The sequence below is a fragment of the Haloarcula sp. S1AR25-4 genome (assembly GCF_031624555.1).
In the GTDB taxonomy this organism is placed as follows: Archaea; Halobacteriota; Halobacteria; order Halobacteriales; family Haloarculaceae; genus Haloarcula; species Haloarcula pellucida.
Genome location: NZ_JAMQOR010000001.1, coordinates 52,986 through 160,866, shown reverse-complemented (window position 1 = coordinate 160,866; position 107,881 = coordinate 52,986). Strand labels below are relative to the sequence as shown.

Here is a 107,881-nt window from a genome sequence, read left to right as displayed (position 1 = left end):
CGGTATCTCTCGACCCCGACGGAGACGGTCCGAGCTGCCGCCCCCGAGTGGCACCTCTCGACGCACGCACGGCCCTCACACGACAGGGCGCGCTGTCTCCCCTTCCTGCTCGACAAACTGAGCCTCGTCTACCTCTCGGAGGGGTCGGAACTGGACCGGAACGATCTCCTCGACCGAACGCTCGCGGACGCGTATCCGACCCGCGGGAGCGCTCGACAATCGTCTGTCCTCGACCCGCGCGGGGGAAACAGTCGGGTGCAGGCGTGGCTCGCGCCGGGAACGCCCATCGACGCGTTCAAGACGACGACGACGGCCTACGAGAACCGGTATCGATTCCGGGACCGCGACAACGACCGTATGCAGGTCTCGGTCGTACTGAACGACACTCAGATGAGCGACGAGCAGGGGACGGTCACGGAGATCTATCGCGCAGCGGATCTCCCGATGGACGTCACGGTCAGTGAGTCGTTGACGACGGTCGAACTCGCCGACGTCTTCGAGGCGGAGAACGACTTCGTTCACTTCATCGGTCACTGCGACGACGACGGACTGCGGTGTCCCGACGGCAACCTCTCGGCAGCAGAGCTATCGCACGCACGGACTCCGACGTTCTTCCTCAACGCCTGTGGCTCCTACGAGGAGGGGCTGGACCTCGTCGAGCGCGGGGCGGTAGCTGGTGCGGTGACGTTCAACGACGTCCTCGACCGACACGCGGCGATGGTCGGCACCGCGTTCGCTCGCCTGTTGAGCAACGGGTTCAGCATACAGCGGGCCCTCCAGTTGGCTCGGCGGCGTATCATGATGGGTCACGACTACGCCGTCGTCGGTGACGGCACGTACGCACTCTTGCCGAGCCCGACCGACCCGGTCGTCGTCTGGGTGCAGGAGACGGCAGACGGGTACGACCTCGTCTGTGAGGTGGTGACCCCGCGCGCCGGCGACGGGTACGCGCTCCCGTTCGACGGCGAAGTCGCGCTGAACGGACGACGAACCGAGAAGACGGTCACCGAGGAGACGCTCGTCGACACGCTCGAATCGGTCTCGGTTCCCGTCATCTTCGACGGGGGGTTCCACTGGTCCCGTACCCTCGCGACTCGGCTGCGCGCGTCGGCATAATATCCCAGCGATTATCACAGAGGGTCACTAGTCCGCCGATAGCGACCACAGAACACACCCAGTAGCGCCATCGAGTTTCGTTTGTGATAGCTGGGCCGGAACATATATTTAAGTCGTCGTAAAGGTGCCTGTGGCTGGTGTGTTCAAGAATTCAACTCGAATCGGCCGATGAAATTAAATGTTACAAGCCACAATACATACATTGGGACAATGAGTGCAACCCTATTGAACGACGACGTCGGTGCGATGCTGTCGTCGGTGTTCGACGACGCCGACGACCCGATATACGTCGTGAACCCGGACCGAGACACCATCTCGGCACTCGTGACGACGTTAGACGAACAGACAGAGCCTCCGGAAGTGCGGCTGCTTGCGGACGAACGAGCCCTGAAAGACGTCATGGACGACTTTCTGGTGGCGAGTACGGCCGCCGACCTCGTCGAGAGCGGCGACCTGACGATGCGACTGTTGGCGCACGTGCCGACCCACTCGGTCGCAGTCACGGCCGACAGCGTCTTCGCGCTCGTGACCATCGGCGACGCTGTCGGCGGTCTGGGGACCGACGACAGCGAGTTCGTAGACGGGGCATACGAGTACTACGAGACCACGTGGGAGGGGGCTGAAGCGTACTCCCTCCGAACACCACCAATCACTACCGTCCGTAGCACGCTAGAGAGCGAGATCGGCGAAGCGACCGCGGCGGACTTCGACAGCGTCCTCGGGTCGCTCACGACCGCGCGCGGCGACGGCGACGGCCTCGACGAAGTGACGATCAGTCTGCTGGTGGCCGCCCGGAACGGCGAACTGCTGTACGACATCAGCAAGTGGGGCGAGGACGTCGGGCTGGCGAGCAAAGCGACGTTCTCCCGGACGAAGACCAAACTCGAAGACATGGGGCTCATCGACACAGAGAAAGTCCCCATCGACGTCGGGCGTCCGCGCCTCCGCCTGATGCTCGGAGACGAGCGCCTCGAAAGCGCCGACGCCGACGAACTGGCGACGGTCGCACAGAGCCTGCTGGCCGCATAGGTTTTTCCGCCCCCTCTGTGTTTTCCCGGACATGAGTACTGTCGAAGTCGTCGGGAGCGGTCCCGCCGTCGAGTCGTTGGTCGCGGCGCTGGCGGAGACGCCGTCTGAGGTAGTTCGGCGGGAGGACCCGCTCACCGACGACGCCGACCTGAGTGTCGTCGTCGGGCAGGTCACGGCCGACCTGTTCGGCACTGCGAACGAGCGTGCGAGAGCGACCGGGACGCCGTGGGTAGCCGTCGAACTCGGCGGCATCGGTGGCGTCCCCGTCACCGACGCCGCAATCGCCGGATTCGGCCCACAAACCGGCTGTTACGACTGTCTGACCGAACGCGTGCGTTCGAACGCCGACCAGCAATCCGACCCCGCAGGGGCCCCCGCCGCCAGTACGCAACGGTTCGCCGGTGCCGTCGCGGGACGGCGAATCGAACAGGCGCTCGCCGGGGAGGGCGTCGTCGTCGGGACGGTGCTCGAACTGCCCCACACCGAGCGACAGTTCCTCCCAGTCCCGGGGTGTGCGTGTCGAGACGCGGAACGATGGACGCTCACTCACGCTGGGGACCGTGACCACGACCGAGAGGCGTTGTCCCGCGCGGAGGCCGGCCTCGACGAGCGAGTCGGTATCGTCCGGAACGTGGGCGAGGCCGAGTCGTTCCCGGCGCCGTACTACCTCGCGGAGCTCACGGACACCGCCCGGTTCAGCGACGTGACGGCCCCACAGCAGGCCGCCGGCGTCGCGACGGACTGGGATTCGGCGTTCATGAAGGCGCTCGGCGAGAGCTACGAACGGTACGCCGCCGGCGTCTACCGAACGGGGGAGATGGTCTCGGGGACCGGCGAGGCGGTGGCAGAGCGCCTCGACCCAGCAGAGTTCGTCGCCCCCGACGGCGGCGCGTGGGGCGGGGGTGAGGCCGTACCGTGGGTCCCTGCAGAGAACCTCGGCACGGGTACACAGCGCCTCGCTCCGGCAGAAGTAGTCGTCTACCCGCCGCCGTCCCACGCCGTCCGCCCGGCGACGACGACGGGACTCGGACTGGGAAGTTCGGAGACCGACGCGCTCCTCTCGGGCCTCTACGAGGTGGTCGAACGCGACGCGGCGATGCTCTCGTGGTACGCCACCTACGACCCGCTGGAAGTCGTCGTCGAGGGCAACGAGACGTTCGACGCGCTCCGGCGACGTGCCCGCTCGGAGGACCTCGACGTGACGGCGCTGTTGCTCACGCAGGACGTCGACGTGCCCGTCGTCGCCGTCGCCCTCGAACGCGAGACGTGGCCGAAGTTCGCGCTGGGGTCGTCGGCCCGCCTCGACCCGGCCGAGGCGGCCGTCGGGGCGCTCGAAGAAGCGCTCCAGAACTGGATGGAACTCCGCGGGATGGGGCGGGAGGACGCCGCGGACGCCGACGGGGCAATCGGATGGTACGCGGACCGACCGGAAGCGGCCGCGTCGCTGACCGAGACGGCGACGGCCGTGCCCATATCGAGCGTCGGTCCCGACTCCGTGCCGACCGGCGGGGCCGAACTCGACGAACTCGTCGACCGGGTGGTGGATGCCGGTCTGTCCCCGTTCGCAAGCCGACTCACGACGCCGGACCTCGAACTGATGGGGTTCGAGGCGGTCCGGGCGTTCTGTCCGACCGCCCAACCGCTGTTCTTCGACGAGAGCTACTTCGGCGACCGCGCGGAGACGGTGCCGACGGCCCTCGGCTTCGAACCACGACTGGGCCGAGACCACCATCCGTTCCCCTGACTCGACTATCGGATAGTTTAATACGAACCACGTCGTCAGTTACCGTCGTGTGATAGGCGGTATCACAGCGCATGGACACACATGGTGACAGAGTTCGACCTCCCGTGTAGCGATTGCGGACACGACCTCGTGCGCGTAGAGACCACGGCGACCGACGGGTCGCCGGTGGCGGTCGCGGAATGTCCGAACTGCGGGGTGCGACACTACCCCGAGTCGGCGCTGCGAGAGTTCTGAATCAGATGGCGAACGTGGCCCGCAGCATGTCCCGCGTCCCCGGTCCGAGACCGACCGCGGTGACGGCGACGAGCAACAGCAACGCGTAGCGCGGGCTCTCGTCTATGAACTCGTCGTTGAACAGCCAGACGACGAGCGACGCGACCACGAGTTTCACGACGAGGAACGGCCACGAGGTACCGATGGCGGCGGTCAGGCCGGCGGGCTGGAGCGCCTCGGTCGTCGCGATGATGAACGCGTTGGCCGGGTGTTTCGGGTAGTAGGTCAGCGGGACGTTCAGCACGTCCAGCCAGTCGGCCAACACGACGTTCGCGACGCCGTCGATGGCGTGGCCCCAGATGACGACCAATCCGATGTAGCCGGTGCCGTCGTTGACCTCGGGGGCGAACGACTCGAAGGCGCGATACAGGCCGTAGGACAGCACTGTCGCCAACCCGACGGTCGTGAGCAGGACCGACGGGTACAGCGTCGAGTACTCCGTGGTCGTCGCCACGCCAGTCAGATAGAGAACCGTCACGGCGACGAGGACGCCGCCGACCGCCGCAGTCGACCGGTAGTAACTATCGACGTACCCCTCCCGGTCGAGTCTGAGACAGAGAATCAGCGTCGCCAGCGTCACGACGAACAACGTGCCGTAGATGACCGGACTGATGATGAGCGAACTGAGCGGATAGTCGACGATGGGTGCGAACCCGGCTTCGATCGCTCGGTCGGTCGCGTCTTCGACCGTTCGGAGCGCCCCGCCCAGCAGCATGAACGGTACGAACGCGAAGTACAGTTTCGGGTCCTCGGCGATCTCCAGTCGATCCAACAGGAGATAGACGCCGACGAGCATGTACACCAGAATCAGCATGTACCCGATTTCGGAGACGACGGTGTAGCCGGGTTCGGCCACGATACGGCCCTGCTGGACCGCGGCGGTACAGCCCTCGTACAGCGGTTCCGGGCCGCTGTCGGTCATCACGGCACAGCTCGCGGCTTCGGCGTCGGCGTACACTGGTCCCCAGAAGTAGTGCCAGAGGAACCGGTCCCAGACGGCACGCGGGAACGCGAGGACCGCACCCAAACCGGCTACGAGGATGGCGACGAACGAGGCGACCCAGAGGCGCCCGGCCCCGTACTCGTCGACGACCTGCTCGAACGTGTTCATGGCCGAGTCACCGGCGTGCGTCGGTTTCAGGTTTCCGGTCGCGTGCGTGGGTGCTGCGACACCGACACGGCGGACCGACGGGAACGACTCAGGCCAGCGCGTCCGTCGCCGCCGCGACCAGTTCCGCGTGTGCTTCGCCGTTCGAGGCGACGAGGCTGTCGCTGTCGTGGCGCCAGCGCTCGCCGTCGGCATCGGTCACCGTCCCGCCGGCCTGTCGGACCATGTGGACACCGGCCAGCGTGTCCCACGGGTGGTTCGGGTTCGTGCAGACGGCCCCGTCCAGCGCCCCGTCGGCGACGTACGCGAGCGTGGCCTGAAAGCTCCCGATGCGCCGCATGTCGCCGAACCGGCCGACGACGGCGCCACACAGGTCGGCGAACTCGGTTCGGTCGTCACGGTCCCACCAGCCGACCGGCGCGACGGCGAACGTCTCGGGGTCGCTGCGCTCGCTCACGGAGAGGGTCGCGCCGTCCCGCGTCGCGCTCTCCGGTCCAGCGGCAAAGAGGTCGCCCTCGGACGGGAGGTAGGTGGCCGACCCGACCGGTTCGCCGTCCTCGACTGCGGTGACGCTCGTCGCCCACGTCCGGTTCCCGCGGACGAAGTTCGCGGTCCCGTCTATCGGGTCGACGACCCACACCGGTCCGGTCGCCGGGACCTCGTCGAGGACGGACGGGTCGGTCTCGCCGGTCTCGGGCCCGCTCAACGTGACCACGTCCTCTTCCAGAACGAACGCGTCGTTGGGGAACTCCTCACGGACCGTCGCGACGACCTGTCCCTGCGCGTCCCGGTCGGCCTCTGTCACGAGGTCGTTCTTGTTGGCCTTCGTCTCGACGGCGAGGTCGCCACGGAACGCCTGCCGCGCGACGACGCCCCCGGCCCGGGCAGCACGTTCGGCGAGCGCCGCTCGGTGATGTGCATCTGGCATGCCCGGGGCTGGCAGGGCTGGGGACTTACCACCTCGGTTTCAGGAAAAGGGAGACTACTCGTGGCTGGCCTCGTCGACGGCGTCCAAGATGGACTGTGCGATGTCCCGGGCCTCCTCGGGCGTGTACAGTACCTGGTTCCCGAGCGACTGCTCGATGCGGACGTAGTCGTCGTCCGCTTCGATGGAGAAAAACGCCGTGTTCTCCAGCGGTGGCACTCGGATACCCGAACCGTCGGAGTGGTCGGTTGCCATGCGAGTTATTAACTCACGTCCCCGTATAAAACTACTCATATGTGAGAGATCGGCTGACACATCCATATTAGTGAGAGACGAACACACGGAGTATCTTCCGTAGAGACGACCGAATGCCACGTCGTCGGCACCGACCACGGAGCAATCTATACGTCGGGACCAGGCCGGTGGAGCCGTCGCGGCGCGGCCGGTGTCCAGCGCCGCCGCTGGTGGGTGTGGTTCAGAGAGTTTGCGAGGGAAGACCGCTCCGTGCGAGTCTTCCGGCACTGTGTGCGAGGGACCGTATCGGTCCAACAGTGCGAGGGAAGGGATTTGAACCCTTGGACCCCTACGGGAGCGGATCTTGAGTCCGCCGCCGTTTCCTGGCTTGGCTACCCTCGCACGCGTTGCTCGCATCACGTTCTGACGACGGTGTGGTATAAATGTCGTACGGAACTGTGGCGGCGGGCAAACGACTAACAGCGTGGAGCGCGAGTGGCGACGTATGCCGTCCCTCGCGACCCCGTTTCAGATGGGTGGGGCGCTACCGGTCGTCGGTGTCCTTCTAGCGTTGCTCCTCGCCGCCATCGTCGTCTACGCGCTCCGGAACACCGGCGAGTACCACGACCCGGGGGCGGGAGACGCCGTCGTCTGCCCCCGCTGTCACCACTCGACGGCGGCCTCGGATAGCGTCTGTCCCGAGTGTGGGAAGGACCTCTGAGGACCGGTGGATTGACCCATGCAGGTCACGAACGAGGAGTATGGACGAACACACGCGAGACCCGACTGTCGCCCCGCCGGACGGCGACCCGGCCGGGTGGCGGGCGGACGGGCAGTGGGAGCACGCGACGCTCCGGCGGGCCGTCGTTCACGGCGTCCGTCTGTACAACGCCGGGGAGTTTCACGACTCACACGACTGTTTCGAAGACGAGTGGTACAACTACGGCCGGGGGTCCACCGAGAGTAAGTTCCTCCACGGGATGGTACAGGTGGCCGCTGGCGCCTACAAGCACTTCGACTTCGAGGACGACGACGGGATGCGCTCGCTGTTTCGCACCTCGCTGCAGTACTTTCGCGGGGTTCCCAACGACTACTACGGCGTCGACTTACTGGACGTTCGGACGACAGTGACGAACGCGCTGCAGGACCCGAGCGTGCTCGACGGCTGGCAGATACGACTCGACGGCGGCTACCCGGTCGCCGACGAGACCGACGTCGCGTTCGCCGAGGACCTCGACTGACACTCGGTCGCCGCACGGAATCCACACGACTCTAATGGCCGGGAGCACAACTACGACCGAATGCGAGTGGAACAACTGGGTGAGGGAGAACCGGACGTCGCCGTCGTTGGGAGCATCCACGGCGACGAGCCGTGCGGTCGGGACGGTATCGAGGCGGTCCTCGCGGACCCGCCGACCGTCTCCCGGCCGGTGAAGTTCGTCGTCGGCAACGAGGCGGCGCTGGCCGCCGGCGAGCGATACCTCGATACCGACCTCAATCGAGCGTTCCCCGGCGACCCCGAAAGCGAGGCCCGCGAAGACCGACTGGCCGCCGAACTCGCCGCCGAACTGCGCGGCTGTACCGTGCTGTCGCTGCACTCCACCCAGTCCTACGACGGCATGTTCGCGCTCGTCGACGACGTGACGACGCTGGTCCGTGACATCTGTCCGAAACTCTCCGTCGACGCCGTGGTCAAGACCAAAGGGGTCAACGAGGGCCGACTCTTCTCGGTCGTCCCCGCCGCCATCGAGGTGGAGTGTGGGTATCAGGGGTCGCCAGAGGCGGCCGCCAACGCCGAACAGGTCATCCGCGAGTTCCTCGCCGCGACGGGCGTCACCGACGACCCGGCGCCGACCCGGACCGAGTCGCTCCCGGTGTTCCAGCTCGGCGACCCGATTCCGAAGGCCGCCGCCGAGGAGTACGAGGTGTACGCCCGGAACTTCGAGGAACTGGCGGCCGGTGAACCCATCGCCGCCGCCGACGGCGATCAGGTCCTCGCCGACGAACCGTTCCATCCCATCCTCCTCTCTGCGGAAGGGTACGAGGACGTCTTCGGCTACACGGCTGATCACGTCGGCGTCCTCGACTGAGGTCGACGCCGTCACTCACGTCTCACCGGCAGGTACTCGGGGTAGCGGTTGTCGTAGCCGACGGCGCGACCGAGGACTGCAGTCGTGCGAATCCCGAGCAACTGGAGCCACATGGGGAGATGCGCGAGCAATAGCATGTCGTCGAACTCGTCGAGCAGCACCGCCAACCTGAGGGCGTTCAGCGGCATCCCCGACGGCGTGACCGGGGCGCCGTCGCGGGCGAGGCCGTAGGTCACCCGCATGAACTGTTCGGTGCGGAGGCCGGGCGTCACCGACCCCCTGACGTGGAGTACGTCGTCCCCGGCGTTCCAGAACCGATGGACGTCGCCGGCAGGGACGACGGCCGTCGCACCGGCGGTCAACTGCCGTCGGTCGCCCTCGTGGGTGATACCCATCGTTCCGGACTGTACGGACAGCCGTTCCACTTGCTCGGGGTGGACGTGACGCATCGGGCCGTGTGATCCCTCGGCGGCCAGCCACATGTCGAACCGGAGCGGGTCGGTTTCGGGGTCGTCGGGTCGTTCGCGGAATCGGACGACTTTCCCGGCCGGCGGACTCGCCAGACAGTCGTCGTCGACGAAGTGCGTGTGGCCGAACGGCGAGTCGTCGGCGTCCGTATCAGCACTCGGGGTGTCGCTCACGCGTCGTCGGGGGCGTCCAACTCGACCAGCGTGAGGTCCCGGTCGAGCATGCAGTAGTCGTGTGGCGGGTCGCCGACGACCTCCTCGATGCGGTACTCCTCGTCGAACTCGGCGCCCATCGGCTCACAGTACTGGTGGCTCGGACATTCGGTGTGGGGACAGGGGCCTGCCAGCGACGCGTTGCTGCCGGCGTAGGCACCTTTGGTCGGGACGTTGGCACGGATGGGGGCAGGTTCGACCTCGACGGCGCGGACGCCGGTGTCGTGGATCGCGCAGTCGAGTGTCTGGCCGCTCTCGCGGACCTCGGTGATGCGATAGCGGCGGCCGGGCGTGAGATTGAGACACTGGGTCCGGTACGGACACCCGGCACAACCGTCGGCCTCGCCGTGGTAGACGAACTCCTCGCCCACCTCCGCGAGGCGCGTCCCGACGAGCGTTACAGTGGTCATAGTGAGGGATAGATCCGGGCGGAATTTAAGGGTCAGGACCGGCCGGTCAGGTCGTCGAGTTCGTCGAGGTAGTCATCGCGCGGTACCTGATACAGCGAGCGGTAGTCGACCTCGCCCGAGGCAAAGCGGTTCGCGAGGTCGACGGCGGCGTCGACTGCGGACGCCCGGTCCTCGAAGGACTCGGCGTCGCGGTCCACTTCGGGTTCCAGATACAGGGTGACGTACCAGTCATCGCCCGACCGGTCGAGGCCGGGTCGGCGGGTTCGTTTCCCCCGTGTGAGGTATATCGTCGGGAGACAGGGCGCAGGGAAGTTCTGGCTGTCGAAGACGTCCGGACGGTACGCGAGGATGAGTTTCGCCTCGGTCTCGTTCCAGACCGTCCAGTCGTCGGCCAGTCCGTCGAGGTCCATACCGACGGCTTCGTCTCGGCAGGCAATACTCTATCGACTACTGACTCGTCGCCCGCTTTCGGGAGGGGTACTTATAAAGCGTCTCGGCGCTCACCCTCGTGTGAATCCGTACCTCAGCGATGCCGTCTCCGTATTAGGTCCTCATTCGAGGCGTCGAAAACCCGGCGTTATATGGGTAACGGGAAAAGGTTCTTTATGATGAAGCACTCATGTGTTAAATAGTATCGGAAACAGTAACCCACTGTCACCCGTTACCACTGGGGTGGGTCCGTCCCCGCGACCACCCGGCCAGCACACATGGCATGGTACGACTACCGGCCCGCAATAACGGGTCCTACCGCGGCCGCCCGCCTGCACGCACGGAGCGGCAGTTGGTGGCATCGGTGTACTGAGTCCGACACGCTGGCCCTGCGTGCCCGCGTGCCATCGCGTGCCGAACTCACCGAGATAGCATGAGCAAGAACAAAGAGACACTGGAAGCGCTGAGCAAGGAGTACCAAGACACGATACCGGCCGATCTCCGGACGACGCGGAGTTTCGACTGGTATCTCGACCAACTGTACGACGAACCGCGAATCGCCCGCAACGCCCACCAGCGCGTCGCGGACATGTTCGACTACTACGGGACGTCCTACGACGAGGACGCCGGCGTCGTAGAGTACGAGATAGCCAGCGAAGACCCGCTTCACGACGGCGAGAACACCTTCTACGGCCGCGAGGTCCACGAGGCGATACACGAGTTCGTGAACAAGGTCAAGTCCGGAGCGCGGGGTCTCGGTCCAGAGAAACGAATCAAGTTACTGCTCGGTCCCGTCGGGTCCGGGAAGTCCGATTTCGACCGACAGGTCCGTCGGTACTTCGAGGACTACACCCGCCGCGACGAGGGGCGGATGTACACGTTCCGCTGGACGAACCTCTGTGACGTCATCGGCGATCAGGACCCGGCCGACGACGTGGTCCGGTCGCCGATGAATCAGGACCCGATGGTGCTGCTGCCACAGGACCAGCGAGACAGGGTCATCGAGGACATCAACGAGGAACTCGACGCCCCCTACACCATCCGGAACGAGCAGGCGCTCGACCCCGCCTCGGAGTTCTACATGGACCACCTGCTGGCCAACTACGACGACGACCTGCAGGCCGTCTTAGAGAACCACGTCGAAATCGTCCGGTTCGTCGCCGACGAGAACCAGCGACAGGGTATCGAGACGTTCGAACCCAAAGACAAGAAGAACCAGGACGAGACGGAACTGACCGGCGACGTCAACTACTCGAAGATAGCTATCTACGGCGAGAGCGACCCGCGAGCGTTCGACTACTCCGGGGCGTTCTGTAACGCCAACCGCGGCATCTTCTCCGGCGAGGAACTGCTGAAACTCCAGCGCGAGTTCCTCTATGACTTCCTGCACGCCAGTCAGGAACAGACGATCAAACCGAAGAACAACCCGCGTATCGACATCGACCAGGTCATCGTCGGCCGGACGAACATGCCCGAGTACCGGGACAAGAAGGGCGACGAGAAGATGGAGGCGTTCAACGACCGGACGAAACGCATCGACTTCCCGTACGTCCTCCAGTACGAGGAAGAGGCCAAGATATACAACAAGATGCTCCGGAACGCGGACTTACCGGACATCCACGTCGAACCGCACACGCTGGAGATGGCCGGCCTGTTCGGCGTCCTCACCCGCATCGAGGAACCCGACACGGAGTCGGTCGACCTCGTCCAGAAGGCCAAAGCCTACAACGGCGAGATAGACGAGGCCGACGACATCGACGTGAAGAAGCTCCGCGACGAGGCCGCCACCACCGCCGACATCGGCGAAGGGATGGACGGCGTCTCCCCGCGGTTCATCGGCGACGAGATCGCCGAGGCCATCATGGACTCGATGCACCGCGACAGGCAGTTCCTCTCGCCGCTGACGACGTTCAACCACCTCGAAGGCAACTTAGAGAACCACGGTTCCATCGACGAGGAGTCCTTCGACCAGTACTACCGCTTCCTCGAACTCGTCCGCGAAGAGTACAAGGAACGGGCCATCGAGGACGTGCGCCACGCGCTGGCCTACGACATGGACGAGATCCAGCGACAGGGCGAGAAGTACATGGACCACGTCATGGCCTACATCGACGACGACACCGTCGAGGACGAACTGACGGGCCGCGAGCAGGAACCGGACGAGCAGTTCCTGCGCTCCGTCGAGGAGAAACTGAACCTGCCGGAGGACCGAAAAGACGACTTCCGGCAGGAAGTGTCGAACTGGGTCTCACGGAGAGCACGCGAGGGCGATACGTTCAACCCGCAGGACAACGACCGCCTGCGCCGCGCCTTAGAGCGCAAACTCTGGGAAGACAAGAAACACAACATCAACTTCTCGGCGCTGGTGTCCTCCGGCGAGATGGACGACGACGAGCGCAATCAGTGGATAGACGCCCTGATCGAGCAGGACTACTCCGAAGAAGGTGCCCGTGAAGTGCTCGAGTTCGCCGGCGCGGAGGTCGCTAAAAGCGAGATGGAGGACTAGATGAGCGGCGAGGAGTACATCGGCCGGGCGGACGACTCGCTTGACGCCACCTACGAGGCGCCGATGAGCCTCGCCGAGTACGTCGACACCGTCCTCGAGACGCCCGGGATAGCCGCACACGCCTCGAAGTACATGCTCGCAGCCATCGAGGCGGCGGGCACGCGCACCGTCATCGAGGAAGGCGAGGAGAAAGAGCGCTACCGCTTCTTCGACGACCCGTACAACGACGGGGAACACGCCATCCTCGGTAATACGGAGGTGCTGAACGCCTTCGTCGACGACCTGCGCTCTATCGCCGCGGGGCGCGGGAAAGACGAGAAGATAGTCTGGCTCGAAGGCCCGACGGCGACGGGCAAGTCCGAACTGAAGCGGTGTCTCATCAACGGCCTCCGGGAGTACTCGAAGACGCCCGAAGGCCGGCGATACACCGTCGAGTGGAACGTCGCCGGCGCGGGCGGGAGCGACAGCGCCCTGACCTACGGCGACGCACCGGTCGAAGACGAGGACGACTGGTACGAGAGTCCGGTGCAGGTACACCCGCTTACGGTGTTCCCGGCGGACGTCCGCACCGACCTGCTGGCCGAAATCAACGAGCGACTGGACGATCACATCGATATTCACGTCGACGGCGAACTGGACCCGTTCTCCAGAGAGGCCTACGACTACCTCGAAGAGCAGTACCGACGGCAGGGCGCCGAGGACCTGTTCTCGGCGGTCACGGATCCCTCTCACTTGCGGGTGAAAAACTTCGTCGTCGACGTGGGACACGGCATCGGCGTCCTCCACTCCGAGGACGAGGGGACGCCCAAAGAGCGACTGGTCGGGTCGTGGATGCACGGCATGCTCCGCGAACTGGACTCTCGGGGTCGGAAGAACCCGCAGGCGTTCTCCTACGACGGCGTCCTCTCGCAGGGCAACGGCCTACTGACGGTGGTCGAAGACGCCGCACAGCACGCCGACCTGCTCCAGAAACTGCTGAACGTCCCCGACGAGAGTCGCGTCAAACTGGACAAGGGCATCGGGATGGACGTCGATACGCAACTGGTCATCATCTCGAACCCCGATTTGGAGGCACAGTTGAACCAGCACGCCGACCGAGAGGGACAGGACCCGCTGAAGGCGCTGAAACGTCGGCTGGACAAACACGAATTCACGTACCTGACGAACCTCTCGCTTGAGGCCCAACTGCTCCGGCGGGAACTGACCAACGAGACGACTGTCTGGGACCCCGATTCGTGGGAGGAACTGGAGACGTGGATCCAGGAGCCAGTGACCGTCTCGGTCCGTGACGACGTGGCGTCGGCGACGGACAAGGAACTTGCGCCACACACCATCGAAGCCGCCGCGCTGTACGCCGTCGCCTCGCGACTCGACGCCTCGAACGTCCCGAACGGACTGGACCTCGTCGACAAAGCGCTCCTGTTCGACCGGGGCTACCTGATGGAGGGCGACGAGCGAATCGACATCGACGACTACGACTTAGAGACGACGGACCACGACGGGGACCACGGCATCCCCGTGACCTACGTCCGTGACGTGGTCGCGGACCTCCTCCACGAGACCCAGGACCGCCACCACCCGGACCTGCCCGTCGAACACGTCATCATGCCCCGAGACGTGCTGAACGCCGTCGCCGAGGGGATGGGCGACGCCCCGGTGTTCTCGGCGGCGGAAGCCACCGAGTACGAGGAGCGCGTCGTCCCGGTGAAGAATCATATCTTCGGCGAACAGGAGCGAGACGTGTTAGACGCGATGATGCGGGACAAGCGCGTCGACGAGGCCACCGTCGAAGAGTACATCGAACACGTCTACGCGTGGGCCTCCGACGACCAGATAGAGAACGAACGCGGCGAGTACGTCGACCCGGACCCGCTGAAGATGAAGGTGTTCGAGATAGAGCACCTCGGCCGGTTCGACGAGGACAACTACGACGACAACGACCCCGACGAGGCCGTCGAGGCGTTCCGCACCGACAAGATAATCACGGCGCTGAACCGCCACGCGTGGCAGCGCCGCGACGAGGAGTTCCGCGTCGGCGACGTCTCCCCGAAGGAGATTCCGGTCATCAAGACCGTTCTCGGGAGCCACGACTGGGACGACGTCAAGCGGACGTTCGAGGACTTCGATCCCCGACAGTGGGACGAACCGCCGTCGGGGACCGAGACGGCTCGACTCAAGCAGATGACTATCGAGAACATGGTCGACATGCACGGCTACAGCGAGGCCGCCGCCGAACTGACCAGCCGGCACGTCATGAATCAGGTGAGTTACCGATGGGACTGAAAGACGACCTCGAACGGTACCGTGAGGTGGGCGAGGACCGCCGGCAGGACCTCGCCGAGTTCATCCAGTACGGCGATTTGGGGCAGTCCCGCGGCGACGAAGTGCGCATCCCCATCAAAATCGTCGACCTCCCGGAGTTCGCCTACGACCAGCGCGACAAGGGCGGCGTCGGGCAGGGTGACGGTGCCGAACCGGGCGACCCGGTCGGCCAACCACAGCCCCAGCCGGGCGACGACGGCGACGAGGACGGCGACCCCGGCGAGGAGGGCGGCGAACACGAGTACTACGAGATGGACCCCGAGGAGTTCGCGAAGGAACTCGACGAGCAACTCGGACTGGACCTCGAACCGAAGGGCAAGAAGGTCATCGAGGAGAAGGAAGGCGACTTCACCGACATCACACGAACCGGCCCCTCCTCGACGCTGGACTTCGAGCGCCTGTTCAAGAAGGGGCTGAAGCGAAAGCTCGCGATGGACTTCGACGAGGACTACGTCCGCGAGGCGCTGAAAGTCGACGGCTGGGGGCCGGCGACGGTGTTCGAGTGGGCCCGCGGAAAGAACATCCCCGTCTCGAAGGCGTGGATAGAGGACGCCTACGAGGACGTCCCGTCGAGCGAACGGGGGGCGTGGGACACCATCGAGGAGATGGAGGCCAACGTCGAGGAAGAGGACGCTCCCACGCGCATCCGACGCGAGGGCGTCGACGAGATTCCGTTCCGCCGGGAGGACGAGCGCTATCGCTACCCCGAAATCGTCGAGGAGCGCGAGAAGAACGTCGTCGTGGTCAACATCCGCGACGTCTCCGGGTCGATGCGCCAGAAGAAGCGCGAACTCGTCGAACGGACGTTCACGCCGCTGGACTGGTACCTCCAAGGGAAGTACGACAACGCCGAGTTCGTCTACATCGCCCACGACGCCGACGCGTGGGAGGTCGAACGCGAGGAGTTCTTCGGCATCCGCTCGGGCGGCGGGACGCGCATCTCCAGTGCGTACGAACTCGCCGCACAGCGACTCGAAGCGGAGTACCCGTGGAGCGAGTGGAACCGCTACGTGTTCGCGGCGGGCGACAGCGAGAACTCCTCGAACGACACCGAGGAGAAGGTCATCCCGCTGATGGAGCAGATTCCCGCGAACCTCCACGCCTACGTGGAGACCCAACCGAGCGGGAACGCGATCAACGCCACCCACGCCGAGGAAGTCGAGCGGACGTTCCGCGACAGCGACAACGTCGCCGTCGCCTACGTCTCCTCGCCGGGGGACGTGGTCGAGGCCATCTACGAGATACTGAGTACGGAGGACAACGGATGAGCACCGACGACAGATTCGCCAAACAACGCATCGCCGACGACCTCGAAGAACCGGTTCAGGAGGCGGGCAAACTCGCTCGTCGACTGGGCCTCACACCGTACCCGGTGAACTACTGGGTCGTCGACTACGACGAGATGAACGAACTCATCGCCTACGGCGGGTTCCAGCAGCGGTACCCGCACTGGCGCTGGGGGATGCAGTACGACCGCCAGCAGAAGCAGGGCCAGTTCCTCGGCGGGAAGGCCTTCGAAATCGTCAACAACGACGACCCGTCCCACGCCTTCCTACAGGAGTCGAACACGCTGGCCGACCAGAAGGCGGTCATCACGCACGTCGAGGCCCACGCCGACTTCTTCGCGAACAACAAGTGGTTCAAGATGTTCAGCGACGGCGCGCCCCGGTCGGCGAGCGAGGCGGGCCGGGACAGAGGCCCCGACGCCGCCGGGATGCTCGCTCGCCACGCCGACGCCATCCGGGAGTACATGCAGGACCCCGAGATAGAGCGCGGCGCCGTCGAGCGGTTCGTCGACCACGTTCTCTGTCTCGAGGACAACATCGACCAGCACCAACCGTACAGCCCCGTCGAGACGGCCGAGGAGCACTTCGAGGACATCGAAGGCGTCGACGTGACCGAGCAACTGGACGAACTGGACCTCTCCGACGAGGTCAAGCGACAGGTGTTCGACGACGAGTGGCTAGACGCACAGGTCGAGGAGGGAGAGGGCGTCTCGTTCCCGGCCCAACCGGAGAAAGACGTCCTCGGCTTCCTCCGGAAACACGGCATGGCCTACGACGAGGACGCCGAGAAGGCCGTCGAGATGACCGACTGGCAGAAAGACGTCCTGGAGATGCTGCGCCGCGAGGCGTACTACTTCGCCCCCCAGAAGATGACGAAGGTCATGAACGAGGGGTGGGCCGCCTACTGGGAGTCGCTGATGATGACCGGCGAGCGCTTCGCCGGCGACGACGAGTTCGTCCTCTACGCCGACCACATGGCACAGGTGCTTGGCTCGCCGGGGCTGAACCCGTACAAACTCGGCATGGAGATCTGGGAGTACGTCGAGAACACCGAGAACCGTCGGGAAGTCGTCGAGCGGTTGCTCCGCGTCGACGGCGTCACGTGGCGGACGTTCGGCGACGTCGTGGACTTCACAGAGGTACAAGAGCACCTCGAACCGCCCGCGTGGCTCCGCGACGTGGCCGGCCACCTCGACGAACTCGACCCCGAGGACCCGCGCGTGGACGCCGAGGGCCTCGAAGCGGCCCGCGACGGCGAGTTCGACGTCGAACGCTATCCGTGGAAGGTCCTGACCTACGAGGGGCTGGCCCAGCGACACTACTCGCTCCTGAAGCCCCAGTATCGCGGGTTCGTCTCGCGGGTCGGACAGGAGGAACTGGAGCGCGTCTCCCGCTACATGTTCGACGACGCGCGCTACGACAGCGTCGAGGAAGCGCTGGCCGACGTCGAGTACACCCGCGGCTGGGAGCGGATGCGCGAGATTCGCGAGAGCCACAACGACGTGACGTTCTTAGACGAGTTCCTCACGCAGGAGTTCGTCGACGACAACGACTACTTCACCTACGAGTACACCCACGCCTCCGGCGACTACCGGGTCACCTCGACGGACCACGCCGACGTCAAGAAGAAGTTGATGCTGAACTTCACGAACTTCGGCAAACCGACCGTCGTCGTCGAGGACGGCAACTACCAGAACCGCAACGAACTGCTCTTGACCCACCAGTACAACGGCGTGATGCTCGACCGGAGTCAAGCGACGGCGGTCCTAAAGCGCGTCTTCGAACTCTGGGGGCGGCCGGTGAACCTGCTGACCATCACCAAGGAGTTCGACGACCACGACATCGAGGTCGCGAAGCGCCGCGACCGCGAACCCGAACCGGAGGAGGTCGGCAAGCGACTACGCTACGACGGCGACGAAGTCACCATCGAGGACGTCCCGTGGAGCGACGTCGAACACCTCGCGGCGACGGACATCGACTACAACACCAAGCCCGACGAGTGGCTTGCCTGAGCGCTTTTTGCCCGCTCTCACCGGTCGCTCAAACCACCGTCGAACCGTCCAGAAGATATGTGCCCGTCTCGGCAGGATCGGGGTATATGCCCTCTCGACGCGCGTTTCTCGCACTCACGGCGGCCACCGGCGTAGCCGGATGCCTGACCGACGGCGACCGAAATCCTGCGGGTGACGGAACCGGGTCGTCGAACGCCACCGACGACTCGGGGGCGTCGACCGACGGGACAGAGGCGTACGCGGACGCCGACCACGTCGCGTGGACCCGGTCGCTCCCCGCACGGTGGTGAACCCACCGACGCCGACCGGCGACAGCCTGTACGTCGGGACCGACGCCGGGACGCTTTCCGCGCTGTCCTCCTCGGACGGGAACCGACAGTGGACCTACGACGCCGGACGGGAGATTCAGGACTCGGCGGTCGGCGGCGGAATAGTGCTGGCCGTCGCGGGTGGCGACGGCCTCAACTCGGCACAGCGGCTCCACGCCGTCGACGCCGGGACAGGAAAGAAACGATGGGACTTCTCGCCGACCGACTGGTGGCTCGACGTCCTCGCCGTCACAGACGACACCGCGTACGTGGCGACCACCGACGACCACGTCCAGTCCTCGGGCGAGACGCTGTACGCGCTCTCGCTCGCCGACGGGACCGAACGGTGGGCCGTCGAAATCGGCGACCCGAGCGGCGGCCTCGTCACCGACGAGCGAGTGTACGTCCCGGCCTACGGCGTCCTCGACGTGTTCGGCACCGACGGGACTCGGGCGTGGGCGTACTCCGTCCCGGAATATCAGTACCGGACGCTCTCTGTGGTGGGCGACACCGTCGCCCTCGTAAGCGCCGCGGACCCGCGCGAACCGACGGTCCACGGTATCGACGCCGCGACGGGCGCGCAGGCGTGGACCTTCGACGAGTGGAACGCCTACACGACACAGGCCGTGGGCGACCAGTTGCTCGTCGGCGGCGACGCCGTCGCGAGTCTCGACCCGGCGACCGGCGAGGTCGAGTGGCGCGCCGACGTGAGCGCGACCGTCTACGACGCCCCGGTTGCCGACGGCACGCTGTACGTCGTCAACGAGGAGGCGGCCGCTATCTCGCTGTCCGACGGAGAGATTGCGTGGCGGACACCGGTGGACGCGTACCTGGCCCGGCCGTCCGGTCTGCTCGACGGTCAGTTGGTGATACAGCGTTCGGAGAGCGAGGACGACCGGGACCGGCACGTCCTCGCACTCGACGCCGACACGGGCGAGACGGCGTGGTCGTTCGCCGCCGAATCGCGACTCACACGGCTCGTCGTCGGTGACTCGCTCGCGTTCGCCGGCGAGGACGGGACGGTCATCGGTGTCACGCCCTGACCACCGGCGAAGGGAAACCCGTTTTTCCGCCCGTCACGTTGACCGGGTATGAACGTACGCAGTGTCGCCGACCTCGGCCCCGACGAGCGCTCGGCCCTGTTCGAGAGGGACGCCGGCGTCGACGCGGTCAGGGACGACGTCCGGGACATCGTCTCGCAGGTCCGCGAAGAGGGCGACGTCGCCCTCCGCCGCTTCGCCAGCGAGTTCGACGACGTGGAAGTCGGCAACGTCGACATCACCGACGCCGCCGAACGCGCCTACGAGGCGATAGACGACGACGTGCGCGCGGCCATCGAGGACGCCGCCGAGAACATCCGGGCGTTCCACGAGCGACAGGTGCCCGAAGACTGGCGCGAGGACTTCGACGGGCGGGAACTCGGTCGGCGGTTCCGACCGCTCGACAGCGCCGGCGTCTACGCCCCCGGCGGCACCGCGGCCTACCCCTCCAGCGCGCTTATGGGCGTCATCCCCGCGAAGGTCGCGGGCGTCGAACACGTCGCCGTCGCGACGCCACCCGCCGAGGAGGTGAACCCCGTCACGCTGGCGGCCATCCACGTCGCCGGCGCGGACGCCGTCTATCAGGTCGGCGGCGCACAGGCTATCGCCGCCCTCGCCTACGGCACCGAGACGGTGACCGCGACGGACATCGTCGTCGGCCCGGGCAACCGCTGGGTCACGGCCGCGAAGGCCGAGGTGCGCGGCGACGTGGCCATCGACTTCCTCGCCGGGCCCTCGGAAATCATGGTCGTCGCCGACGGCGAGGCCGACCCGGAACTGGTCGCCTCTGACCTCGTCGCACAGGCCGAACACGACGAGAACGCCTCCGTCGTCGCCGTCACCGACGACGCCGACCTCGCAGACGCGGTAGCCGAGTCTGTCGAGGAACAGGCGAGCGAACGGGACCGCGAGTCCGTGATTCGGGGCGCTCTGGACAACGACGCCTCCGGCGTCTTCCTCGCCCGGTCGATGAGCGAGGGGGTGCTGTTCGCCGAGGAGTACGCCGCCGAACACCTCTCGATACAGGCCGACGACGACGAGGCGCTGCTGGACCGGATTCCGTCCGCCGGGTCGGTCTTCCTCGGCCCGTACAGCCCCGTGGCGGCCGGTGACTACGCCGCCGGGACGAACCACGTCCTCCCGACCGGCGGGGCCGCACGCGTCACTGGCGGCCTCTCCGTGGACACGTTCGTCCGGTCGACGACCGTCCAGCGCCTCTCCGAGGACTCGTTGGGAGACCTCAGCCAGACGATCACGACGCTCGCGGAGGCCGAAGGGCTGGAAGCCCACGCCGAGAGCGTGCGGAAGCGGTTCGAATAGCGAGGGGCGCGCAGACGCGGCCCTCGGTGGAACGGCGACCGAAGAGAGCCGTGGCGCGTAGCGAACCCCGACGTGGGGTGCGAAGCGGCGTCAGTGTTAACACGTTCGGGGGCACATCTATCAGTATGAGCAGCACCGTCGACGGTGAGCCACAACTCGGTGGCGAGGACGTGGGTGTCACCGAGGAAGCCGCCGAGGAAGCGATAGCGCTCCTAGAGAGTGAGGACATGGACACCGACGTCGCCGGTCTGCGGTTGTTCGTCCAGCAGGGTGGCTGTGCCGGCCTCTCTTACGGGATGCGCTTCGACCACGAACCGGAGGAGAACGACACCGTCTACGAGCGCCACGGCCTGCGGGTGTTCGTCGACGGCGCCAGCATCGACTACATCGAGGGGTCGGTACTCGACTACGAAGGCGGACTGCAGGGCGCCGGGTTCCACGTCGAGAACCCGAACGTCGTCAGCGAGTGTGGCTGTGGCGAGTCGTTCCGGACCTAGTCTTCGAGTTCGAAGGCGACCGTCACCTCTGCCTGGTACTCACGACCCTCGACGCTCGCTATCTCGACGCCGAGTTCGTCCACTTCTACCCACTTCAGGTTGTCCAGTGTCGCCTCCGCCCGCTCGATTGCGTCGTCGGCGGCGGCGTCGAAGCTCTCCGAGCTCGTTCCGATCAGTGTGATCTTCTTGAAAACCATCTGTTGTCACCGTGTGCTGTCGTGAGACGACCGTCCGATGCGGGCACGCCTCGGTCGGACTTCACGCGGTACCGACAAATATCTTTGTGAAGGAGTATCATGGGCCGGCGGCGTTGGACGACGCCGTCGGGACGACTCACTCCCCGTTCGAGCAGTCGACGTTGGGGTTGAAGTTCGCGAAGGTGCCGTTCGGGTTCGCCTTCCAGAGCCACGCGTGGAGTGAGTACCACGGTCCCGGCCCCTCGTGAGACTCGTGTCCGAACATGGTGAACGGTTCCGTCGAAATCCACTCGACGGCAACGAGGTTCATGTTCCCGTTGTTCGGTTCGTAGACGAGCACTTCCGGATTCATCGGGTCGAGCGAGTTATCGAGGTGCGTGGGATTCCCGTTCGCGTCGAGGAAGTTGACGTAGTGGACGCCCATGGCCCCCTTCCCTTGGGGGTGGGCCACGCAGTGCCCGTCGGTGACGTATCCGTCCGCCTCGGCTTTCGCGACGTCCTGATACTTCCTCGTTGCCCGCCGCACCGCCGCGAGCTTTTTGTGGTGGTCTGCAGTGCCTCTACCGCCCGCGATAGCGTTGCCAGTGACCCCAACGAATGCACCGGCCGCACCGAGCGACCGGAGTACGGAACGTCTGGTTTGTGGTGACATACTGCACGTTCAGATACTTACGGTTTCGACATTGTTAGACCCGATCTAACCACGGCGAAACGGTCCGCTTCTCACCCGGTCCGCGTCTCTAGCCACTCCTCGACGTACCCGACGACGTCGGTGAGGTGAGCGGTGCCCCAGATAGCGACGACGACGGCGCCGATAGTGTCGAAAACGAGGTCCAGCATCGTGTCTTCGAGGCCGTATTGAGTGAGGATAGTGGCGTTGCCGGTGGCCTCGGCGACCAACGTGATGGTGAACTCGATGACCTCCCAGACGACGCCAAACGCCAGCACGAACAGCAGGATGAACACGAACACGAACCGCGGCGGGAGGTGTATCTCATCGGAGTGGCGATCCAGTGCCCGGACCGTCGTGTAGCCGACGGCGGCGACGAGCGACGACGACAGCGCGTGGGTGACGTGGTCCCACCACCAGATGCCGGCGTAGAAGTTCGTCTCCGACCACGGCAGACCGAGGACGCCGACGGCGTGGAGGAACACCGCCGTCGTTATCCACAGGGTGAGTGCGGGGTCCAGCGCGATGCCGAAGTCCCGCTCTAACAGCGGCGGGAGCTGAGTCACCAGCAGACCGACCCCAGTGTTGACGATGACGCCCGTGCTCCCGCGTTCGATACCGATAGCCAGGATGCCGACCATCGCGAGCGTCATCACTCGGGAGGCTTGGCGCTGTCGGCGCGGGGTGATACCGAGGTAGTCCCGAATCCTCATAGGTCGGGTTGCACCTCCTCGGGAACCCGGGTCGTCCCTATCTGTTGGCGGACGTAGTACGCGAAGACGACACCAGCGCCGACCCCGGCGATGGTCGAGGCGACGAACTCCCACATGAGCGCGCGTTCGATGGCGTGTTCGGTCAGCACGGGGTCCAGGATGAACGTCGTCCCGAGTAGCTGGTCGGCGGTCCAGCGGACGACGGCCCAGACGCCGGCGGCGGCCATCGTCGTCACGCCGACGAACACGACGGCGAACCGCGGCGTCATCTTCACCGGCGTGAACACGTGGAGTTCGACGGCGAGGATGAGCGCGATGGCCGCGATGGAGAGGTACGTCGCGAGGTTGCCGGTCACGGACACCGTCGCGAACAGACGGCCGACGACCGGGAGGGCGGCGAGAAAGAGAATCTCCCACGGGAGCATCGCGTCACGGTTCCACAGTAACACCGGCGGCAGGAGCGCGAGTGCGGCGACGGTGGCGGCGAAGGCGGCCCAGAGAAGTTGCGTCTTCAGTACGCTACCCGCAACGACGGTGACCAGTATCGCGATCACGACCCAACTCACCAATGCGTTGGTCCGCCGGTCGCGTAACAACTCGGTCACGTCGGGGCTCATGTCCGTCAGATACGGCGCTGCGTGGAAAACACTATCGGAGGTCAGAGAACGCCGTAGGCGAGCGCGTAGGCGACCACCGCGACGCTGACGGCCGCTAACCCGGTGACGACGGCCTCCAGAGAATCGACGCCGCGCGAGAACGGACGGACCGGTGCGCCGACGACGCCGATAGCGAGGACGCTGAACACGAAGTGTGCGGACTGCTCCAGCGTGGGTGCCGGAAGCATGATGGCGGCGGCGGCGTAGCCGACGCCCAGCGACGCCCGCGGGTTGACGAGGGCGGGCAGGCGGTACCCCGTGAGACGGGCGTACGTCCAGACGGCCAACCAGACCGCCCCCAGTTCGACCGCGAAGGCCGCGAGCAAGTGCCCCGTCGCGTGGGGGTGGAGCGCGATGCGTTCTGGGACCAGCACCACGTCGAAGGGGTACAGCAGTGCCGGCGGCGACCCGGTGAACAGGTCCCCGAAGGGGTGTGAGAGGAGGCCGACGGACGCGACGGCGAACAGCGTCCGCGGACGCACGTCGAGGCGCCGACTGAACACGGCGACGCCGAGGCCGGCCAGCGCGAACGCGAGGACGACGACGGCACCGACAGCGCCACTAACGAGTCCGGCAGCGCCGACGAGGAGCGACAGCAGCGACAGCGAAGCGGCTCTGGTGGGACGGGTACCGTGTGCCCACAGGCCGACGGCGACGGCGAGTACGGCGCCCATCACCAACGAGTGCGTCGGGCCACGGTGGATGACGTTGGCCGTCGCCCAGAACACGTCTGGCCCGACCGTCTCGACGGAGCGCATCAGGAGTCCGACCGGTGCGTACACCACGTCTACGTCGGGCACGGCGGCGAACAGACCGCCCACGAACCCGTACTGGAGCGCACGCTTCGGACGCACGTCCAGTCGTCTGGCCCCGAGCGCCACGATAGCGAACGCCAGCAGGGCATGCCCCACGAACATACCACACCGTTCGGTGTCGACACGCATAAGTATCGCGTGTCAACGGGTGTATCACCACACGCAGCGGCAGGTTCCGACGAGCGGATTCAGGCGTCGTCGGTCACTTTCGTCCAGCGTTTTTCGATGTCCGCGTTGGCCCGAACCACCGTGTCGCCGCCCACGTCGAAGCGCGTCTTCCGGAGTTCGATAGCCGTCACCTCGCCCGTCGTGTCGCCCGCCGTGACGGTGTCGCCGGGGTTGAAGTCCGGGTCCCGGAGGAGGTAGACACCGGCGACGGCGTCGGCAATCATGCCCGACAGCGCATAGGAGACGCCCAGCGCGAGGAATCCGGTCGCCGTCCCCAGCGACGCAGCGACCAGCGTGAGGCCCACGATAGAGAGAAAGGAGAGGACGACGCCGAACCAGAGGAAGACGAGGACGATCGTCGCGACGAACTGTCGGTACACCGGTGCCTCACCGGGGAGTGCCCGCTTCAGTATCGTCCGGACGACGAACATGAGAGCCTTGATAGCGATGCCTGCGATGACGAGAAAGACCAATCCAGTAAGCAAGTCGGGGAGAACGCTCTGGACGTCGGTAAGGAACTGTTCGAGCGCGGTAGCGATGACGTTCATCTGCACGCCCCAAGGTCGGTGGGGGCGTCCCTAAGTCTTGGTCCCGGGGTGGACGATGTCGTAGTCGCCGTCCTCTCGGACGCCGATGATCGCCCACTCGTACTCGACGTCCATCCGTGTGAGACGTCGTGCGAGTGTCGTCGCCTCCGACGACCACGTGACGAAACAACGCAAGTCGCCCGTCTCCGGGAGTGTCTCGTCGCCGTCGAGGACGGTGACACGGACGACGCGCCACTTGTGTTCTGCTCGCAATCCGCTGTCGGTGCGCGACACGGTGTACCCGATATCGTCGAATATCGACTGGGCCTGCTCGCCGAGTGATGTGGTAACGGCCCCCATCTGCCAACGCCTACCAGTGGGTAGAGTATAAACGTTCCCACTCGACAATCGGACGACAGGAAACGGACGGCGTTACTCGTGGGCGGCGTCCCACTCCTCCGCCTTCCGGAGGTTGCTACACTCGTTACAACGGATTCGGCCCATCGAGTCCATGGCGTTGTTGAACGTCTCACAGTTACCACAGAAGTACCCCCACCGGCGCTCTCTGCCCTCGCCGCGGTAGACGACGTAGAAGGGACCCTTCGTGCCGATGTCGCCGTCCTCGCGGTCCACGTACAGCGTCGTCCCGTCCGGACCGTCACGTTCGTCCATACCGAGTGAAACAGATCCAGCGGCTAAATCACTGCGGTCCCAGACGCCGACGGGCGTTCGATCCCGACGCTGGCGTCAACCCCGTCTCGCCGCAGGACCCGCGCTACGCGACCGGTTTCGAGGGGCGACGGCCCTCACCGGTCTCTCGAATCGCGTGACGCTCCCGTCCGGTCGTCCCGTCGGCGGCGCAACCGCTTTGCCGCTCCGTCCCGCTACTGAGAGTGATGGGTCCCCGCCTCGTCCACTATTCGGACGTCGAGAACGCCTACGACGACCCCGACCGGATCGGTCGGCTTGCCGGCACGCTCCAATCGCTCGACGGTCCGGACGCGCTGCTCGTCGGGACCGGCGACAACACCGCGCCGGGCGTCCTCTCGCTGGTGACGAACGGGCGACAAGCGCTCGACCTCTTCTCGGCCGTCGACCCCGCGTTCGAGACGTTCGGAAACCACGACTTCGACCACGGTCTGGATGCCACTCGGGACGTCGTCGAGGCGTCGCCACAGACGTGGCTCACCGCCAACGTCCGGAACGGCGACGGACGGTTCCTCGCCGACGAGACGGCACAGTGGGCCGTCCGCGAGGTGGCCGGCACCCGAATCGGGTTCGTCGGCGTCACGGCACCAGAGACGGGGGCTGCCAGCCCCGCCGCCGAACCGCTGACGTTCACCGATCCGTTCGACGCGGTAGTCGACGCAGAAGCGGCACTGCGGAACGCGGGCGCCGAGTACGTGGTCGTCCTCTCACACCTCGGGCGGGCCGACGACGACCTCGCTCGCCGAAGCGACGTCGACGTTATTCTGGGCGGCCACGTCCACCAGCGGCGCATCGAACGCGTCGACGGGACCCTGCTGGCCCGACCCGGATCGAACGGCCATACGGTCGTCACGGTGGCGCTCGACGGCGCCGAACCGACCGCGGAGTTCAAGACCGTCGACGATGCCGCGCCCGACGAGCGCGTCGCTGGAGCCATCGAGGACCGACTAGCAGAGACCGGACTGGACGAGGTCGTCGCCACCGTCGAGGAACCGATCTCCCGCGAGCGGATGGACACCTACGGCGGCGAGAGCCGCATCGGTAACGTCGTCGCCGATGCCTACCGGTGGGCGATGGACACCGACGTCGGCCTCCAGAACGGCGGCGGGGTGCGCGAGGACGAGACGCCGCTGTCGGGGGACGTGACCGTCGCCGACCTCGTCTCCATCGTCCCGTTCGAGGAACCCGTCGTCGTCGCCGAGGTTAGCGGCGCGGAACTCCGGACGCTCTGCCGACAGGCCAGCGGGCAGGTCGTCCCCTACGGCGAGCCGGACTGGTGGAACGCTCACCTCAGCGGCCTCGAAGTCGTCTGGGACCGCGAGAGTCGGACCGTCGAACGGCTTCACGTCGGCGGTGAACCGGTCGACCCGGAAGCGACCTACACCGTCGCGACGACGGACTATCTGCTCCACACCCCGGTCGAGTTCCCCGTCCTCACGGGCACCCACCGCGTCGACGTGGGGGCGCTTCAGTACGAGGTCCTCGCGGAGTACGCGCGAGCCGAGGGCATCGATCCGTCGGTCACCGGTCGAGTGGTGCGTCGCTAGGGATTTAACCCCGGCCACCGAACCTTCCGGTGATGCCACAGGTCGTCGTCCCGGTTCGTTATCCCCTCTCCGAGAACTCGCGTGCCACCCTCGCCGAGGCTATCCGAGTCGCCGAGGAAGCGGACGCGGACCTCACCGTTCTCCACGTCAACCTCTATCAGAACGGGCACAAGATATCGCGGTCGCAACTGAAGAGCGCCGTCGAACGTGAGTTCGGACACCTCCGACGGACACGCTACGTCGTCCGGTCGGGGATGCTCGTCGAGGAGACGATTCTCGACGAGGTGGCCGCACAGGACGCCGACGTCGTCGTCATCGGCGACAAACAGGTGAGTCGCTGGCGGTCGATGGTTCGCCGCCTCGTCGACGACCCGGACATAGAGCACTTCCTCCGTGAGGAACTGGACTGTGACGTCGTCACGGTCAGCCCCGACAGCAAGCGGTCGGGTTACTCGGCGTCGCGTTCGTCGGGGAACTGAGCGCCGGGCGAGGGTCCCGGTCCAGCGTCGCTCTCGGACAGCGACACCTGCATCTCCCCGCTCGTCTCGTCGAAGAACAGGTGCGAGTGGGGATAGGCGATTTCAACGTCGGCGTCGTCGAGTGCGTCCCAGACGTTGGTCTGGACCTTCGACCGAGAGGCCAGTAGTTTGTACGGTTCCGTCACCCAGTAGCGAAGCGTCAACAGGACGCCGTGGTCGCCGAACTCGTTGATGTACGCCGTCGGTGCGGCGGGGTAGCGGGCCGCCCCCACGCGGATGTTGGGGCCGCCCTCGATGACGTTGTCCACGTCGCGGGCCGCACGTTCGACGAGTTTCCGGGCCTCGGCGATGTCGCTCTCGTAGGTTACCAGCACGTCCAGCGAGAGGCGGGTTCGCGGGTCCTCTGCGGAGTAGTTGACGACGTCCCGGTCGCGCATCGACCCGTTCGGAATGACCAGAAAGGTGTTGTCGAGCGTGAACACCTTGGTGTGTCTGAGCGTGATGTCCTCGACGAACCCTCGCTGGCCTCGGTCGGCCAGTTCGATCATGTCGCCGATCTCGTAGGGCTGGTCGGCCAGCAGGAAGACGCCGGAGATGAAACTCCCGACGATGGGTGCGACCACGACACCCACCACGGCGGAGAAGACGGCCACCGAGAGGCCGATGTCGCCGATACCGAGGCCGTAGATGCCCATGATCGTCAGCAGGGCTAAGACGTAGACGCCAACCCGGATACCTCGGAGGGCCGTCCGCGTCAGACTGGGGCGGCGGAACCGCTGTGCGACGCGACGGCCGAGCAAGCGAACGAGAAGGCGCGACGCCAGTAGCGCCAGTACGATGACGAGCAGCGACGTCAGCAACTGGGACGCCCAGAGGGGTATCTCGAAAGGGAGCCACGAGAACAGCGTCTGGGTCGCCTCCGCGGCCGTCTGGGTCGACGTCGCGTTCGTCGGCGTCGCCGTTGGCGTCGGCGTCGGTGTCGCCGTTGGCGTCGGTGTCGGCGACGCCGTCTGAAACAACACGACGTAGCCGGGATGCATGGCACAGACTGAACGGTCCCACGAGAAAAACGTTCCCCTCCCAAACCGATTAGACGACGGCAGACGAGACAGTCACCATGGTATCAGCTGGCACTGCTGGACCCACCTTCGATTTGACCGCCGAACCGCCTGACGTCGACACGCTCGCCGTCGGGTTCACCGAGTACGGTCTCGCCGGACTCACCGCCGTCGACTACCTCGTCGACCAGATGGAGATGGAACAGGTGGGGTACCTCGACAGCGCCGGGCCGCCGACCATCACGCCGTTCGAAGACGGAACCCCGCGGCATCACACGCGCCTGTACGCCGACGAGGACACCGCACTGGGCGTCGTCATCAGCGAGCGGTTCGTCCCGCCACAGATGGCCGAGTCCTTCGCCGACGCCGTCGACGACGTCTACGCGCAGTTGACGCCGACGAACCTCACTGTCCTCTCGGGCGTTCCCGTCGCACACGGCCCCGAGGACCACGTCCCGTTCTACATCGCCACCGAGGACTACCGGGAGCGCTATCTCTCGGATACCGACATCAGGGCGATGGGGACGGGGTTCTTAGACGGGGCCACGGCGGAACTGGTCGCCCGGGGAATCCCCGACGACGAACGCCCCGTCGGCGTGTTCACGACGCCGGCCCACCCACAGGCGCCAGACGCCGCCGCCGCGGTCCGTCTCGTCGAGGCGCTCTCGGCGACCCACGACATCGACGTCGACACCGAGCCGCTCGCCGAGTTCGCCGCCACCGTCGAGGCCCAGTACCGGGCGCTGGCCGAGCGAATCGAAGCGAGCCAAGAGGAAATGATGCCAGACGACCGGATGTACATGTGAGCCCGAGGGAGGCGAACGTGTCACACAGTAGGTACCGGTCGGAACTCGTAGACAGGGCGTTTCTCCGTGAATAATTAAACAATTTGTCAACACATACTTCACGCTCCGGCCCCTCTCTAGAAGTGATGACTTCTATCGAAACCCACCCGGTGGACGCCGCTGACCCACAGCGGTCGATCCATCAGCGCTCGAAGGGCGTGCTGTTCTGCCCGGCCTGCGGCCACGAGAGTCCAGTGGGTGGTGACTGGCACGTCGAACTGACCGGTGACACGCGGACCCGCCGCTGTCCCGACTGCCGGACGGTCGTGAGCGACCGCTAGTACTCGCGTATCTCTTCGTCTGTGACGACCGAATCGAGTAGCGACGTCGGCGTCGCGTCGTAGGCCGGATTGGCCACGTCGAACCCCTCTGCCGGTTCGCGCAGTACCTCTGCCGGCGACCGGAACTCGTTCTCGAAGGCGAACGCGCCGTCGACGAACTTCGCGTCTGCCCCCACCACAGTCATCGGGACGCCGGTGTCCTCGGCGGCCGTGGCGATGGGGTAGGTGCCGACCCGGTTGTACAGCGTGTCCGCTACGATGCAGTCCATCCCGACCAGCACCCGGTCACACTCGGACAGGTAGTGGCCCGCCGCGCTGTCGACGATGAGCGTCACGTCCACCCCGTCTCGCTCCGCGAGTTTCCGTGCCATCTTCCGGCCGAGGAACCGCGGTCGGGACTCGGTAGTGTACACCTCGAAGGAGCGTCCCGATTCAAGCGCGTCGTCGATAGCCGTCAACACCGTCGAGGAGAAGTCGTGTGTCAACAGCGTGTCGTCGTCCGCGATGAGGTCTGCGGCGCGCGCCGCCGCGCGGTCCTTCGCGTACTCCACTTCGTCGACGACCGCGTCGATGGCCTCCCCAGTGAGTCGCTTCGCGGCGGCCACGTCGTCCGGGTCGGCGTCCGTGACGGCCTCGACGATCTCCAACTGCGTGGTGTGAAGCGATGCGTGCGACGGATTCGCCCGCCGGAGGGCGTTGCTGTTGCGCTCCAGCGTCCGGAGGTACTCCTCGACCGTCGGGAACTCCCGGTCTGTGAGGGCGCGCAACGCCTTTGCCGCCTTCATCGCCACCGTCGAGGAACTGTGGGTCTGCATCTCCTCGATTTCCTCGACTGTCTCGTCTATCATGTGGGGGGTTGTGACCCGAATCGATATGTGCTTTCCCCTCTCGGGGAGCCGAACAGCATTTAACGCCGTCTACCCATGTAACTGGCAGGCGATGGGTGGGCGCAGTCTCAGCGACGACACGGTGGGGATGTCGGAGTCGATAGGCGTCGGTGTCCTCGTCTTCCTGACCATCTTCGTGACGGCCATCGTCGGCCTGAACGTCCTCGTCGTCGAAGACGACAGCGGCAGCGGCCTGCAAGCGAACTTCACCTACGACTACGTCAGCGACAACGAACTCCTCTTGGTGACCTACAGCCGCGGCGACCAGCTCGAAGCGGGCAAAATCGAGTTCGAGGGGCCAAGCAAGCGGGTGACGTGGGCACGACTCGCGAACCGGAACAACACGTCGATGGTCGAACCCGGTGACATCGCGCAGTTGAGCAGCGGCAACGCCTACGGGCGACGCGTGAGCGCGAGAGACACCGTCGAGATATACTACAACCGGAGCGGCAACCGGACGAAGTTGGACGAGTGGAGCGGCGGGTGATACTGGTGGCTGTAACAAACTGAAGTAATTCGCCACCCCGGGGTGGCGAATATCTGTACGAACTTACAGCCACCAGTATGAGTCGTACGGATCGTCGGAGCTGTGTACCGATGCCGACGATACCGGTACGAGACTACGACGATCCGTCTCAGCCCTTGACGTTGCAGACGGGGAAGGTTCGGGCGACGCGGTCACCGATTCCCAGCGCGTCCGACACCCGGACGACTTCGTCGACGTCTTTGTAGACGCCGGGTGCCTCCTCGGCCACCGTCGCCCCCGACTGCGCTTTGACGTAGACGTGCTGGTGGTCGCGCAGGTCGTCGCGCACGTCCTCGCCCCAGTACTCCTGTTTGGCCTGCGTCCTGCTCATCAACCGTCCGGCGCCGTGGGCCGTCGACCCGAACGTCTCCGCCAGCGAGTTCTCGCCGCCGCGGAGGACGTACGACCCGGCACCCATGCTCCCGGGGATGATGACGGGTTGGCCCACGTCGGCGTAGGCCGGCGGGAGTTCCGGCCGACCGGCGGGGAACGCCCGGGTCGCCCCCTTCCGGTGGACGTACAGTTCGCGGTCCTCGCCGTCCACGTCGTGAACCTCCTTCTTCGCGATGTTGTGGGCCACGTCGTACAGCAGTTCGAGGTCCTCCCGTTCGACGCCGAACACGTCCGTGAGCACGTCCCGCGTCCGGTGCATGACGAGTTGGCGGTTCACCCACGCGAAGTTGATGGCCGCACACATCGCCCGGTAGTACTCGTCGGCCAGTTGCGACCCCGCGGGTGCCGCCGCGAGTTCCTTGTCGGGCAACTGGGCGAGCAAGTCGCCGTGGCGCTTCTCGATTTGTCGGAGGTAGTCCGTACACACCTGATGGCCGAGGCCACGGGAGCCACAGTGGATGAGAACGACGATCTGGTCCGGCGAGAGACCGAACTCCGTCGCCACGTCCTCGCGGTAGACGTCCGTGACGCGCTGGACTTCGAGGAAGTGGTTGCCAGAGCCCAGCGACCCGACCTGTTCTTTCCCCCGGTTCTTCGCTTTCTCCGAGACGACGCTGGCGTCGCCCTCTGGGCGGTACCCCTCGTCTTCGCAGTGTTCGAGGTCGGCCTCGGTGGCGTAGCCCTGTTCCAGCGCCCAGTCCATCCCGCGTTCGAGGATGGCGTCGACGTCCTCGACGGACCCCTCGTAGACGCCACCGCCGCCCAGTCCGGAGGGGACGGCCGCGAACAGGCGGTCGACGAGTTCTTCCTCGTGGCCCTGTACGTCGGCGTATTCGAGTGGTGTCGTCAGCATCCTGACGCCGCAGTTGATGTCGTAGCCCACCGCACCGGGCGAGATACAGCCGTCCTCGGTGTCGATGCCCGCGACGCCGCCGACGGGGAAGCCGTACCCCTGATGGCCGTCGGGCATACACAGCGTGTACTTCTGCACGCCGGGGAGGTGTGCGGAGTTCTGCAACTGTTCGAGCGTCTTGTCGTCGCTAATCTCGTCCAGCAACTGCTCGCTCGCGAGAACGCGCGCCGGCACGCGCATCCCGTCCGTCGGCGGAATCTCCCAGACGTACTCCCGGACCCGTTCGAGCGTGACCGAACCAGTGTCGTATGTCACCATGTGTGAACGTCCGCCACGGACGCCCAAATGTGTATGGTCGCTCGGCTGTCAGTCGGCGGGGACGACTGGTTCCTCGTCGGAGACGGCTGGTCGGCCGAACCAATGGTCGAAGGAAATCGGCCCGGCCCCCATCGTGAAGACGGCCGAGGCCATCCCGAAGAGGGTGATGTGAGCCAGCACCGGGTCGTCCGGCAGTCCGAACAGCGTCGTCGTAAAGAGGACGAACGACGCGGCGGCCGCCCCGCGCGTGAAGAAGCCGGCGATCAGCGCGAGACCGACCAGCATCTCGGTCACGCCGGCACCGACGACCCACATCCCGGGGTCGACTGGCACGACGGCCGTGAGGTCGTACTTCTCGACGACCAACAGGCCGCTCCCCGGGTCGGCGAGTTTCTGGAACAGGCCCAGATAGACGAACGCGACGCCCATCCCGACCCGCAATACGGTCGGGACGTACGGGCGGAAGGGGTCGGTCACGTCGTCGAAGAACGCCTTCAGGTGATGGACCGGGTCGACGCGGCCGTAGTAGGTCCCTTCGGTGCTGGCGACCTCCTGTAACATGTCGTCGGCGCTCGGTCGGCCGCCGCCGACGACGAGCAAGGCGAGAAATGCCGGGACGTACTCCATCGCGAGCACGACACCGGGGTCGACGGTCAGCGCCCACAGATAGGTGAGCAGGCCGACTGCGGTGACGATGCGCGTCGCCAGTCCGAACAGGATGCAGAAGCCGAGGCCGATGAACAGCACCCTGACGAGCGGATTTGCGCTCGGGTCGAAGGTGACCGTCGGCGCGAACAGGTAGCCTTGGAACCCCGCACCGACGAGCGGGAGTCCGACGGCGAGTCGGAGCATCCACGGCACGAGGTCGGCGTAGCCGGCGAGTTTCTCCCGCAGGATGACGATGTCGGCGATGGTCGGACGGACCCAGAGATACGCGGCGATGCCAACGACGCCCGCGAGTCCGGACACGCCGAAGATGGCGGCGTTTATCGGATTCGAGAGGACCTCGATGAGGAAGGCGAGCGCGTCGAGTGCCGCACCGGGGCCGTCTGTGACGTAGTCGACGTGTGCAACAGCAGGCCGACTCGTCGCGACGACAGCGACCCCCAACAGAACCCCCGTGAGTATCGAACGGCGTTTCATACACCCGCTAGGGCCACGAGACACCTAATCCTGTTCCTCTTCGTCGCGTTCGATACCCTGTTGGGCCTCTGCATCCGGTTCGGCGTCGGGGGGCTGGATGTCTCGTGGCAGGTCGCTTTCGTCACCGAGCGTTCCGTTCCCCTGTTGGAGTTCTTCGGGGTGGTCCGCGTCGGTCCCGACCGTCTCCTCGGTATCCTGCCGGCGCGCCATAGCCTCTGGCGTCTCCGCGTGTTCTGGGTCCATGGTCTCGCTGTACGCGGCTTCACGGTCCTGTACGTCCGTCTGAGGCATCGGTTCGCGCATCGCACCGTCCGGTTGGTACTGCGCCTGTGCCGGGTGGCCGGCGCTGGCCGTCGTGTCCCCCGCTCCGATGGGTGTAGAGACAGTTCCCTCGCCGATAGCGACCCCGCTCGTGACGATAGAGCGGATGCCCTCCTCGACGGTCATGTCCACGTCGTACACCCGGTCCACCTCGACGTGGATGACGTATCCGCCCATCACCGGGTTCGGCGCCATCGGCATGAACAGCGTCACCATCTCCCCGTTGTCCGTCGCGTCCTCGATACTCTGGGGCGTACTCGCGGTGACGAAGGCGATGGTGAACGACCCCGCTGTCGGGTACTCGACGAGGACGACCTCCTTGAAACTCTGCGTGTCGCTGTCCAGTAACATGTCGCTCATCTCGTCGAAACTCGTATACAGTGAGCCGACGCCGGGGATGCGCTTCATCGTCGCGTCGAACGCTGACTCGATACGGCCGTTACCCGAACGCCGCTCGGCGACGAACCCGATACAGAAGACGCCGACGACCAGCACGACGAGCGCGAACACCTTCAGGAGCAACGGCGACGTCTCCGAGGGGCGAATCTGTGACCCGGTCATCTCGAAGGTGAACGCCACGATAGGGTCGAGCACGTTCGAGAGCGCGTTGACGATGACCCCCATGACCAACAGCGTCACCAGCAGCGGAATCGTCAAGGCGAATCCCGTGACGACGGCCCGCCGTGCCGTCGTCCTGACCGTCGTCGGCGAGACGCGACTCGGCGCTCTCCTGTCACTCATGCCGGCGACGACGGCGGGTAGTCGGAAAAAACTGCGCGTCAGCGTGTCGGCGGTGGAATTATATTCGTGCCGCTACTACGTGAGTGTCAGTGAGCGTCAACATCGAAACACGGGTCGTCGACCGGGGGAACGACGAGTACGTCGATGACGCGTGGCGACTCAAAGAGAACATCCGGGAAGCGGACGGTGTACTCCGGCAGCGCCGGGGATTTTTCAGAAGCGCGTACCGCCGTTCGACGGTCTATCTCTACCTCGATCGCTCTTCGGACCGACTCGTGGGCTTCGCCGCGGTCCGTCGAGATGGCTACATCCTCTTTCTCGCCGTCGACGACGACTACCGTGGCCACGGGTTCGGGAAGCGCCTCGTCGCGCGCGTCGCCGAAGACTACGGGAGCGTGACCTGTCACGCCCGGTCGACGAACGAGGGCGCACTGGGTTTTTATAAGCACATCGGCTTCGAGATTCGACGCCGCATCGACAACTACTACGAGGACGGCGGCGACGCCTACTACCTCAAACTCGGCGACGACTCGATAACCGACAAATTATCGAAGTTCCTGCGCGGGTAGGAGAACCCTTTTGAACGGGTCCCCCCAACCGAGTCACCGATGGAAGCGCGGACCCTCGAGTATCTCCGTGGCCGCTTCGGCGACCACTACCGTCGCACGTCGATAGCGCCGCCGCCGGCCGCGAACGAACGAGAGTGGGGGTTCATCCCGTGGACGGACGGCCCCGGCGAGACGATGGTGCGCCACCGCTCGCTACTGGACCTCGGCGACATCGAGGAGTTCCTCGGTCGGAAGAAGCCACGCCACGTCTACTTCTCGGCGGGCCGCTACGACGACCCCAGCGCCTCGTCGATGAGCGATAAGGGATGGCGCTCCTCGGACCTCGTCTTCGACTTAGACGCCGACCACCTCCCCTCGGTCGTCCTCGGCGAGGACTCCTACGCCGAGATGCTCGCGAAGTGTAAGGACGCGTTAGTTCGCCTGCTCGACTTTCTGGAGGACGACTTCGCGTTCGACGACCTGACCGTCGTCTTCTCGGGCGGCCGCGGCTACCACGTCCACGTCCGCGACGAGTCGATACACGGCCTCGAACGGGACGCCAGACGGGAAATCGTCGACTACGTTCGCGGCATCGGACTGGAGTTCGAGGAACTGGTCGAGATAGAGACGGTGGCCGGCACCGCCGGCCGGTCTAGCCCCGCCGAGAAGCGCACGCTCACCACCGAGGGCGGGTGGAGCGCGCGCGCCCACCGCCACATCATGTCGGAGGTCGACGCGTTGCTGGAGATGGACGAAACCGACGCTCTCGAACGGTTACAGCGGTACGAGGGCATCGGTGAAGGGAAGGCGACCGCGGCGCTCAACGCCGCTCGGACCAACTACGACGAGTTAGCCGCCGGCAACATCGACGTCCACTCGGCGTTCTACCAGATTTCACAGGTGCTGGTCCACGAGGTTGTCGCCGACGAGAACGCTCCGATCGACGAACCGGTGACGACTGACACGAACCGACTAATCCGTCTGCCCGGGTCGCTCCACGGCGGCAGCGGCCTCGAAGTCCAGCGCATCGACCGCGACGCAGTCGACGAGTTCGACCCGCTCGTCGACGCGGTGCCAGAGACCTTCCGCGGCCACGAGATAACCGTCGAGGTGACCGACGGCGGCCTCGTCGAACTCGACGGGGATAGCTTTACAGTGGAGGCGGGTAATCACACAGTACCAGAGCACGTGGGCGTGTTCCTGATGGCCCGCGGTCGCGCCGAGAAGGGTGCAGAATGAATCTCGACGAACTTCAATCGGTCCAGTCACGCGAGCGCCAGACCGACCAGCTACAGCAGTTGCGCGCGACGTTCTACGAGGAGGCCGGCCAGTTCGTCAACCAACTCCGCGAGGAACGTGACCGTGCGGCCGACCGGGCCGACGACCCGTTCGACTCGCCGGAGGTCAACCGTCTCACCGACGACATCAAGACCGCCGAACAGACCGTCGAGGCCATCTACGAGCGCCGCGTCGGGAAAATCGTCAAGATGGCGTCGCTCGCGGCCGCCGACATGCCCACCGAAGACGACGGGCTGACACAGGAAGAACGGCACCTCTTCGAGACGATGGTCGGGGCCATCAAGGAGAACCGCCAGCACGTCTTGGACGTCATCGCGGGCGAGGCACCGACCGGCGCCGTCGGCGACGGCGAGAGTTCGACGACGCAACCGCCGACCGACGACGCCGGCACGCCGACGCAGGATTCGGCGCCAGCCCCGCCGTCCGACGTAGCGCCCGACGCGCCCCAGCGGACCGCCGACGAACCGGCGTCGAGCGTCGATGCGGCGGACCTCATGGGCGGTGGAGCCGACGCCTCGTCCGGTACCGACGCACAATCGGCCAAGGACGGCGACACGACCGACGCCCCGACGCCACCACCCGAAGAACCGGACCCCCAGCGGCCGCCGGACGAAGCCGCGACGGCCGGCGGCGGTGACGAACCACCGGCGACCGGCGACCGAGACGGTGGGACGGACGACGTGGCCAGAAAGACCGTCCGTATCACGGACGACGTGGGCGAAATCTTCGGCGTCGACCAGCGCGAGTACGACCTCTCGACGGACGACGTGGTGACGCTGCCAGCCGACAATGCCGACCCGCTGGTCGAACGCGACGCCGCCGAACCGCTCGAGTAAGCGGGACAGCGCCTCTCGGCAGTCGCTCGAACGGCCCCCAGCCACGGGCGTAGTTATACGTCGTAGCCGGTCGAACCGAGTTACATGCTGACAACCCAGACGGCGAGACTTAGCCGAGGGGACCTCCCCGGAGTACTCGCGGCGATTCTACTCGTCAACGTCGTCGGCGCGGCGCCGGCCGCCCTCGGCGGTCCCGACTCCGCGTGGTTCCAGCGCCTCGTCAAACCCGGTCTCTACCCACCGCCGTGGGTGTTCGGCGTCGTCTGGACGACCCTGTTTACGCTCATGGGCGTCGCACTCTACCTCGTCTGGCGGGCCGACGCGGGCCGGCAACGGCGTCTCGCACTGGGCCTGTTCGCCGCACAGATGGCGTTCAACGTCGCGTGGACGCCGACGTTCTTTCAGGCACAGAACCTCACGCTGGCGCTCGGGGTCATCCTCGGCCTGTTGGCCCTGCTACTGCCGACGACAGTCGCGTTCTACCGGGTCCGTCGGCGGGCCGGTCTGTTGCTCGTTCCGTACCTGCTGTGGGTGGCCTTCGCCGCCGTCCTGAACTACCGCTTCGTCGCAGTGAACTGACGCCCGACGGGTCAGGGCCGCGGCCGCCGACCCAGTTCCAGTTCGACCGTCCGCGTCTGGCCGTCACGCAGAATCGTCACGTCGACGGTGTCGCCGGGGCTGGTCTCCAGTGCGAGGAACGTCGCGAGCGCCTGCCGGGTCGGCGTCGGCGTGTCGTCCAATCGTCGAACGACGTCGCCGCCGACCGGAATCTCCGTGTTGTTGATGGTCTCGGAGCCGTCGCTCCCTTGCAGAACGCCGTCGGAGGGGCCCCCGTCGACGATCGTGTCGATGTAGACGCCCGAGGCCCGCCGGAGGTCGTTGGCTTCGGCGATGAGCGGTTCGACGCTCTGGAGGGTCACGCCCATGTAAGAGTGGCGGTAGGTACCGTCTTCGACGAGCGCCGGGACGACCCGCTGTGCCAGTTGGGCCGAGATTGCGAAGGCGACGTTGTCGCCGCCACCGGCGTTGATGACGCCGACGACGCCGCCGTCTAAATCGACGAGCGGTCCGCCGCTGTTGCCGGGGTTGACCGCCGCGTCGGTCTGGATAGCGTCCGCGATAGAGAAGTTGTTCGCACCGCGGAGCGTCCGGTCGACGCCGCTGACGATGCCTTCAGAGACGGACCCCGAGAGACCGAAGGGGTTCCCGATGGCGACGACCCGCATGCCGACTGCCGGGTCGTTGTCACGGAAAGTGAGCGGCGAGACGTCGTCGGGACTGTTCCGGACACGTAACACCGCGAGGTCGCTGTAGACGTCGGTTCCGACGACCGATACCTGTCGCCACCCCGTGTCGGCAAAGCGGACGTAGTACTCGTCACCGCCGGCGACGACGTGTTCGTTCGTGACGACGTGCTCGTCGTCGACGAGAAAGCCGCTGCCCTGTGACCCCCGCCCGATGCGAGAGTAGACCCGTATAGAGACGACCGAGTCCGCAACCTCGCGATAGACGTTCGTGTAGACGCTACCGCCGGACTGCGTCGACTGCTGGGACTGCCGAGACTGGGGCGTCGTGTCTGTCCCGGCCGTCGCGGGACCGTCTACTTGCCCCGGCGCTTGGCACCCTGCTGTCCCGGCGAGGGCGACGCCGAGTGCGCCGAGAAAGCCCCGGCGCGAGAGCCTGTCGTTACCCATACCGACGTGTTAGGAGAGCGACCGAATAAAGCCACGGTCGCGGGGCACAAACTACTATATCGAGGCTAGCAAATGGGACGTATGGCTGATGCGTCACAGGACTCGACTCCGTCTCCGGGGTTCGTCCTTCCGGGGCTACGGTGTGCCATGGAGATGGCACTCGTCGGCACCATCGTTGCACTCCTCGGCCTCCCGGCGGACGAACCGATGGTGCTTGGCGTCGTGCTGTTGTCGGCGCTCGTCGGGATGGTAGTGGTCCTCTTCTGGGCGCTCAATCGGCACATGCGGCGTTGGATACGCTACGCGCAGGGGAAACCGACGACGCTCGGTCTCTTCGACTGACGGCCCCAGTCGCGGTGTAGTCTTAAGTGCGAGCCACGAGTATTCACAGCCGACTCATGGAACTCACATGGCACGGCCACTCCACGTGGCACGTCAGCGTCGACGACACGGACCTGCTCATCGATCCGTTCTTCGACAACCCCTACACCGACACCGACCCCGAAGAGCTAGACCCCGATTACGTCCTGCTGACACACGGCCACGCCGACCACATCGGTGACGTGGACCGCTATGAGGGTGCCGGCCTCGTCGCCACGCCGGAACTCGTCGAGTACTGCGAGGACAACTTCGGCGAGTTCGACGCCGTCGGCGGCATGGGGATGAACCTCGGGGGCACCGTCGAGATCGGTGACGCCTTCATCACGATGCACCGGGCCGACCACACCAACGGCATCGACACCTCCTACGGCACGAGCGCCGGGATGCCCGCCGGGTTCATCATCTCCGATACGAAGCCCACGCAGGTCAGCGACGAGGAGTCCACGACGTTCTACCACGCCGGGGACACGGGTCTGATGACCGAGATGCGCGAGGTCATCGGGCCGTACCTCGAACCGGACGCCGCGGCGCTCCCCGTCGGAGACCACTTCACGATGGGCCCGATGCAGGCCGCCATCGCGGTCGATTGGCTGGACGTCGACTACGCGTTCCCGATGCACTACGACACGTTCCCGCCAATCGAGATAGACACCGACGACTTCGTGAGAGAAGTGAAAGCGGCCGGTAGCGACACGGAAGTCGTCGTCCTCGACGGCGACGAGACCTACGACCTGTAGCCACGGTCGTCAGTCGTCGCTCACACTGACGTTTGCCATTTCTTCGAGTGGTTTGAGTACGGCCGCCATGTCCTCGTCACCGTAGCCGCGGGCGCGGGCCGCGCTGAACGCCTCGCGGGCCGCCGCGGTCTGGGAGAGCGGAACGCCGATGTCGCCGGCGCGGGCAAGTGCCAGTGAGAGGTCCTTGAACTGGTAGTCGACCGGGAATCGCGACTCGAAGTCGTCGTCCGCGATGGCCGCGCCCTTGCCCGCGAACAGCGGACAGTCGAGGCCCCCGCTCCCGACGACGGTGCGCATGTCATCGAGGGCGAGGCCGTTCTTGCGACCGAAGACGAGCGCTTCCGCGAAGGCGTTCATCGCGTTCCCGAGCAGGAGGTTGACGAACAGTTTCATGTTGGTCCCCTGTCCGACGCCACCGCAATGGACGACCGGGTCACACATCGCCGCAAGCACTGGGCGCACGTCCTCGACCACGGCCTCGTCACCGCCCGCGAGTCCGACCAGCGTCCCCTCGCGGGCCGGGCCGACAGTTCCGGAGACCGGGGCGTCGACGAACCGGGCGCCAGCCTCCGCGACCAGTTCGGCCGCGGCCATCGTCTCCTCGTAGGCGATGGTGCTCATCTGGACCACCGTCGTCGACTCGTCGAGGCCGTCGAGGACCCCCAGATCACGTTCGAGCACCTCGGCGACGGCGTCGCCGTCGCTGACCATGAGACAGACCACGTCGGACCGCTTGGTCAGGTGTTTCGGCGAGTCCGCCACCGAGACGCCCGCTTCGGCGAACGGTTGCTCGTGGTCGGTCGTCCGGTTGTAGACGACGACGTCGAACCCCGCGTCGTCGAGGTTCCACGCCATCGGCGTTCCCATCGCGCCGAGACCGATGAATCCGACAGTCGTCATGGGTGCGTCTTCGGGCGCGCCAGCCTTCAATCCGCTGTCGGTTCTCGCTCACCGAGACACGCTATCGGACAACGTTTACGTTACCGGGACGAGACTCCCCGAGTGCTATGGCAGACATCGAAGTCACCAGCACGTGCGAGGAAGGCTACACAGTCGAGAGCGTCATCAACGGCGAGTGGGAACTCGTCGTCGACGCCCTGAGCAACGACGGCCCGTCGGCCAACGAGGTGCTCGCGGCCGACTACGCCTCCTGTTACATCCCGGCGTTCCGCGTCGCCGCGGACAAACACGGCTACGACGACGTAGGGAACATCGAAGTCGACGTCGAAGCCGACCTCGACGAGGACGACGACCTCGTCTCCATCGCCTTCGACATGTCGGTCGAAGAAGACCTCGGCGACGACGAACAGGACATCGTCGAACTCGGCGAGGACATCTGTCACGTCCACTCGGCGCTACGTGAGGAACTCCACGCCGACATCACCATCGAGTCCGGCGTCTGAGGCCACCGACCGACCCCGTATTTTTCCGCGCCCGGGAAACGCTCATGGGTGAGGGCCCCGAACAGGGAGCCATGAGCGACAACGACTGGACGGACCGCATCGCGGGCGAGCGGATGGAAGTCGACCGGTTGTTCAACGACCAGGTCACCGCATCTTCTTTCTCTAGCCAACAGTGGGGTCTCGTCATGACCGCCGTCGAGTTCGAGATAGAGGGGCCAGAGGACCCCGAGACAGCCCGTATCGTAGCGAACACGTCGAAACTCCCGAGCATCATGCCGGAACTCGACCGCATCGACCAGCAACCGGGGATGGGGCAGCAATCCGGCGGCGGGGGCGGGGGCGGTGGTGGCGGACTCTTCTCCGGCGTCAAGGACGCACTCGGATTGGGCGGCGGCGGGGGTGCAGACCAACGCACCGAGGAAGCAGCGGAACTCGCCCAGCAGTACGCCGACAAATTACAGGAGAAACTGGAGTCGAACGGGCGCTGGCAGGCAATCTGTAAGCAAGCGACGAACTAGTACTCGTCGCCGCCGTGAAACAGCGTGAGTTCCTCGGCCTCGTAGATGTTGATGAGTTCGGTCACCAGTTCGTCGTAGGACTCGTCCTCGACGCGCAGATCGTCGAGTCGCTGGACGGTGTCCTCGTCGAGTTCGACTGTCGGCATGGTCGCGGGTTCCCCTCGCTGACACTTAACGTTCGGGGACGTGCAGAAACAGACTCGGACAGTAGTAAAAAATCACAACCGAAAACTGTTAATGTGCGTTCTGGGTAGATTTTCGATATGCGACCTGTAGCAGACTCGCCGCTCGTTCGCAACGACAAGACGCTCGTGCTGGCCCACGACCACGGCCTCGAACACGGGCCGAAGCAGTTCAGCGGCGTCGAGGAGCGCCTCGACCCCCGCGAAGTGTTCGAGATGGCGACCCACGACGCCGTCACGGCGCTGGCGGTCGGCAAAGGACTCGCAGAAACCTACTACCCGAGCTACGAGGACGACGTGAACCTCCTCGCGAAGCTCAACGGCAGCTCGGACCTCTGGATGGGCGACCCCTACTCCGCCCACAACTGGTCGGTCGAGTACGCCGCCGAACTGGGCGCCGACGCCATCGGCTACACCATCTACCCCGGCGTGAACAAGGAGCCCGAGATGTTCGAGGACTTCCGCCCGGTACAGGAGGCCGCCCGCGACCACGACCTCCCGATCGCGATGTGGTCGTACCCGCGCGGACAGGCCGTCAAGGAACACCGGAGCCGCGACATCATCGCCTACGCCGCCCGCATCGGGCTGGAACTCGGCGCCGACTTCACGAAAGTGAAATACCCCCGGGACAAGGACGCGATGGCCCACGCCGTCGACGCCGCCGCCGACAACCGCGTCCTGCTCTCCGGCGGCTCGAAGACCTCCGACCGCGACTTCCTCGAACTCGTCGCCGACTGCATGGACGTCGGCGTCTCGGGGCTGGCTGTCGGCCGAAACGTCTGGCAGCGTGAGGACCCCGACGACATCCTCGATAAGTTAGAAGGCGTCGTCTTCGAGGGCGAAAGCGCCGACGACGTCCTGTAGGCCATGGACGAGGCTACCCGACGGGCCGTCGCGGACGCGCGCGAGGAGCTGCCCGACGCCGAGGCGATAGACGCTGGCCGCGTCGTGTTCGGCTTCGACGGTTACCTCGACCGCGTCCGGGAAGTCGTCGCCGACCGGACGGACCCGGACACCTACGAGCGACTGGCGACGATAGCCGCGTTCGGAGAGCGGGTCGACCGCTCCGTCGCCGCCGACAGTTCCCTCACGTTCGAGTGGCTGGAGGAAGGCCGCCGAACGGGTGGCCACACCTGTCACCTCGCCCGCGCCTTCGGGACGTGGTCGTTCGACCCGACGCTCGTCGGGATGTACGGCGACCCCGTCCACGAGGCGTTCGAGGCGGAGTTCGGCGAGTTCGATCTCAACTCGATGGGTGCCCCCGGCATCACCGACGCCGTCGAGTTCGACGACGGCAAACTGATGCTGAGCGAGATCGGCGACACGATGCACCTCGACTGGGCCGACATCGACGAGCGATTCGGCCACGATAGACTGGTCCAGCGCCTCGACGGTGCCGACCTACTGGGGATGGGCTACTGGTCCGAAGCGCCGAACCTGCCCGACATCCTCGACGGCCTGTGTGACGTCTGGAACGACATCGAGACCCCGCCGGACCACGTCCTCGTCGATCCGGGCGACGTGCGGAAACTCGACGCAGACCGCCTGCGCGCGGGCCGCGAGGCCATCGGTCGGCTGGACGAGGTGACCGGCGTCGTCGTCTCCTCGAACCGCGCCGAGACCGGCGTTCTGGCCGACGCCTTCGCGGGCGAGGCCGAGCGAACCTTCGAGACGGCCGCCGAGGCCGTCCACGAGGCGCTCGACCCGACGTGGTTCGTGGGCCACGGCGTCGACCGCTCGGTCGTCGTCTCTCCGGCCGGCACCGAGAGCGTGAGCGTCCCGAGCGTCGACGATCCCGAACTGACGACGAGTTCCGGCGACCACTTCAACGCCGGTCTCGGTCTCGGTCTGGTGACCGGCCTCTCGCCGGCGGCGGCCGTCGTCGTCGGCAACGCCGTTGCCGGGCACTTCGTCCGCACGGCCGACCAGCCCTCGCTCCGCGAGGTTCGGTCGTTCGTCGACACCTACGACGAGAAGTTCTGACTCAGCCGTCCAGTTCCCGGACGGTCACTCGTTCTCGCAACGCCGCGACGTCGTCGAGCGCCGGCACCGCCGTGCCGGCCTGTTCGACCAGTCGAGAGGAGACGGCGACGCCGTTCTGTAACGCTGCGGCGTCGTCGGCACCCGCGTCCCACGCCGCGAGGACGCCCGAGAGGAGCGCGTCGCCCGCACCGACTGTCCCGACTACGTCGACGTCCAGCGCTTCGGCGTACAGGAGCGTCGACCCGGTAGCGAGTACCGCGCCGTCGCCCCCCATCGACGCCAGTACGCGGTCGAATCCGCGGTCGCGGAAGGCGTCGGCCGCGCGAGCGCACCCCTCGACGGTCGAGACGTCGGCACCGGTCGCCTCGCCGAGTTCCTCGCGGTTTGGCTTGCACAGCGCGTACTGCTCGTCGAGTTCGCGGAGAGCGCGTCCCTCCATGTCGACGACGGTGTCCCAGTCGCCGGCCGCGGCGACGGCGTCGACGTCGGAAAGCGACACGCCGGGCGTGAGACTGCCGCTGACGACGACCTGTTCGGGGTCGTTCGAACGAATCCGATCGATAGTGGCGTCGACGACCGCGCCGTCTACCGTCGGCCCGTCGTGGTTGAGTTTGTACTCGGCGTCGGTGGCCAGGGCGGTGGTGTTCAACCGCGTCGTCCCGTCGACTTCGACGAAGGCCGTCTCGACGCCGTCGGCTGCCAGTTCGTCGCGGATGAACTCGCCGGTGAACCCGCCGACGATGCCGGTCGCGGCACAGTCCGTATCGAGCGCCGTGAGAAACTGGGCGACGTTGATTCCCTTGCCCGCCGCGTCGAACCGAGCATCGGTGGCTCGCATGACGTGGTCGGGTGCCATCGGTTCGTCGAACTGAATCGTCTGGTCGACTGCCGGGTTGAACGTGACTGTAACGATCATTTGCTGACTCCTTCGACGACGACGTCGGCGTCTGCGAACGCATCGGCGAGGGGGGACGGGAGTTCACCGTCCGTAACCACCATGTCCACGTCGTCTAGGTCCGCGAACGAGACGAAACTGCGCTCTCCGAACTTCGAGCTGTCCGCGACGAGTACCACGCGACCGGCCCGTTCGACCATCTGCCGCTTGACTTCGGCCTCGTCCTCGTTCGGTGTGGAGAGACCGGCCTCCGCGTCCAGCGCGTTCGTCCCGAGAAAGAGGAGATCGAAGTTCGTTCGGTCTAAGAACGCCTCGGCGGTCGGCCCGACCAGCGCCTTCGTCCGGGCCCGGAGCGTCCCCCCGGTGGACTTGACGTCTATCTCTCGGTTCGAAAGCTCCATCGCGAGTGCTGGCATGTTGGTCGCCGCGACGTAGCCGCCGTCAGGCGCGGCGCGTGCGACTTCCATCGTGGTCGTCCCAGCGTCGAAGAAGACGACCTGTCCGTCGCGGATCTCGTCGCTGGCGCGGGCGGCGATGGCCTGTTTGGCGTCGAGTCGCTCGACCTCGCGCTGGTCGTACGACCGCTCGGTGCCGACCGAGGAGGCCGGAACGGCACCACCGTGGGACCGCTCGATGCGACCCTCGGCTTCGAGGTCACGGAGGTCACGTCGGATGGTCGCCTTCGAGAACTCGAGTTCGTCGGCGAGTACCGCGACCGAACAGCCGTCTCGCTCTGTCACTAACTGGACGATAGTCCGCTTGCGTTCGGCCGGGAGCATACTGTTCCCGTGATTGTTTCGCTTCGGTTTTACCACTTTCTATCGACTGTTGCGCGTTTGTGACCGAAGAAGGGGGCGGTCGGTCGCTACAGTTCGTCGACGATTGCCGCCGTGACCGCCTCGGTGGAAGCGTCGCCGCCGAGATCCGGGGTCCGTGGTCCGGATTCGAGGACGGCCTCGACAGCGTCGCGCACGCGGCCGCCCTCCTCGTCGTAGCCGAGATGGTCGAGCAGCATCGCCGCGGAGAGAACCATCGCCGAGGGGTTGGCGATGCCCTCGCCCGCGATGTCGGGCGCAGAGCCGTGGACGGGTTCGAACAGCGCGTTCTCCTCGCCGACGTTCGCCGACGGCAGCAGTCCCAGTCCACCGACGAGGCCGGCCGCGAGGTCAGACAGCATGTCGCCCGCGAGGTTCGGACAGATGACGACGTCGTACTCCTCGGGCGTCATCACGAGGTGCATCGCCAGCGCGTCCATCAACGCCGTGTCGTAGTCGGCACCGCGTTCCGCTGCGACGGCCTCGGCGGTTTCGAGGAACAGGCCGTCCGTCTCGCGCATCACGTTGGCCTTGTGCGCGATGGTCACGTCGTCGTAGCCGTTCTGTTTCGCGTAGTCGAAGCCGAACTCGGCGATGTCTCGGGATGCGTCCTCGGTGACGACGCGTGTCAGCGTTCGGACGCCGTCGACGATCTCGTTCTCGATGCCAGAGTAGACGCCCTCGGTGTTCTCGCGGATGAAGACGATGTCGGTGTCCGGTTGGACCGCATCGAGGCCGGGGTACGAGCGTGCGGGGCGGACGTTGGCGAACGACCCGACGACGTCGCGCAGCGGGAGGATGACGTCGGCGGCCGTCTCGCCGGCCGCGCCAAAGAGCGTCGCGTCGGCGTCGGCGGCGATGTCTCGCGTCTCCTGTGGGAGTGCCTCGCCGGTCTCCGCCTTCACGGCGTCGCCGGCCGCAGCCTCGACGAACTCGAAGTCGACCGTCTCCAGCGCCTCCAGTACCGAGACGGCGGCGGGCGTGACTTCCTGCCCGATGCCGTCGCCGGGGATGACCGCAATCTCGTGTGTCATGTGCGCCGAGAGGCGGGCGGTCCGTGAAAGTGGTTCGGTTCGCGGGCGTCAGAACGTCACGCGGTCGCCAGCGCCGAGCCAGTAGCGATCGACGGCCAACACGACGGCTATCACGACCGGAAACGTGCCGAGCCAGTAGTACAGTTGCGTGAACGGGTCCGGCGGCGCGGCGATGGCGGCGGTGAGGAACCCGACCAGACTCCCGACGGCGAGCGTCCTCACGGCGACGTATCGGCGCCCCGGATCGCTGACTCGCTCCCGTCGCCGTCGAAGGAGAGACAGCGTCAGCGGGACGACGGGATAGGTCACGACCGCGACTGACCCCCAGAACCACGGGTTCAGACCGCGTGACGCCGCGTCGAGGGCGACCCAGAGCGCGACCGACACCACCGTAACGAGGAGTACGAGAACTATCAGAGCAAGCAGGAGGGCGTGCTGTGTCACGGTTACGCTTCGAGGGGACGGAACTAAAATCGGCCGGGGCGACCGCTCACCCCTGCCGGGCCAGCGTCACGCCGATGTCGTGTTCGACGAGCAAGAAGATACCCAGCGCCGCGAGGCCGACCGCCGCCGGGTCGACGCCGCCGAAGCCGAGAGTGGCGAGCAGGCCCGCGAACTGCTGGCCCTCGAAGACCAGCAACAGCCACACTGTCGCTCCGATGCCTTCGACGAGGCTGAACCCGATAGTGTTGAGGTTGACGACGTTCGATAGCGGCGCCTCCCCCCGGAGGATGTTGTCCTCGACGCTGTGCTGTGGTACGAGCAACACCGACAGGACCGCGCCGGCGACGAGGATACCGTCGACGCCGCCGAGTCTATCGGCGATACCGAGCCACACGGCCCAGAGCAACGCCTCGGAGACGCTGATACCGACGATTCGAGCGAGCGGGAAAGAGAGTGAGAGGCCGTTGACGGTGGCGTCGGTGAGGACGTGTTCGACGACGAGCCCGACCGTCAACACACCGAGGCCGATGGCCGCCGGGCGGGAGATGACCGGCGCCCCCTGGACGAGTGCCAACCAGAGCCCCAGCGCGACCGTCTCGACCACGGTGAACCCGACCATGAGGAACGTCCGGGCCGTGGCCTGAAGCCCAGTCAGTGATTGCATCTGTCTCGCGTCGAACGTGGCCATAGCGCTGGTGTGGTCGGTCAGGGTTTAGTTAGACAGTCGCTAAGGCCCGCTGTGAGCGCGCGACTGGCCACCGTCTGGAACCCGCCAGCGACGGTGGCCGTTTTGCCGACGGCGACGCAGTGGCACACTGGCTACTACAGACAGTATTATACGGTTACCGTCGACAGAACCAGCGTCGTCCACTGGGTGAGTCCTGGCGGTTTGTGCAACACAGCGAGGGCCGCCACAGGGATGAACCCCTGCCTAGCTAATCGTCCGCTTCGACGTCCGACCGGGTCTGGTCGAGATACGGCAACTGGTCGGCCGTCGCCTCGATGGCGTTCCGGTTGGCTTTCATCAGGGCCGTCGTGTCCCAGATGCCCTCGACGAGTGCCTGTCGCTGCGCGTCGTCGACGGAGACGGAAATCTCGTTGCCGAGCGCAGAACTCTCCGAGTTCTGCCCGGCTCCGGAATCGTCCGATTCCGGAACGCCGTACCGAACGGTCTCGGCCGCCACGTCGACCTCGATTTTCCCGTCGGGGTTGTCGTCGACCCACTGCTGGAGCGCGTTGATGCTCTCGTGGTCGGCGGTCACCGTCGGGATGCCCAGCGCGAGGCAGTTGCCCGCGAAGATTTCGGCGAAGCCCTCGCCGATGATGGCGTCGATGCCCCAGCGCATCAGCGCCTGCGGGGCGTGTTCGCGGGAGGAGCCACAGCCGAAGTTGTTGTTGACCACCATGACGTTGGCGTCCTGGAACCGCTCCTCGTTCATGGGGTGGTCCTTCTGGTTGTCCTCGTCGTCGAACCGGAGGTCGAAGAAGGCGAACTCGCCCAGTCCGTCGAAGGTAACGACCTTCATGAACCGGGCCGGGATGATCTGGTCCGTGTCGATGTCGTTGCCACGGATGGGGATGCCGGTCCCCTCGACGTAGTCGACCTCGGGAATCTCCTCGGTGGGGTCGCTCATTGCAGTGCCACCTCCTTGATGTCGCGCACGTCAGAGACCTCGCCGGTGATGGCCGCGGCGGCCACCATCCGCGGGTTCATCAGGACGGTCCGTCCGTCCTTCGATCCCTGTCGACCGACGAAGTTCCGATTCGACGAGGACGCACAGGCTTCGTCGCCCTCTAGCTGGTCCTCGTTCATGCCGAGACACATCGAACACCCGGCGTTGCGCCACTCGAAGCCGGCCTCCTCGAAGACGTCCTTCAGGCCTTCCTCCTCGGCGGCGCGCTGGACGCGCTGACTGCCGGGGACGACGAAGGCTCGCACGTCCTCGTCGACCTGTCGACCCTTCACGATGCGGGCCGCACGGCGCAGGTCGGGGAGGCGAGCGTTGGTACAGGAGCCGAGGAAGGCGACGTCGATGTCGTAGCCCTCCATCGTCTCTCCGGGTTCGACGCGCATGTGCTTCTGGGCGCGTCGGGCGGTGTCTTGCTTGTCCTCGGCGAGGTCCTCGGGTGCCGGGATGGGGTCGTCGATGCCGATGCCCTGTCCGGGCGTGGTCCCCCACGTGACGACGGGGTCCAGTTCGCTGGCGTCGATCTCGACGACGTCGTCGTACTCGGCGTCGTCGTCGCTCTGGATGGACTCCCAGTACGGTTTGAGTTCCTCGAACTTCTCGGGGTGCTCCTGGAAGTAGTCCGTCTGTTCGAGCCACTCGAAGGTGGTCTCGTCGGGGTTGACGTACCCCGCGCGAGCGCCGCCCTCGATGGACATGTTACAGATGGACATCCGACCCTCCATGTCGAGGTTCTCGATGGTCTCGCCGGCGTACTCGTAGACGTAGCCGACGCCGCCCTCGGTACCGAGACGGCGGATGATTTCGAGGATGATGTCCTTGGCCTCGACGCCCTCGTCGAGTTCGCCGGTGACCTCGATTTTGCGGACCTTCTGTTTCTCCATCGCGATAGTCTGGGTCGCCAGCACGTCGCGAATCTGGCTGGTCCCGATACCGAACGCCAGCGCACCGAAGGCACCGTGGGTCGAGGTGTGACTGTCACCGCAGACGATGGTCTTGCCGGGTTGGGTGATGCCCTGCTCCGGGCCGATGACGTGGACGATACCCTGATCGCCGGTGGTCGGGTCCGAGAACTCGATGCCCGCGTCGCGGACGTTCTCTTCGAGTTCGGCCATCATCCGCTCGGCAGCGTCGTCGGCGTACGGACGGTCCTGATTCGCCGTCGGGACGATGTGGTCGACCGTCGCGTGGGTCAGGTCGGGACGCGCGACTTCGAGGCCGCGCTCCTGGAGCATGCCGAACGCCTGCGGACTGGTGACCTCGTGGATGAGGTGGAGGCCGACGAACAACTGGTCCTGCCCGTTGGGCAGGGTGGTGACTTTGTGCCGGTCCCATACCTTGTCGTACAGTGTTCCCTGGCTCATGCGAAATCACCGTGTGATTGAGCACGAGGTCGATAGCCACAGCCCGCGCAGCGACGCGAGCAGGAATGTCTATCGGAACTCATACTGTCTCGTCCCGTCCTTCGGTGCCGCGCTCGTAGGCGCGAGAGACGCCCTCTCCGGGCGCTTCGTGGTCGACGTCTTCCATCGTCTCCGCTGTCCGATCTCCTTCGGCGTCGGCCTCTGAGTCACGCTCACCGCCGTCGGCCGCCACCGCCGGGCCGCGCTTGAACGCGGCGCCGAACGTCTCGTTCGTGTGTGGGTGCGTGTGGTCCACGTCGCCCATCGTGTCGTTCGTGTCAGTCATCTGCTGGTGCTTCCTCTTTCTGCTGGTCGGCGTCCTCGCCCCACGCGAACAGTTCGCGCAGGCCGGCGCCGACCTCCTCGATCTGGTGGTTCTGTTCCGCGTTGCGGTACTGCTTGTAGGCGGGTCGGTTGGCCTGGTTCTCGTTGATCCACTCGCGAGCGAACTCGCCGTTCTGGACCTCTTCGAGGATCTGCTCCATGCCCTCGCGGTCGATGACCTCCTCACCGCGGGTCAGGCCGCCGTACTCGGCGGTGTCGGAGACGGAGTTCCACATCTCCATGTGGCCGCCCTCGTACATCAGGTCGACGATGAGTTTGAGTTCGTTCAGACACTCGAAGTAGGCCATCTCCGGGGCGTAGCCCGCATCGACGAGCGTCTCGAAGCCGGCCTTCACGAGGTCGGTGACGCCGCCACAGAGGACGGCCTGCTCGCCGAACAGGTCGGTCTCGACCTCTTCCTGGAAGGTCGTCTCGATGACGCCCGCACGGGTACAGCCGACGCCCTTCGCGTAGGCCAGTGCCTCCTCGAATGCGTCGCCGGTGGCGTCCTGATAGACGGCCACGAGGCCGGGGGTCCCCTCGCCGCGCTCGTAGGTCCGACGGACGAGGTGGCCCGGCGATTTGGGCGCGACCATCGTCACGTCGACGTCCTCCGGCGGTTCGATCTGGCCGTAGTGGATGTTGAACCCGTGGGCGAACTGGAGCGTGTCGCCGGCGTCGAGTTCGTCCTCGATGGCCTCGTAGACGGCTGGCTGGACCGTGTCCGGGACGAGCATCACGACGCGGTCGGCCTCGCGGGCCGCCACGTCGGGCGTCTCGACGCGCAGGCCGGCGTCTTCGGCGGCCTGTCGCGAGGCGGACGTCTCACGAAGGCCGACGACGACGTCGACCCCGGATTCGTGGAGGTTCAGGGCGTGAGCGTGGCCCTGTGAGCCGTAGCCGAGTACGGCAACTGTCTCGTCGTCGAGTGTCGATACGTCTGCGTCGTCGTCGTAGTAGACGGTCGTCGTGAGTTCGTCAGTCATCTTTATCGAGTGTTGTGGGGCCTCGTTCCAGTGCGGCGGCCCCCGTCCGCACGATCTCCTGCACGTCGAACTGCCGGAAGGCTTCGACGGCAGCGTCTATCTTCTGTTTGCTACCCGTGACCTCGACGGTCACCGAGTCGGTGGAGGCGTCGACGGCCTGTCCGTCGTACATCTCCGCGACGGCGTTGACGTCGTCGGGTTTCTCGCCACCGACCTTGATGAGCGCGAGTTCGCGCCGGACCGCTTCCGGTTCCAGTTCCATCACCGAGATGACGGGCACGAGCTTCTGCAACTGCTTTTTGGCCTGCTCGATGCCCGGTTCCGGCTCCTCGATGAGGATGGTCATCCGGGCTATGTTCTCGTCACTCGTGGGGCCGACGGTTAGGCTTTCGATGTTGAACTGGCGGCGGCTGAACAGTCCGGACACTTCAGAGAGCACGCCCGGACGGTGTTTGACCAGCGCCGACAGCACCGCCTGTCGCGGTTCGTGGGTCACTTCGGCCTCGGGGTCGACGCGAATCCCTTGCGAGTTGCGTCGGCCCTCGGGGCGCATCCGTTCGTCGGGCGCGGGGCCTGGCATTCCTCCAGTCATCGTTAGAGCATCTCCAGATGGTCTTCTTCCAGTGCGAACAGGCCGTTGTCGCCGCCGCTCGGGACCATCGGGAAGACGTTCTCCCCGGGGTCGATGTGGGCGTCGATGACGCTGGGCCCGTCGTAGTCGCGCGCTGCCTGAATGGTGTCCTCGACGTCCTCGGCTTCTTCGAGGCGGAAGCCGCGAGCGCCGAACGCCTCGGCGAGCTTGTCGAACTGCGGAATCCACGGATACTCCGAGGCCATGCGACGGCCCTCGTAGAACCCGTCCTGCCACTGGCGGACCATCCCGACGGCCTCGTTGTTGAGGATGACGTACGTGATGTCGAGGTTCTCCCGGACCGCGACCGAGAGCCCTTGCACCGTCATCAGGAACGAGCCGTCGCCGTCGAAGCAGACGACTTCCTGGTCGGGTGCGGCCAGTTTCGCGCCGATGGCCGCGGGAACGCCGTACCCCATCGTCCCGAGGCCGTGGGAGGAGACCCACGTCCGGGGCTCGGTGTACTCCCAGAACTGGGAGGCCCACATCTGGTGCTGGCCGACGCCGGTACAGACGATAGTGTCGTCCGGCGTCACGTCGGAGAACGTCTCGACGACGTACTGCGGTTTCAGCGGTTCGTCGTCGGGCATCTCGTAGGTCATGGGGAACTCGACTTTCCAGTCCTGGCACTGTTCGCGCCACTCGTCGGCGTCGGGCGCGCGCGGCATCGCGTCGAACAACTGGCGCAGGACCGCACGAGCGTCCCCGACGAGCGGGTAGTCGGCGTAGACGTTCTTGCTGATCTCCGCCGGGTCGATGTCGACGTGGACGAGGTCCGCGTCCGGCGCGAACGAATCGACGCCGCCGGTCAGACGGTCGTCGAAGCGCGTCCCGATGGCCAGCATACAGTCCGTGTTCGTGATGGCCATGTTGGCGTAGCCGGTGCCGTGCATCCCGGCCCACTCCAGCGAGAGTTCGTGGTCCTCGGGGAAACTCCCGATACCGGGCATCGTCGTGATGACCGGAATCTCGTACTCCATCGCGAACTCCCGCAGGGCGTTGGAGGCGTCGGCCTTGATGACGCCACCACCGGCGAGGATGACCGGCCGGTCGGCGTCGGCAAGCACGTCGGCGGCCTCTTGGACGGCCTCGTCGTCGGCCTCCTCGGGCACGTCGTAGGTGTCGGGCGTCGACGGCGCCATCGGTTCGACGTCCGTCTCGCCCTGCGTGACGTCTTTCGGGAGGTCGACCAGCGTCGGTCCCTGTCGACCGGCGTCGGCCAGCGCGAACGCCTCGCTGACGTCGTTGCCGACGGTGTCCGAGTGGTTCGCGAAGTAGCTCTCCTTGGTGATAGGCTGGGTGATGCCGACGGTGTCCGTCTCCTGGAACGCGTCGTTGCCGACGAAGTCGGTCGGGACCTGTCCCGTCAGCGCGATCATCGGGTCCGAGTCCATCGACGCGTCGGCGATGCCGGTCACGAGGTTCGTCGCGCCCGGCCCGGACGTGGCGAAGCAGACGCCGGGGTCGCCCGTGACGATACCGTAGGCGTCGGCGGCATGAGAGGCCCCTTGCTCGTGGGCCATCGTCACGTGGGTGATGTCCGAGTCGTACAGGGCGTCGTAGACCGGCATGATTGCGCCGCCCTGGACGCCGAAGATGTACTCGGCGCCGGCGTTCTCTAGCGCGCGGACGACCGACTGCGCGCCCGTGGTGACCGGTGCCTGTTCCTCGGTCGATTCGTCGTCTGCCTGTTCGTCCTCCGCGGGGACGGACGCACGTTCGCTCATGCTGTCGCCCCCCCGTGTGTCTGTCGCGGTTGTGTGTGTCCTGCGTGCATAGCTGGCGTCTCTGCTGTGTGGTGGAAAGTCGGTACGGCCGGCGACGAAAGTGAGGTGTGAGGGGCTATACAGCCCCTACAATACGCACGTCGCGAAGAAGGTCCGCGCCGCTGGCGATGGGTCGAACCCGCGGTCCAGCGTGCGCTGTCATCACGTCGAAAATCTGTTTGCCACGGGTAATAAACGTTCTGTGAGAGGTGCTGGCGCACGCCTCGATCGCGAACACGCGATACTGCGCGCCGCTGGTGGCTGTTCGTCGCGGCCGAAGGTCCGGTCATCGGCCTACGCGCGGACCTCCTCGGTCTCCTCGTCGACGCCGACTTCGGTGGCGAACCGTTCCAGTTCGCTCATCGTGACCTGCTGTTTCTCCGCGCCGTAGTCCTTGACGCGGCGGGTCACTTCCCGCACTTCGGCGTCGGTCGGCGCGTAGCCCGCGTCGACCAACCGCTCGCGTACCGAGTGTGCACCGGTGTGTTTCCCCAGTACGAGTTCGCGCTCGGCGCCGACCATCTCGGGGGTCATGACGCCGGGTTCGAACGTATCGGAGTTCTCGATGACGCCGGCCGCGTGGATGCCGCTCTCGTGGGAGAAGGCGTTGCGTCCCACGATGGGCTTGTTCGCCGGAACCGGGATGTCGGACTTCTCCTCGACCAGCCGTGACAGCTCCGTGATACGGGTGGTGTCGATGCCGGTCTCGACGTCGTACAGCGACTCCAGCGTCATGACGACCTCTTCGTAGGCCGCGTTCCCGGCGCGTTCGCCGATGCCGTTGACCGACACCTGCGCCTGACTCGCGCCCGCCTCGAAGCCGGAGATGGCGTTCGCGGAGGCCAGACCGAAGTCGTCGTGGGCGTGGACGTCGATACGGGCGTCCGTGTGCCCGTCGACCATCTCGATGAGGTCGTAGAACCGACGTGGCGTCGCGACCCCGCAGGTGTCTGGGATGTTTATCCAATCCGCACCCGCCTCGGACGTCGCCTCGATGACCTCGACGAGGAAGTCCTCGTCGGTCCGGGTGGCGTCCATCGGCGAGAACATGCACTCGGCACCGGCCTCGACGATGCGCTCGACGCTCTCGACGGCGCTGTCGAGTGCCTCCTGCCGGGTCGCGTGCATGGAATCTTGCAACTGTACGTCCGACGTCGAGACGAACGTGTGGACCATGTCCACACCCGAATCTAAGGCCGCCTCGATGTCTTTCTCGACCACACGCGCTAGACCGCAGGTCGTCACGCTCGTGGACTCGGCGATGTCACGCACTGCCTCGAACTCCGCGTCGGAGTTGACGGGGAACCCGGCCTCGATGACGTGGGTCCCCATCTCGTCGAGTACAGCGGCTATCTCGCGTTTGTCCTCGTAGTTGAACGACGTGCGTGGCGACTGCTCACCATCACGCAGCGTGGTGTCGAAAATCCGTGCGTCTGTTATCTCAGACGTGGAATCCAGTGTGCCCTGGAAGAACTCGATCCGCCGGAGATCCCGACGTGCCCTCGTTGTTGGACATAAGCACCTATATCTGGACACTTCCGGTATTTATAGTTGTCCATCGGGCCGGTTCTGGGCGGTCGGTCGCTCCCTCGCGGATGCCGGACGTCAGACGCCGGGCCGAGGATTTTTGCCGTCGCCGCGTCTGTACGCGGGTATGAGTGATTTCGAGGGACTGGACCTGCAGGCCGTCGAGGACCAGATGGCGGCCGACGCCGACGCGGGCGGGAGCAATCGCGTCGTCCTCGGCGTCCTCGACGGGTCCGAGGAGGACGACGAGTGGCTAGACGTGATAGAGGAGGGCGCCGTCCTCGTCCTCGACGTCGACGGCGACCTGAACGAACTCGCGTCCGGGTTCGCCCGTCCGGTCAAGGAGTCCGGCGGCGAACTGATGCACTTCCGCGGCTTTCTCGTCGTCACGCCGCCGGGCGTCACCATCGACACCGGCCGGCTCTGAAACGGACCGCGGGTTATGCCCGTCGAGTCCGGGCCAGCAGCGCCACCCCGAACACGGCCAGTAGCGCCACGACGACGCCGAACCCGGGACCGCTCGATCCGGTCACGGTCGGCGTCGGCGAAGACGTGGATTCGACAGTTGCCCGCTCGGCGGTCGCCGTCGCGGTCTCGGTGTTCGTCTCGGTAGTCGTCGCCGTCTCGGTGATCGTCGCCGTCTCGGTGCGCTCGACGCTTCGCTGTGGCCCACCGACGGCGAACGTCGAGAAGCCGGGTGATTCTGCGCGGTACTCGCCGTCGCCGAGGGAGGTCGTGTTCAACGCCTGCCAGCCGTCGTGGTAGCGGTACACCGTGACGTTCGCCCGGCTAACGCCGAGGGACTCGCGCTCGCTCTCGGTGAGCATGACGTGTATCGCCGCCTCGGAGACGTTGCCGTCGGTGGTGCTGGTGTCGATGGTCACGTACTCGACGGCCGCGGCAGTACGCTCGGTCGAGAGCGCCGGGACGTCCGAGGGCGACTCAGACGACGGGCCGACGCTCACGTCGAGATTTTCGACGCTGTGTGCGGCGGTGACGTTGACTCGGGAGATTCGCGCCCCGTCGGTCGCGGTAGTGTCGTCGGCCCCGTCGAACTGGACCGACACCGTCTCGTTGGCCTGGACGGTCGCCACCGTCGCCGTCGCGATGCCGGTGCTCGCGTTCTGGACGGCGGACACCTCGACGACTGACGGCGTCGTGGTCGTGTTCGCCGTCGTGTTCGTGGTCTCGTCGGACTCGGTGTCGCTCACCGTGGGGGCGGTCGTCCCGCTGGACCCGCCGTTATCACTGCCACCCGAGGTGGAACTGATGGCCGTCTCGTTCGGGGATATCTCGGCGTACCCTGCGGAGTAGCTGATGTTCTCGATGCGGATACGGGCCCCGTCGTCGATCTCGGTGACGGTGAACTTCCGGGGCTCGTTCTTGAACGAGACGTCGAGTTCGGTCTCGGGATCGTCGACGCCCCACTCGTTCAGTTGGGCGTCCGGGATGGTCGCCTGATAGAACCCGGTGTGTTTCCCACCGCTCGTGTTCTTACTCGGTGCGGCCATCCAGACCTGTAGCGACCCGTTGTCGTAAGTCGGCGGCGCGAACCGCTGGGCGTTCGTCGTCGTACTGATGCCGTTGAGATTGTTCTGGACGGGCCCGGGCACCGTCGAGAGGTCGAACAGCCCGAAGTACACCGTCCGCGTGAATCCGACGTCGGCCGCCGCGTTCCGGCCGGTCGGCCAACTCACTTGTGACGGACTCTGGAACAGCAGCGGGCCGACGCCGTGTTTGTCGATGGCGACCGCCTGTAGGTCGACCGTCGAACCGGTGATGGTGATGTCGGTCCCGTCTTTCACGCTCGCGTTGGGTGAGGTCTCCCAGCTAGCGTTTCTGAGCCCCCAGATGAGCGAGTTGGGGTCGAAGTTTTTCACGGTGAGATCGATGCGGAACTCCGTCGACTCGGTAACGCCGAGGCTGGTGAGGTTGTCGGGCTTGCCGACGCCGCTGCCCTTGTAGGAGGACTCGTCGACGAGTTGCAGCTGGAGGAGGCCCGATTGGAGGTCGGTCCGCACCCCGAGGTTCGACCGGTCACCGGGCCCGGACGTGATGGTGGCGTTCGACGCCTTGACCGATGCTTTCTCCAACGTGAAGTCCGCCCGTCCAGTCTCGCCGGAACGCAAGGTGACCGACTTCGAGGACGCGCTCTTGTCCCGTGCGAACACCGAGACGGTGTAGTTGCCGGGCGAGACCGTAACGGAGTAGTCGCCGCTCTTGTCCGTTGCGGCCGGGTAGAAGTTCTCGCCGTCGCTGACGAGCACCTGCACGCCGCTCGCATCCGTCCCATCGACGTCAGTGACCGACCCCTCGATGGTGGCCGGGGAGGAGAGCGAGACCGTCACGTCGGTGGTCTCGCTCTCGTTGACGGTGACACCCCGGAGAACCTTCGGCCCATAGCCGGATGCATCGATGCGGAGCAGATAGGTCTCGGCTGACGTCGTGACGGTGGCTTTCCCCGTGCCGTCGGTCGTCGTCCGGCCACCGAATCGGTAGTCGGAGCTCCGGTAGCTGACGGTCGCGCCGTTGATCGCCTGTCCGTTCGGTCCAGTGACCGTCACCGAAACGGTCCCGTCGCCGGGAATCCTCGGCGTGGTCATATTCACCGTCGTCGTCGCCCCGTCGGTCACGGTGACACCCTCGCGGAAGTCGATATCGTAGTCGTCCCCGGTGCCCGGCGAGGCGAGGATGACGTACGAACTCGTCGCGGGGTCGAGTGCCAGCGAGTACGACCCGTCGCTGGCCGTCGTCGTAGTGGCAGCGAGGGCGTTCGACCCGGCCCGGAGGGCCTGAATCTGGACGCCGTCCAGCGGTGTCCCGGTGCCGTTGGTCACCGTCCCGTTGACCCAGCCACCGTGCTCCATCGTCACGTCGTTCGTGACCGAGCCGCCGGTCGTGACACTCACCGTACTCGACTGGCGGGCGTAGCCGTCCGCCGTCACGTTGACGTAGTACGTCCCCGCGGGGACCGTGGCCCTGTACACCCCGTTGTTCGGGTTGACGCCGTAGCTAGTCACGACGGTCCCGGTATTTGGCTGGACGATGCGGACGTCGACGCTGTTGTCGGTGAGTGCCGACCCGCTCTCGTTGGTTACCGTTCCGGTGATGTCACCGCCCTCGACGATAGTCACTTCGTCGTTGGCTCGCTGGACGTTCTGCCCGTTGGTCCGGGCGTCGATGGTCACGTTGTGGTCGTCCGCCAGCGCAGGGTTCTGGACGGACCGCACGTCGAACGTGACTGTGACCGGACTCCCGTCGGGGATGTCGCTTGCAAGGGTGACGTCCAGTGCCTCACCGCTTTTGACGGCGGTCGTGGAACTGACACCGACGTCCTGCTTTGTGCCACCGACGGTGACGGTGACGCCGCTGACGCGCGCGTTCCGCAGGTCGGCACCGGTACCGGTGAAGTTCACCCGAAGCGTCTGTGCTCGTTTGCTCAGTGGGTCGAAATCAGCACGGACCGAGTAGTCGGCGTACTCCCCGGCGGCCGACTGCGCCGTCGTCAGGTCGGCGTTGCCCGCCGCGTTCGACGCGGCGTTACCGGAGACCGCACCGCCGGGTACGGTTCCGACGCCGAACGCGAGCAGTGAGAACACGAGTAGCGCCGACAACCATATCGCCCGAAGTTTTCGAGTCTGCTCAGCCATGATTGGGGAAGTAACATTCTTTTAAAAATACGTTCGGGTCGCATTATCACTGCTGAGAACATATAGGCCAAATGTCAAACGTTCGTAAACCTCATTTGAGTTCTACCCGGCCGTCACGACGGCGACACCAGCGTCAGGTAGTGCCCGTCCGGGTCGCGGATGCGAACACCGTCGTCGACGGACGTGACCGCCAGTGCCTCGTCGGCCACCTCGCGAGCGACCGACTTCGGGTCCGCGGCGGCGACGCCGAAGTCGACGTGGACGCCGCCGCGGGCGTCGGCGATGCCGAGTCGCGGCGACCAGAGTTCGAGGTCCAGTTCGCCCGTCGTCAACCGCACACGGCCCGTCTCGCGCCCGTCGTCGGCCATCTCGAACCCGAGCGCCCGGTAGAACTCCACGGCGGCGTCCAACTGCTCGACTTCGAGGACGAGTTCGAACAGTCCGGTGACGCCGTGGCCCTCGTGGGGGCGCTCGCCCAGTTCCACGCAGTTACCCTCCGGGTCGTAGAAGTACAGCGAGCGCTCGTCGCCGAACGTCTCCTCGACGAGGTCGAACCGCTCGTCGAGGCGGTCCCACCAGTCGTCGTACTCGCGTTCGGGGATCGTCATCGCGTAGTGGGTGTGTAAGCCACCACGGGGGACCGGTCCCGGCGACCGCAGACGGAGTTCGGTGTCGCCCGCGGCCAGAACCGCCGACTGTTCGGTCTCTCTGACCACGTCCATCTCGAGGAAGGCGTCGTAGAACGCCGTCATCCGGTCGGTGTACTTCACTTCGAGCGTGAGCCACTCCGGGTGCGAGACCATACGACGACGTTCGTAGTCGAGGGGCAAAACTGTCCGTACCTGCGGGCCAGTCCGAGGCGGGTACCGTGTTCCAGATGGCCTCGTTTCGAACATTTATCCACGCTGAGGGCCTACGGAGCGATATGCCTATGAAAGGCTCCGGGCCGTCGACAGGGTGGGAGGAGACGAACCGCTGGGAGCGAGGCGTCAGTTGGCTCCCACATCCTGAAGAGACGATGCAGCGGGTGAGCCACGCCCTCGACACCGAGGCCGGCGTCGTCGTCGTCGACCCGGTCGACGCCGACGGCATCGACGACCTGTTCGCCGAGTTCGGCGAGGTGGCCGGCGTCGTCGTCCTGCTGGACCGGCACAAGCGTGACAGCGCGGCCGTCGCCAACCGCCACGACGTGCCGGTGTACATCCCGGAGTGGATGTCCGGCGTCGAATCCGACCTCGACGCGCCGGTCGAGCGCGTCCGCCGGCAGATTCCGGGCACCGATTACGGCGTCCACAAACTCTTCGACAACCCGTTCTGGCAGGAAGCGGCGCTGTACGGCGACGACGACGACACGCTGGTCGTCCCCGAAGCCGTCGGGACGGCGGACTACTTCCTCGCCGGCGACGAGCGTCTGGGCGTCCACCCGATGCTCCGCCTGACGCCGCCGTCGAAACTGAAGCGACTGGACCCGGACCGACTGCTCGTCGGCCACGGCCACGGCATCATGGCGGATGCTACGGAGGCGCTCATCTACGCGCTCCGGGGCTCTCGCTCCCGCACGCCGAGCCTGTACGCGAAGAACATCAAGTCGCTCGTTCTCGGCTGAACCGGGCCCCTCCGGCGCTCGTCGGCGACGGGGTTATACGCGTGCCACGACAACTATACGCGTGGTCTACGTCACACGCGGCCTCGTCGAGACGCTGTTACGGCTTGCGCGGGAGGCAGAGCCCGACGACGTGACGATATCGCTGGCGGTCACGCGGGCCGGGGAGCTACCCGACGCGGACTTAGACCCCGAGACGCCAGTGTTCACGGACTTTTACCTCCCGTCGGCCGGCGGGTCGGTCAACGCCGTCTTCGGGATGGACCTCGGGACGCCCGCCGGCCAGACGCAGGGCCGGTTCGTCTCCCACCCCGACGGCTACATGGGCGTCAGTAAGACGGACGACCTGCACGCGGTGGTGTTCGTCGCCATTCCCCCGTGGGACGAGGCGTCGTTCGCCGCATTCGACCGCTCGGGACGGCAACAGGACGTGACGATTCTCGACGTCGAACCGCCCGAAGAGTCGCTGGCCTGATTATTCGAGGTAGCCGAGGTCCCGCAACTGGTCGGCGATGTCCTGGAACTCCGCTTCCGTCAGTTCGCCCTCTCGCTGGTGCTGGACGACGATGCTCCGCAGGAGAAAGCGGACGAGGTCCGACGTACTGGAGAAACTGGTCCCCTCGATAGTGCCCTCGACGCGTTCGGCGAGGTCTTTCGGTATCGAGACGGTGGTGTATTCGGCCATACCTGAACGATTGCCGGCCGGCAGGAAAACGGTTGTGTCCCGTCGTCAGCGGGGTTCGTCCGCGTCGGTGTCGAACTGACCGGCAGTCGCGGAGCTAGTCGGTGAGAACATCATCTGCGCGCGGTCGGAACCGGACCGGCGCGCCGCGTCGAACGTCGGGGTGTCTGTCGGATACGCGTCGTCGTCGGTGGGGGTCGTGATTCGTGTCGTCATCCTGGGGGTCGTGTGGGTCGTCTGGAGTAGTCGTCTGTGTGGGCTGAGCGTGTGTGTGCGGCGAGACTTGCTTTGGGTACAAGCATAGGCTACCACCTCCTTTTGCCCCATCTATAATAAATGTTCATGATGTAGAGGTGGGAATGATCTCTCTAGTGACAAGAACTTTGATTAATCGCGTGGTATGTTACCGTGGAGGACACCAATGGGCCTCCTCTCACGACTCACAGGCATCGGCAGCAACGACACGGACGAAGCGGTCGAGATGGGCTACGAGTGTGTCGTCTGCGGCGAACAGACGGAACTGCCGGAAGCCGCGTGTCCGAACTGCGGTGGGCAGATGGAGCAGTTGTAGGGCGGCCTGCCCACCTACACCACCAGTCGTTTTTCGTACTCGGTGAGGTTCTCGTAGCCGTCCTCGGTGACGACGGCGATGTCCTCGATGCGGATACCACCCACCTCGGGGTCGTAGAGACCGGGTTCGATAGTGACGACGTGGCCCGGTTCGAGGTCCCCGCCGTTCGGCGAGAGACGAGGGAGTTCGTGGACGTCGAGGCCGACGCCGTGGCCGGTGCTGTGGATGAACCCCGTCTCCGTCCGGTCGTCGCTCCGCAGTGTCGGGTGACCGGCGTCCTCGTAGACGTCACAGACGGCGTCGTGGACGTCCTCGCCGGTCGCGCCCGGTTCCAGCGCGTCGAACGCCGCGTCCATCGCTCGCTCGGTCAGGTCGTACCACTCCTCGACAGTGTCGCTCGGCGTGCCCTTACAGACGGTCCGTGTCATGTCGGCGTGGTACTTCGTCGACTTGTCCTGCGGGAAGATGTCGACGATAATCGGCTCGTCGGCCGTCAGCGGGCCACTTCCGCGGTCGTGGGGGTCGGCGGCATCGGCCCCGCAAGCCACGATAGTCTCGTCGAGCGAACAGCCGTGTCGCAGGAGCGTCACCTCTATCTCCTCTTTGACGCGTTCGCTCGTCAACGTCTCGCCGTCGTGTGTGAGCGTGCCGTCGTCGTCGACTGTGGCGTCCGCAAGCAGGTCCTCCGCGGCGGCCATCGCCGCTTCGTTCGCTCGCTGGGCGGCGCGGACGTGGTCGACTTCCTCGTCGGTCTTGGTCGCGCGAATCTCGGTGACGACGCCGTCGGTGTCGGCGGTCACGGAGACGCCACGTGCGCGGAGGCCGTCGGCCGTCTTGAGCGGGAACCGCGGCGGAACGGCCACGCTGTCGACGTCGTAGGAGGAGAGAAACGCCGCGAGGACGTACGAAACGGCCTCCTCGGGGCCGTACTCGTCGACCAGTTCGGCGTGGTCGAAGTCCACGTACCGCTGGACCGACTCGGCCCGCGACTCCCGCTTGGCGCGGCCGAACTCCAGACTGCGCGGGAACAGCAGGTGCGTCTCCCCGTCGTACAGCGTGATGAACGGGTCCGGGGCGTCGAATCCCGAGAGGTAGTACTGGTCCGAGTCCTCCGAATCTGCATCCAGCAGGTAGCCGTCGGTGTCCGTCTCGTCGAGATACTCGTCGAGTGCCGAGAGGTCGGGGTCCATACGCAGGCGTCCGGGCGGCGACGGCAAAGGGCTACCGACGCCACGGTAGCAGTGCCCGTACCGAGACGGCACTGTCGACGGTCCGCGGGAAATCGGCCACGAACACGCGCGGTGGTCCCTCCGCTTCGCGTATCGCTACCACGTCAACGTCCTGAAGGGACGCCAGCGGGCGCCGGGGAGACGTCGAGAGCGAACCGACAGGGCTAGACAGAGACGAGACTGTCCGGGCGGCGGTCGAACGACGAGTGTCCAGTCGCACGATAGCCGTGACCACAGTAGCTGTTTAAGCTCTGAGCCGACGTACGATGGACCGATAGCAACAGTCACGTCGCGATATCCGATGGCACAGAACGCCGGTGAACTCACCCGCAGAACCACGCTCGGCGTCCTCGCGGCTATCGTCGCCCCGCTGGTGGTCCTCGCTATCGTCGACGCCCTCGCCCTTCCGGCCGGTGCGACCGGGGAGACGAGTCCGTTCGCGGCCGCTCCGGTCGTTATCAGCACGCTTGTCGCCGTCCTCGTCGCGTTGCACGTCGTCGCCGTGCCGCTGGTGGCTTTCGTCGTCGGCGCAGTTCGGCGCTGAACGAGCCGTCACGTCCGTTCTCGCTCGATTTCTCAGAGCGGTAGCCTCTTGTCGCCCGCCCGCAATCGCCCGGACATGGACGTCACGATACGCGAGTCTGCGGTCGCGGGGACCACGCAGGCCCCGCCGTCGAAGAGTTACACGCACCGGGCCATCCTCGCCGCCGGGTACGCCGAGGGCGCGACCGTTCACGACCCACTCGTCAGCGCCGACACGAAGGCGACGATGCGCGCGGTCACCGCCTACGGTGGCACCGTCGACCGGAGCGACGAGAGCGCAATCGCGGTCGAAGGGTTCGACGGCCGCCCCGAGACACCGGACGACGTCATCGACTGCGCCAACAGCGGCACCACGATGCGACTGGTGACGGCGACGGCCGCCCTGCAGGACGACCTGACCGTCCTCACCGGCGACGACTCGCTCCGCTCGCGCCCGCAGGGACCGCTGCTCGACGCCATCGGGCAACTCGGTGGGCGCGCCGACAGCACGCGGGCGAACGGGCAGGCACCCCTCGTCGTCGGCGGCGGCGTCGACGGCGGTACCGTCGCCATCCCCGGCGACGTCTCCTCGCAGTACATCACCGCCCTCCTGATGGCCGGCGCGGTCACCGACACGGGCATCGACGTGGAACTGACGACCGAACTCAAATCGTCGCCGTACGTCGACATCACGCTCGAAGTGCTTTCTGACTTCGGCGTGACGGCCGAACAGACCGACGACGGCTACACCGTCGCCGGCGGGCAGTCCTACGGCCCCGAGGACGGCACCTACCACGTTCCCGGCGACTTCTCCTCGATGAGCTATCTCCTCGCGATGGGCGCGTTGGCGGGCGACGACGCGGTGGCGGTCACCTCGGCGTTCCCGAGCGCGCAGGGTGACTCGGCTATCGTCGACGTCCTCGACCGGATGGGCGCGACGCTTGACTGGGATCAGCAGAACGGCGAGATAACCGTCGAGCGCTCGGCGCTGTCGGGTATCGAAGTCGGCGTCGAGGACACGCCGGACCTCCTGCCGACCATCGCGACGCTGGGTGCGGCCGCCGACGGCGTCACCCGCATCACGGACGCCGAACACGTCCGCTACAAGGAGACGGACCGCGTGAGCGCGATGGCCGAGGAACTGACGAAGATGGGTGCCGAAGTCGAAGAGACGCAGGACGAACTCGTCGTCTACGGCGAGGACACGGATCTGCACGGTGCGACGGTCGACGGCCGTGCGGACCACCGCATCATCATGTCGCTGGCCGTCGCCGGCCTCGTCGCCGACGGCGAGACGACCGTCACGGGGGCCGAACACGTCGACGTCTCCTTCCCGAACTTCTTCGACGTGCTGTCGGGTCTGGGTGCGGCCGTCGACCGGTAGCCGTCAGTCAGCGAATCGGGGGTACGCATCTACAAGGTTCAAATGCCCCCGCCCCCGAAACGTTGCTAATGAACGGCAACGAGTTCGGTCGTCTCTTTCGGATGACGACCTACGGCGAGTCACACGGGGAGGCCATGGGATGTACGGTCTCGGGCGTTCCAGCAGGCGTCGAACTCTCCGAAGAGCAGATTCAGGAGGACTTGGACCGTCGCAAACCCGGTCAGTCGATGATTACGACCTCGCGGGGCGAACCGGACAAGGTGAAACTCAACTCCGGCGTGCAGGACGGCTACACGACGGGGACGCCCATCGGGATGGTCATCCAGAACAAGGACGCCCGCTCCGGCAAGTACGAACCGTTCATCACGGCCCCGCGCCCCTCCCACGGCGACTACACCTACTCGGCGAAGTTCGGGACGCGCAACTGGGGCGGCGGTGGCCGCTCCTCGGCCCGCGAGACGGTCAACTGGGTCGCGGCCGGCGGCGTCGCAAAGCAGGTCTTAGCGCAGTCCGACTACGACGTGACAATCAAGGCCCACGTCTGCCAGATAGGAGACGTCGAGGCGGACGACGTGACCTTCGAGGAGATGCTGGAACACTCCGAAGAGAACGAAGTCCGGTGTGCCGACCCCGAGGCCGCCGAGGAGATGCGCGAACTGGCCGATCAGTATCAGAAAGAGGGCGACTCCATCGGCGGCGCCATCTACTTCGAGTGTCGCGGCGTCCCCCGCGGACTGGGCGCCCCGCGGTTCGACAGTTTCCCCTCCCGCCTCGCACAGGCGATGTACTCCATCCCGGCGGTCAACGACTTCGAGTACGGCATCGGCCGCGAGGCCCGGACGACGGCGGGCAGCGAGTACAACGAGGACTGGGCGTTCGACGAGGACGGTCACCCGGTGCCGGAGGGCAACGACCACGGCGGCATCCAGGGCGGTATCACCACGGGACAGCCCATCTACGGCGAAGTTAGCTGGCACCCGCCGGTCTCCATCCCGAAGACCCAGACGACCGTCGACTGGGAGACCGGCGAGGAGAAGGAAATCACCGTGACGGGCCGTCACGACCCCGTCCTGCCGCCCCGTGCCGTCCCCGTCGTCGAGGCGATGCTGTACTGTACGGTGCTCGACTTCATGTTGCTGGGCGGGCGCATCAACCCCGACCGCCTCGACGGGCGTCCCGGCGAGTACGACACCGACTATCACCCGTCCAGCCCGCAGAACGACCCCGAGGACGCCGAGACGCACGCCAAGACCGTCGACGAGGACTAACATGGACGCCAACCAGGAGTCCATCGCGAACCCGTTCGGGATGGACGAGAACTGTCAGAACTGCCCGGCGCTGTGTGAGACCCGGGAGAACGTCGTCCACGGCTACGGCGACGTCGGCGCGGAGTTCGTCGTCCTCGGCGATTCGCCGAGCGAGGGCGCCGACGAGTCTGGCATCCCCTTCACCGGCGAGACGGACCGCGAACTGCTGGACGTCCTCCGCAGCGTCGACATGGTCGAGGACACCGACGCCGACGAACCCGACCTGAAAAACGTCTTCCTCACCTACGTCACCCGGTGTCGCCACCCCGACCGAGCGGCGACGGACGAGGAGGTCGTGAACTGCGAACCGTACCTCAACAGCGAGATACGGATGATAAACCCCGAGATTCTACTCCCCGTCGGCCAGCGCCCCCTCGAAGAACTGGCCTTCGAGTACACGACGCTCTCCGAGGACGAGTTGGACATCGAGGAACGCCACGCGACGACCATCCGCGGCCGTGGCTTCGAGATTCTGCCGATGCTCCCGCCCGCCGAGCAGACCGACGACGAACGAGAGGCGTTCGTAGAGCACTTCAGTGACGTCCTCGGACAGGACTACCGCCAGACGAAGGGCCGGCGCGGTCGATAGCTCCGTCGTCGCCTACCCGGGTGTTCTCGTCTCGTACACAGAACGGAACCGACTAACCACAGACGGCCCCAGAGTGAGGTATGACTACGGTCGCAGTCCTCGCGGACCCCCCAGTCGAGGGGTTCGTCCTGCCCGAGTTGGCCGCGGGACCGCTCGACGAATCCGAGGCGACAGCCCTCTACACCGCGATGCTGGGCGACGTCTGTCGCGCCGTCGAGGCCAGCGGTGCCGAGTTGCTCGTCAACTACCGTCCCGGCGAACAGGTGCCCGACGGCGTCGACTCAGAGGCGGCGGTCAGAGAGCCACTCGACGACGCCCTGCAAAACCCCGGCGAGGCCCGGTACGAGGTACAGGTCGGGTCGACGTTCGCCGGCCGCATCGGCAACACCGTCACCCACCTGCTCGACCGAGAGGGCGTGGCCACCGTCGCCGCCGTGAAACCGACCGCCGCGTTGCTCGCTCGCCAGCAGATAGATAGCGCCGCGATGAAACTCCGCTCCAGCGACGTCGTCCTCGGGCCGTCGACCGACGGTCGCGTGTACTACGCCGGGTTCGCCGACCCGATAGACTTCGAGGACGCCTACACCACGCCGGCCGTCGAAACGCTCGTCGACCGGGCCGCCGACGCCGACCACGGCGTCGACTTCCTCCCGACGAACCCCGTCGTCGAGACGCCGGCCGACCTCCGAACGATCGTCCCCCTGCTCCGCGCCCGTGTCCGGACCGGACGCGTGGTGCCGCCGCGGACGACGACGGTCCTCGACGAGTTGGGGTTGCGTGTGCGAGACGCCGACGGCGACCCAACGTTGGTTCGCGAGTAATCGATAGGCCTTAGAGGAATCACCCGTTAGCAGTGCCTGCGGTGGGGTGGCAGAGTGGCCTATTGCGCCGGTCTTGAAAACCGGTATCCTCACGGATTCCTGGGTTCAAATCCCAGCCCCACCGTTTTGCTCCGAGTCACGCGAGCGGGACCGGTACGACTGACAGTCGAACCACGGTAGACCGAGCGCAATGTGCTGGCATCGGGTTCACCTCCCAGCCCGACCGTGCGTCCAGAGAGAACGACGCGCGAGTCGGTGCGGCGTGATTCCCGACGAACGCCTCGTCCCGGGTCGGCTGTCTGGCACCGATGGTGACCGAGTGTGTCGAAATTGGGTACGACGGCGTATTTTTCAGCAACGATAGTTCAAAAAACCGTGGTAACGACCGGGCGGTTTTAAGCCACTGGTACGGGTCAGGACTACGTGATGCAGCCAGACATCTGGTCCGAATGGGACATCGGGAGCCGGTGTGTTTCCGTCGGTCTCGTAGTCCTCCTCGTCGCCGGGGCGCTTGCGACACCCGCGGCGGCGGCACCGAGTATGTATCTCTCGAACGCGAACGTACAGGAGTCGACGGTCCTCGTCGGCGAGAACGTGACCGTGACCGCCCGAGTGAAGAACCTCGGCGACGAGTCGGGAGGGTTCACGTTCGAGTTCAATCGCAACGGTAGCGACTTCGCCTCACAACGGGTCGTCGTCGCGGCAGACGAGTCTGTGCAGGTCAACCAGACGGTCTCGTTCAGTTCACCCGGGACCTACAGACTCTCGGTCAACGACCGCGAGGCCGGACTCGTCGAGGTTCAGCGGGCGAAAGCGACGGTCGAGAGCGCGGACGCTGCCCAGCGAGCCATCGAAGTGCGCGCGGGGTCCGTCTCGACGACGCGCCCGTACACGCTCGACATCCCGAACTCGACGAACCGCTCGTTCGCCGTCGAGACGTGGACCGTCCAGACGGGCGAGTCGTCGTACACACAGCAGATAATCGAGTACACCGACCCGTCGGCGGCGACGGTAGAGGTCCCGTCTGGCAGGTCGGCGACCGTCGCCAGCGTCTTCACCGTCGACTCGACGGCGGACATCGAGCAGGCCACGGTCCGGTTCTCGCTCGACCGGTCCCGACTCCGCGAGGTCGGCCTCGACCAGAGCGAGGTGACGCTGTACCACCGCAACGGGTCCGCGTGGGAGCCCCTCGACACCGCTATCGTCGAGGAGCGAGCGAATAGCGTCGTCTACGAAGTGACGGCGACGGAGTTCTCGACGTTCGCTGCCGGCCGTATCGAACCCGAGTTCACCGTCGAGGACACGTCGCTGAGCACGACGCAGTTAGACAGTGGGCAGCGCCTCGTCCTCGAAGCCGTCGTCAGGAACAACGGCAGCGTCGCCGGTGAGTACGAAGGGGCGATGGTCGTCAACGACGAGCGAGTGAACGCGACGACGGTGACGATGCCGGCAGACAGCGAGCGCACGATTCGTCTCACCCACGACGTTAGCTCGGCCGGCACCTACGAAATCGCATTGAACGACGACGACGCCGGGAGCATCGTCATCTCGGAAGGACAGGTCGCAGACGACACCCCGACGAGGACGGAAGCGACGACGACCACCAGTCAGTCCACGCCCGCAGAGACCACGGCGCCCGATAACGGCCCCGCTATCTCGGTCCCAGCGGGCGTCCCGGCGACGGTGATGGGTATCGACACCGTCTACCTCGGCGGCGGCATCGGGGTCGCTCTCGTCGTGTTCTTCGGTCTCGTGTTGGTGCTTCGCCGCGGCGGCGGCGGTGGCAGCGGCGGCGGATTCGACCAACTCTAGGGTCGAGTCGCCGGAGAGCAATCCTTTTTGTGTCGCTGTACCCAGCCACACGTATGGACTGGCCGCACGACCCAGATGGTGAAGAGGGCAGCGAAGGCCGCCGGAAGTACGGACACGCCGTCCTCGCGAAGAAAATCGACGAAGACGAGGACTTCCCGCTCACGGCCGAGGAGTACGTCGAGCAGTACGGCGACCATCCGGTCCGTATCGACTACGAGACGGTCGTCAGCGTCGAGGAGATATTCGAGTACGTCGATCAGGGCGAGTTCGAGGACTTCCCAGATTTCCACAGGGCCCTCGGCCGGGCGCTCCGCGAGGCCGATCTGTGGCCCTACCGTCTCGAACACGCCTGAGTGACGAGGCGACGCTCTCCGTGTGGTGTGAGTCCACGACACATACTTGTAGGAGACTGTCGTACGCTCCACTATGGCGACACGAGGCACTGACGGCGATTCCGACCCGGCGGAGCTACCGGAGGCCGTCGTCGACGACCTGCTGTCGGAGGATAGTCGGCGTCTAGCCCTGTCGATTCTCGACGAACGCGACCGAGCGATGGTCGTCGGCGACCTCGCGACGGCCGTCGTCGCCCGCCAGCGCGGGATTCCGGAGTCGACAGTCAGTGATGCCGACCGAGAGATCATGCGTGACGAACTGTTCACTGAACACATCCCGAAGTTGACGGCGACAGGGGTCGTCGAGTACGACTCGATGCTGGGGACCGTCGAGCTACGGCACCGGGGTATCGTCGGTCGAGGCCGGACCTGATTCGGCCCGCCGACTCGTCATCACCGATACCGCATAGCGGCCGCTCGGTCGGCTAGGCGCGTCCGCCGTTGTTGCGGGACGGCGCTCGACGGGGTCGGCGCAGTCATACCCGCAGGTCGATCTGAATCGGTGGGAGAGAATTAACCTTGGTCTTCGGTACCACGTAGCATAAACGTGATGGAGGTATCTTTTAGCCGCCTCGGCAGATAAAGACACACATGAACGATCCGGTCTCCGTACGGGAGGTGATGAACCGCGAGTACGTCGGCGCGAGCGAATCTGACGATCTCCTCGAGACGACCGAACTCCTGGTTCGGGAAGACGAACCGACCGCACTGGTCCTTCGTGGTAACGATCCAGTCGGCGTAATCACGCAAGTGGACATCCTCGGCTATCTCGTCTCCGAAGGCACCCTCGAATCGGCCACAGTCGGCGAGGTGATGACCGAATCGGTCCCGTCCATCTCACCGGACGCCCGGCTTCCGGAAGCGCGTGACCAGATGGCCGCGTGGTCGTCAGACTGGGTCCTCGTCACCGAAGACGGCGAACCGCTCGGGACGTTGACCGAACACGACATCCTCTCGACCGCGCGACTAGAGAGCGAAACGACAGAGCAGGTCCGCGAGGAAGCCCAGATGGCCCCCACCGGACAGGGGGCGACGACGGACGGAACGACGGCCGCCGAGGACTCGTTCGAAGAACAGGGCATCTGCTCTGCCTGCGGGACTTTCACCCGCAACCTCGCGTCGTTCAACGGTCAGTTGTTGTGTACGGACTGTCGGGACGTCTGATACCCGTTTTGGCACTACTGTTTTGGACTCGTGTGTCCGAGATACCCTGTGGAAATAACGCTCGCGACAGCGGCCGACGTGGACGCCGTCGTCGACCAGTGGGTTGCCCTCGCACGCGACCAGCAGACCTACGGCTCGCACCTCCTCGCGTCCGAGAATCGGACCGCGATACGCGAGGCAGTGCTTCAGCGAGTCGTCGCCGACGAACTGCTCGTCGCCCGTGACGGGGAGACGCTCGTCGGATTCGTCATGGTCTCGATGGAGCGAGGGCGCTACGAACAGCGACGCACGCGGGGCCTCATCGAGAACATCTACGTCCGCCCCGACTACCGCCGCGAGGGTATCGGCAGCGAACTCCTCGCCGCTGGCGAGAAAGCGCTGGCCGAGAACGGCGCCACAGTCGTGGCGCTGGAGGTGATGGCCGCGAACGAATCCGCCCGCCGGTTCTACGCCGACCACGGCTACGCCCCCCACCGAATCGAACTCGAAAAGTCGACGGAAAACGATACTCTCTAAACAGTCCCCCTGCAACGGACGAACGCGAGCGCCAGGGGAGCTTGGGTGGTCCAAGCACTCGACTTGTAATCGAGAGTTCGTGGGTTCAAATCCCACCCCTGGCTCTTCTCGTCGCCACGTCGACGTTTCTAGTCGTCAGGCCACCATCGGAGCGTCATCGCCACCGAGTCGTCCAATCCGAACACGCTCGACTCTCGGTCGACGGTGGCCGTCTGCGGCGGGACGAGCGTCACCGTCTCCTCCCCGACGGCTATCGTCACGGCCGCCTCGCCGTCGGCGAGACGGTCGGCGAGGCCGTCGAGTTCGGCGAGCAACACGGCGCGGTCGACGGGCGCGCGACCGTCCGTCGCTCGTTCCGGGATGCCACCGACGACCGGTGCGATGTCGACGTCCGCAGAGCGGTTCGAGAGGACGGCGTTGACCACGGCGCCCAGCAACACCACGAGGCCGATGACGTAAAGCCACGTGAGGAGAACGAGGATACTGGCGACGAGGTTGGACCCGGCGCCGCCGGACTTGAACGTGGTAAAGAGCGCCTGTGCGACGGTGAGGCCGACAGCAGCGAGGGCCGTTCCGGGGACGACTTCGGCCAGCGAGACGTCGGTATCCGGGAAGACGTAGTACATGGGGTAGAACACCACGAACAGACCGACGGCCGTCACCGCCCCCCGGAGCCCCGTACCGAGGGCGCCGTCGCCAGAGATGGAGACGAGGTTGCCGACGACGCCGACGCTGACGATGGCCACCGCGACGGTGGCGAGCAACAGCAACCCGTCCAGCAATTGGTCGGCGAAGGTGTTCTCGCTGCTGGTCTCGTAGATGTCCGAAAAGGCCGTATCGAGACCGCGGAAGATGCGGAGCGCGCCCCAGACGAGGAACGCGATGCCCAGCAGGGAGGCGGAGGCGTCCGCTTCGGTCAACCCCTGCTGGATGAGTTCGCTGGACTGCTCGGTCAGCACGGCCTGCATGATGCCGACGACGGAGTCGCGCACGGCGACGTTTTGCGTCCGCTGGACGAGTGTCAGGACGAGCAACAACAGCGGGAGGATAGAGAGAAAGGCGTGGTACGCGATAGAGCCGGCCATGAAGGTTATCTTCTCGGCCCTCGCTTCGTGGATAATCGCCCCCAGCACCTCCGTCCCGCGGGCGGCGTCGACGTGCATGGCCGGCTTTCGACGCCGCCGTGCAAATAGCCAGCGTCCCGTCGTCTCCCCCGACCGAAGCGCAGCGTGGGGAGCCGACACACGATTCGGCATACTCCGAACGGCCGGTTAATGCCGACCCTCGCGTACTCACCTCCGAGATGTTGTTCGACTCGACGACGCTCGGGACGCTATCGCTCGATAACCGGGTCGGTCTCGCGCCGATGACGCGGGTGAGCGCGACCGCAGACGGTCGGGCCACCGAGGAGATGGCCGACTACTACGCGAAGTTCGCCGACGGTGGCTTCTCGGTACTCATCACCGAGGGCGTCTACACCGACGACGACTACAGTCAAGGATATCCGAACCAGCCGGGACTCGTCACCGACGGCCACGTGACCGCGTGGTCACGGGTCACAGAGGCTGTCCACGATGCCGGGGCACCCGTCGTCGCCCAGCTGATGCACGGCGGGGCACAGACGCAGGGGAACCCCCACGTCGACGGCGAGGCGACCCTCGCGCCGTCGACCGTCGGCCCGGACGCCGAGAAGGCCGAAGCCTACGGCGGGAGCGGCGAGTTCCCCGAACCGAAGCGAGCCACGGAAGACGACCTCGACGCCGCCCGCGATGGGTTCGTCGACGCCGCAGTGAACGCCCACGAGGCCGGGTTCGACGGCGTCGAGATTCACGCCGCCAACGGGTACCTCCTCAACGAATTCCTCGCGGCGGACATGAACCGGCGTGATGACGAATACGGCGGTGGCCCGGACGCGCGGGTCCGCTACCCCGAGTCGGTCGTCTCGGCCGTCCACGACGCCGTGCCGGACGAGTTCGTCGTCGGCGTCCGTCTCTCACAGACCCGAGTAACCAACGACGAGTACGCGTGGCCCGAGGGCGAGGACGCAGCGGCAGTGTTCTTCGAGCGCCTCTCGGCCGCCGGTGCGGACTACGTCCACACCACGGAACCGGACGCGACCAGTCCCACGTTCGGCGACGAGGGACCGACGCTCGCCGAGGCGGCCGTCGAACACGTCACCGAGGGGACGACGGTCATCGCCAACGGTGGCCTCGGCGACCCCGACGCCGCCCGGCAGGCAGTGGACGACGGAGCCGACCTCGTGACGCTCGCGACGAGCGCGCTCGCGAACCCCGATTGGCCCGACCGGGTCGCAAACGACGAGGACCTGACGGCGTTCGACCCCGCGAGGTTCCTCGCCCCCAAAGCGTCGATATCGGCCCACGAACTCCCCGAGAAGCGGTCGCCGGCCGACGACTGAACCGGGGCGCTGACGTGGGCTTATACCCCTCCGGCCCCTACGAACGGGTATGAGCGAACAAGAGGGCGAGCTGCCCGACAACGACGAGGAGTGGCGGGAGATACTGACCGACGAGGAGTACCGCATCCTCCGCGAGGCCGGCACCGAACCGCGGTTCAGCAGCGACCTGCTGGACGTCGAGCAATCTGGCGTGTTCACCTGCTCCGGGTGTGGCGCCGAACTGTTCGACAGCGAGGAGAAGTTCGACTCCGAGACGGGGTGGCCGAGTTTCTGGGACGTCTACGACGAGGGGACCGTCGAGACGCGACTCGACGAGAGCCACGGGATGCGCCGGACCGAAGTCGTCTGTGCCAACTGCGGGGGCCACCTCGGCCACGTCTTCGACGACGGCCCCGAACCCACGGGGAAGCGCTACTGCATCAACGGCGCGGCGCTCGACTTCGAACCCGAGGAGCGGTAAGACCACCAGACTCATCTTTCGTGCAGCAATATGGTACGCAGTGACAACCCAAGCCGATACCGACGACACAGCCGCCGCGAGCGGAGACGCCGACGACGCCGTTCTGTCGGCCCCTCTCCGGACGTTCCCGTGGACAGAGGCGAGCACGGCGGCTATCGGAACGTTCGTCCTCGAGTATCTGGTCGTCGCGGCGCTGTTCGTCGTCGGCCCCTCGTCGGTCGACCGGAGCGTCCCCGCCATCGACTCGACGGCGGCGGTGTTCATCCAGTACGCCCACGTCCTGTTCAACGCCCACCACGTCCCGACGGTGCTGCGGGCCACGATTCAGATAGCCGGGTCGCCGTACGGAAACGACCTCTACCTCTCGCTGGCCAACGGTGGGGCGAGCGTCTCACCAGTCGTCTACTTCCTCGTCCCCGTGGTCGCGTTGACCGTCGCCGGGGGGCTGTTCGAGGGGCGACGGCGCCGGAATCCGAGCGGTGGCCGTCTCCGTGAAGCGGCGCTGGTCGGTGTCGGCTTCACCGTCGGCTATCTCGCCGTCGGCCTCGTGGGCTCACTGACGATGGTCCAGCGGTGGGACCTCACGACGGCGGAGGGCGTCGTCGGGTCGGCCAGCCAGCAGCCAGACCCCTACTTCACCGGCGTCCTCTTTGTGCTGTTCCCGCTGGTGTTCGTGACCATCGGTGCGGCGCTTACCTTCGGTCGTCAGGCGTAGGTCTGCTCGGCGAACTCCAGAATGCGCTCTGACTCGGCCATCGTGACGCCGTACTCGTCGTCTACGAGGACCGGCACGCCGCGCTGTCCCGAGACGCGCTTGACCTCGTCCCGGTCGGAGTGTAACGCGTCGACCCAGATGCTCTCGTACTCGACGTCGAGTTCGTCCAGTCGGTCGGCCACTTTCTCACAGTAGGGACAGCCGTCCAGTTGATAGAGCGTTCGGCTCACGGGTGGCACTATCGGAGCGAACGGCAAAGAACGTGTGGTCGCGGAGAACCCGGCTTACTCGTACAGCCAGGTCTCGTCGACGCTTTCCCAGTCGACGAGTTCGTCGTCGTCGAAGAAGAGAGCGATTTCGCGCTCGTTGGCGCCTTCGTCCTCGTGGTCGGAGCCGTGGATGACGTTCCGACCGAGGTCTAGCCCGTAGTCGCCGCGGATGGTCCCGGGGGCGGACTCGGCGGGGTCCGTCTCGCCCATCATCTTTCGGACCTGTCGCGTCGCGTCCTGACCTTCCCAGACCATCGCGAAGACCGGACCGGACGTGATGAAGTCCACGAGGCCGTCGAAGAACGGCTTGCCCTCGTGCTCGCCGTAGTGTTCCTCGGCGAGGTCCTGATCGATCTGCATGAACTTGCCAGCGACCATCTTCAGACCGCGCTCTTCGAAGCGGGAGACGATGTCCCCGATGAGACCGCGCTGGACGCCGTCCGGCTTCACCATCACGAAGGTACGCTCGTCCGACATCAGGCTTCAGCCTCCTCGGCCTCTTCCTCGTCGTCCTCGTCGCCGTCGTCGTCAGCAGTCTCGACGTCTTCCTCTGCGGCTTCGAGGTCGGGTGCGGCGTCGACGTCGTCGTTCTCGTCTGCGTCAGCCGCTTCCGTCGCGGACTCGTCCTCGGCCTGCTTCTCGCCGCTCGCGTTGTAGCCGGACTCCGTCCAGCCGAGGTTGCGAGCCTCGCGACCGAGGTCGGCGTTGTTCTCACACTTCGAGGAGCAGAAGTGGATGGTCGTGCCGTCGTTCCGGACGAGCATCGTGCCCGTACCGGGTTCGATGTCCGCGCCGCAGTAGTCACATTCGCGCGTCTGTGGCATCGTTACTGCCCCCCGATGGAGTCGGCTTCGCGGGCCGTTTCGCGGAGCTGGAGCACGTCACCCTCTCGGACGGGACCCAGGACGTTGCGCGTGATGATGCGCCCCTGGTTCTCGCCCTCGCGGATGCGGCACTTGACCTGCATGGCCTCGCCGTGCATCCCCGTTTTGCCGACGATCTCGATGACCTCGGCGGGCGTGGCGCCGTTGCCTTCGGATTCCTCAGCACTCATCCGTCGTCACCTCACCGAAGCTCCTCGACCTTCGCGGCGATGTCCTCGACGTCGCCCTCGGCCTCGCCCGAATCGACGATGGCGGCGGCGGCCGAGCCGACTTCGAGGCCCGCGGCGTGGCCCAGGTCGTCCTGCTGCTCGACGAAGATGAAGGGGACGCCCTTCTCGTCGGCCAGCTCGGGGATGTGCATGACGATCTCCTCGGGCTGGACGTCCTCGGCGACGTAGACGAGCTCCGCGGAGCCGCGCTCGACGGCCTTGGTCGTCTCGTTGGTTCCCTTCTTGACGCTGCCTGTGTCTCGTGCGACTTCCAGCGCCTCGAGGGCGTCGTCCTCGAGGTCGGCCGGAACGTCGAAATCTACGTATACTGGCATTTGTATGGTCACCTCCTGCGCGCGGGCTCAGGCTCCCCCGCCGTCGCGGGCGTTCCCGCGGCGCACCGCGGCGGTGCGCGTAGTCCTAAAAGGGCTGGGAGCATCATCAACCCGGCGCAGGCTGTACCCCATTCTGTGCCACCGGCCCTAAAAGCGCTTTCGAAGCCGAAATGGCGTGCGAACGCAGTACACGGTCGTTCGGACGCCGGTCACCTGTGTCCCCGCTCGGCCGTCCGGTCGAGTGTGGCCCGCGTCTCCCGGACGAGCGACGCGACCACCTCACCCGCCGACGCCACCGTCTCGACGCCGCCGGCGCTCTGGCCCGCGTAGTGTGGCAGGGCGTCGACTCCGCCGGTCATCCCGGCAAGCGGCGGTAGGTCGGCGTCGCGCGCTATCGGCGTCCCGTCGGCCCTGCGGGCGACCGGGCTGTCCCGTTCGTGGGCCGCGTCGATGTCGTCGTCGACGTCCAGCACCCGGTGTGGCTGGTCGGGCCACCCCACGTCGAACTGTTCGGTCCGCCGCGTCTCCGTGGCGCTCCCCGCCGCGATTCGCCGTCTGTACGACGGGTGGGCGCCGGATTCCGTCGTCGCGACGAACCGGGTGCCGAGCCACGCCCCGTCGGCACCCAGTGTGAGTGCCGCCGCCATCCCACGGCCGTCGCTGATGCCACCGGCGGCGACCACGGGCACGTCGACGGCGTCGGCGACACTGGGAACCAGCGCCATCGTCGTGACGTCGCTCTGGAGGTGTCCGCCGGACTCGCTGCCCTGTGTGACGACCACGTCCGCACCGGCGTCGACCGCCCGCCGTGCTTCGTCGGCGCACCCGACGGAGACGAGGACCGTGCCACCGGCGTCGTGGACCCGGTCGACGTACGGTGTCGGGTCCCCGAAGGACAACGAGACGACCGATGCGCCGGCGTCGAGACAGACATCGAGACAGTCTCCGGGTGAGAGTTCGCCCGTCGATTCGTCGAGGACGACGTTGACGCCGACGACCCCGTCGGTGCGGTCGGTGGCCGCCTCGAACGACGCCCGAATTGCGTCCTCGTCGCGCCACGACATCGCGAGGGTCCCGAGACCGCCGGCGTCGGCCACGGCGGCGGCGAGCGCCGGCGTCGAGACGCTGCCGACCGGGGCCTGTACGACCGGGGCTTCGATACCGAGGACATCGCAGAGGGGCGTGTACAGAGAGGGCATGGGTAACACTCCGCGCGCCCGAAACAAAAGCGGTGACATCCGTCAGTTCCATACCGTCCCGTCGCGGACACCGGATATGGACCTCGCACGGTCGCTCCGAGCGGAAGCGCGCCGGTCGAACGAGCGCCGACTGCTCGTGCTGGCTGGCGACCCCGAACGGACGCGCGACCGTGCCACAGACGCCCTCGACGCCGCCGACGTTCCCCGGCCGGACACGACGCTGCTCGGACCCGACCCGTTTCTGGACTGCGAACGCCACGAGCAGGCCCGCGCCGGGGAACTGCTCGGTCGGACCCGAACCGCCGTCGTCCTCGACGCCCACGACGAACTCCGACCGAACGCGCTCGGAACCGCCGTCGGTGCGGTCGACGGCGGCGGCCTGCTGCTCTTGCTTGCGCCGCCGCTCTCCGAATGGCCGGACTTGCGTGACGCTTTCGACGAGACGCTTGCGGTGCCGCCGTTCGACGTTGACGACGTGAGCGGCCGCTTCCGACGCCGACTGGTCGAGACGCTCCGGGCACACCGGGGCGTCGCCATCGTCCACGTCGAGGCGGACGGTGACACCGTCGAGAGCGACGGCCTGACCGACCCGCCGCCACGACGCCCGCCCGAACCGCCTGCACTACCCAAAGACGCGGTCTTCCGGCCGGAGACCTACGAGGCCTGCCTCACCGACGATCAAGTGGACGCCGTTTACGCGTTCGAGGTGCTCTGTGACCCCGGCCACGCCGTCGTCGTGGAGGCCGACCGGGGACGCGGGAAGTCCAGCGCCGCCGGCCTCGCCGCGGCGAACCTCGCGCTGGACGGGACGGACGTCCTCGTGACCGCGCCGCAGTACCGGAGCGCCGCCGAGGTGTTCGTCCGGGCGGGGGCGCTGTTCGAGACGCTCGGCGTCGACGTCGAACGAGACAGGTCCGACACACCCCACGAACTCGCCGTGGGGGGCGATGCCGGCGGTCGGATACGGTTCGCGTCCCCCGCCAGCGCCGTCGAACTCCCCGACGACCCGGACGTGGTCGTCGTCGACGAGGCCGCCGCGCTCCCCGTCCGCCGCCTCGAAGCACTGCTCGACGCGCCGGCCGTCGCGTTCACGACGACGGTCCACGGCTACGAGGGCGCCGGTCGCGGGTTCTCGGTCCGGTTTCGCGACCGTCTGGCCGAGAGCGACCACGCGGTGACGGACGTGACGATGACGACGCCGATTCGCTACGCCGAGGCCGACCCCGTCGAAGTGTGGGCGTTCCGGGCGCTGTTGCTCGACGCCCGCCCGCCCGCCGAGCAGTTGGTCGCCGACGCCACGCCGGAGACGGTCGCGTACCGCCGCCTCTCGACGGCGGACTTGCTCGCCGACGAGCACCTCTTACGTGAGGTGTTCGGGTTGCTCGTGCTGGCCCACTACCGCACCGAACCGGCCGACCTCGCTCGTCTGCTCGACGCGCCGAACCTCTCGGTGCGGGCGTTGACACACCACGGGCACGTCGCTGCCGTCGCACTGCTGGCACGGGAAGGGGGCCTCTCGGCCGAGACGCGGGCGACGATGTACGGGGGCGGGCGCATCCGCGGCAACATGGTACCTGACGTGTTGACGACGCAGTTGCGCGACGAGGGCGCGGGGGTGCCGGTCGGACAACGCGTCCTCCGCATCGCCACGCACGCCGCCGTCAGGTCACGGGGACTCGGGTCGCGTCTCCTCGGTGGGGTCCGGGCAGAGTTCGCCGACGAGGTGGACTGGGTCGGCGTCGGCTACGGCGCGACGCCGGAACTCGTGCAGTTCTGGCGGGCGAACGGCTACGGCACCGTCCACCTCTCTACCTCGCGCAACGATACGAGCGGTGAGTACTCGGCCGTGATGGTCGACCCCTGTTCCGAGGCCGGGGCGGAACTGGCGGCCCGCCACGCCGGGTGGTTCTGTGACCGCGTCGCCGCGGTGCTGTCGGACACGCTGGACGACTGCGACCCGGACGTGGTCAGAGAGACGCTCCGGGCCGTCGACGCCACGCCGGACCCGGACCTCTCCGAGTGGGAGTGGCGACTCGTCGCCGGCGTCCCGGGCGGCGCCGCCATCCTCGACACGAACCCCGCGCCGTTCCGTTCCCTGACGGTGTGCCATCTCGTCGCGCCCGCCGACGAGGACGCCCTCAGCGACCGCGAGGAGCGACTGCTCGTCCGGAAAGTGCTGCAGGCACGGCCGTGGGACGAGGTGACCGCGGAACTGGAGTTCGTCTCCCGTCGGCAGTGTATGCGGGCGCTCGGCGGAGCCGTCGAAAGATTGACACGGCTCTACGGCGAGGAGTGGGTACAGGAGGAACTCGACCGCCACACATGACACCGGGGATGGAACTGCTGCTCGTCGGTCTCGCCTTCGCACTGCTGGTCGCCGGCGTCGTCGGCAGTCTGATTCCGCAGATGCCGGGGGCACCGGTGTCGCTCGCGGGGGTCTACCTCTACTGGGTCGCCACCGGCATGACCGAACCCGGGACGCTGTTACTGGCGGTGCTGACCCTCGTCGGCGTGCTGACGTGGGTCGTCGACTTCGTCGGCGGGGCCGTCGCGGCCCGCGTCGGCGGCGCGTCGAACGTCACGGCCGTCCTCGCCGGACTCGTCGGCCTCGTCCTCTTCTTCCTGACGGGACCGCTGGGTATCATCCTCGGCGTCGCCGCGACGGTGTTCGCCGTCGAGTTCTACCGACAGGAGGACGCACGGAAGGGGCTGAAAGCCGCGCTCGTGACGACGGCCGGGATGCTCGCCTCCGGCGTCGTACAGGCGCTGCTCACCGGGTCGATTCTGGTGACGATGCTGGTGGTCGCGCTCGTATGACCTCCTGCGAGGAGACGGACTGCGAGAACGAGGCCGCAGTGGAGCTACACGTCCCGTGGGCCGACAACGTGCTCGTCTGTACCGCCCACGCCCGCGTGCTGGCACAGAAAGACGGCGTCGTCGCCGAACCGCTCGATGACGCTGTAGACGACTGGTCCTAGAGTTCCTTCGCCAGCATCACCTCGTCCGCATAGTCGTCGCCGAACTTGTAGTGGTCCTCGCGGACGGCTTCCGTCGCCCAGCCGTGGGCTTCGAGGAAGTCGATTGCGTCTTGATTCATCGAGGGGACAGAGTTGTACAGTTTCTCGTAGCCGTGGTCGCTGGCCCACTCGGTGCCGCGTTCGAGGAGGTGCGACCCGATGCCCTGCCCGCGGTACTGGACGAGGACGCCCAGCGTGAGTTCGGCGGTGTGGCTGAGCTTCTCGATTTCGGGGTGTTTGACGTGGACCCAGCCGACCACGTCGTCGTCGACGCAGGCCACGAAGAAGATGCGTGACTCCAGTTCGTTGTGTCGGAGGAGGACGCCCTCGCTGTCGATGATGTCGGCGAGCGTCTCGGCGTCGACGTAGGCCCCGCTCCCGATGGCCGCGCGGATGGCCCCGACGAGACCCTTCAGGTCCTCCTGCCGGGCCTGCCGGATGGTGTACTCCACCTCCTCGGTCTCGAACTCCTGCGTGTCCGAGTCCTCGTAGGCGATGCGGAGTTCGTTCCCGTCGCGCTCTAGCATGCCGGAGCGCTGGAGGATGGCGACGTGGTGGCCGAACGGCCGTGGCTCCATCTGCAGGGCCTTGCGAACCTTCTCGGCGTCGACGCGGCCGTGAGACTCGACGTACTCGTAGATGTCCTGTCGGTCTACGTGGTCGAACTGCAGTGGCGCTGTGAGCTCCATGGGTTCTGTTACCACACACCAGTATTTAATTGTTTGTCACGTGAGGACTGATAACACACTTTCGAATACGTCGAGGCCTACCGCTCGGGGACGCCGGTCAGCACCGTCGCGACGTCCCGAACGTCGTGTGTGTCCACGAGCAGTTCGGCGGCCGTGCGGACGGAATACGTCCCGTCCAGTTCGACCCCGTAGCAGGCGGCGTACAGCCCCAGCCACTGGTTCAGCGTCGCTTCGAGACGGTCGAAGGTCGCCTCGTCGAAGCGGACCCACTGCCCGCCGGTCCGGGCCTCGCAGTACAGCGACACCGTTGGGCCGACACCCCGCCTGAGTATGTTCATCGCCCGCTCCTCCTCGGGCGGGTCCGGGTCGAAGTCCGCGGCGATCTCGTCGGCCCGGCGTTCGAGCGTCCGAATCCGGTCGCGGTACTGGTGGCTCATCTCAGCCCTGTTCGAACTCGACGCCCTTGCCCCCGGCGGGGTGTTCCCACTCGGTGTCGGCGACGACGGCGCAGGTACCACACTCGACGCAAGGCTGGGTGTCCAGACTGACGAGGTGTTCCTCGTGGCCGTTCGTCTGGACCATCTCGTCGCGGTAACACCCGCCGCCGAAGTCCGTCGCGCTGACCGGGCAGGCGGTCACGGCGGTGCCGGACGCCTCGAAGGAGTTGTCGACGAGTTCGATGTGCGGATCGCCCACGTCGTAGGTCAGGTCGCCGATGCGGTCGTCGAGTTCGGGCGGTTGGACGTGGTTCTCGTCGGTCACGACCTCGCCCAGTTCCTCGCCGATGACCGTCGGGAGCGTGACGTAGGGCAGTTTCGTGTCGGGAATCATCGAGACGAGCATCGGGGAGTTGTATGCCCGCTCGACCAGGCCCTCCGCCGCTCGGACGCCGAAGCGACCGACAGCCGACTCCGCGACGGCGTTCGCGACGCCGTCTATCGGCCCGATTTCCCCCAGTTTCCCCACCACGCTGTAGCTGGTCGGTCGCAGTTTGTCCATGACTCCTTCGTCGTGGAGTTTCTGCTCGTAGAACTCGCCGGCGCGGTGCGGGTCGCCCCGGGAGCGGGCGTCGGCGAAGGCTTCGGCGGCCAGCGCCCCGGCCGTGACGGCGTGGTTCATCCCCTTGATGATGGGGCCTTGAGCCTGCATCTGGCCGGCGGCGTCGCCGACGACGACGAGGCGGTCCTCGTGCGGGGCGGTGAGCGCCGCCTTCTTCGAGTCCGGGACGAGTTTCGCGCTGTACTCCAGTTCGTGGTAGTCCTCGCCCAGCCACTGGGCCATGAGCGGGTGAGTCAGCAGGCCGTCGAGCAGTTCCTGCGGTTCGGCCCGTTCCTCGGCGATGGAATCGAGGTGAAACACCGTCCCGATGGACAGCGACGCCTCGTTGGTGTAGAGGAACCCGCCGCCACGCACCCCATCGAAGAGGTCGCCCGAGAACAGGTGGGCCTCGCCCTCGTCCGCGTCGATGTCGAACCGCTCGTCTATCGTGTCGGGGTCCATCTCGGCGACGGCCTTGACCCCCTGGAACCACTCGTCGGGGTCCTCCCAGTCCATCAGGCCGGCGTCGCGGGCGAGTTCGGAGTTGACGCCGTCGGCCGCGACGACGATGTCGGCCGCTATCGGGTCCAGTTCCTCACAGGTGACGCCGACGATTTCCCCCTTCTCACGGAGGAGGCCGGTGACGTGGACTTCGGTCAGCAGGCCGCCGCCCGTCTCGTGGGTGAGTTCGTGGACGCGGTCGGCGAGCCACGAGTCCATCCGGCGGCGGAGAACCGAGTCGGCCCACGCCGTGTCGTGGTGGTGCAGGTCGCCGATGTCGAACGTCTTCACCGTGTCGCCGGCCACGTTGTGGATGTAGTTCTCGGTGACCGGGCGCTCGGTCGCTTCCTCGCGGAACTCCGGGAACAGGCCGTCGATGGTGTACGGTGCGGACTCCTCGGCGTAGATGAGGCCGCCGGAGACGTTCTTCGACCCGGCGTCGACGCCGCGTTCCAGAACCAGCGTCTCGACGCCGTTGCGCGCGAGGTTCGCCGCCGCGGCGGCCCCGCCCGGGCCACATCCGACGACGACGGCCTCGTAGTGTTCGTGGTCAGTCATCGCTCGCCTCCACGGCCGCGGCCAGTTCTCCCTTCTCGACGGCCTCGGTCAGCCGCGGGAGCACCTCGAAGAGGTCGCCCTCGATGACGTAGTCAGAGAAGTCCCGGATGTCGGCCTCCGGGTCGGTGTTGACGGCGATGATGGTGTCTGCCTCGTCACAGCCGACCTTGTGCTGGATGGCCCCGGAGATGCCCGCCGCGATGTAGATATCTGGTTCGACGACCTGCCCGGACTCGCCTATCTGGCGCGCTTCCGTGACGTACTGCTCGACGTGGCTGTCGAACGCGTACGAGGACGTGATGACGCCCCGCGAGAGGCCGAGGTCGGCGTCCTCGAAGGCGTCCACGAGGTCGAGTGCGAGTTCGATGCCCGTCGTCGGGTCGTCGCCGATGCCCCGGCCGACGGCGACCACCACGTCGTTGCCGGTCAGGTCGACGCCGCCCGAGAGGCGGTCGAACTCCGTGACCTCCACCTCGAACCACTCCTCTTCGAGGTCCATTTCGTACTCGACCACCGCCGCCTCGCGGTCGTAGTCCGGGTCCGGAATCTCGAAACTGCCCGGAATCACGGACGCCCCCTGCGGGTGAAAGTCCCGGTTGGGCTTGTCGATACAGAGGATGGTCGAGTACTCGAACCCGGAGAAGTCCGGCCGTTTCATGTGAAGTACGCGCTCGAACTCCTTGTTGTCGCCCGCGTTGCCGACCTTCGCGGGGTTGGAGATCATCGCCTCCTCGATGTACAGCCCCGAACAGTCCGACGCCAGCCCCGAGTCCAGCGCCCCCTGGACGAGCGCCGAGAGGTCCCGGCCGTTGTTCGTCGCGGGGAATATCGTATAGCGCGGTTCGTGGTAGTCCTTCCAGTCGACGTCCGCGTGACCCTCGCTGGCGAGTTCGCCCCCCGCCCGAGACATATCGGTGACTATCTCGGTGTAAGGCGTGTGCCGGAACCGTTCGAGGCGGTCGTCCTCCATGTAGACCACGAGGTCGGCGCCGTAGGCGGTGACGTCCTCGACGTGGTCGCTGGCGTCGGCACCGACGAGGACGGCGACGACGCGTTCCTCGGCGTCGTAGTCCGCGTTGTACTGATCCATCAGGTCGCGGGCCTTCCCCAGCATCTCCTTCGAGACGTCGACCAGTTCGCCCGCCTGCGTCTCGCAGTACACCCACATGTCGCGGTACTCCGCGCCGACGGTGCCCTCGACCCACCGCTTGTCGTTGGTCGGGTGGTCGAGTTCGGGGTACTTCTCCTCTGGCGGGACGTACTCGACGTCCTCGCCCGCTTGCTCTTCGCTGCCTTCGACGGAGTCGATGCGGTTCTCTATCTGGGCGATGGCGCTCTTGCGTTCTTTCCCCTCGCGTTCGCGTTCGAGGACGTCCCGCAGGACGTCGGCGTCGTCGACGCCGCGAACCATGTTCGCGATGTCCGCGACGGTCATCTCCGTCAGGTCGACCGTCTCGGGGTCGAGTTCGCCGTCGTCCTCGGCTTCGACCTTCTCGATGCGGTCCTCGATGAGCGTCTTCACCGGAGCGCGGTCCTCGCCCGCTTCCTCCAGTTCCAGCATCTCGTGCAACTCGTCGGCGTCGTCGACGTCTGTTATCTTCGGCCCGAGTTCGGCGATCTCGTACTCAGTGGGGTCTATTGCTGGCATGATCAGTCACCTGCTGCGTAGGGCGTCAGTTCGTCCAGTATCGGTTCCATCGCCGCCGAATCGTCGCCGTCGACGACAGTCGCCTCGCGTTCGGAGGGGGCCTTCGGGATGGGGTCGACGCCGGCGACGATGGTCGGCGACCCGTCGAGGCCGATGTAGTCCGGGTCCAGATTGAGGTCTTCGTGGTCCCAGACCGTCACCAGGTCTTCGTAGTTCTCGGCGCGTTCTTGGGTCTCCTCGCGCAACTGTTTGTGTTCGAGGCGGTGGCTGGCCTTCCGGTAGGTCGGTTCGAACTCGGGGTCGGCGACGACGAAACAGGGCATCGGCGCCTCGACCGTCTCTATCTCGGAGACGTCGCCGTCGACCAGTCGCTTCGCTCGCAACAGGCCCGCCTCCTCGTCGATGTCGAGCGAGACGACGTGGGTGACCAGCGGCCAGTCCAGACAGTAGGCCGTCTGTGGGCCGGTGTGGCCCGTCTCTCCGTCTGCGGTCTTGAACCCCGCGAACACGAGGTCTGGTTGCGTGTCGAGGTTCTGGATGCCTGTGGCGACAGTCATCGCCGTCGCCCACGTGTCGGCCGCACCCATCTCCCGGTCCGAGAGGAGATACAGGTCGTCGGCGTAGACGTCGCGCATCCCTTCCTGTAACACCTCCTGATACCCCGGCGGCCCCATGCTCATGAGCGAGACGTGACCGCCGTTTCGTACGCGAGTCTGGAACGCCGCCCGGAGCGCGTGTTTGTCGTTCGGGTTCATCACCGTCGGGGTCTTCCCGCGTTCGAGGTGCCCGTCCTCGTCGAAGGATACCTGTCCCTCTCGGAAGTCGGGGACCCCCTTTGTCAGAACTACTGTGTGCATAGTTGTCACGACTCTCGTCAACGTACCTCATCTCGGGCGGAACATAAATGTATGTTCACAATAACGGGTGACAGTTTCGTGGGGCGTCCGTCGGTGATGCGGCGGACACAGCACCCCGCCGGACCGACTACTGGAGGACACGGACGATACCGCCACTACGCCGAACTCGATACGGAAAACGGGCGTTCTGGACTCAGATACGGCCGGCGCGGCCGGGGTCGACGTCGATGGCGTCGACCGGACAGACGTCGACACACAGCATGCAGTCGATACACTGGTCCTCGTGGGCCGGGTCGGCCTTGATTTCGCTCTCGGGGTGGTCGGGCGTGTCTACCCACTCGAACACGTCGACCGGGCAGTCCTCCAGACAGGCGCCGTCGGCGAGACAGATGTCGAAGTCGACGGCGACGTGGGTGCCGTGGATACCCAGCGTGTCGGGTTCCTCGACCGGCCCCCAGACGTTGTGGCCGTCGTGTTGTTCGACCACGTCACGATTGTCCTCGAATTCGGGGTCTATGGCCATTGGTATCTAACAACACTCGGCGACGATACTTAAACTTTCGACAGTCAGCCTCAGAAACGAGGGTCGTCGGGCCCACTGGTCGGTCCACGGCCGGGCGGTTTGCCGGGACCACGTCCCTCGTCGAGTGGCGGACCGTCGTGGACGCCCATCGGGTCGTCGGTGACACCGACGTGACGCTGGAGGAACGCAGCGGTGCGGTCGTAGACGTCGTCGTAGAACGCTCCCGCGAAGGGAAAGCCGTGACCACCCGGAACGGGTTCGTATGCCACCGTCGTCAGGGGATCGAGCGTCCGAGCGAGCAGTTCCGACTGGGCCGGCGAAAACACCTCGTCGTCCTCGGCGTGGAGCAACAGCGCCGGCGGCGTGGAGACGGTGGCCTGTGCCACCGGCGAGGCGAGTTCGTACGCCTCCGGAACCTCCTCGGGCCCGCCGCCGAGATACTGCCTGTATATGTCCGCATCGCCCGCGTCGTCGGTCTCCGCCATCGCCCGGAAGTCGTAGACACCCGAGTAGCCGACGACGGCCGACAGTTCGGAGGACGCACCGGGATACAGGTCCGGTTCGAACGCCGGGTCGTCGGCCGTCGCCGCGGCGAGCGTCACGAGATTCGCGCCAGCGGAGTGACCGACGGCCACGACGCGTCGTGGGTCCGCGCCGTAGGCGTCCGCCTCCGCCCGGCACCACTCGATAGCGGCCTTCACGTCGACGAGTGCGGCCGGGAAGGTGTGGTCGGGTGCCAGTCGGTACTGCGGTTCGACGACGAGGTAGCCGTCCTCGGCGAGGTCGATGGCGTGGCGGGCGAACTCGCCCTTGTCACCGACCGTGAACCCGCCCCCGCGGACGAGGACGGCGACCGGTTTCGGCCCGCTACTGGCCGTCGAGTCGTAGACGTCCAACAGGAGCGTCTCGCCGGCCGCCTCGTGGAAGGGGATGTCTCGGTCGACGGTGACCGTCGTCGGAGCGCGCTCTGTCACGTCCCCTACTGCGGTTGGACGGAATAAAAACGCGTCGGGGACGGGTTAGCCTTCGATTTCGATGCGCTTGCCGCGAGTGACGGCGCCCTCGGAGACGGGCAGGCGGACTTCGAGGATGCCGTTGGTGTGGTTCGCGGCGATGCTCCCGTCGTCGACCCGCTTCGGGAACCAGAACCGACGGTGGTAGGTCCGTCGCTGGTTCCGCTGGTCGTCCTCGTGTTCGGCGGCGACGTTCACCATGCAGTCGTCTACACGCCCTAGGGATGCGCGAAGTACGCGACCGACTCGCCGTCCGGGTCCACGTCGTCCACGCGGGCGAAGCCGACGCGCTCGAACTGGAGCATGTCGTCGGCGTCGTAGTCGAGGACGCCCGGTTCGGCGACGCCGGTCACGTCGCCGTCCATCGTCCGCAGTCGGAGTTCGGGGCCGTCTGCCGGCGCCCAGTGGACGACGTCGACGCCCTCCTCGCGCACCGCCGCGATGTCGTCGCCGACGTACTCGAAGGCGTCGCGGGTGTGGCGAACACAGCCGTACCCCTTCAGCCAGACTCGCTCGCCGTGGCCCGGCAGGTCGTCGCCCTCGACGGCGACGCCGCCCGCGACCGGAATCTCGCGTCGGCCCCGGTCCTCGTGGTCCGGGTGGTACGGCGGTTCGCCCGCGTCGGGGCCGCCCACGACCTGTCGCTCGACCAGTCCGCCGTGGTCGTCGCTGTCACGGACGAAGAACGCCCGGTCGGTGTCGTCGTCTATCATCTCGCGGTTGTTCGCGTACACCGACGACATGGCGAGGTCGACGTTGGACGTGGAGGTGCCGAGTTCGACCATCGCGTCGACGAGCGCCTCGCCACGGATGCCCCGCCGGCGGAGACTCGCCACCGTCGGCGCACGCGGGTCGTCCCAGCCGTCGAGTTCGCCCTCGGCGATGAGTTCCGAGATGGTCGAGGTGGACATCTTCACGTCGTAGGCGTCCACCTGTACGTGCCCCCAGTGAACGACCTCCGGGTACTCCCAGTCGAAGTAGTCGTAGACGAACTGCTGGCGCTTCGCGGAGTCCTGCAGGTCGATGCCGCGGATGATGTGCGTGATGCCCAGCAGGTGGTCGTCGACGCCGCTCTGGAAGTCCAGCATCGGCCAGCAGCGATAGTCGGCGGCCGCCTCGCGCGGGTGTGGCGTGTCTATCATCCGGAAGGCGACGAAGTCACGCAGGGCCGGATTCTTGTGGGTGATGTCGGTCCGGACCCGGAGGACCATCTCGCCGCTGTCGTACTCGCCGTCGACCATCGCGTCGAACTCCTCGTGGACGGTGGCGACGTCTTTCTCGCGGTGGGGACAGGCCTCGCCGCTGTTCTTCATGTCGGAGAACTCGCCCTGCGGGCACGAGCAGGTGTAGGCACCCTCGGCGTCGATGAGTTGCCGGGCGTAGTCGTAGTAGGTCTCCACCCGGTCGCTCGCCGTGAATACGTCGTCGGGTTCGAAGCCGAGATAGTCGATAGCGTCCAGAATCTGGTCGTAGGCGTCGAGGTCCGGCCGCTTCGTCTCTGGGTCGGTGTCGTCGAACCGGCAGACGAACTCGCCGTCGTAGCGCTCCTTGTACGTCCCGATGACGGCGGCCATCCGGGCGTGGCCGATGTGCCACGGGCCGTTGGGGTTCGGCGCGACGCGCATCCGCACGGTGTCGTACTCCTCGACGTTGGGCAGGTCGGGCAGGGGGTGGTCCTCGCCCTCGTCCTCGGCTTCGAGTTCTTCGAGTTTCTCGGGGGCGAGTTCCTGCAGGCGCTCACGGCGTTTCTCGGCGTCCATCCCGTTGACCCGGTCGACGATGGGCGCAATGATCCCCGGAATCTCGTCGCCGTGCTCTCTGAACTCGGGGTTCTCACCCATGAGCGGCCCCATGATGGCCCCGACCTGTGCCTCGCTGTCGTGTTTGACCGCGTTGAGGAGGGCGTTCGTCTCGGCGGCCTCCTCGATGCGGGCACGAAGCTCCTCGTCCATGCACGACTCTGGCACCGCCCCAGTCAAAACGGCGTCGGGTTGGCACGGCGCCACCGTTATCCTCCGGGCGGTCGGTAGACGAGACATGGCCGCCGACGCTGCCCGCTTCCTCGCGGACTCTCCGGACCGCCTCGCACTCCTCGAACGGCTCGCCGACGAACCGGGGACGCCGAGTGATCTCGACGACGACCTCGGACAGTCACGCCGCAGCGTCCAGCGGAACCTCGCGGCGTTCGCCGAGCGTGGCTGGGCGCGGAAACACGACGGTGCGTACGACCTCACGACTGCCGGCAGGCTGATCACACGGCGGCACCGCTCGTATCTCGACGCGCTGGCGGCCATCGAATCGTGGGAACCACTGTTCGCCCACCTCCCGGCCGACCAGGCCCCACGCCCGGAGCACCTCGCCGATGCGACGCTGGTCGGGAGCGAACCCGACCAGCCGCAGGCCCCTGTGAGCCACTACGTCGAGTCCATCGCGTCCGCGTCGACCGACTCGATCAGGATGCTCTCGCCGGTCCTGAGTCGCCTGTTCCACGACGCCCACGCCGGACAGGTCCTCGACGGCGTCACACACGAACTCGTCCTCGACGGCCCGACGGTCCAGCGTGCCCGCGAGCAGAACCCGGCCGAGTTCGCCACCGTCGTCGGCGTCCCGGGCTTCTCGCTGTACCGCCACCCCGACCCGCTCTCGTTCGGGCTGACGCTGACCGACGACCGCGTGTTCCTCCTGGCCTACGACGACCAGGGCCAACTCCACGCGCTGGCCGACGGGAGCGACCCCGCGTTCTACGAGTGGGCGAGTACGTGCTTCGAGCGCCATCGCGACCGGAGTGAACACGTTTCGGGGCTCGATGCCATCTCGTCCTGATACGACCGACAGGGGGTGACACAGGTGTCGGCGATTGACGTAAACTACCCCGAGCCCCTACGACGACGTGCATGCACTCCCTGACTGGCGCCCTTCGACCCTCCACAGGTGCCGAGGTTCGGAGCGTGTTCCGTCGGCCGACCACGCTCGCACTGTTCGCCTACCTGGTCGCGGCGACCTACCTGCCGGTGCTTGCGGCTGCTATCGGGCAGGTGGCCCCGTCTGCCGAGCCGTACGTCTCCCCGGTCGCGATACTCCTGTACGTCCCCGCGTACCTGCTGTCGATCCTCGTCTACGACAGCCCCTGGGGGCTGGAGAACGTCGTCTACGCTGTCGAGGGATTCCTGGGCGTGTCGAACTCCGGGCTCTACTACGTGGGGTTAGTCGTGACCTACTACCTCTGTAGCGTCGTCCTGGTCTGGTTCGGGGCGACGGTCCGGCGAGTGGTCGGTCGCCACCGCGACTGACCGGCGCTACAGATCGGTTCCCAGGTGTGTAGAAACGCGTTCGAGTGCGTCCAGACCCGTAACCTCGCCCGATTCGTCCGGGATCGTCCAGACATCCAGGTCCGGTAGCGATTCGCGTAGCGTCGCGATCGCCTCCTCCTGGACGGTCTGCTTCCCACGACAGCGCTCGCAATCGCCGGGGTCCTCGACGACCTTGTTGACGACGAGCGTCGTCACCGGGACCTCGAAGGAACGCAACTGCTCGACCAGCCGTTCGGTCTCGCGGACGGCCATCGTCTCCGGGATGGTGACCGCACGGAACGCCGTCCGGTCGGGGTCCCGGAGGACGGTCCCGACCCGTTCCATCCGGTCGCGCATCTCGGTGAAGTCGTCCGGGCCGTCGGCGCGCCGTCGATTCGCCATCGGACCAAACAGCATCGTTCGCGTCGTGTTCACCTTCCGGCGAACCTGATCGCGCAGGTCCAGCGCCGTCGCCATCCCGCGGTCAAGCACCGACGGCAGGTCCAGCAGTCTGAGCGTGTGGCCCGTCGGTGCGGTGTCGAACACCACCCGGTCCCACCGGTCGCTGTCGGCGTAGGTCGCAAGTCCCTCTACTGCGGCCAGTTCGTCGCTCCCGGGCATCACACCCGCGGTGAACAGGTCGGTAATCTCGTCTTCGTCGAGGTCGATGCCTGCGCTGGCGAACTCCGCGGCCAGCGCCTCGAACAGCGTCCGGTAGCGGTCGATACCTGTCTGTGGGTCGACTTCGACGCCCCAGAAGCCGTTGTGTATCTCCACGGGGTCGGCTCCGACCGGTCGCTCGACGGCGTCACCCAACGAGTGGGCCGGGTCCGTCGACACGACGAGCGTCTCGTAGCCTCGCTCGGCCAGCGAGACCCCCGTCGCCGTCGCGATGGTCGTCTTTCCCACTCCGCCTTTCCCGCCGTAGAGGAGGAACTCGGTCACGGACGCTCGTTCGTGTCGGTTCGCCTTAATTCCGACCCGGCGCTACCGCCGTGGGCGATGGGCGTACAAACGACCGCGCGGCGTCAGTACTCGCGCTCGACGAGGTAGTTCGCGATGCCGTCCAGCAGGTCGCGTGCCTCGTTGTCCGGGAGGACTTCGAGGTTCTCCTTGCCGCTCGTGACGAGTTCCTGCGCCCGGTTCCGGGCGTACTCGATGGACCCCGCTTCGCGGAGCGTGGCGACGGCCTCGTCTATCTCGGCTTCGGACACCTCGTCGACGGAGTCGGTGTCGACGAGGTTCTCGACGGCGACGCCCTGCTGACGGGCGTGCAACGTCACGAGCGTCTGCTTGTTCTCGACGAGGTCCGACCCGCGCTGCTTGCCCAGTTTCTCCGAGGGCGTGGTCAGATCGAGCAGGTCGTCCTGAATCTGGAAGGCCCGGCCCACGTCCAGTCCGTGGTTGTACAGGGCCTCGACGGTCTCCTCGTCGGCACCCAGCAGCGTCGCCGGGATGGACGCTGCGGCGCCGTAGAGGACGGCCGTCTTGAGTTCGACCATCTCCAGATACTCATCGGGCGTGACCGCATCGCGCTGTTCGAACTCGATGTCCAGCGACTGCCCCTCGCAGATGCGGGTGCAGGTCTTCGCGAGGCGCTTGTTCGCGGCGACGCTCCGGTCGTCGGCCGCGCCGGTTTCGAGCAGGAACTCGAAGGCCTTCGAGTACAACGTGTCGCCGGCCAGAATCGCCGTCGAGAGGTCGTACTCCTTGTGGACGGCCGGGACCCCGCGGCGGAGGTCGTCGTCGTCCATGATGTCGTCGTGGATGAGCGTGAACGTCTGGATGACCTCGATGGCCAGCGCCGCCGACAGCACGTCGGCCTGCCCGCCGGTGAGCGTCGGGAAGTCACGGTAGTCGACCGACAGTGGCTCGACGTCCAGTAGCGACTCCGCGACCAGCAGCAACACCGTCGGACGGAGTCGCTTGCCGCCGGCGTCCAGCAGGTAGCGGGTCGCCTCGTAGAGGTGCTCGGGCCGCGTCACTGGAAGCTCCTCGGGGAGGGCCTCGTTGACCCGCTCCCGGCGGGCGAGGATGGCTTTTTCGACCTGCTGATAACCTTCGGACATGTGGTTATTCCGTGAGCTGAATCATGTTGCCGTTACGCGTGATGTGCAGGTCGCGGCCGACCTTGTAGCCCTGATTCTCGGCGAGGTCCACGTACGGCGCGAACCCTTCGAGACTCTGGTGGGCCGGGATGACGTGCTGGGGCTGGAGCGCGTCGAGCATCTCGTAGTGGCCCTCCTGACGGAGGTGGCCCGAGACGTGGATGTCGTCGTAGATGCGGGCGCCCTGCATGCCCAGCAGTTTCTCGGACTGGTAGCGCTGGCCCTCGTTGGTCGGTTCCGGGATGACCCGGGCGGAGAACAGCACCTTGTCGCCGTCGTCTAGCTCGTAGGGCGTCTCGCCGCGGCCCATGCGGGTGAGCATCGCGCGCGGTTCGCCCTGATGGCCCGTGACGATGGGCAGGAAGTTCTCCTTGCCCTCGTTCATGATCCGCTTGAACGTGCGGTCGACGGACTTGCGGTGGCCGTACATCCCGAGGTCCTCCGGGAAGTCCACGAAGTCCAGTCGCTCTGCGGTGCCGGAGTACTTCTCCATCGAGCGACCGAGCAAGACCGGCTGACGGCCGATGTCGTCGGCGAACTCGACGAGGCTCTTCACACGAGCGATGTGCGAGGAGAACGTCGTGGCGACGATGCCGCCGTCGTAGTCCTCGATGCTGGTCATGACGTCCTTGAGGTGGCGACGAGCGACCGCCTCGGAGGCCGTACGGCCCTTCCGGCCGGCGTTCGTACAGTCCTCGATGTAACAGAGGACGCCCTCGCCCTCGCGACCGATCTCTCGGAACCGCTTCATGTCGATGGGGTCGCCGATGACCGGCGTGTGGTCCATCCGCTTGTCGAGGCCGTAGACGACGGACCCTTCCGGCGTGTGGAGGACCGGGTTGATGGCGTCGATGATGGAGTGGGTGACGTTGACGAACTCGAGTTCGTTTCGCTCGCCGATCTGCATCGTCTCGCCCGCGCTCATCTTGACGAGGTCGTTCTGGACCCCGAACTTCTCCTCGCCCTTTATCTGCTGTTTGACCAGTTCGATGGTGAAGGGCGTGGCGACGATAGGCGCGTCGTAGCGATGGGCGAGTTTCGAGATGGCGCCGATGTGGTCGAGGTGGCCGTGTGTCGGCACGATGGCCTTCACGTCACCTTCGAGGTCGGACATGACCCGGTCGTCCGGGATAGCGCCCATGTCGATGAGATCGAGTGAGTGCATCCGCTCGGTCTCGACGTTGTCGTGAATCAGTACCTTCGAGAGGTTCAGGCCCATGTCGAAGATGACGACGTCGTCACCTGCACGGACGGCCGTCATCTGACGGCCAACTGCCTCGTATCCGCCGATTGTTGCGATTTCGACTTCCATGGTTGTAGGTCCGAGTGGAAGCCGTCCGCGGGCCCGCGGTTGGTGCTGGCGACGACGGTAACTGCTGAAACGGCGTCTCGGTTCCTGTGGGCGTCGAGGCCGGCCGGGTACACCCCGTAGCCTCGATTCCCGAAGTGGAAGGGACTGACGTCCCGACGACTTTCCCCGTCGTCTGCCGGCCGCCAAACCGCGGTCTGCGGGCGGCCGTGCGCTCGGTTACGCGGACGTACAACGTCGCTTCTTAAAACGGTGTGGGTTCCGGGCGGCTATTCGTCGTCCAGGGCGTCCGACAGCGGATCGCTGTCCGAATCGACGTCGAACCCGGTGACGCCTTCGTCTGAGAGCGTCGCGTCGTCCTCGACGTCGTCGTCGGACGACTCGTCGCTCTCCTCGGCGACGTCGTCGACGATGCGCGTCTCTCTGGACTCGATACTCCCGAGCAGGTCCTCGTCGCTCTCTTCGGACGCCGACTCGCCGAACAGGTCGTCGGCGGTCCGTGGTCCCGCCGACTGTGTCTGGTCGTCGCGCTCGGCCGGTCCGGTCCCCGACTCCACATCCCAGACGGTCTGCTCCTCGGTCGTGGACTGGTCGTCCACCGGCACCGACTCGTCCGGACTCGACTGGTCGTCGTCCGACGCGGCGGGCTGTCGGCCCTGGAACTCCGACGGGTCCGGCGGCGACCACTCCTGTGGTTCGGCCGGCGCGTCGTCTTCGGCCGGCGGTTCGGCCGGCGTGTCGTCTTCGGCCGGCGGTTCGGCCGCGGCGGGGTCCGTGCGACCGACGTCGTCGGCCTGTTCGTCAGCGGGACCACCGAAGATGTCGTTCTCGTCCGAAGCGGCGGCGTCGGCCGTCACAGGCCCCTGATCCTCGGCCGGTGCTGGCGAATCGTCGTCCGCAGTCGTCGGCTGGTCGGCCTGTTCGTCAGCGGGACCACCGAAGATGTCGTTCTCGTCCGAAGCGGCGGCATCGGCCGCCACAGGCCCCTGATCCTCGGCCGGTGCTGACGAATCGTCGTCGTCCGCAGTCGTCGTCTGGTCGGCCGCCTCCTCGGCGGGACCACCGAAGATATCTGCATCGGGCTCCGAACCGCTGTCCGTCTCTCGTGCCGGTTCGGCAGCGGCCGCGGGCTGGGAGTCCTGTCCGTCCGCGGCGTTCTCGCGCGCCGACTGGTCGCTCTCGGCGATCAGTTCGGAGTCGTCTTGCACCGCGTCGGCTTCGGCCGCCGGCTCGGGCTGTGAGGAAGCCGGTTCGTCCGCTTCCGGGGGCTCTTCTTCGGGTGTCGCTGCCGTCGTCGACACCGCTTCGGACGGTGCGTCCGTCTCGGCTGGGCCGGCCTCGGCCGTCTCGCCGTCGGTGGCCTCGGCCGCGGTCGATTCGAGCGGGTCGTCGTCCGTCGTCTCGCTCGGCTCCGAATCGGCCGTCTCCGTCTGGGTCTCGTCGCGGGACTCGCCCGTCGAACCGGTAGCTGCTCCGGCGGTTGCTGCCCCAGTGGCCTCCTGTTCGCCGCTCACCTCGCGGCTCTCGGTGTCGGGCGCCGCTGCGTCGGTCGGTGCCGCCGCGTCGTCCGCTTTCGCGACGGCCGCGGCAGCACCGACCATCGTCGCGTCGGCGACGAGTTTGTGCAGGAGTCCGAACACGCCAGAAAGCGTAAGCAAGACCCCGATAGCAGCGACGGCGACGCCGAGCAGTGCTCGGTTCGTCGTAACGGAGGGCGACGCGCTAGGTGACGCACCGAGGACCACGCCGATGCCAACGAACAGACCGCCAACGATGGCGACCACGAGGACGTAACCGACGTACCGAGCGCCGTAGCGGTAGACGTCGGGTAAGCTAACAGCAGACATGAATTTACAATTAGCAACGGCGGTGAAATAGGTTACGACGGTCGTACGTTCACCGGTCCGCCTCGATCGTCGTCCCCGGCGCGTCGCCGTCGAGGAAGGCCGACAGCGCATCGGGGCCGAACACCGAGGCCGGGCTCTCGAGTTCGAGGAGCGCACGAACCTTCGCGGCCATCCCGCCGGAGACGTCCGTGGCGTCGCTGCCGCCGAGCGCCGCCGCGGCGTCCTCGAAGGCCTCGATTCGGTCGATTACGGCACCGTCTTCGTCCAGCACACCGGGCACCGTCGAGCAGACGCCGACCCGGTCGGCGTCGACGGCTGGCGCGAGTTCGACGACCAGTTCGTCGCCACTGAGGACTGTCGCTCCTTCGCCCGCGTGGGCGACGAGGTCGCCGTGCAACACCGGGACGAACCCCTCGGAGAGGAGCGTTCGGACCTGCCCGGTCGGGAGCGTGAGCGTGCCGTCTGCGTCCCGGTCCGCCGCCGAGAGCGGGTGGACCGGGACGGCGGGGACCCCACGCTCGGTCAGCGCCGTGACGATCCTGCTGTTCAGCCGCGTCATCGCGCCGTGGATGGCCTGTACGCCGGCCACGTCGTGCGTTCCCTCGGTCGTACTCACGCCGTACTCGGCGGCGTGGTGGTGGCCGAAGCTCCCGCCGCCGTGGACGACTACGACGTCGTGGTCGCTGGCCGCGACGGCGTCTGCGGCGGCCGCCAGCGCCTCGTCGTCGACAGTCTCCGGCGTCTCCTTCTCGGTGACGACGCTCCCGCCGAGTTTGAGGACGACGGTCATTCCTGCCGGACTCCGTCGGTGTCCAGTTCCGCCCGGAAGACCGATTCACACCCGGGCGTGTACTTCAGGGCGGTGAGCGCGTCGTCGGTGTCGTCAAGCGCGACGATACAGCCACCGCCGCCAGCCCCGGTTAGTTTCGCACCCATCGCCCCCGCATCGCGGGCGGCCCAGACCATCGAGTCCAGCGACCGAGAGGAGACGCCCAGCGCCGACAGGAGGCCGTGATTGAAGTCCATCAGGTCGCCCAGCGTCTCGTAGTCGCCCGAGCCCAGTACGGACTCGCCCTCGCGGACGATGTCGCCGATGGCGCGGACGGTGTCCGCGGCGAAGTCGTACTCCTCGCGGAGGCTCCTGACGCCCGCGACCAGTGCGCCGGTGTCGCCGGCCCCGCCGTCGTAGCCGATGACGAACGGGAGGTTGTCGACACCGTCGACGGTGCGGCAGTCGTCGCCCTCGACGCGGACGGCCCCGCCCTTCGCCGAACAGAACGTATCGGCCCGCGAGGCCTCGCCGTCCTGTACGGCCGCCTCCACCTGATAGGCCCGTTCCGCGATGGCCTCGGCCGAGAGTTCGACGCCCAGTTCGCGAGTCGCGGCGTCGATGGCGGCGACGACGACGGCCGCCGACGACCCGAGTCCCGCCCCCAGCGGGATGTCGCTCTCGATTCGTATCTCGAAGCCGGCGTCGGGTACGTCGGCGGCGTCCCGGACCTGTGCCACCGCTTCGTTTACGTACCCCATCGCCGCTTCGAGTAAGGGCTCCGACGCGTCGACGTCGGGTCGACCCGCTCCGTCTCCGTCGTACTCGACGGTGAACCCGTCGAGTTTGAGGTCTTCCGAGTGAATACGAAGTCCTTCGTCTATCTCTCTCGCCGTCACGCGGGCCCGGCGCTCGATGGCGCACGGGACCGCTGGCTCACCGTAGACGACCGCGTGCTCCCCGAACAGATACACCTTGCCGGGAGCGCTCGACGTGACCATACCCGCCCGTGTGACCGGAGGGGGTTAGGCGTTTTCGGAGCCAGTTTCGGGCTACCGGCCGCCGTCTGTCGCTCGCCGTGGCCGCGATACGTCCCGATGGAACGATACAAGCGGGTTTTGAGCTACCTGAAAGACCTTTGACGCGCCGATGGAACGGGCGTGTATGAAACGTCGACGCGTACTGGCCACACTCGGGACTGGCCTCGCCGGTGTCGCCGGGTGTCTCTCTGAATCCCCGTCGACTCCAGACGAGGCGTCCGAGACACCCACGGACGACGAACGGACCGACCAGCGAACGCCGTCCCAGACGCACACGAAGGTCGCCGTCGAGGACGTCGTCGTCCGGAAGGCCATCACCTACGACTCGTCGATGGGGTCCGGTGGCGTACTGACCGGCGAGGATAGACAGTACGTCGTTGGCTCGGTTCGAGGGGTCGAAAACGTCCACGACCTGGCGTACACGTTCGAGACGGCCGACGGCTCGTGGGACCAAGGCCTTCCCGACACCGTGGGCGCGCGGAACCACGCCGTCGCGGGTCACGAGCGCCCGTACGTCGCGTTCACGGTTCCGTCACCGCTGTCTGCGTCGAATCCCCGTATTCGGCGCTCCGATGGGACCGAGTGGCCGGTACCGGCCGACGCACGCGACACGCTCGCGGCACCGGCACCGCAGTTCGAACTCGACAGCCTGACCGTTCCAGACAGCGTCTCGCAGGGCGAGCAGTTGTCGGTGTCGCTGACGGCGACGAACGTCTCCGAGACGGACGGCCGCTTCCTCGCGGCGGTGTACTGGCCCACGAAGGGAATCGCCGACGACGACGAGTCCCACGTCGTCGACCGGTCCGTCGCCGCGGGCGAACGGGTGTCGGCGACCCTCGACGTCGACACGGCCTACACGGCCATGGAGGACGGCCCGGTCACGCTGTCGGTCACCGGTCACGTCGCGGCCGAACGCGAGGTACAGGTTCGCGACGCTTCGACGCCGACCTAATCTCGCGTCTGTACTCGCATCGACATCTCCTGACGCGGGTGGGCGGTCAGCGACGGCATGAGTTCGAGCGGCGTCTCGCCCGTGAAGTCGAGGCGGTACTGCTTGGCCGTCGTGGCGACGATGAGTTGGGCCTCCAGCATCGCGAGGTGCTTGCCGATGCAGTGGCGCGGACCACCGCCGAACGGGAAGTACGCGAACCGGGGTCGTTCGGTCGCCCGTTCGGGCTTCCAGCGTTCCGGGTCGAACGTCCCCGGGTCGTCGTAGAACCGGGCGGAGCGGTGGACACCCCACTGCGGGAGCATCAGCGTCGTTCCCGCCTCGACGGGGTACGCCGACAGTTCGACGTCCTCGGTCGGTTCCCGGAAGATGGTGTACACCGGCGGGTACAGGCGCATCGCCTCCTGAACGACCCACTCCAGATAGTCGAGTTCGCGGACGTGGTCCATCCCGGGCCGCTCGTCGCCGACCACCTCGTCCAGTTCCTCGTGGACTTTGCGTTCGGCCTCGGGGTTCTCCGAGAGCAGGAACCACACGTAGGTGAGCGTCAGCGCCGTCGTGTCGTGGCCCGCAAGCAGCATCGTCATCATCTCGTCGCGCAACTGCTCGGGCGACTGCTCGCCGTCGTCGCGGGCACGGAGGAGGACCGACAGGAAGTCCATCGGGCCGTCCTCGTCCGTCCCCACCGAACCCCCGCGGACCTCGATGATGTCGTCCAACACCGCATCGAGCGTCTCGACGGCGCTGTCGAACGCCGCGTCGTCCGGCATCGGCAGCCACTCCGGTGCGGCAAAGCGGAGCGGATCGGGTTCGAAGCGCTGTCCCAGCGGTATCAGTTGCTCCTCGATGGTCTGCACTCGCTGTTCGGACAGTTCGACCCCCATCATCAAATCGAGGATGACGTCGAGCGTCGTCCGCGTCATCGCCTGTTCGACGTCGACGACGTCCCCCTCCTGCCAGTCTGCGATGCGGTCCTGTGCGTGACCGGTGATGCGGTCGGCCATCCCCGAGAGCCGTGCCATCGAGAACGCGGGGTTGGCCAGTCGCCGCTGTCGCTCCCACGTCTCGCCCTCGCTCAACAGGAGGCCCTCGCCCAGCAAGTCGCCGAGCGCGTCCCCCTGAAAGTCGGGCTTGCGGAACCGGTCGCTCTCCGAGACCAGCACTCGTTCGATGGCCGCCGGGTCACACAGCATGACGGTGTCCATCGGTCCCATGTCGAAGCGAGCGACGTCACCGTAGGCGCTCTCCAGCGTCGAGATGAACCGGAACGGGTCGTCGGCGTACGTCCTGCTACTGCCGAACAGCGGTTCGCCTTTCGGTCCGGGCGGCGTCTCTGCCATCGATCGAAGTTAGGACTGGACACGTTTGAATCGCATGCCAAATCGCCCGGTTACGGGCCGAAGGCGGGTCAGAGCCAGCGGCCGGGGTCTAGCTGCCACTCCGTATGTCGCGCCGCCCAGACGCCGCCAAGGCCACCGAGTGCGCTCAGTCCGACCGTGTACGCGAGAAAGAACGCGAACACGAGCGCGAGAAAGAGTTCGTACGCCGGCGAGGACGGGTGGATACCGAATCCGATCGCCCCGGCGATGGACAGCGCCGGGACGAACAGCACCAGCAACGGCACCATCGCGCCGACGCCCGCAAGCAGCCCCAGCCCCAGCCCACTCGCGTAATCGCTGCCGTGTCTGTTGGCGGCGACAGCCCCACCGATGACCGACGAGAACGGGACGAACGAGAGTGCGACTGTCACCAACGCACCCCAGCCGGCGTCGACGAGCGTCTCACGCATCTCGTCTGTGTCTGTCGACAGCCGGTGTAATATAGCTGGCCACACCGTCGCCGGTCAGTTTCCGAGGTCGGTGTCGTACTTCACGTAGTTGCCCAACCACCCGCCGAGCGCGCTCAGACCGACGACGTAGACGGCGGCGAACACCGCCGCGCCGACGAGGAAGACGACACCGACCGCCCCCAGATGCATCGGCATCCCGCCGAGCAGGAATCCGAGGAAGACCAGTCCCACGAAGGCGAACACGACCAGCGTGAACACGAGGCCGATGGCCCCGGAGATCGCGCCGACTCGGAGGCCGTCGTCTCGGTCACCACCTTCCAGATAGCCGGCGAGTGCGCCGCCGAACACCGGTGCGAAGGGGAAACCACTCAGGATAGCTGTCGCGACAGCCCCGATAACCGCGTTGAGGAGGGTATCTTGTTCTGCCATCGGCGACCGGTACTCGGGGGGCTGTCCTATGTCTTGTGCCGTAGCGACGCCTATCGTCGCCACTGTCGCGCCGTGTAGAGAGAAAGTGAAGGTATCGAACGCCTGCGTTAGAGTTCGGACTCGAAGTCCTCGAGACCGTAGGACGGTTCGGCACCGCGGCGGTCGAGCGTCTCGTTGGCCAGCAGCCAGTAGACGACCGACAGCGCCTTTCGCCCCTTGTTGTTCGTCGGGACGACCAGGTCGACGTTCGACGTGGTGTTGTTGGAGTCACACATCGCGATGACCGGGATGCCGACCGTGATGGCCTCCTTGACGGCCTGTGAGTCACCGATCGGGTCGGTGACGACCACGACGTCGGGTTCGATGTAGCCGTCGTAGTCCGGGTTCGTCAGCGTGCCGGGGATGAACCGGCCCGTGCGAGCACGGGCGCCGACGGCGTCGGCGAACTTCTCGGCCGGGAACCGACCGTACTGGCGCGAGGACGCCACGAGAATCTGCTCGGGGTCGTAGTTGGCCAGGAAGTCCGCGGCGGTGCGGATGCGCGAGTCCGTCATCGAGACGTCCAGCACGTAGAGCCCGTCGTCACGGACGCGGTGGATGAACCGCTCCATGTCCTGGGTCTTCTGCTGGGTCCCGATGTGGACACCGGCGCCGAGGTAGTCCTCGACGGGGATGAGGAGGTCGGCCTCGGACTGCTCGTCGGGCATGACGTCCTCGTCGAGCTGGGGTCCGGCGTCTTCCTCGTCCTCGGTTGTCTCTGCCTCGGCCTCCTCGGCGTCGGCGGGCTGTTCGGCTGCCGTCTCGGCCTCTGCGTCGACCGCTTCGTCGTCCTCCTCGGACGGGTCGAAGTCGGACTCGGACGCGTCGAGACCCTCTTTTTCGTTGCCGCTCATACTGCGTTGTCCTCGATACGGATGAGTTCGTTCAGCTTGGCTGTGCGCTCGCCACCGACCGCGCCCGTCTTGATGAACGGCGCGCTGGTCGCCACGGCGAGGTGTGCAATAGTGGTGTCCTCGGTCTCGCCGCTCCGGTGGGAGACGACGGATTCGTAGCCGTTTCGGGTCGCGAGTTCGATGGCGTCCACCGCGTCCGTGAGCGTCCCGATCTGGTTGGGCTTGATGAGGATGGAGTTGCCCGCACCGGCGCTGATACCGGCCTCCAGTCGCTCGACGTTCGTGACGAACAGGTCGTCACCGCAGACGAGCGTCTGATCGCCGACGCGGTCGGTCAGGTCGGCGAAGGCCTCGTAGTCGTTCTCGTCGAGTGGGTCCTCGACGTAGACGAGGTCGTACGCCTCGACTTTCTCGGCGATGTAGTCGATCTGTTCGTCGGTCGACTTCACGCCGTCGTCGTAGACGTAGCCGCCCTCGTCCTCGTCGTACAGTTCGGCACCAGCGACGTCGAGGCCGAACGCGATAGCGAAGCCGAAGTCGTCGGCCACCGTCTCGACGGCCTCGTCCATGATCTCGAACGCTTCGTCGTCCGAGATCGAAGGTGCCCAGGCGCCCTCGTCGCCCTTACCCGCTGGCAGGTCGCGGTCGGCCAGGATGTCGTGGACCTCCTGATGGACCGCGGCGTTGGCGAAGACGGCCTCCTTGACGCTCGGCGCGCCGACGGGGGCCGCGAGGAATTCCTGAATGTTGGTGGCGTCCGCGGCGTGTTCGCCGCCGCCGATGATGTTACCCAGCGGCGTCGGGTACTCGTTGCCACGGAAGGTGCCGCCGAGGTGCTGGAACAGCGGTGCGCCCAGCACGTCGGCACCGGCCTTCGCGGCCGCCATCGAGATGGCGACGGCGGAGTTGGCACCGATACCGGAGAAGTCGTCCGTGCCGTCGGCGGCGTGGAGCGCCGCGTCGACGTCACGTTGGTTCCCGGCGTGGACTTCACCGATGAGGCGCGGAAGCGCGTCGTCGCGAGCGTTCGCGATTGCTTCCTGAGCCGGCAGTTCGATCGCCTCGTACTCGCCGGTGCTTGCGCCGCTCGGTGCCTTGCCGCGACCGAAGCCCCCACTCTCCGTGAGGACGTCGGCTTCCACGGTCGCGTTTCCACGCGAGTCGAGGACGCGGCGGAGTCGTACGTCGGTAATTAGCGTCATTTGTGGTCACCTCGCTTGACTGTGAACGGCAACACGCCAGCGTCGTACTCCTCGGCCGCGATGAGGATGGGCTGGGTGTGCTCCGTCTCGATGAGCACGGGTGCGCCGTGGGCCAACTGCAGCGCTCGCGCGCCGAGTTTGCGGGCCTTCTCGTATCGGCTCTCCTGTGCGTTCATTGGTAGGGCGCGACGATGTCGACGAGGTCTTTGTGCGAGACGAGCATTCGGCGACAGCAGTGCCGCTCGACGCCGAGTTCGTCGAGGACCATTTCGGGGTCCTCTGGCTCTTCGGCTTCGCGGGTGCGGGCCTTGAACTCCTCCCAGTGCTCGCCGACGACGTTACCACAGGTGAAACACCGGACCGGTACCATCATATCTGAATCACCTCAGCGGTAGGACTTCTGGTAGCGGGCCCGAGCGCCGGGGCCGCCCCACTTCTTGGGTTCGGACTGGCGAACGTCGTTGACCAGCAGCGAGCGGTCGAACTCCATGAACGCGTCACGGAGTTCCGCGTCGTTCGTGAAGTCGACGAGTCCGCGAGCGATGGCGGTTCGGGCGGCGTCTGCCTGCCCCATGACACCGCCACCTTCGACGGACACGTCGACGTCGACGTCGTCACGGAGGTCGTCCTCCGCGATGCGGAACGGCTCCAGCATCTTCAGCTGTGCCAGTTCCGGGTCGACCAGTTCGACGGGCTGGGAGTCGATACGCACGCGTCCCTCGCCCTCGCGAATCGTCGCGCGGGCGACGGCAGTCTTCTTCTTGCCAGACGTGTTCGTTACCATGTCTTGTTCGCTCCGAGTGCCTCGCTCACGTCGCCGAGCGAGACGAACTTGATGTTCGACAGTCGGTCCAGCGAGGTCCCTTCGAGGACGTCGCCGTCCTCGTCGTGTGGGTTCCCGACGTACACGCGGACGTTCTCGAATGCCTCGCGGCCGCGCTGCTTCTTGTGGGGCAGCATACCGCGAATGGCGCGCTTGAAGATACCGTCCGGGCGCTTGGGGTAGAAGTACGCGTTGTCGTCACCGATGTCGATGCGCTTCTTGTACTTCTCTACGATCTGCTCTTCGCGGCCGGTGATGACTGCGCGTTCGGCGTTGACGACGGCGACGGTCTGTCCGTCGAGGGCCTCCTCGGCCACCGCGGACGCGACACGGCCCATGATACAGTCACGGGCGTCGACGACGACGTCGGCGTCGAATTCGGCGAGGCTCATCGGATCACCCGCACGTGGGAGCCTTCGGGGTTGTTTTCAATTGCCTGTTCGAGCGATATAGCCTCTCCGACCTGTTCGATCTTCTTCTCGGCGGTTCCGGAGAAGTCGACTGCGGCGACGGTGATGTCCTTCTGCAGGACACCGGAGCCGAGTACCTTGCCCGGCACAACGACGGTCTCGTCTTCCTGTGCGTACCGTTCGATACGGCCCAGGTTGACTTCCGCGTGTGTGCGCCGTGGCTTCTCGAGGCGCTCGGCGACGTCGCCCCAGACGTTGCCACCCGCAGAGCGGGCGGCCGACTTCAGGTCGGCGATGAGACTACTGAGTCTCGGGTTCGTCTTGCTCATAGAGTTCCTCCTTTGTAGGAAAAGTGCAGGGAGCAGGATTTGAACCTGCGGACCCCTACGGGACAGCGCCCTGAACGCTGCGCCGTTGGCCAGACTTGGCTATCCCTGCTTGCATTCATGCGTTTTGCGTGCCCCGTAAAAACCCCTTCGGTCCTCGCGCTCGGGGGGCGGGCGGTCATCGGCGTCGAAAGGGTGTTTCGGGGCATGTGGCGTTACAGTTGGACTGCGTCTTTCAGTTCGGTCGCGCGGTCACGCAGCGTCTCGACCGCGCGCAGGACCAGTTCGTCGGTGGTGAACGAGCCGTCGGTCTCGACGTGGAACACGAAGGCGTTCTCGACGTCGGTGACCTCGACCTCCTTGCCCGGATAGCGCTGGGAGAGGTCGTTGCCGAAGTCGTCGGTCGGCACGAGGTCGCCGTCCGTCGCGTCGACGGCGGCGTGTTCGGCCGCACCCTCCTCGATGACGCCGCGGAGGATGTTGGGCTCGTCGTCCTCGAACTCGCTCTTCTCGCCGACGACTTCGACACGCTGGAGGTGTCGGTAGCCGACGGCCACGCCGCCCTGATGTTTGGCGTGTTCTTTCCCCGTATCGAGGACGGCGTCGGCCTCGACTTCGAGGCGCTGGCCGTCCTTGAGGTCGATGATGGGGACGTTGTCGTCGGCCGGTTTCACCAGCCCGTCACTGGAGACGAGGTCGCTGGAGTAGGCCGTCGCCGGCCCGTCCACGGAGAGCGACAGCGTCACCTCGTCACCGATCTCGAAGTCGTCGAGGTCGGTGGTGAGCGGGACCAGCCCCAGTCGGAGGCCGATCTGCTCGTTGAACATCACGCTGGTGTTCTCGATGACGCGGACCGTATCGATACTGAACGTGGGCACGTCGGCGATCATCGCCCGGCGGATGCCGTTGGCGAACGCCGGCGTGATGCCCCGAATCAGTACGAGCGACTCCCGCTCGCCGCGTTCGACGAACTCAACCTCGTAGTCCTGTGTCATGGGTTAGAATCCGGAGTTTTTCGGTGCGCGAGTGCCGTCGTGCGGCGTCGGCGTGACGTCCTCGATGCGACCGATTTCGAGGCCGGCACGGGCCAGCGCTCGGATGGTCGCCTGCGCGCCCGGACCGGGGGAGGTCTGCTGGTTCCCACCGGGGCCGCGGACGCGAACGTCGACGCCTTCGACACCGCGGTCGAGGGCCTTCTCGGCGACGACTTCGGCCATCTGCATGGCGGCGTACGGCGACGCCTCGTCGCGATTCTGCTTGACGACCGTCCCGCCGGAGCTCTTTGCGAGCGTCTCCGCGCCGGTCTGGTCGGTGATAGTGATGATGGTGTTGTTGAACGATGCGTGGACGTGTGCGACGCCCCAGATGCCGTCGTTTTCTGCTTCGCTCATTCTTGTGCCTCCGCGCGCTCAGGGTGCAGTTCGTCCGCAAGCGAGCTGTTCTCGTCGAAGCCGACGGTGTCCTCGACGGCGACTTCGACCTTCATCGACGGGCGCGTGACGCGCTGGCCGCCCAGCACGATGTGGCCGTGGACGATGAACTGACGGGCCTGCTCGGGCGTGTTCGCGTAGCCCTTGCGGTAGACGACGGTCTGGAGTCGGCGTTCGAGGACGTCGGTGACGGCGAGCGACAGGACGTCGTCGAGCGTGTCCTGCTCGCTGAGGATACCGTAGCGCTTCAGGCGGGCGAGGAACTCGTCGGCCTCGTCCGTCTGGGTGGTCTGGCCGAGCAGTTTCCGGGCCTCGCGGCGGTAGCCACGAAGCTCGGACTGGGCACGCCAGAGTTCCTCTTTGTTCTTCAGACCGTAGCGTCCCAGCAGATTGCTCTCGTCGGCGATTCGCTCGCCCTGGAA

127 protein-coding genes and 4 tRNA genes (2 of these 131 only partly in view) are annotated in these 107,881 nt (G+C 66.3%); 55 read left to right on the top strand and 76 right to left on the bottom strand.

The window, feature by feature from the left end; translation table 11 throughout:
• From NDI85_RS00945 to NDI85_RS00930, 4 genes are all read left to right on the top strand, one after another.
• Window positions 1–1,116 carry the 3' portion of a hypothetical protein gene (locus NDI85_RS00945; RefSeq protein ID WP_310914662.1) on the top strand. The gene continues 957 nt to the left of window position 1, outside the view, so only the last 1,116 of its 2,073 coding nucleotides appear in the window; the start codon falls outside the window, past its left edge; its stop codon occupies window positions 1,114–1,116.
• 210 nt (window positions 1,117–1,326) lie between these two features.
• Window positions 1,327–2,145: a transcriptional regulator TbsP gene (tbsP, locus tag NDI85_RS00940; RefSeq protein WP_188995358.1), complete on the top strand. Its 819-nt coding sequence runs from the start codon at window positions 1,327–1,329 to the stop codon at window positions 2,143–2,145.
• A gap of 31 nt (window positions 2,146–2,176) precedes the next feature.
• Window positions 2,177–3,889, top strand: coding sequence for a YcaO-like family protein (locus NDI85_RS00935; protein ID WP_310914661.1), 1,713 nt, complete (start codon window positions 2,177–2,179; stop codon window positions 3,887–3,889).
• 81 nt (window positions 3,890–3,970) lie between these two features.
• Window positions 3,971–4,123 (top strand): hypothetical protein, encoded by a 153-nt coding sequence (locus tag NDI85_RS00930; RefSeq protein ID WP_188995362.1) that lies wholly within the window; start codon window positions 3,971–3,973, stop codon window positions 4,121–4,123.
• Between the two features lies 1 nt (window position 4,124).
• Here the strand turns inward: NDI85_RS00930 and NDI85_RS00925 are convergent, their stop codons facing one another.
• The 4 genes from NDI85_RS00925 to NDI85_RS00910 form a co-directional block, all read right to left on the bottom strand.
• The gene (locus NDI85_RS00925; protein ID WP_188995363.1) at window positions 4,125–5,273 is read right to left on the bottom strand and encodes a DUF63 family protein; all 1,149 of its coding nucleotides are present in this window, start codon (window positions 5,271–5,273) and stop codon (window positions 4,125–4,127) included.
• Window positions 5,274–5,361: 88 nt separating this feature from the next.
• A complete protein-coding gene (locus NDI85_RS00920; RefSeq protein WP_188995365.1) occupies window positions 5,362–6,198 on the bottom strand; it encodes an inositol monophosphatase in 837 nt (278 codons plus the stop codon).
• Between the two features lie 54 nt (window positions 6,199–6,252).
• Window positions 6,253–6,450, bottom strand: coding sequence for a hypothetical protein (locus NDI85_RS00915; protein ID WP_188995367.1), 198 nt, complete (start codon window positions 6,448–6,450; stop codon window positions 6,253–6,255).
• Window positions 6,451–6,747: 297 nt separating this feature from the next.
• A tRNA-Leu gene (locus NDI85_RS00910) sits at window positions 6,748–6,831 on the bottom strand.
• Between the two features lie 103 nt (window positions 6,832–6,934).
• Here NDI85_RS00910 and NDI85_RS00905 point away from each other — a divergent pair.
• From NDI85_RS00905 to NDI85_RS00895, 3 genes are read left to right on the top strand one after another with little or no spacing between them, the layout of a single operon-like run.
• Complete coding sequence (locus NDI85_RS00905; protein ID WP_188995369.1) at window positions 6,935–7,150, top strand: hypothetical protein; 216 nt, start codon at window positions 6,935–6,937, stop codon at window positions 7,148–7,150.
• 40 nt (window positions 7,151–7,190) lie between these two features.
• A complete protein-coding gene (locus NDI85_RS00900; RefSeq protein WP_188995371.1) occupies window positions 7,191–7,670 on the top strand; it encodes a DUF309 domain-containing protein in 480 nt (159 codons plus the stop codon).
• A 60-nt stretch (window positions 7,671–7,730) separates the two neighbouring features.
• The gene (locus NDI85_RS00895) at window positions 7,731–8,519 is read left to right on the top strand and encodes a succinylglutamate desuccinylase/aspartoacylase family protein (protein WP_310914660.1); all 789 of its coding nucleotides are present in this window, start codon (window positions 7,731–7,733) and stop codon (window positions 8,517–8,519) included.
• 11 nt (window positions 8,520–8,530) lie between these two features.
• Here the strand turns inward: NDI85_RS00895 and NDI85_RS00890 are convergent, their stop codons facing one another.
• Genes NDI85_RS00890 through NDI85_RS00880 form a run of 3 tightly spaced genes read right to left on the bottom strand, consistent with a single transcriptional unit; the run spans window position 8,531 to window position 10,019 of the window.
• Window positions 8,531–9,160, bottom strand: a complete 630-nt coding sequence (locus NDI85_RS00890; protein ID WP_188995375.1) for a cupin domain-containing protein — start codon at window positions 9,158–9,160, stop codon at window positions 8,531–8,533.
• Window positions 9,157–9,609, bottom strand: a complete 453-nt coding sequence (locus tag NDI85_RS00885; RefSeq protein ID WP_188995377.1) for a UPF0179 family protein — start codon at window positions 9,607–9,609, stop codon at window positions 9,157–9,159. The genes NDI85_RS00890 and NDI85_RS00885 overlap by 4 nt, the downstream gene beginning before the upstream one ends.
• 32 nt (window positions 9,610–9,641) lie before the next feature.
• On the bottom strand, window positions 9,642–10,019 hold the full coding sequence (locus tag NDI85_RS00880) for a DUF5820 family protein (RefSeq protein ID WP_166970620.1): 378 nt from the start codon (window positions 10,017–10,019) through the stop codon (window positions 9,642–9,644).
• A 452-nt stretch (window positions 10,020–10,471) separates the two neighbouring features.
• Between NDI85_RS00880 and NDI85_RS00875 the strand changes: the two genes are divergently transcribed.
• The 8 genes from NDI85_RS00875 to NDI85_RS00840 all read left to right on the top strand — a co-directional run bounded on the left by NDI85_RS00875 (window position 10,472) and on the right by NDI85_RS00840 (window position 21,329).
• The gene (locus NDI85_RS00875; protein ID WP_188995379.1) at window positions 10,472–12,544 is read left to right on the top strand and encodes a PrkA family serine protein kinase; all 2,073 of its coding nucleotides are present in this window, start codon (window positions 10,472–10,474) and stop codon (window positions 12,542–12,544) included.
• Window positions 12,545–14,827, top strand: a complete 2,283-nt coding sequence (locus NDI85_RS00870) for a kinase anchor protein (RefSeq protein WP_310914658.1) — start codon at window positions 12,545–12,547, stop codon at window positions 14,825–14,827.
• Complete coding sequence (locus tag NDI85_RS00865; RefSeq protein WP_188995382.1) at window positions 14,818–16,134, top strand: YeaH/YhbH family protein; 1,317 nt, start codon at window positions 14,818–14,820, stop codon at window positions 16,132–16,134. The genes NDI85_RS00870 and NDI85_RS00865 overlap by 10 nt, the downstream gene beginning before the upstream one ends.
• On the top strand, window positions 16,131–18,164 hold the full coding sequence (locus NDI85_RS00860) for a SpoVR family protein (RefSeq protein WP_310914656.1): 2,034 nt from the start codon (window positions 16,131–16,133) through the stop codon (window positions 18,162–18,164). Before NDI85_RS00865 ends, NDI85_RS00860 begins: the two co-directional genes overlap by 4 nt.
• Before the next feature lie 86 nt (window positions 18,165–18,250).
• A complete protein-coding gene (locus NDI85_RS00855) occupies window positions 18,251–18,454 on the top strand; it encodes a twin-arginine translocation signal domain-containing protein (RefSeq protein WP_188995387.1) in 204 nt (67 codons plus the stop codon).
• Window positions 18,448–19,515, top strand: a complete 1,068-nt coding sequence (locus NDI85_RS00850) for a PQQ-binding-like beta-propeller repeat protein (protein WP_220639374.1) — start codon at window positions 18,448–18,450, stop codon at window positions 19,513–19,515. The genes NDI85_RS00855 and NDI85_RS00850 overlap by 7 nt, the downstream gene beginning before the upstream one ends.
• A 48-nt stretch (window positions 19,516–19,563) precedes the next feature.
• The gene (gene hisD, locus NDI85_RS00845; RefSeq protein WP_310914655.1) at window positions 19,564–20,832 is read left to right on the top strand and encodes a histidinol dehydrogenase; all 1,269 of its coding nucleotides are present in this window, start codon (window positions 19,564–19,566) and stop codon (window positions 20,830–20,832) included.
• A 125-nt stretch (window positions 20,833–20,957) separates the two neighbouring features.
• Window positions 20,958–21,329 (top strand): iron-sulfur cluster assembly accessory protein, encoded by a 372-nt coding sequence (locus NDI85_RS00840; protein WP_166970632.1) that lies wholly within the window; start codon window positions 20,958–20,960, stop codon window positions 21,327–21,329.
• Here the strand turns inward: NDI85_RS00840 and NDI85_RS00835 are convergent.
• The 8 genes from NDI85_RS00835 to NDI85_RS00800 all read right to left on the bottom strand — a co-directional run bounded on the left by NDI85_RS00835 (window position 21,326) and on the right by NDI85_RS00800 (window position 25,747).
• Complete coding sequence (locus NDI85_RS00835) at window positions 21,326–21,526, bottom strand: dodecin (protein ID WP_166970634.1); 201 nt, start codon at window positions 21,524–21,526, stop codon at window positions 21,326–21,328. The genes NDI85_RS00840 and NDI85_RS00835 overlap by 4 nt on opposite strands.
• Before the next feature lie 136 nt (window positions 21,527–21,662).
• Entirely contained in the window at window positions 21,663–22,178 is a 516-nt protein-coding gene (locus NDI85_RS00830; RefSeq protein ID WP_310914654.1) for a hypothetical protein, read from the bottom strand.
• A gap of 71 nt (window positions 22,179–22,249) precedes the next feature.
• Window positions 22,250–22,909 carry a hypothetical protein gene (locus NDI85_RS00825; RefSeq protein ID WP_188995395.1) on the bottom strand — a complete coding sequence of 220 codons (660 nt, stop codon included), beginning with the start codon at window positions 22,907–22,909 and terminating at the stop codon, window positions 22,250–22,252.
• Complete coding sequence (locus NDI85_RS00820; protein WP_310914653.1) at window positions 22,906–23,526, bottom strand: hypothetical protein; 621 nt, start codon at window positions 23,524–23,526, stop codon at window positions 22,906–22,908. The genes NDI85_RS00825 and NDI85_RS00820 overlap by 4 nt, the downstream gene beginning before the upstream one ends.
• 41 nt (window positions 23,527–23,567) lie before the next feature.
• Window positions 23,568–24,482: a metal-dependent hydrolase gene (locus NDI85_RS00815; RefSeq protein ID WP_310914652.1), complete on the bottom strand. Its 915-nt coding sequence runs from the start codon at window positions 24,480–24,482 to the stop codon at window positions 23,568–23,570.
• Window positions 24,483–24,568: 86 nt separating this feature from the next.
• Window positions 24,569–25,102, bottom strand: coding sequence for a mechanosensitive ion channel domain-containing protein (locus tag NDI85_RS00810; protein WP_166970644.1), 534 nt, complete (start codon window positions 25,100–25,102; stop codon window positions 24,569–24,571).
• Between the two features lie 24 nt (window positions 25,103–25,126).
• On the bottom strand, window positions 25,127–25,435 hold the full coding sequence (locus tag NDI85_RS00805) for a hypothetical protein (protein ID WP_188995401.1): 309 nt from the start codon (window positions 25,433–25,435) through the stop codon (window positions 25,127–25,129).
• Window positions 25,436–25,507: 72 nt separating this feature from the next.
• A complete protein-coding gene (locus NDI85_RS00800) occupies window positions 25,508–25,747 on the bottom strand; it encodes a DUF5816 domain-containing protein (RefSeq protein WP_166970668.1) in 240 nt (79 codons plus the stop codon).
• A 224-nt stretch (window positions 25,748–25,971) separates the two neighbouring features.
• Here NDI85_RS00800 and NDI85_RS00795 point away from each other — a divergent pair, with 224 nt between their 5' ends.
• Both NDI85_RS00795 and NDI85_RS00790 read left to right on the top strand, forming a co-directional pair.
• On the top strand, window positions 25,972–27,330 hold the full coding sequence (locus tag NDI85_RS00795) for a 5'-nucleotidase C-terminal domain-containing protein (protein ID WP_310914651.1): 1,359 nt from the start codon (window positions 25,972–25,974) through the stop codon (window positions 27,328–27,330).
• A gap of 32 nt (window positions 27,331–27,362) precedes the next feature.
• On the top strand, window positions 27,363–27,809 hold the full coding sequence (locus NDI85_RS00790; protein WP_188995405.1) for a universal stress protein: 447 nt from the start codon (window positions 27,363–27,365) through the stop codon (window positions 27,807–27,809).
• Here the strand turns inward: NDI85_RS00790 and NDI85_RS00785 are convergent.
• Window positions 27,779–28,849, bottom strand: a complete 1,071-nt coding sequence (locus NDI85_RS00785) for a mechanosensitive ion channel family protein (protein ID WP_188995407.1) — start codon at window positions 28,847–28,849, stop codon at window positions 27,779–27,781. The two genes, NDI85_RS00790 and NDI85_RS00785, sit on opposite strands and share 31 nt — an antisense overlap.
• 77 nt (window positions 28,850–28,926) lie before the next feature.
• Here NDI85_RS00785 and NDI85_RS00780 point away from each other — a divergent pair, with 77 nt between their 5' ends.
• Together NDI85_RS00780 and NDI85_RS00775 are read left to right on the top strand one after the other, a co-directional pair.
• Window positions 28,927–29,673, top strand: a complete 747-nt coding sequence (locus NDI85_RS00780; protein ID WP_310914650.1) for a PAC2 family protein — start codon at window positions 28,927–28,929, stop codon at window positions 29,671–29,673.
• Between the two features lie 125 nt (window positions 29,674–29,798).
• A complete protein-coding gene (locus tag NDI85_RS00775) occupies window positions 29,799–29,993 on the top strand; it encodes a hypothetical protein (RefSeq protein WP_188995410.1) in 195 nt (64 codons plus the stop codon).
• Here NDI85_RS00775 and NDI85_RS00770 read toward each other — a convergent pair.
• Window positions 29,990–30,841 (bottom strand): translation initiation factor eIF-2B, encoded by an 852-nt coding sequence (locus NDI85_RS00770; RefSeq protein WP_310914649.1) that lies wholly within the window; start codon window positions 30,839–30,841, stop codon window positions 29,990–29,992. The two genes, NDI85_RS00775 and NDI85_RS00770, sit on opposite strands and share 4 nt — an antisense overlap.
• 91 nt (window positions 30,842–30,932) lie before the next feature.
• Here NDI85_RS00770 and NDI85_RS00765 point away from each other — a divergent pair, with 91 nt between their 5' ends.
• Complete coding sequence (locus NDI85_RS00765) at window positions 30,933–31,367, top strand: type IV pilin (protein WP_310914648.1); 435 nt, start codon at window positions 30,933–30,935, stop codon at window positions 31,365–31,367.
• Window positions 31,368–31,515: 148 nt separating this feature from the next.
• Here NDI85_RS00765 and NDI85_RS00760 read toward each other — a convergent pair whose 3' ends face one another.
• From NDI85_RS00760 to NDI85_RS00750, 3 genes are read right to left on the bottom strand one after another with little or no spacing between them, the layout of a single operon-like run.
• The gene (locus NDI85_RS00760) at window positions 31,516–32,970 is read right to left on the bottom strand and encodes an RtcB family protein (RefSeq protein WP_188995414.1); all 1,455 of its coding nucleotides are present in this window, start codon (window positions 32,968–32,970) and stop codon (window positions 31,516–31,518) included.
• 48 nt (window positions 32,971–33,018) lie between these two features.
• On the bottom strand, window positions 33,019–34,113 hold the full coding sequence (locus NDI85_RS00755; protein WP_188995416.1) for a DoxX family protein: 1,095 nt from the start codon (window positions 34,111–34,113) through the stop codon (window positions 33,019–33,021).
• 24 nt (window positions 34,114–34,137) lie between these two features.
• Window positions 34,138–35,175, bottom strand: coding sequence for a DUF502 domain-containing protein (locus tag NDI85_RS00750; RefSeq protein ID WP_188995418.1), 1,038 nt, complete (start codon window positions 35,173–35,175; stop codon window positions 34,138–34,140).
• A gap of 89 nt (window positions 35,176–35,264) precedes the next feature.
• On the opposite strand from NDI85_RS00750, the gene NDI85_RS00745 reads away from it, so the two are divergent.
• The 4 genes from NDI85_RS00745 to NDI85_RS00730 all read left to right on the top strand — a co-directional run bounded on the left by NDI85_RS00745 (window position 35,265) and on the right by NDI85_RS00730 (window position 38,437).
• Complete coding sequence (locus NDI85_RS00745) at window positions 35,265–35,744, top strand: N-acetyltransferase (protein ID WP_188995420.1); 480 nt, start codon at window positions 35,265–35,267, stop codon at window positions 35,742–35,744.
• A 39-nt stretch (window positions 35,745–35,783) separates the two neighbouring features.
• A complete protein-coding gene (gene priS / locus NDI85_RS00740; protein ID WP_310914647.1) occupies window positions 35,784–36,962 on the top strand; it encodes a DNA primase small subunit PriS in 1,179 nt (392 codons plus the stop codon).
• A complete protein-coding gene (locus NDI85_RS00735; protein ID WP_310914646.1) occupies window positions 36,959–37,858 on the top strand; it encodes a hypothetical protein in 900 nt (299 codons plus the stop codon). The genes priS and NDI85_RS00735 overlap by 4 nt, the downstream gene beginning before the upstream one ends.
• Before the next feature lie 84 nt (window positions 37,859–37,942).
• Window positions 37,943–38,437 carry a TspO/MBR family protein gene (locus tag NDI85_RS00730; RefSeq protein ID WP_310914645.1) on the top strand — a complete coding sequence of 165 codons (495 nt, stop codon included), beginning with the start codon at window positions 37,943–37,945 and terminating at the stop codon, window positions 38,435–38,437.
• An 11-nt stretch (window positions 38,438–38,448) separates the two neighbouring features.
• Here NDI85_RS00730 and NDI85_RS00725 read toward each other — a convergent pair whose 3' ends face one another.
• On the bottom strand, window positions 38,449–39,552 hold the full coding sequence (locus NDI85_RS00725) for a trypsin-like peptidase domain-containing protein (RefSeq protein ID WP_310914644.1): 1,104 nt from the start codon (window positions 39,550–39,552) through the stop codon (window positions 38,449–38,451).
• Window positions 39,553–39,633: 81 nt separating this feature from the next.
• Here NDI85_RS00725 and NDI85_RS00720 point away from each other — a divergent pair, with 81 nt between their 5' ends.
• Both NDI85_RS00720 and NDI85_RS00715 read left to right on the top strand, forming a co-directional pair.
• A complete protein-coding gene (locus NDI85_RS00720; protein ID WP_188995430.1) occupies window positions 39,634–39,894 on the top strand; it encodes a hypothetical protein in 261 nt (86 codons plus the stop codon).
• A 56-nt stretch (window positions 39,895–39,950) separates the two neighbouring features.
• A complete protein-coding gene (locus NDI85_RS00715; protein WP_310914643.1) occupies window positions 39,951–40,670 on the top strand; it encodes a metal-dependent hydrolase in 720 nt (239 codons plus the stop codon).
• Between the two features lie 9 nt (window positions 40,671–40,679).
• On the opposite strand, the gene NDI85_RS00710 is transcribed toward NDI85_RS00715, so the two are convergent.
• Entirely contained in the window at window positions 40,680–41,570 is an 891-nt protein-coding gene (locus NDI85_RS00710; RefSeq protein ID WP_310914642.1) for an NAD(P)-dependent oxidoreductase, read from the bottom strand.
• A gap of 107 nt (window positions 41,571–41,677) precedes the next feature.
• Here NDI85_RS00710 and NDI85_RS00705 point away from each other — a divergent pair, with 107 nt between their 5' ends.
• Together NDI85_RS00705 and NDI85_RS00700 are read left to right on the top strand one after the other, a co-directional pair.
• Entirely contained in the window at window positions 41,678–42,073 is a 396-nt protein-coding gene (locus NDI85_RS00705; RefSeq protein WP_310914641.1) for an OsmC family protein, read from the top strand.
• 71 nt (window positions 42,074–42,144) lie between these two features.
• Window positions 42,145–42,591 (top strand): DUF5799 family protein, encoded by a 447-nt coding sequence (locus NDI85_RS00700; protein WP_188995437.1) that lies wholly within the window; start codon window positions 42,145–42,147, stop codon window positions 42,589–42,591.
• Here NDI85_RS00700 and NDI85_RS00695 read toward each other — a convergent pair.
• Window positions 42,588–42,737 carry a hypothetical protein gene (locus tag NDI85_RS00695; protein WP_188995439.1) on the bottom strand — a complete coding sequence of 50 codons (150 nt, stop codon included), beginning with the start codon at window positions 42,735–42,737 and terminating at the stop codon, window positions 42,588–42,590. The two genes, NDI85_RS00700 and NDI85_RS00695, sit on opposite strands and share 4 nt — an antisense overlap.
• 117 nt (window positions 42,738–42,854) lie before the next feature.
• Here NDI85_RS00695 and NDI85_RS00690 point away from each other — a divergent pair, with 117 nt between their 5' ends.
• Entirely contained in the window at window positions 42,855–43,637 is a 783-nt protein-coding gene (locus NDI85_RS00690) for a class I fructose-bisphosphate aldolase (protein ID WP_188995440.1), read from the top strand.
• A gap of 3 nt (window positions 43,638–43,640) precedes the next feature.
• Window positions 43,641–44,756, top strand: coding sequence for a hypothetical protein (locus NDI85_RS00685; RefSeq protein WP_188995442.1), 1,116 nt, complete (start codon window positions 43,641–43,643; stop codon window positions 44,754–44,756).
• Between the two features lies 1 nt (window position 44,757).
• Here the strand turns inward: NDI85_RS00685 and pfkB are convergent, their stop codons facing one another.
• The 12 genes from pfkB to NDI85_RS00625 form a co-directional block, all read right to left on the bottom strand.
• On the bottom strand, window positions 44,758–45,672 hold the full coding sequence (gene pfkB, locus NDI85_RS00680) for a 1-phosphofructokinase (RefSeq protein ID WP_310914640.1): 915 nt from the start codon (window positions 45,670–45,672) through the stop codon (window positions 44,758–44,760).
• The gene (glpR, locus tag NDI85_RS00675) at window positions 45,669–46,430 is read right to left on the bottom strand and encodes an HTH-type transcriptional regulator GlpR (RefSeq protein WP_188995446.1); all 762 of its coding nucleotides are present in this window, start codon (window positions 46,428–46,430) and stop codon (window positions 45,669–45,671) included. The genes pfkB and glpR overlap by 4 nt, the downstream gene beginning before the upstream one ends.
• A gap of 86 nt (window positions 46,431–46,516) precedes the next feature.
• Window positions 46,517–47,500 carry an isocitrate/isopropylmalate dehydrogenase family protein gene (locus tag NDI85_RS00670; protein WP_310914639.1) on the bottom strand — a complete coding sequence of 328 codons (984 nt, stop codon included), beginning with the start codon at window positions 47,498–47,500 and terminating at the stop codon, window positions 46,517–46,519.
• Window positions 47,501–47,548: 48 nt separating this feature from the next.
• Window positions 47,549–47,944 (bottom strand): hypothetical protein, encoded by a 396-nt coding sequence (locus tag NDI85_RS00665; protein WP_188995450.1) that lies wholly within the window; start codon window positions 47,942–47,944, stop codon window positions 47,549–47,551.
• 46 nt (window positions 47,945–47,990) lie between these two features.
• Window positions 47,991–48,632 carry a hypothetical protein gene (locus NDI85_RS00660; RefSeq protein WP_166970724.1) on the bottom strand — a complete coding sequence of 214 codons (642 nt, stop codon included), beginning with the start codon at window positions 48,630–48,632 and terminating at the stop codon, window positions 47,991–47,993.
• A 247-nt stretch (window positions 48,633–48,879) separates the two neighbouring features.
• A complete protein-coding gene (gene leuD / locus NDI85_RS00655) occupies window positions 48,880–49,578 on the bottom strand; it encodes a 3-isopropylmalate dehydratase small subunit (RefSeq protein WP_310914637.1) in 699 nt (232 codons plus the stop codon).
• Window positions 49,575–50,996 carry a 3-isopropylmalate dehydratase large subunit gene (gene leuC, locus NDI85_RS00650; RefSeq protein ID WP_310914636.1) on the bottom strand — a complete coding sequence of 474 codons (1,422 nt, stop codon included), beginning with the start codon at window positions 50,994–50,996 and terminating at the stop codon, window positions 49,575–49,577. Before leuC ends, leuD begins: the two co-directional genes overlap by 4 nt.
• A 79-nt stretch (window positions 50,997–51,075) precedes the next feature.
• Window positions 51,076–51,321 carry a hypothetical protein gene (locus tag NDI85_RS00645; RefSeq protein WP_188995458.1) on the bottom strand — a complete coding sequence of 82 codons (246 nt, stop codon included), beginning with the start codon at window positions 51,319–51,321 and terminating at the stop codon, window positions 51,076–51,078.
• Window positions 51,314–52,345 carry a ketol-acid reductoisomerase gene (ilvC, locus tag NDI85_RS00640; RefSeq protein ID WP_188995460.1) on the bottom strand — a complete coding sequence of 344 codons (1,032 nt, stop codon included), beginning with the start codon at window positions 52,343–52,345 and terminating at the stop codon, window positions 51,314–51,316. Before ilvC ends, NDI85_RS00645 begins: the two co-directional genes overlap by 8 nt.
• Window positions 52,338–52,925, bottom strand: coding sequence for an acetolactate synthase small subunit (gene ilvN, locus NDI85_RS00635; protein ID WP_166970735.1), 588 nt, complete (start codon window positions 52,923–52,925; stop codon window positions 52,338–52,340). The genes ilvC and ilvN overlap by 8 nt, the downstream gene beginning before the upstream one ends.
• Window positions 52,926–52,939: 14 nt before the next feature.
• The gene (gene ilvB / locus NDI85_RS00630; RefSeq protein ID WP_188995462.1) at window positions 52,940–54,703 is read right to left on the bottom strand and encodes a biosynthetic-type acetolactate synthase large subunit; all 1,764 of its coding nucleotides are present in this window, start codon (window positions 54,701–54,703) and stop codon (window positions 52,940–52,942) included.
• A 333-nt stretch (window positions 54,704–55,036) separates the two neighbouring features.
• Complete coding sequence (locus NDI85_RS00625) at window positions 55,037–56,287, bottom strand: LeuA family protein (RefSeq protein WP_396275511.1); 1,251 nt, start codon at window positions 56,285–56,287, stop codon at window positions 55,037–55,039.
• A gap of 109 nt (window positions 56,288–56,396) precedes the next feature.
• On the opposite strand from NDI85_RS00625, the gene NDI85_RS00620 reads away from it, so the two are divergent.
• Window positions 56,397–56,696 (top strand): DUF5779 family protein, encoded by a 300-nt coding sequence (locus tag NDI85_RS00620; RefSeq protein WP_188995465.1) that lies wholly within the window; start codon window positions 56,397–56,399, stop codon window positions 56,694–56,696.
• Between the two features lie 13 nt (window positions 56,697–56,709).
• Here the strand turns inward: NDI85_RS00620 and NDI85_RS00615 are convergent, their stop codons facing one another.
• Window positions 56,710–59,919: a carboxypeptidase regulatory-like domain-containing protein gene (locus NDI85_RS00615; RefSeq protein WP_310914635.1), complete on the bottom strand. Its 3,210-nt coding sequence runs from the start codon at window positions 59,917–59,919 to the stop codon at window positions 56,710–56,712.
• Window positions 59,920–60,032: 113 nt separating this feature from the next.
• Window positions 60,033–60,722, bottom strand: a complete 690-nt coding sequence (locus NDI85_RS00610; RefSeq protein WP_310914634.1) for a VOC family protein — start codon at window positions 60,720–60,722, stop codon at window positions 60,033–60,035.
• A 122-nt stretch (window positions 60,723–60,844) separates the two neighbouring features.
• Between NDI85_RS00610 and NDI85_RS00605 the strand changes: the two genes are divergently transcribed.
• A complete protein-coding gene (locus NDI85_RS00605) occupies window positions 60,845–61,525 on the top strand; it encodes a hypothetical protein (RefSeq protein ID WP_396275497.1) in 681 nt (226 codons plus the stop codon).
• A 61-nt stretch (window positions 61,526–61,586) separates the two neighbouring features.
• Window positions 61,587–61,997: a hypothetical protein gene (locus tag NDI85_RS00600; RefSeq protein ID WP_188995471.1), complete on the top strand. Its 411-nt coding sequence runs from the start codon at window positions 61,587–61,589 to the stop codon at window positions 61,995–61,997.
• Here NDI85_RS00600 and NDI85_RS00595 read toward each other — a convergent pair whose 3' ends face one another.
• Together NDI85_RS00595 and NDI85_RS00590 are read right to left on the bottom strand one after the other, a co-directional pair.
• The gene (locus tag NDI85_RS00595) at window positions 61,998–62,207 is read right to left on the bottom strand and encodes a ribbon-helix-helix domain-containing protein (RefSeq protein WP_166970745.1); all 210 of its coding nucleotides are present in this window, start codon (window positions 62,205–62,207) and stop codon (window positions 61,998–62,000) included.
• Window positions 62,208–62,252: 45 nt separating this feature from the next.
• Window positions 62,253–62,420 carry a hypothetical protein gene (locus NDI85_RS00590; RefSeq protein ID WP_166970748.1) on the bottom strand — a complete coding sequence of 56 codons (168 nt, stop codon included), beginning with the start codon at window positions 62,418–62,420 and terminating at the stop codon, window positions 62,253–62,255.
• Window positions 62,421–62,625: 205 nt separating this feature from the next.
• On the opposite strand from NDI85_RS00590, the gene NDI85_RS00585 reads away from it, so the two are divergent.
• Entirely contained in the window at window positions 62,626–62,775 is a 150-nt protein-coding gene (locus NDI85_RS00585) for a hypothetical protein (protein WP_188995473.1), read from the top strand.
• Between the two features lie 14 nt (window positions 62,776–62,789).
• Here NDI85_RS00585 and NDI85_RS00580 read toward each other — a convergent pair whose 3' ends face one another.
• Window positions 62,790–63,965: a Xaa-Pro peptidase family protein gene (locus NDI85_RS00580; RefSeq protein WP_310914633.1), complete on the bottom strand. Its 1,176-nt coding sequence runs from the start codon at window positions 63,963–63,965 to the stop codon at window positions 62,790–62,792.
• 340 nt (window positions 63,966–64,305) lie between these two features.
• On the opposite strand from NDI85_RS00580, the gene NDI85_RS00575 reads away from it, so the two are divergent.
• The 12 genes from NDI85_RS00575 to NDI85_RS00520 all read left to right on the top strand — a co-directional run bounded on the left by NDI85_RS00575 (window position 64,306) and on the right by NDI85_RS00520 (window position 72,615).
• A complete protein-coding gene (locus tag NDI85_RS00575; RefSeq protein ID WP_310914632.1) occupies window positions 64,306–64,548 on the top strand; it encodes a hypothetical protein in 243 nt (80 codons plus the stop codon).
• 75 nt (window positions 64,549–64,623) lie between these two features.
• On the top strand, window positions 64,624–65,910 hold the full coding sequence (gene aroA / locus NDI85_RS00570; RefSeq protein ID WP_188995479.1) for a 3-phosphoshikimate 1-carboxyvinyltransferase: 1,287 nt from the start codon (window positions 64,624–64,626) through the stop codon (window positions 65,908–65,910).
• A gap of 68 nt (window positions 65,911–65,978) precedes the next feature.
• Window positions 65,979–67,178 (top strand): chorismate synthase, encoded by a 1,200-nt coding sequence (gene aroC, locus NDI85_RS00565; RefSeq protein WP_310914631.1) that lies wholly within the window; start codon window positions 65,979–65,981, stop codon window positions 67,176–67,178.
• Between the two features lies 1 nt (window position 67,179).
• Window positions 67,180–67,806 (top strand): uracil-DNA glycosylase family protein, encoded by a 627-nt coding sequence (locus NDI85_RS00560; protein WP_188995482.1) that lies wholly within the window; start codon window positions 67,180–67,182, stop codon window positions 67,804–67,806.
• An 80-nt stretch (window positions 67,807–67,886) separates the two neighbouring features.
• Window positions 67,887–68,627 carry a hypothetical protein gene (locus NDI85_RS00555; protein ID WP_310914630.1) on the top strand — a complete coding sequence of 247 codons (741 nt, stop codon included), beginning with the start codon at window positions 67,887–67,889 and terminating at the stop codon, window positions 68,625–68,627.
• A gap of 40 nt (window positions 68,628–68,667) precedes the next feature.
• Window positions 68,668–68,751 (top strand) — tRNA-Ser (locus NDI85_RS00550).
• A 302-nt stretch (window positions 68,752–69,053) separates the two neighbouring features.
• Complete coding sequence (locus NDI85_RS00545) at window positions 69,054–70,439, top strand: PGF-pre-PGF domain-containing protein (RefSeq protein WP_310914629.1); 1,386 nt, start codon at window positions 69,054–69,056, stop codon at window positions 70,437–70,439.
• Window positions 70,440–70,492: 53 nt separating this feature from the next.
• On the top strand, window positions 70,493–70,792 hold the full coding sequence (locus NDI85_RS00540) for a DUF5785 family protein (protein WP_166970764.1): 300 nt from the start codon (window positions 70,493–70,495) through the stop codon (window positions 70,790–70,792).
• Window positions 70,793–70,865: 73 nt separating this feature from the next.
• On the top strand, window positions 70,866–71,204 hold the full coding sequence (locus NDI85_RS00535; RefSeq protein WP_188995488.1) for a hypothetical protein: 339 nt from the start codon (window positions 70,866–70,868) through the stop codon (window positions 71,202–71,204).
• A 218-nt stretch (window positions 71,205–71,422) separates the two neighbouring features.
• Window positions 71,423–71,995, top strand: coding sequence for a CBS domain-containing protein (locus NDI85_RS00530; protein ID WP_188995490.1), 573 nt, complete (start codon window positions 71,423–71,425; stop codon window positions 71,993–71,995).
• A 48-nt stretch (window positions 71,996–72,043) separates the two neighbouring features.
• On the top strand, window positions 72,044–72,511 hold the full coding sequence (locus NDI85_RS00525) for a GNAT family N-acetyltransferase (protein ID WP_188995492.1): 468 nt from the start codon (window positions 72,044–72,046) through the stop codon (window positions 72,509–72,511).
• A gap of 30 nt (window positions 72,512–72,541) precedes the next feature.
• Window positions 72,542–72,615: transfer RNA gene (locus NDI85_RS00520), tRNA-Thr, on the top strand.
• A gap of 24 nt (window positions 72,616–72,639) precedes the next feature.
• Here the strand turns inward: NDI85_RS00520 and NDI85_RS00515 are convergent.
• On the bottom strand, window positions 72,640–73,674 hold the full coding sequence (locus tag NDI85_RS00515; protein ID WP_188995494.1) for a YhjD/YihY/BrkB family envelope integrity protein: 1,035 nt from the start codon (window positions 73,672–73,674) through the stop codon (window positions 72,640–72,642).
• Between the two features lie 140 nt (window positions 73,675–73,814).
• On the opposite strand from NDI85_RS00515, the gene NDI85_RS00510 reads away from it, so the two are divergent.
• Genes NDI85_RS00510 through NDI85_RS00500 form a run of 3 tightly spaced genes read left to right on the top strand, consistent with a single transcriptional unit; the run spans window position 73,815 to window position 76,105 of the window.
• Window positions 73,815–74,930 (top strand): NADH:flavin oxidoreductase, encoded by a 1,116-nt coding sequence (locus tag NDI85_RS00510; protein ID WP_188995496.1) that lies wholly within the window; start codon window positions 73,815–73,817, stop codon window positions 74,928–74,930.
• A gap of 49 nt (window positions 74,931–74,979) precedes the next feature.
• A complete protein-coding gene (gene msrB, locus NDI85_RS00505) occupies window positions 74,980–75,390 on the top strand; it encodes a peptide-methionine (R)-S-oxide reductase MsrB (RefSeq protein ID WP_188995498.1) in 411 nt (136 codons plus the stop codon).
• Between the two features lie 40 nt (window positions 75,391–75,430).
• Window positions 75,431–76,105, top strand: a complete 675-nt coding sequence (locus NDI85_RS00500) for a hypothetical protein (protein WP_188995500.1) — start codon at window positions 75,431–75,433, stop codon at window positions 76,103–76,105.
• On the opposite strand, the gene NDI85_RS00495 is transcribed toward NDI85_RS00500, so the two are convergent.
• From NDI85_RS00495 to NDI85_RS00470, 6 genes are all read right to left on the bottom strand, one after another.
• Window positions 76,096–76,335: a glutaredoxin gene (locus tag NDI85_RS00495; RefSeq protein ID WP_188995501.1), complete on the bottom strand. Its 240-nt coding sequence runs from the start codon at window positions 76,333–76,335 to the stop codon at window positions 76,096–76,098. The genes NDI85_RS00500 and NDI85_RS00495 overlap by 10 nt on opposite strands.
• Window positions 76,336–76,389: 54 nt before the next feature.
• The gene (gene ndk, locus NDI85_RS00490) at window positions 76,390–76,854 is read right to left on the bottom strand and encodes a nucleoside-diphosphate kinase (RefSeq protein ID WP_188995712.1); all 465 of its coding nucleotides are present in this window, start codon (window positions 76,852–76,854) and stop codon (window positions 76,390–76,392) included.
• A complete protein-coding gene (locus tag NDI85_RS00485) occupies window positions 76,851–77,198 on the bottom strand; it encodes a 50S ribosomal protein L24e (RefSeq protein WP_188995503.1) in 348 nt (115 codons plus the stop codon). Before NDI85_RS00485 ends, ndk begins: the two co-directional genes overlap by 4 nt.
• Window positions 77,199–77,200: 2 nt before the next feature.
• The gene (locus NDI85_RS00480; protein ID WP_166970787.1) at window positions 77,201–77,428 is read right to left on the bottom strand and encodes a 30S ribosomal protein S28e; all 228 of its coding nucleotides are present in this window, start codon (window positions 77,426–77,428) and stop codon (window positions 77,201–77,203) included.
• A gap of 11 nt (window positions 77,429–77,439) precedes the next feature.
• Complete coding sequence (gene rpl7ae / locus NDI85_RS00475; protein ID WP_220618540.1) at window positions 77,440–77,802, bottom strand: 50S ribosomal protein L7Ae; 363 nt, start codon at window positions 77,800–77,802, stop codon at window positions 77,440–77,442.
• Between the two features lie 209 nt (window positions 77,803–78,011).
• Window positions 78,012–79,001 (bottom strand): nitronate monooxygenase, encoded by a 990-nt coding sequence (locus NDI85_RS00470; protein WP_310914628.1) that lies wholly within the window; start codon window positions 78,999–79,001, stop codon window positions 78,012–78,014.
• 76 nt (window positions 79,002–79,077) lie between these two features.
• Here NDI85_RS00470 and tmcA point away from each other — a divergent pair, with 76 nt between their 5' ends.
• From tmcA to NDI85_RS00455, 3 genes are read left to right on the top strand one after another with little or no spacing between them, the layout of a single operon-like run.
• Window positions 79,078–81,327 carry a tRNA(Met) cytidine acetyltransferase TmcA gene (tmcA, locus tag NDI85_RS00465; protein WP_310914627.1) on the top strand — a complete coding sequence of 750 codons (2,250 nt, stop codon included), beginning with the start codon at window positions 79,078–79,080 and terminating at the stop codon, window positions 81,325–81,327.
• Window positions 81,324–81,818: a DUF456 domain-containing protein gene (locus NDI85_RS00460; protein ID WP_188995509.1), complete on the top strand. Its 495-nt coding sequence runs from the start codon at window positions 81,324–81,326 to the stop codon at window positions 81,816–81,818. Before tmcA ends, NDI85_RS00460 begins: the two co-directional genes overlap by 4 nt.
• A complete protein-coding gene (locus NDI85_RS00455; protein WP_188995511.1) occupies window positions 81,815–81,979 on the top strand; it encodes a hypothetical protein in 165 nt (54 codons plus the stop codon). Before NDI85_RS00460 ends, NDI85_RS00455 begins: the two co-directional genes overlap by 4 nt.
• On the opposite strand, the gene NDI85_RS00450 is transcribed toward NDI85_RS00455, so the two are convergent.
• From NDI85_RS00450 to NDI85_RS00410, 9 genes are all read right to left on the bottom strand, one after another.
• Window positions 81,976–82,707, bottom strand: a complete 732-nt coding sequence (locus NDI85_RS00450) for a GNAT family N-acetyltransferase (protein ID WP_310914626.1) — start codon at window positions 82,705–82,707, stop codon at window positions 81,976–81,978. The two genes, NDI85_RS00455 and NDI85_RS00450, sit on opposite strands and share 4 nt — an antisense overlap.
• A 77-nt stretch (window positions 82,708–82,784) precedes the next feature.
• The gene (locus NDI85_RS00445; protein ID WP_188995515.1) at window positions 82,785–83,144 is read right to left on the bottom strand and encodes a hypothetical protein; all 360 of its coding nucleotides are present in this window, start codon (window positions 83,142–83,144) and stop codon (window positions 82,785–82,787) included.
• 1 nt (window position 83,145) lies between these two features.
• Window positions 83,146–84,804: an FAD-dependent oxidoreductase gene (locus tag NDI85_RS00440; RefSeq protein ID WP_310914625.1), complete on the bottom strand. Its 1,659-nt coding sequence runs from the start codon at window positions 84,802–84,804 to the stop codon at window positions 83,146–83,148.
• A complete protein-coding gene (locus tag NDI85_RS00435) occupies window positions 84,797–86,452 on the bottom strand; it encodes an electron transfer flavoprotein subunit alpha/FixB family protein (RefSeq protein ID WP_310914624.1) in 1,656 nt (551 codons plus the stop codon). The genes NDI85_RS00440 and NDI85_RS00435 overlap by 8 nt, the downstream gene beginning before the upstream one ends.
• A 2-nt stretch (window positions 86,453–86,454) precedes the next feature.
• Window positions 86,455–87,309: an electron transfer flavoprotein subunit beta/FixA family protein gene (locus NDI85_RS00430; RefSeq protein ID WP_310914623.1), complete on the bottom strand. Its 855-nt coding sequence runs from the start codon at window positions 87,307–87,309 to the stop codon at window positions 86,455–86,457.
• Window positions 87,310–87,502: 193 nt separating this feature from the next.
• Window positions 87,503–87,832 (bottom strand): ferredoxin family protein, encoded by a 330-nt coding sequence (locus NDI85_RS00425; RefSeq protein ID WP_166970807.1) that lies wholly within the window; start codon window positions 87,830–87,832, stop codon window positions 87,503–87,505.
• A 50-nt stretch (window positions 87,833–87,882) separates the two neighbouring features.
• A complete protein-coding gene (locus NDI85_RS00420; protein ID WP_310914622.1) occupies window positions 87,883–88,806 on the bottom strand; it encodes an alpha/beta hydrolase in 924 nt (307 codons plus the stop codon).
• 45 nt (window positions 88,807–88,851) lie between these two features.
• Window positions 88,852–89,046: an Hsp20 family protein gene (locus NDI85_RS00415; protein WP_188995525.1), complete on the bottom strand. Its 195-nt coding sequence runs from the start codon at window positions 89,044–89,046 to the stop codon at window positions 88,852–88,854.
• A 17-nt stretch (window positions 89,047–89,063) separates the two neighbouring features.
• Entirely contained in the window at window positions 89,064–90,797 is a 1,734-nt protein-coding gene (locus NDI85_RS00410; RefSeq protein ID WP_310914621.1) for a glutamate--tRNA ligase, read from the bottom strand.
• 85 nt (window positions 90,798–90,882) lie between these two features.
• On the opposite strand from NDI85_RS00410, the gene NDI85_RS00405 reads away from it, so the two are divergent.
• Window positions 90,883–91,668 carry a winged helix-turn-helix domain-containing protein gene (locus NDI85_RS00405; protein ID WP_188995529.1) on the top strand — a complete coding sequence of 262 codons (786 nt, stop codon included), beginning with the start codon at window positions 90,883–90,885 and terminating at the stop codon, window positions 91,666–91,668.
• 71 nt (window positions 91,669–91,739) lie between these two features.
• The gene (locus NDI85_RS00400) at window positions 91,740–92,135 is read left to right on the top strand and encodes a hypothetical protein (RefSeq protein ID WP_310914620.1); all 396 of its coding nucleotides are present in this window, start codon (window positions 91,740–91,742) and stop codon (window positions 92,133–92,135) included.
• A 6-nt stretch (window positions 92,136–92,141) separates the two neighbouring features.
• Here the strand turns inward: NDI85_RS00400 and NDI85_RS00395 are convergent, their stop codons facing one another.
• From NDI85_RS00395 to mvk, 6 genes are all read right to left on the bottom strand, one after another.
• A complete protein-coding gene (locus tag NDI85_RS00395) occupies window positions 92,142–93,080 on the bottom strand; it encodes an ArsA family ATPase (RefSeq protein WP_310914619.1) in 939 nt (312 codons plus the stop codon).
• 83 nt (window positions 93,081–93,163) lie between these two features.
• Window positions 93,164–94,204 (bottom strand): geranylfarnesyl diphosphate synthase, encoded by a 1,041-nt coding sequence (idsA3, locus tag NDI85_RS00390; protein WP_310914618.1) that lies wholly within the window; start codon window positions 94,202–94,204, stop codon window positions 93,164–93,166.
• A 4-nt stretch (window positions 94,205–94,208) separates the two neighbouring features.
• On the bottom strand, window positions 94,209–95,555 hold the full coding sequence (locus NDI85_RS00385) for a ribonuclease J (protein ID WP_188995537.1): 1,347 nt from the start codon (window positions 95,553–95,555) through the stop codon (window positions 94,209–94,211).
• Between the two features lie 266 nt (window positions 95,556–95,821).
• On the bottom strand, window positions 95,822–97,399 hold the full coding sequence (locus NDI85_RS00380) for a hypothetical protein (RefSeq protein ID WP_310914617.1): 1,578 nt from the start codon (window positions 97,397–97,399) through the stop codon (window positions 95,822–95,824).
• A gap of 49 nt (window positions 97,400–97,448) precedes the next feature.
• Complete coding sequence (locus tag NDI85_RS00375) at window positions 97,449–98,189, bottom strand: isopentenyl phosphate kinase (RefSeq protein ID WP_310914616.1); 741 nt, start codon at window positions 98,187–98,189, stop codon at window positions 97,449–97,451.
• The gene (gene mvk, locus NDI85_RS00370) at window positions 98,186–99,169 is read right to left on the bottom strand and encodes a mevalonate kinase (protein WP_310914615.1); all 984 of its coding nucleotides are present in this window, start codon (window positions 99,167–99,169) and stop codon (window positions 98,186–98,188) included. The genes NDI85_RS00375 and mvk overlap by 4 nt, the downstream gene beginning before the upstream one ends.
• Before the next feature lie 163 nt (window positions 99,170–99,332).
• Here mvk and NDI85_RS00365 point away from each other — a divergent pair, with 163 nt between their 5' ends.
• On the top strand, window positions 99,333–100,160 hold the full coding sequence (locus tag NDI85_RS00365) for a hypothetical protein (RefSeq protein ID WP_310914614.1): 828 nt from the start codon (window positions 99,333–99,335) through the stop codon (window positions 100,158–100,160).
• Here NDI85_RS00365 and NDI85_RS00360 read toward each other — a convergent pair.
• The 14 genes from NDI85_RS00360 to NDI85_RS00295 form a co-directional block, all read right to left on the bottom strand.
• Window positions 100,157–101,497 carry a cytochrome P450 gene (locus NDI85_RS00360; protein ID WP_310914613.1) on the bottom strand — a complete coding sequence of 447 codons (1,341 nt, stop codon included), beginning with the start codon at window positions 101,495–101,497 and terminating at the stop codon, window positions 100,157–100,159. The two genes, NDI85_RS00365 and NDI85_RS00360, sit on opposite strands and share 4 nt — an antisense overlap.
• Before the next feature lie 68 nt (window positions 101,498–101,565).
• Complete coding sequence (locus tag NDI85_RS00355; RefSeq protein ID WP_310914612.1) at window positions 101,566–101,946, bottom strand: DUF5518 domain-containing protein; 381 nt, start codon at window positions 101,944–101,946, stop codon at window positions 101,566–101,568.
• Between the two features lie 54 nt (window positions 101,947–102,000).
• Window positions 102,001–102,375, bottom strand: a complete 375-nt coding sequence (locus NDI85_RS00350; RefSeq protein WP_188995547.1) for a DUF5518 domain-containing protein — start codon at window positions 102,373–102,375, stop codon at window positions 102,001–102,003.
• 107 nt (window positions 102,376–102,482) lie between these two features.
• The gene (gene rpsB / locus NDI85_RS00345) at window positions 102,483–103,268 is read right to left on the bottom strand and encodes a 30S ribosomal protein S2 (protein WP_166970836.1); all 786 of its coding nucleotides are present in this window, start codon (window positions 103,266–103,268) and stop codon (window positions 102,483–102,485) included.
• Window positions 103,265–104,470, bottom strand: coding sequence for a phosphopyruvate hydratase (gene eno, locus NDI85_RS00340; RefSeq protein ID WP_310914611.1), 1,206 nt, complete (start codon window positions 104,468–104,470; stop codon window positions 103,265–103,267). Before eno ends, rpsB begins: the two co-directional genes overlap by 4 nt.
• The gene (locus tag NDI85_RS00335) at window positions 104,467–104,646 is read right to left on the bottom strand and encodes a DNA-directed RNA polymerase subunit K (protein WP_135303168.1); all 180 of its coding nucleotides are present in this window, start codon (window positions 104,644–104,646) and stop codon (window positions 104,467–104,469) included. The genes eno and NDI85_RS00335 overlap by 4 nt, the downstream gene beginning before the upstream one ends.
• A complete protein-coding gene (locus NDI85_RS00330) occupies window positions 104,643–104,843 on the bottom strand; it encodes a DNA-directed RNA polymerase subunit N (RefSeq protein ID WP_166970841.1) in 201 nt (66 codons plus the stop codon). The genes NDI85_RS00335 and NDI85_RS00330 overlap by 4 nt, the downstream gene beginning before the upstream one ends.
• Before the next feature lie 12 nt (window positions 104,844–104,855).
• Window positions 104,856–105,254, bottom strand: coding sequence for a 30S ribosomal protein S9 (locus NDI85_RS00325; protein WP_188995549.1), 399 nt, complete (start codon window positions 105,252–105,254; stop codon window positions 104,856–104,858).
• A complete protein-coding gene (locus tag NDI85_RS00320; RefSeq protein ID WP_188995551.1) occupies window positions 105,248–105,685 on the bottom strand; it encodes a 50S ribosomal protein L13 in 438 nt (145 codons plus the stop codon). The genes NDI85_RS00325 and NDI85_RS00320 overlap by 7 nt, the downstream gene beginning before the upstream one ends.
• Window positions 105,682–106,032 (bottom strand): 50S ribosomal protein L18e, encoded by a 351-nt coding sequence (locus tag NDI85_RS00315; protein WP_166970848.1) that lies wholly within the window; start codon window positions 106,030–106,032, stop codon window positions 105,682–105,684. The genes NDI85_RS00320 and NDI85_RS00315 overlap by 4 nt, the downstream gene beginning before the upstream one ends.
• 24 nt (window positions 106,033–106,056) lie before the next feature.
• Window positions 106,057–106,141: transfer RNA gene (locus NDI85_RS00310), tRNA-Leu, on the bottom strand.
• A gap of 103 nt (window positions 106,142–106,244) precedes the next feature.
• On the bottom strand, window positions 106,245–107,024 hold the full coding sequence (locus tag NDI85_RS00305; RefSeq protein ID WP_166970850.1) for a DNA-directed RNA polymerase subunit D: 780 nt from the start codon (window positions 107,022–107,024) through the stop codon (window positions 106,245–106,247).
• Between the two features lie 3 nt (window positions 107,025–107,027).
• Complete coding sequence (locus NDI85_RS00300; protein WP_166970851.1) at window positions 107,028–107,420, bottom strand: 30S ribosomal protein S11; 393 nt, start codon at window positions 107,418–107,420, stop codon at window positions 107,028–107,030.
• A protein-coding gene (locus NDI85_RS00295) for a 30S ribosomal protein S4 (protein WP_188995553.1) crosses the window boundary here: on the bottom strand, window positions 107,417–107,881 show its 3' portion. It continues 48 nt past the right edge of the window; 465 of the gene's 513 nt are visible here — the last part of the coding sequence; the start codon falls outside the window, past its right edge — the gene reads right to left on this strand; its stop codon occupies window positions 107,417–107,419. Before NDI85_RS00295 ends, NDI85_RS00300 begins: the two co-directional genes overlap by 4 nt.

Bases quoted from the DNA above. Each gene is read 5' to 3' on its own strand.
- tbsP (WP_188995358.1), top strand. From the start codon at position 1,327: ATGAGTGCAACCCTATTGAACGACGACGTCGGTGCGATGCTGTCGTCG.
- NDI85_RS00935 (WP_310914661.1), top strand. From the start codon at position 2,177: ATGAGTACTGTCGAAGTCGTCGGGAGCGGTCCCGCCGTCGAGTCGTTG.
- NDI85_RS00930 (WP_188995362.1), top strand. From the start codon at position 3,971: ATGGTGACAGAGTTCGACCTCCCGTGTAGCGATTGCGGACACGACCTC.
- NDI85_RS00925 (WP_188995363.1), bottom strand. From the start codon at position 5,273: ATGAACACGTTCGAGCAGGTCGTCGACGAGTACGGGGCCGGGCGCCTC.
- NDI85_RS00920 (WP_188995365.1), bottom strand. From the start codon at position 6,198: ATGCCAGATGCACATCACCGAGCGGCGCTCGCCGAACGTGCTGCCCGG.
- NDI85_RS00915 (WP_188995367.1), bottom strand. From the start codon at position 6,450: ATGGCAACCGACCACTCCGACGGTTCGGGTATCCGAGTGCCACCGCTG.
- NDI85_RS00905 (WP_188995369.1), top strand. From the start codon at position 6,935: ATGCCGTCCCTCGCGACCCCGTTTCAGATGGGTGGGGCGCTACCGGTC.
- NDI85_RS00900 (WP_188995371.1), top strand. From the start codon at position 7,191: ATGGACGAACACACGCGAGACCCGACTGTCGCCCCGCCGGACGGCGAC.
- NDI85_RS00895 (WP_310914660.1), top strand. From the start codon at position 7,731: ATGCGAGTGGAACAACTGGGTGAGGGAGAACCGGACGTCGCCGTCGTT.
- NDI85_RS00885 (WP_188995377.1), bottom strand. From the start codon at position 9,609: ATGACCACTGTAACGCTCGTCGGGACGCGCCTCGCGGAGGTGGGCGAG.
- NDI85_RS00880 (WP_166970620.1), bottom strand. From the start codon at position 10,019: ATGGACCTCGACGGACTGGCCGACGACTGGACGGTCTGGAACGAGACC.
- NDI85_RS00875 (WP_188995379.1), top strand. From the start codon at position 10,472: ATGAGCAAGAACAAAGAGACACTGGAAGCGCTGAGCAAGGAGTACCAA.
- NDI85_RS00870 (WP_310914658.1), top strand. From the start codon at position 12,545: ATGAGCGGCGAGGAGTACATCGGCCGGGCGGACGACTCGCTTGACGCC.
- NDI85_RS00865 (WP_188995382.1), top strand. From the start codon at position 14,818: ATGGGACTGAAAGACGACCTCGAACGGTACCGTGAGGTGGGCGAGGAC.
- NDI85_RS00860 (WP_310914656.1), top strand. From the start codon at position 16,131: ATGAGCACCGACGACAGATTCGCCAAACAACGCATCGCCGACGACCTC.
- NDI85_RS00855 (WP_188995387.1), top strand. From the start codon at position 18,251: ATGCCCTCTCGACGCGCGTTTCTCGCACTCACGGCGGCCACCGGCGTA.
- hisD (WP_310914655.1), top strand. From the start codon at position 19,564: ATGAACGTACGCAGTGTCGCCGACCTCGGCCCCGACGAGCGCTCGGCC.
- NDI85_RS00840 (WP_166970632.1), top strand. From the start codon at position 20,958: ATGAGCAGCACCGTCGACGGTGAGCCACAACTCGGTGGCGAGGACGTG.
- NDI85_RS00835 (WP_166970634.1), bottom strand. From the start codon at position 21,526: ATGGTTTTCAAGAAGATCACACTGATCGGAACGAGCTCGGAGAGCTTC.
- NDI85_RS00830 (WP_310914654.1), bottom strand. From the start codon at position 22,178: ATGTCACCACAAACCAGACGTTCCGTACTCCGGTCGCTCGGTGCGGCC.
- NDI85_RS00825 (WP_188995395.1), bottom strand. From the start codon at position 22,909: ATGAGGATTCGGGACTACCTCGGTATCACCCCGCGCCGACAGCGCCAA.
- NDI85_RS00820 (WP_310914653.1), bottom strand. From the start codon at position 23,526: ATGAGCCCCGACGTGACCGAGTTGTTACGCGACCGGCGGACCAACGCA.
- NDI85_RS00815 (WP_310914652.1), bottom strand. From the start codon at position 24,482: ATGTTCGTGGGGCATGCCCTGCTGGCGTTCGCTATCGTGGCGCTCGGG.
- NDI85_RS00805 (WP_188995401.1), bottom strand. From the start codon at position 25,435: ATGGGGGCCGTTACCACATCACTCGGCGAGCAGGCCCAGTCGATATTC.
- NDI85_RS00800 (WP_166970668.1), bottom strand. From the start codon at position 25,747: ATGGACGAACGTGACGGTCCGGACGGGACGACGCTGTACGTGGACCGC.
- NDI85_RS00795 (WP_310914651.1), top strand. From the start codon at position 25,972: ATGGGTCCCCGCCTCGTCCACTATTCGGACGTCGAGAACGCCTACGAC.
- NDI85_RS00790 (WP_188995405.1), top strand. From the start codon at position 27,363: ATGCCACAGGTCGTCGTCCCGGTTCGTTATCCCCTCTCCGAGAACTCG.
- NDI85_RS00785 (WP_188995407.1), bottom strand. From the start codon at position 28,849: ATGCATCCCGGCTACGTCGTGTTGTTTCAGACGGCGTCGCCGACACCG.
- NDI85_RS00780 (WP_310914650.1), top strand. From the start codon at position 28,927: ATGGTATCAGCTGGCACTGCTGGACCCACCTTCGATTTGACCGCCGAA.
- NDI85_RS00775 (WP_188995410.1), top strand. From the start codon at position 29,799: ATGACTTCTATCGAAACCCACCCGGTGGACGCCGCTGACCCACAGCGG.
- NDI85_RS00770 (WP_310914649.1), bottom strand. From the start codon at position 30,841: ATGATAGACGAGACAGTCGAGGAAATCGAGGAGATGCAGACCCACAGT.
- NDI85_RS00765 (WP_310914648.1), top strand. From the start codon at position 30,933: ATGGGTGGGCGCAGTCTCAGCGACGACACGGTGGGGATGTCGGAGTCG.
- NDI85_RS00760 (WP_188995414.1), bottom strand. From the start codon at position 32,970: ATGGTGACATACGACACTGGTTCGGTCACGCTCGAACGGGTCCGGGAG.
- NDI85_RS00755 (WP_188995416.1), bottom strand. From the start codon at position 34,113: ATGAAACGCCGTTCGATACTCACGGGGGTTCTGTTGGGGGTCGCTGTC.
- NDI85_RS00750 (WP_188995418.1), bottom strand. From the start codon at position 35,175: ATGAGTGACAGGAGAGCGCCGAGTCGCGTCTCGCCGACGACGGTCAGG.
- priS (WP_310914647.1), top strand. From the start codon at position 35,784: ATGGAAGCGCGGACCCTCGAGTATCTCCGTGGCCGCTTCGGCGACCAC.
- NDI85_RS00735 (WP_310914646.1), top strand. From the start codon at position 36,959: ATGAATCTCGACGAACTTCAATCGGTCCAGTCACGCGAGCGCCAGACC.
- NDI85_RS00730 (WP_310914645.1), top strand. From the start codon at position 37,943: ATGCTGACAACCCAGACGGCGAGACTTAGCCGAGGGGACCTCCCCGGA.
- NDI85_RS00725 (WP_310914644.1), bottom strand. From the start codon at position 39,552: ATGGGTAACGACAGGCTCTCGCGCCGGGGCTTTCTCGGCGCACTCGGC.
- NDI85_RS00720 (WP_188995430.1), top strand. From the start codon at position 39,634: ATGGCTGATGCGTCACAGGACTCGACTCCGTCTCCGGGGTTCGTCCTT.
- NDI85_RS00715 (WP_310914643.1), top strand. From the start codon at position 39,951: ATGGAACTCACATGGCACGGCCACTCCACGTGGCACGTCAGCGTCGAC.
- NDI85_RS00710 (WP_310914642.1), bottom strand. From the start codon at position 41,570: ATGACGACTGTCGGATTCATCGGTCTCGGCGCGATGGGAACGCCGATG.
- NDI85_RS00705 (WP_310914641.1), top strand. From the start codon at position 41,678: ATGGCAGACATCGAAGTCACCAGCACGTGCGAGGAAGGCTACACAGTC.
- NDI85_RS00700 (WP_188995437.1), top strand. From the start codon at position 42,145: ATGAGCGACAACGACTGGACGGACCGCATCGCGGGCGAGCGGATGGAA.
- NDI85_RS00695 (WP_188995439.1), bottom strand. From the start codon at position 42,737: ATGCCGACAGTCGAACTCGACGAGGACACCGTCCAGCGACTCGACGAT.
- NDI85_RS00690 (WP_188995440.1), top strand. From the start codon at position 42,855: ATGCGACCTGTAGCAGACTCGCCGCTCGTTCGCAACGACAAGACGCTC.
- NDI85_RS00685 (WP_188995442.1), top strand. From the start codon at position 43,641: ATGGACGAGGCTACCCGACGGGCCGTCGCGGACGCGCGCGAGGAGCTG.
- pfkB (WP_310914640.1), bottom strand. From the start codon at position 45,672: ATGATCGTTACAGTCACGTTCAACCCGGCAGTCGACCAGACGATTCAG.
- glpR (WP_188995446.1), bottom strand. From the start codon at position 46,430: ATGCTCCCGGCCGAACGCAAGCGGACTATCGTCCAGTTAGTGACAGAG.
- NDI85_RS00670 (WP_310914639.1), bottom strand. From the start codon at position 47,500: ATGACACACGAGATTGCGGTCATCCCCGGCGACGGCATCGGGCAGGAA.
- NDI85_RS00660 (WP_166970724.1), bottom strand. From the start codon at position 48,632: ATGGCCACGTTCGACGCGAGACAGATGCAATCACTGACTGGGCTTCAG.
- leuD (WP_310914637.1), bottom strand. From the start codon at position 49,578: ATGAGCGACCCCACCGAGGAGATTCCCGAGGTCGACTACGTCGAGGGG.
- leuC (WP_310914636.1), bottom strand. From the start codon at position 50,996: ATGAGCCAGGGAACACTGTACGACAAGGTATGGGACCGGCACAAAGTC.
- NDI85_RS00645 (WP_188995458.1), bottom strand. From the start codon at position 51,321: ATGACTGACACGAACGACACGATGGGCGACGTGGACCACACGCACCCA.
- ilvC (WP_188995460.1), bottom strand. From the start codon at position 52,345: ATGACTGACGAACTCACGACGACCGTCTACTACGACGACGACGCAGAC.
- ilvN (WP_166970735.1), bottom strand. From the start codon at position 52,925: ATGCCAGGCCCCGCGCCCGACGAACGGATGCGCCCCGAGGGCCGACGC.
- ilvB (WP_188995462.1), bottom strand. From the start codon at position 54,703: ATGAGCGAACGTGCGTCCGTCCCCGCGGAGGACGAACAGGCAGACGAC.
- NDI85_RS00620 (WP_188995465.1), top strand. From the start codon at position 56,397: ATGAGTGATTTCGAGGGACTGGACCTGCAGGCCGTCGAGGACCAGATG.
- NDI85_RS00615 (WP_310914635.1), bottom strand. From the start codon at position 59,919: ATGGCTGAGCAGACTCGAAAACTTCGGGCGATATGGTTGTCGGCGCTA.
- NDI85_RS00610 (WP_310914634.1), bottom strand. From the start codon at position 60,722: ATGGTCTCGCACCCGGAGTGGCTCACGCTCGAAGTGAAGTACACCGAC.
- NDI85_RS00605 (WP_396275497.1), top strand. From the start codon at position 60,845: ATGCCTATGAAAGGCTCCGGGCCGTCGACAGGGTGGGAGGAGACGAAC.
- NDI85_RS00595 (WP_166970745.1), bottom strand. From the start codon at position 62,207: ATGGCCGAATACACCACCGTCTCGATACCGAAAGACCTCGCCGAACGC.
- NDI85_RS00590 (WP_166970748.1), bottom strand. From the start codon at position 62,420: ATGACGACACGAATCACGACCCCCACCGACGACGACGCGTATCCGACA.
- NDI85_RS00585 (WP_188995473.1), top strand. From the start codon at position 62,626: ATGGGCCTCCTCTCACGACTCACAGGCATCGGCAGCAACGACACGGAC.
- NDI85_RS00580 (WP_310914633.1), bottom strand. From the start codon at position 63,965: ATGGACCCCGACCTCTCGGCACTCGACGAGTATCTCGACGAGACGGAC.
- NDI85_RS00575 (WP_310914632.1), top strand. From the start codon at position 64,306: ATGGCACAGAACGCCGGTGAACTCACCCGCAGAACCACGCTCGGCGTC.
- aroA (WP_188995479.1), top strand. From the start codon at position 64,624: ATGGACGTCACGATACGCGAGTCTGCGGTCGCGGGGACCACGCAGGCC.
- aroC (WP_310914631.1), top strand. From the start codon at position 65,979: ATGAACGGCAACGAGTTCGGTCGTCTCTTTCGGATGACGACCTACGGC.
- NDI85_RS00560 (WP_188995482.1), top strand. From the start codon at position 67,180: ATGGACGCCAACCAGGAGTCCATCGCGAACCCGTTCGGGATGGACGAG.
- NDI85_RS00555 (WP_310914630.1), top strand. From the start codon at position 67,887: ATGACTACGGTCGCAGTCCTCGCGGACCCCCCAGTCGAGGGGTTCGTC.
- NDI85_RS00545 (WP_310914629.1), top strand. From the start codon at position 69,054: ATGCAGCCAGACATCTGGTCCGAATGGGACATCGGGAGCCGGTGTGTT.
- NDI85_RS00540 (WP_166970764.1), top strand. From the start codon at position 70,493: ATGGACTGGCCGCACGACCCAGATGGTGAAGAGGGCAGCGAAGGCCGC.
- NDI85_RS00535 (WP_188995488.1), top strand. From the start codon at position 70,866: ATGGCGACACGAGGCACTGACGGCGATTCCGACCCGGCGGAGCTACCG.
- NDI85_RS00530 (WP_188995490.1), top strand. From the start codon at position 71,423: ATGAACGATCCGGTCTCCGTACGGGAGGTGATGAACCGCGAGTACGTC.
- NDI85_RS00515 (WP_188995494.1), bottom strand. From the start codon at position 73,674: ATGCACGTCGACGCCGCCCGCGGGACGGAGGTGCTGGGGGCGATTATC.
- NDI85_RS00510 (WP_188995496.1), top strand. From the start codon at position 73,815: ATGTTGTTCGACTCGACGACGCTCGGGACGCTATCGCTCGATAACCGG.
- msrB (WP_188995498.1), top strand. From the start codon at position 74,980: ATGAGCGAACAAGAGGGCGAGCTGCCCGACAACGACGAGGAGTGGCGG.
- NDI85_RS00485 (WP_188995503.1), bottom strand. From the start codon at position 77,198: ATGCCACAGACGCGCGAATGTGACTACTGCGGCGCGGACATCGAACCC.
- NDI85_RS00480 (WP_166970787.1), bottom strand. From the start codon at position 77,428: ATGAGTGCTGAGGAATCCGAAGGCAACGGCGCCACGCCCGCCGAGGTC.
- rpl7ae (WP_220618540.1), bottom strand. From the start codon at position 77,802: ATGCCAGTATACGTAGATTTCGACGTTCCGGCCGACCTCGAGGACGAC.
- NDI85_RS00470 (WP_310914628.1), bottom strand. From the start codon at position 79,001: ATGCCCTCTCTGTACACGCCCCTCTGCGATGTCCTCGGTATCGAAGCC.
- tmcA (WP_310914627.1), top strand. From the start codon at position 79,078: ATGGACCTCGCACGGTCGCTCCGAGCGGAAGCGCGCCGGTCGAACGAG.
- NDI85_RS00460 (WP_188995509.1), top strand. From the start codon at position 81,324: ATGACACCGGGGATGGAACTGCTGCTCGTCGGTCTCGCCTTCGCACTG.
- NDI85_RS00455 (WP_188995511.1), top strand. From the start codon at position 81,815: ATGACCTCCTGCGAGGAGACGGACTGCGAGAACGAGGCCGCAGTGGAG.
- NDI85_RS00450 (WP_310914626.1), bottom strand. From the start codon at position 82,707: ATGGAGCTCACAGCGCCACTGCAGTTCGACCACGTAGACCGACAGGAC.
- NDI85_RS00445 (WP_188995515.1), bottom strand. From the start codon at position 83,144: ATGAGCCACCAGTACCGCGACCGGATTCGGACGCTCGAACGCCGGGCC.
- NDI85_RS00440 (WP_310914625.1), bottom strand. From the start codon at position 84,804: ATGACTGACCACGAACACTACGAGGCCGTCGTCGTCGGATGTGGCCCG.
- NDI85_RS00435 (WP_310914624.1), bottom strand. From the start codon at position 86,452: ATGCCAGCAATAGACCCCACTGAGTACGAGATCGCCGAACTCGGGCCG.
- NDI85_RS00430 (WP_310914623.1), bottom strand. From the start codon at position 87,309: ATGCACACAGTAGTTCTGACAAAGGGGGTCCCCGACTTCCGAGAGGGA.
- NDI85_RS00425 (WP_166970807.1), bottom strand. From the start codon at position 87,832: ATGGCCATAGACCCCGAATTCGAGGACAATCGTGACGTGGTCGAACAA.
- NDI85_RS00415 (WP_188995525.1), bottom strand. From the start codon at position 89,046: ATGGTGAACGTCGCCGCCGAACACGAGGACGACCAGCGGAACCAGCGA.
- NDI85_RS00410 (WP_310914621.1), bottom strand. From the start codon at position 90,797: ATGGACGAGGAGCTTCGTGCCCGCATCGAGGAGGCCGCCGAGACGAAC.
- NDI85_RS00405 (WP_188995529.1), top strand. From the start codon at position 90,883: ATGGCCGCCGACGCTGCCCGCTTCCTCGCGGACTCTCCGGACCGCCTC.
- NDI85_RS00400 (WP_310914620.1), top strand. From the start codon at position 91,740: ATGCACTCCCTGACTGGCGCCCTTCGACCCTCCACAGGTGCCGAGGTT.
- idsA3 (WP_310914618.1), bottom strand. From the start codon at position 94,204: ATGTCCGAAGGTTATCAGCAGGTCGAAAAAGCCATCCTCGCCCGCCGG.
- NDI85_RS00385 (WP_188995537.1), bottom strand. From the start codon at position 95,555: ATGGAAGTCGAAATCGCAACAATCGGCGGATACGAGGCAGTTGGCCGT.
- NDI85_RS00380 (WP_310914617.1), bottom strand. From the start codon at position 97,399: ATGTCTGCTGTTAGCTTACCCGACGTCTACCGCTACGGCGCTCGGTAC.
- NDI85_RS00375 (WP_310914616.1), bottom strand. From the start codon at position 98,189: ATGACCGTCGTCCTCAAACTCGGCGGGAGCGTCGTCACCGAGAAGGAG.
- mvk (WP_310914615.1), bottom strand. From the start codon at position 99,169: ATGGTCACGTCGAGCGCTCCCGGCAAGGTGTATCTGTTCGGGGAGCAC.
- NDI85_RS00365 (WP_310914614.1), top strand. From the start codon at position 99,333: ATGAAACGTCGACGCGTACTGGCCACACTCGGGACTGGCCTCGCCGGT.
- NDI85_RS00360 (WP_310914613.1), bottom strand. From the start codon at position 101,497: ATGGCAGAGACGCCGCCCGGACCGAAAGGCGAACCGCTGTTCGGCAGT.
- NDI85_RS00355 (WP_310914612.1), bottom strand. From the start codon at position 101,946: ATGCGTGAGACGCTCGTCGACGCCGGCTGGGGTGCGTTGGTGACAGTC.
- NDI85_RS00350 (WP_188995547.1), bottom strand. From the start codon at position 102,375: ATGGCAGAACAAGATACCCTCCTCAACGCGGTTATCGGGGCTGTCGCG.
- rpsB (WP_166970836.1), bottom strand. From the start codon at position 103,268: ATGAGCGGCAACGAAAAAGAGGGTCTCGACGCGTCCGAGTCCGACTTC.
- eno (WP_310914611.1), bottom strand. From the start codon at position 104,470: ATGACGCTAATTACCGACGTACGACTCCGCCGCGTCCTCGACTCGCGT.
- NDI85_RS00335 (WP_135303168.1), bottom strand. From the start codon at position 104,646: ATGAACGCACAGGAGAGCCGATACGAGAAGGCCCGCAAACTCGGCGCG.
- NDI85_RS00330 (WP_166970841.1), bottom strand. From the start codon at position 104,843: ATGATGGTACCGGTCCGGTGTTTCACCTGTGGTAACGTCGTCGGCGAG.
- NDI85_RS00325 (WP_188995549.1), bottom strand. From the start codon at position 105,254: ATGGTAACGAACACGTCTGGCAAGAAGAAGACTGCCGTCGCCCGCGCG.
- NDI85_RS00320 (WP_188995551.1), bottom strand. From the start codon at position 105,685: ATGAGCCTCGCCGAATTCGACGCCGACGTCGTCGTCGACGCCCGTGAC.
- NDI85_RS00315 (WP_166970848.1), bottom strand. From the start codon at position 106,032: ATGAGCAAGACGAACCCGAGACTCAGTAGTCTCATCGCCGACCTGAAG.
- NDI85_RS00305 (WP_166970850.1), bottom strand. From the start codon at position 107,024: ATGACACAGGACTACGAGGTTGAGTTCGTCGAACGCGGCGAGCGGGAG.
- NDI85_RS00300 (WP_166970851.1), bottom strand. From the start codon at position 107,420: ATGAGCGAAGCAGAAAACGACGGCATCTGGGGCGTCGCACACGTCCAC.